The organism is Plectonema cf. radiosum LEGE 06105 (assembly GCF_015207665.1).
GTDB lineage: Bacteria > Cyanobacteriota > Cyanobacteriia > Cyanobacteriales > Nostocaceae > Rivularia > Rivularia radiosa_A.
The window spans coordinates 1-115343 of sequence record NZ_JADEWL010000004.1; the positions used below are offsets into that span (position 1 = coordinate 1).

At 37.3% G+C, this 115343-nt stretch carries 98 protein-coding genes and 1 pseudogene (1 of these 99 running past the window's edge); 58 read left to right on the forward strand and 41 right to left on the reverse strand.

Annotation, left to right across the window (positions count from 1 at the left end; all coding sequences use genetic code 11):
* Positions 1 to 127: 127 nt before the first annotated feature.
* The 3 genes from IQ247_RS01775 (at position 128) to IQ247_RS01785 (ending at position 2506) form a co-directional block, all read left to right on the forward strand.
* Positions 128 to 655 (forward strand): thermonuclease family protein, encoded by a 528-nt coding sequence (locus IQ247_RS01775; protein WP_193916435.1) that lies wholly within the window; start codon positions 128 to 130, stop codon positions 653 to 655.
* Between the two features lie 192 nt (positions 656 to 847).
* A complete protein-coding gene (locus tag IQ247_RS01780) occupies positions 848 to 1666 on the forward strand; it encodes an inositol monophosphatase family protein (RefSeq protein WP_193916437.1) in 819 nt (272 codons plus the stop codon).
* Positions 1667 to 1888: 222 nt separating this feature from the next.
* Positions 1889 to 2506 (forward strand): hypothetical protein, encoded by a 618-nt coding sequence (locus IQ247_RS01785; protein ID WP_193916439.1) that lies wholly within the window; start codon positions 1889 to 1891, stop codon positions 2504 to 2506.
* A 277-nt stretch (positions 2507 to 2783) separates the two neighbouring features.
* Here the strand turns inward: IQ247_RS01785 and IQ247_RS01790 are convergent, their stop codons facing one another.
* Positions 2784 to 2948 carry a hypothetical protein gene (locus IQ247_RS01790; RefSeq protein WP_193916441.1) on the reverse strand — a complete coding sequence of 55 codons (165 nt, stop codon included), beginning with the start codon at positions 2946 to 2948 and terminating at the stop codon, positions 2784 to 2786.
* A gap of 326 nt (positions 2949 to 3274) precedes the next feature.
* Positions 3275 to 4534, reverse strand: coding sequence for a DNA/RNA non-specific endonuclease (locus IQ247_RS01795; protein WP_193916443.1), 1260 nt, complete (start codon positions 4532 to 4534; stop codon positions 3275 to 3277).
* 416 nt (positions 4535 to 4950) lie between these two features.
* Between IQ247_RS01795 and IQ247_RS01800 the strand changes: the two genes are divergently transcribed.
* The 3 genes from IQ247_RS01800 to IQ247_RS01810 all read left to right on the forward strand — a co-directional run bounded on the left by IQ247_RS01800 (position 4951) and on the right by IQ247_RS01810 (position 7539).
* Positions 4951 to 5907: a J domain-containing protein gene (locus IQ247_RS01800; protein ID WP_193916446.1), complete on the forward strand. Its 957-nt coding sequence runs from the start codon at positions 4951 to 4953 to the stop codon at positions 5905 to 5907.
* A complete protein-coding gene (locus IQ247_RS01805) occupies positions 5907 to 7121 on the forward strand; it encodes an ATP phosphoribosyltransferase regulatory subunit (RefSeq protein WP_193916615.1) in 1215 nt (404 codons plus the stop codon). Before IQ247_RS01800 ends, IQ247_RS01805 begins: the two co-directional genes overlap by 1 nt.
* A 181-nt stretch (positions 7122 to 7302) precedes the next feature.
* Entirely contained in the window at positions 7303 to 7539 is a 237-nt protein-coding gene (locus tag IQ247_RS01810; protein WP_193916448.1) for a ferredoxin family protein, read from the forward strand.
* 174 nt (positions 7540 to 7713) lie between these two features.
* Here IQ247_RS01810 and IQ247_RS01815 read toward each other — a convergent pair whose 3' ends face one another.
* The gene (locus IQ247_RS01815) at positions 7714 to 8436 is read right to left on the reverse strand and encodes a Ycf66 family protein (protein WP_193916450.1); all 723 of its coding nucleotides are present in this window, start codon (positions 8434 to 8436) and stop codon (positions 7714 to 7716) included.
* A gap of 326 nt (positions 8437 to 8762) precedes the next feature.
* Between IQ247_RS01815 and gnd the strand changes: the two genes are divergently transcribed.
* Complete coding sequence (gnd, locus tag IQ247_RS01820) at positions 8763 to 10220, forward strand: NADP-dependent phosphogluconate dehydrogenase (protein ID WP_193916451.1); 1458 nt, start codon at positions 8763 to 8765, stop codon at positions 10218 to 10220.
* 738 nt (positions 10221 to 10958) lie between these two features.
* On the forward strand, positions 10959 to 12080 hold the full coding sequence (locus IQ247_RS01825; protein WP_193916453.1) for a Gfo/Idh/MocA family protein: 1122 nt from the start codon (positions 10959 to 10961) through the stop codon (positions 12078 to 12080).
* A 110-nt stretch (positions 12081 to 12190) separates the two neighbouring features.
* Here the strand turns inward: IQ247_RS01825 and IQ247_RS01830 are convergent, their stop codons facing one another.
* Positions 12191 to 12739 (reverse strand): retropepsin-like aspartic protease family protein, encoded by a 549-nt coding sequence (locus IQ247_RS01830; RefSeq protein WP_193916455.1) that lies wholly within the window; start codon positions 12737 to 12739, stop codon positions 12191 to 12193.
* Between the two features lie 234 nt (positions 12740 to 12973).
* Here IQ247_RS01830 and IQ247_RS01835 point away from each other — a divergent pair, with 234 nt between their 5' ends.
* Positions 12974 to 13813, forward strand: coding sequence for a lysophospholipid acyltransferase family protein (locus IQ247_RS01835; RefSeq protein ID WP_193916458.1), 840 nt, complete (start codon positions 12974 to 12976; stop codon positions 13811 to 13813).
* A 100-nt stretch (positions 13814 to 13913) separates the two neighbouring features.
* Here the strand turns inward: IQ247_RS01835 and IQ247_RS01840 are convergent, their stop codons facing one another.
* Both IQ247_RS01840 and IQ247_RS01845 read right to left on the reverse strand, forming a co-directional pair.
* Positions 13914 to 14324 carry a TerB family tellurite resistance protein gene (locus IQ247_RS01840; protein ID WP_193916459.1) on the reverse strand — a complete coding sequence of 137 codons (411 nt, stop codon included), beginning with the start codon at positions 14322 to 14324 and terminating at the stop codon, positions 13914 to 13916.
* A gap of 126 nt (positions 14325 to 14450) precedes the next feature.
* Positions 14451 to 15089, reverse strand: a complete 639-nt coding sequence (locus IQ247_RS01845) for a hypothetical protein (RefSeq protein ID WP_193916461.1) — start codon at positions 15087 to 15089, stop codon at positions 14451 to 14453.
* Positions 15090 to 15281: 192 nt separating this feature from the next.
* Here IQ247_RS01845 and IQ247_RS01850 point away from each other — a divergent pair, with 192 nt between their 5' ends.
* The 4 genes from IQ247_RS01850 (at position 15282) to IQ247_RS01865 (ending at position 23848) form a co-directional block, all read left to right on the forward strand.
* Positions 15282 to 17615, forward strand: a complete 2334-nt coding sequence (locus tag IQ247_RS01850; RefSeq protein ID WP_193916463.1) for a CHASE2 domain-containing protein — start codon at positions 15282 to 15284, stop codon at positions 17613 to 17615.
* 96 nt (positions 17616 to 17711) lie between these two features.
* Positions 17712 to 18482, forward strand: a complete 771-nt coding sequence (locus IQ247_RS01855) for a DUF928 domain-containing protein (RefSeq protein ID WP_193916465.1) — start codon at positions 17712 to 17714, stop codon at positions 18480 to 18482.
* Between the two features lie 146 nt (positions 18483 to 18628).
* A complete protein-coding gene (locus tag IQ247_RS01860) occupies positions 18629 to 21193 on the forward strand; it encodes a two-partner secretion domain-containing protein (protein WP_193916467.1) in 2565 nt (854 codons plus the stop codon).
* Positions 21194 to 21337: 144 nt separating this feature from the next.
* Entirely contained in the window at positions 21338 to 23848 is a 2511-nt protein-coding gene (locus tag IQ247_RS01865; protein ID WP_193916469.1) for a CHAT domain-containing tetratricopeptide repeat protein, read from the forward strand.
* Between the two features lie 116 nt (positions 23849 to 23964).
* Here the strand turns inward: IQ247_RS01865 and IQ247_RS01870 are convergent, their stop codons facing one another.
* Complete coding sequence (locus IQ247_RS01870) at positions 23965 to 25665, reverse strand: ShlB/FhaC/HecB family hemolysin secretion/activation protein (RefSeq protein WP_193916471.1); 1701 nt, start codon at positions 25663 to 25665, stop codon at positions 23965 to 23967.
* 320 nt (positions 25666 to 25985) lie between these two features.
* Here IQ247_RS01870 and IQ247_RS01875 point away from each other — a divergent pair, with 320 nt between their 5' ends.
* Positions 25986 to 26699 carry a Uma2 family endonuclease gene (locus tag IQ247_RS01875; protein WP_193916473.1) on the forward strand — a complete coding sequence of 238 codons (714 nt, stop codon included), beginning with the start codon at positions 25986 to 25988 and terminating at the stop codon, positions 26697 to 26699.
* 8 nt (positions 26700 to 26707) lie between these two features.
* Here the strand turns inward: IQ247_RS01875 and IQ247_RS01880 are convergent, their stop codons facing one another.
* Complete coding sequence (locus tag IQ247_RS01880) at positions 26708 to 26869, reverse strand: hypothetical protein (protein ID WP_193916631.1); 162 nt, start codon at positions 26867 to 26869, stop codon at positions 26708 to 26710.
* Positions 26870 to 27052: 183 nt separating this feature from the next.
* Here IQ247_RS01880 and IQ247_RS01885 point away from each other — a divergent pair, with 183 nt between their 5' ends.
* From IQ247_RS01885 to IQ247_RS01910, 6 genes are all read left to right on the forward strand, one after another.
* Positions 27053 to 28420: an NAD-dependent succinate-semialdehyde dehydrogenase gene (locus IQ247_RS01885; RefSeq protein ID WP_193916475.1), complete on the forward strand. Its 1368-nt coding sequence runs from the start codon at positions 27053 to 27055 to the stop codon at positions 28418 to 28420.
* Between the two features lie 134 nt (positions 28421 to 28554).
* Positions 28555 to 30198 (forward strand): acetolactate synthase large subunit, encoded by a 1644-nt coding sequence (locus tag IQ247_RS01890; protein ID WP_193916477.1) that lies wholly within the window; start codon positions 28555 to 28557, stop codon positions 30196 to 30198.
* 181 nt (positions 30199 to 30379) lie between these two features.
* Positions 30380 to 31306, forward strand: a complete 927-nt coding sequence (locus IQ247_RS01895; protein WP_193916479.1) for a tetratricopeptide repeat protein — start codon at positions 30380 to 30382, stop codon at positions 31304 to 31306.
* A gap of 151 nt (positions 31307 to 31457) precedes the next feature.
* The gene (locus IQ247_RS01900; protein ID WP_193916481.1) at positions 31458 to 31895 is read left to right on the forward strand and encodes an arsenate-mycothiol transferase ArsC; all 438 of its coding nucleotides are present in this window, start codon (positions 31458 to 31460) and stop codon (positions 31893 to 31895) included.
* A gap of 13 nt (positions 31896 to 31908) precedes the next feature.
* Entirely contained in the window at positions 31909 to 32280 is a 372-nt protein-coding gene (locus IQ247_RS01905) for a DUF7980 family protein (RefSeq protein WP_193916483.1), read from the forward strand.
* 705 nt (positions 32281 to 32985) lie between these two features.
* Complete coding sequence (locus IQ247_RS01910) at positions 32986 to 33348, forward strand: hypothetical protein (protein WP_193916485.1); 363 nt, start codon at positions 32986 to 32988, stop codon at positions 33346 to 33348.
* Positions 33349 to 33502: 154 nt separating this feature from the next.
* Here the strand turns inward: IQ247_RS01910 and IQ247_RS01915 are convergent, their stop codons facing one another.
* The 6 genes from IQ247_RS01915 to IQ247_RS01940 form a co-directional block, all read right to left on the reverse strand.
* Entirely contained in the window at positions 33503 to 34300 is a 798-nt protein-coding gene (locus IQ247_RS01915) for a hypothetical protein (RefSeq protein ID WP_193916487.1), read from the reverse strand.
* Between the two features lie 412 nt (positions 34301 to 34712).
* Positions 34713 to 37358, reverse strand: a complete 2646-nt coding sequence (locus IQ247_RS01920) for a DNA translocase FtsK (RefSeq protein ID WP_193916489.1) — start codon at positions 37356 to 37358, stop codon at positions 34713 to 34715.
* A 209-nt stretch (positions 37359 to 37567) separates the two neighbouring features.
* On the reverse strand, positions 37568 to 39667 hold the full coding sequence (locus tag IQ247_RS01925; RefSeq protein ID WP_193916491.1) for an ATP-binding protein: 2100 nt from the start codon (positions 39665 to 39667) through the stop codon (positions 37568 to 37570).
* Between the two features lie 42 nt (positions 39668 to 39709).
* Positions 39710 to 40549: a transcription factor RcaD gene (locus IQ247_RS01930; protein ID WP_193916493.1), complete on the reverse strand. Its 840-nt coding sequence runs from the start codon at positions 40547 to 40549 to the stop codon at positions 39710 to 39712.
* A 227-nt stretch (positions 40550 to 40776) separates the two neighbouring features.
* Entirely contained in the window at positions 40777 to 41724 is a 948-nt protein-coding gene (locus IQ247_RS01935; protein WP_193916495.1) for a glycosyltransferase family 2 protein, read from the reverse strand.
* 136 nt (positions 41725 to 41860) lie between these two features.
* Complete coding sequence (locus tag IQ247_RS01940; protein ID WP_193916497.1) at positions 41861 to 42916, reverse strand: polysaccharide pyruvyl transferase family protein; 1056 nt, start codon at positions 42914 to 42916, stop codon at positions 41861 to 41863.
* Positions 42917 to 43181: 265 nt separating this feature from the next.
* Between IQ247_RS01940 and IQ247_RS01945 the strand changes: the two genes are divergently transcribed.
* Positions 43182 to 44399, forward strand: coding sequence for a glycosyltransferase family 4 protein (locus IQ247_RS01945; protein WP_193916499.1), 1218 nt, complete (start codon positions 43182 to 43184; stop codon positions 44397 to 44399).
* 174 nt (positions 44400 to 44573) lie between these two features.
* On the opposite strand, the gene IQ247_RS01950 is transcribed toward IQ247_RS01945, so the two are convergent.
* A complete protein-coding gene (locus tag IQ247_RS01950) occupies positions 44574 to 44879 on the reverse strand; it encodes a hypothetical protein (protein ID WP_193916501.1) in 306 nt (101 codons plus the stop codon).
* Positions 44880 to 45436: 557 nt separating this feature from the next.
* On the opposite strand from IQ247_RS01950, the gene IQ247_RS01955 reads away from it, so the two are divergent.
* On the forward strand, positions 45437 to 45853 hold the full coding sequence (locus IQ247_RS01955) for a VOC family protein (RefSeq protein ID WP_193916503.1): 417 nt from the start codon (positions 45437 to 45439) through the stop codon (positions 45851 to 45853).
* A gap of 133 nt (positions 45854 to 45986) precedes the next feature.
* Here IQ247_RS01955 and IQ247_RS01960 read toward each other — a convergent pair whose 3' ends face one another.
* The gene (locus IQ247_RS01960) at positions 45987 to 47603 is read right to left on the reverse strand and encodes an iron uptake porin (protein WP_193916617.1); all 1617 of its coding nucleotides are present in this window, start codon (positions 47601 to 47603) and stop codon (positions 45987 to 45989) included.
* A 544-nt stretch (positions 47604 to 48147) separates the two neighbouring features.
* On the opposite strand from IQ247_RS01960, the gene IQ247_RS01965 reads away from it, so the two are divergent.
* Positions 48148 to 49650 carry a hypothetical protein gene (locus IQ247_RS01965; RefSeq protein WP_193916505.1) on the forward strand — a complete coding sequence of 501 codons (1503 nt, stop codon included), beginning with the start codon at positions 48148 to 48150 and terminating at the stop codon, positions 49648 to 49650.
* Between the two features lie 75 nt (positions 49651 to 49725).
* Here IQ247_RS01965 and IQ247_RS01970 read toward each other — a convergent pair whose 3' ends face one another.
* The gene (locus IQ247_RS01970) at positions 49726 to 50514 is read right to left on the reverse strand and encodes a hypothetical protein (protein WP_193916507.1); all 789 of its coding nucleotides are present in this window, start codon (positions 50512 to 50514) and stop codon (positions 49726 to 49728) included.
* A gap of 798 nt (positions 50515 to 51312) precedes the next feature.
* On the opposite strand from IQ247_RS01970, the gene IQ247_RS01975 reads away from it, so the two are divergent.
* The 4 genes from IQ247_RS01975 to IQ247_RS01990 all read left to right on the forward strand — a co-directional run bounded on the left by IQ247_RS01975 (position 51313) and on the right by IQ247_RS01990 (position 52881).
* The gene (locus IQ247_RS01975; RefSeq protein WP_193916509.1) at positions 51313 to 51576 is read left to right on the forward strand and encodes a hypothetical protein; all 264 of its coding nucleotides are present in this window, start codon (positions 51313 to 51315) and stop codon (positions 51574 to 51576) included.
* A 52-nt stretch (positions 51577 to 51628) separates the two neighbouring features.
* Complete coding sequence (locus IQ247_RS01980; RefSeq protein ID WP_193916511.1) at positions 51629 to 51892, forward strand: hypothetical protein; 264 nt, start codon at positions 51629 to 51631, stop codon at positions 51890 to 51892.
* Between the two features lie 52 nt (positions 51893 to 51944).
* The gene (locus IQ247_RS01985; protein WP_193916513.1) at positions 51945 to 52214 is read left to right on the forward strand and encodes a hypothetical protein; all 270 of its coding nucleotides are present in this window, start codon (positions 51945 to 51947) and stop codon (positions 52212 to 52214) included.
* Between the two features lie 127 nt (positions 52215 to 52341).
* Positions 52342 to 52881 (forward strand): hypothetical protein, encoded by a 540-nt coding sequence (locus tag IQ247_RS01990; RefSeq protein ID WP_193916515.1) that lies wholly within the window; start codon positions 52342 to 52344, stop codon positions 52879 to 52881.
* Positions 52882 to 53204: 323 nt separating this feature from the next.
* Here the strand turns inward: IQ247_RS01990 and IQ247_RS01995 are convergent, their stop codons facing one another.
* The gene (locus IQ247_RS01995; protein ID WP_193916517.1) at positions 53205 to 53657 is read right to left on the reverse strand and encodes a PIN domain-containing protein; all 453 of its coding nucleotides are present in this window, start codon (positions 53655 to 53657) and stop codon (positions 53205 to 53207) included.
* An 11-nt stretch (positions 53658 to 53668) separates the two neighbouring features.
* Entirely contained in the window at positions 53669 to 53998 is a 330-nt protein-coding gene (locus IQ247_RS02000; RefSeq protein ID WP_228059404.1) for a hypothetical protein, read from the reverse strand.
* A gap of 194 nt (positions 53999 to 54192) precedes the next feature.
* On the opposite strand from IQ247_RS02000, the gene IQ247_RS02005 reads away from it, so the two are divergent.
* Both IQ247_RS02005 and IQ247_RS02010 read left to right on the forward strand, forming a co-directional pair.
* Positions 54193 to 54507, forward strand: coding sequence for a hypothetical protein (locus tag IQ247_RS02005; RefSeq protein WP_193916519.1), 315 nt, complete (start codon positions 54193 to 54195; stop codon positions 54505 to 54507).
* A 493-nt stretch (positions 54508 to 55000) separates the two neighbouring features.
* On the forward strand, positions 55001 to 56542 hold the full coding sequence (locus tag IQ247_RS02010) for a GDSL-type esterase/lipase family protein (protein WP_193916521.1): 1542 nt from the start codon (positions 55001 to 55003) through the stop codon (positions 56540 to 56542).
* An 82-nt stretch (positions 56543 to 56624) separates the two neighbouring features.
* Here IQ247_RS02010 and sfsA read toward each other — a convergent pair whose 3' ends face one another.
* Positions 56625 to 57572, reverse strand: a complete 948-nt coding sequence (gene sfsA, locus IQ247_RS02015) for a DNA/RNA nuclease SfsA (RefSeq protein ID WP_193916523.1) — start codon at positions 57570 to 57572, stop codon at positions 56625 to 56627.
* 285 nt (positions 57573 to 57857) lie between these two features.
* Between sfsA and IQ247_RS02020 the strand changes: the two genes are divergently transcribed.
* Positions 57858 to 59141, forward strand: coding sequence for a tetratricopeptide repeat protein (locus tag IQ247_RS02020; RefSeq protein WP_322745387.1), 1284 nt, complete (start codon positions 57858 to 57860; stop codon positions 59139 to 59141).
* Positions 59142 to 59181: 40 nt separating this feature from the next.
* On the opposite strand, the gene IQ247_RS02025 is transcribed toward IQ247_RS02020, so the two are convergent.
* Positions 59182 to 60336 (reverse strand): radical SAM protein, encoded by a 1155-nt coding sequence (locus tag IQ247_RS02025; protein ID WP_193916527.1) that lies wholly within the window; start codon positions 60334 to 60336, stop codon positions 59182 to 59184.
* Between the two features lie 195 nt (positions 60337 to 60531).
* Positions 60532 to 61305, reverse strand: a complete 774-nt coding sequence (locus IQ247_RS02030; RefSeq protein ID WP_193916529.1) for a hypothetical protein — start codon at positions 61303 to 61305, stop codon at positions 60532 to 60534.
* Between the two features lie 384 nt (positions 61306 to 61689).
* Here IQ247_RS02030 and IQ247_RS02035 point away from each other — a divergent pair, with 384 nt between their 5' ends.
* On the forward strand, positions 61690 to 64533 hold the full coding sequence (locus tag IQ247_RS02035; RefSeq protein ID WP_193916531.1) for a TIGR02921 family PEP-CTERM protein: 2844 nt from the start codon (positions 61690 to 61692) through the stop codon (positions 64531 to 64533).
* Between the two features lie 29 nt (positions 64534 to 64562).
* Here IQ247_RS02035 and IQ247_RS02040 read toward each other — a convergent pair whose 3' ends face one another.
* Positions 64563 to 64748 (reverse strand): Alr2735 family protein, encoded by a 186-nt coding sequence (locus tag IQ247_RS02040; protein ID WP_511023004.1) that lies wholly within the window; start codon positions 64746 to 64748, stop codon positions 64563 to 64565.
* 178 nt (positions 64749 to 64926) lie between these two features.
* On the opposite strand from IQ247_RS02040, the gene IQ247_RS02045 reads away from it, so the two are divergent.
* The 5 genes from IQ247_RS02045 to IQ247_RS02065 all read left to right on the forward strand — a co-directional run bounded on the left by IQ247_RS02045 (position 64927) and on the right by IQ247_RS02065 (position 68736).
* Positions 64927 to 65304, forward strand: a complete 378-nt coding sequence (locus IQ247_RS02045) for a dihydrofolate reductase family protein (protein WP_193916533.1) — start codon at positions 64927 to 64929, stop codon at positions 65302 to 65304.
* 766 nt (positions 65305 to 66070) lie between these two features.
* A complete protein-coding gene (locus IQ247_RS02050) occupies positions 66071 to 66514 on the forward strand; it encodes a VOC family protein (protein WP_193916535.1) in 444 nt (147 codons plus the stop codon).
* A 46-nt stretch (positions 66515 to 66560) separates the two neighbouring features.
* A complete protein-coding gene (locus tag IQ247_RS02055) occupies positions 66561 to 67031 on the forward strand; it encodes a YybH family protein (RefSeq protein ID WP_228059406.1) in 471 nt (156 codons plus the stop codon).
* A gap of 364 nt (positions 67032 to 67395) precedes the next feature.
* Complete coding sequence (locus IQ247_RS02060) at positions 67396 to 68004, forward strand: TetR/AcrR family transcriptional regulator (RefSeq protein ID WP_193916537.1); 609 nt, start codon at positions 67396 to 67398, stop codon at positions 68002 to 68004.
* Positions 68005 to 68043: 39 nt separating this feature from the next.
* A complete protein-coding gene (locus IQ247_RS02065; RefSeq protein WP_193916539.1) occupies positions 68044 to 68736 on the forward strand; it encodes a hypothetical protein in 693 nt (230 codons plus the stop codon).
* A gap of 188 nt (positions 68737 to 68924) precedes the next feature.
* Here the strand turns inward: IQ247_RS02065 and IQ247_RS02070 are convergent, their stop codons facing one another.
* The gene (locus tag IQ247_RS02070) at positions 68925 to 69128 is read right to left on the reverse strand and encodes a hypothetical protein (protein WP_193916541.1); all 204 of its coding nucleotides are present in this window, start codon (positions 69126 to 69128) and stop codon (positions 68925 to 68927) included.
* Positions 69129 to 69322: 194 nt separating this feature from the next.
* On the opposite strand from IQ247_RS02070, the gene IQ247_RS02075 reads away from it, so the two are divergent.
* From IQ247_RS02075 to IQ247_RS02085, 3 genes are all read left to right on the forward strand, one after another.
* A complete protein-coding gene (locus IQ247_RS02075) occupies positions 69323 to 69754 on the forward strand; it encodes a MerR family transcriptional regulator (RefSeq protein WP_193916543.1) in 432 nt (143 codons plus the stop codon).
* An 82-nt stretch (positions 69755 to 69836) separates the two neighbouring features.
* Positions 69837 to 70910, forward strand: a complete 1074-nt coding sequence (locus IQ247_RS02080; protein ID WP_193916545.1) for a Vgb family protein — start codon at positions 69837 to 69839, stop codon at positions 70908 to 70910.
* A 26-nt stretch (positions 70911 to 70936) separates the two neighbouring features.
* Positions 70937 to 71578: an SDR family NAD(P)-dependent oxidoreductase gene (locus tag IQ247_RS02085; RefSeq protein ID WP_193916547.1), complete on the forward strand. Its 642-nt coding sequence runs from the start codon at positions 70937 to 70939 to the stop codon at positions 71576 to 71578.
* A gap of 435 nt (positions 71579 to 72013) precedes the next feature.
* On the opposite strand, the gene IQ247_RS02090 is transcribed toward IQ247_RS02085, so the two are convergent.
* Entirely contained in the window at positions 72014 to 72637 is a 624-nt protein-coding gene (locus IQ247_RS02090) for a helix-turn-helix domain-containing protein (RefSeq protein WP_322745388.1), read from the reverse strand.
* A 79-nt stretch (positions 72638 to 72716) separates the two neighbouring features.
* On the opposite strand from IQ247_RS02090, the gene IQ247_RS02095 reads away from it, so the two are divergent.
* On the forward strand, positions 72717 to 72881 hold the full coding sequence (locus tag IQ247_RS02095; RefSeq protein ID WP_193916549.1) for an SRPBCC family protein: 165 nt from the start codon (positions 72717 to 72719) through the stop codon (positions 72879 to 72881).
* 18 nt (positions 72882 to 72899) lie between these two features.
* Positions 72900 to 73160 carry an SRPBCC family protein gene (locus IQ247_RS02100; RefSeq protein WP_193916551.1) on the forward strand — a complete coding sequence of 87 codons (261 nt, stop codon included), beginning with the start codon at positions 72900 to 72902 and terminating at the stop codon, positions 73158 to 73160.
* Positions 73161 to 73583: 423 nt separating this feature from the next.
* Here the strand turns inward: IQ247_RS02100 and IQ247_RS02105 are convergent, their stop codons facing one another.
* Positions 73584 to 74522 carry an aminoglycoside phosphotransferase family protein gene (locus IQ247_RS02105; RefSeq protein WP_228059407.1) on the reverse strand — a complete coding sequence of 313 codons (939 nt, stop codon included), beginning with the start codon at positions 74520 to 74522 and terminating at the stop codon, positions 73584 to 73586.
* Positions 74523 to 74613: 91 nt separating this feature from the next.
* Here IQ247_RS02105 and IQ247_RS02110 point away from each other — a divergent pair, with 91 nt between their 5' ends.
* The gene (locus IQ247_RS02110) at positions 74614 to 75480 is read left to right on the forward strand and encodes a phosphotransferase (RefSeq protein WP_193916554.1); all 867 of its coding nucleotides are present in this window, start codon (positions 74614 to 74616) and stop codon (positions 75478 to 75480) included.
* Positions 75481 to 75573: 93 nt separating this feature from the next.
* On the opposite strand, the gene IQ247_RS02115 is transcribed toward IQ247_RS02110, so the two are convergent.
* Positions 75574 to 76704, reverse strand: coding sequence for a BUD32 family EKC/KEOPS complex subunit (locus IQ247_RS02115; RefSeq protein WP_193916556.1), 1131 nt, complete (start codon positions 76702 to 76704; stop codon positions 75574 to 75576).
* 140 nt (positions 76705 to 76844) lie between these two features.
* On the opposite strand from IQ247_RS02115, the gene IQ247_RS02120 reads away from it, so the two are divergent.
* Both IQ247_RS02120 and IQ247_RS02125 read left to right on the forward strand, forming a co-directional pair.
* Positions 76845 to 77678 carry a helix-turn-helix domain-containing protein gene (locus IQ247_RS02120; RefSeq protein ID WP_193916558.1) on the forward strand — a complete coding sequence of 278 codons (834 nt, stop codon included), beginning with the start codon at positions 76845 to 76847 and terminating at the stop codon, positions 77676 to 77678.
* 171 nt (positions 77679 to 77849) lie between these two features.
* Positions 77850 to 78380 carry a DUF6022 family protein gene (locus tag IQ247_RS02125; protein WP_193916560.1) on the forward strand — a complete coding sequence of 177 codons (531 nt, stop codon included), beginning with the start codon at positions 77850 to 77852 and terminating at the stop codon, positions 78378 to 78380.
* Between the two features lie 260 nt (positions 78381 to 78640).
* Here IQ247_RS02125 and IQ247_RS32280 read toward each other — a convergent pair whose 3' ends face one another.
* Together IQ247_RS32280 and IQ247_RS02135 are read right to left on the reverse strand one after the other, a co-directional pair.
* Positions 78641 to 79009: a S16 family serine protease gene (locus tag IQ247_RS32280; protein ID WP_322745396.1), complete on the reverse strand. Its 369-nt coding sequence runs from the start codon at positions 79007 to 79009 to the stop codon at positions 78641 to 78643.
* A gap of 100 nt (positions 79010 to 79109) precedes the next feature.
* On the reverse strand, positions 79110 to 79496 hold the full coding sequence (locus tag IQ247_RS02135) for a PglZ domain-containing protein (RefSeq protein WP_511023005.1): 387 nt from the start codon (positions 79494 to 79496) through the stop codon (positions 79110 to 79112).
* Between the two features lie 90 nt (positions 79497 to 79586).
* Here IQ247_RS02135 and IQ247_RS32285 point away from each other — a divergent pair, with 90 nt between their 5' ends.
* Together IQ247_RS32285 and IQ247_RS32290 are read left to right on the forward strand one after the other, a co-directional pair.
* On the forward strand, positions 79587 to 79901 hold the full coding sequence (locus tag IQ247_RS32285; protein WP_228059408.1) for a DUF2887 domain-containing protein: 315 nt from the start codon (positions 79587 to 79589) through the stop codon (positions 79899 to 79901).
* Positions 79902 to 79906: 5 nt separating this feature from the next.
* Positions 79907 to 80152 carry a DUF4351 domain-containing protein gene (locus tag IQ247_RS32290; protein WP_228059409.1) on the forward strand — a complete coding sequence of 82 codons (246 nt, stop codon included), beginning with the start codon at positions 79907 to 79909 and terminating at the stop codon, positions 80150 to 80152.
* Here the strand turns inward: IQ247_RS32290 and IQ247_RS02145 are convergent.
* Positions 80142 to 80441, reverse strand: coding sequence for a BREX-1 system adenine-specific DNA-methyltransferase PglX (locus IQ247_RS02145; protein WP_228059410.1), 300 nt, complete (start codon positions 80439 to 80441; stop codon positions 80142 to 80144). The genes IQ247_RS32290 and IQ247_RS02145 overlap by 11 nt on opposite strands.
* A gap of 516 nt (positions 80442 to 80957) precedes the next feature.
* Here IQ247_RS02145 and ftsH point away from each other — a divergent pair.
* Positions 80958 to 82829 (forward strand): ATP-dependent zinc metalloprotease FtsH, encoded by a 1872-nt coding sequence (gene ftsH, locus IQ247_RS02150; RefSeq protein ID WP_193916563.1) that lies wholly within the window; start codon positions 80958 to 80960, stop codon positions 82827 to 82829.
* A gap of 239 nt (positions 82830 to 83068) precedes the next feature.
* Entirely contained in the window at positions 83069 to 84388 is a 1320-nt protein-coding gene (gene dgt / locus IQ247_RS02155) for a dGTP triphosphohydrolase (protein ID WP_228059411.1), read from the forward strand.
* Positions 84389 to 84455: 67 nt separating this feature from the next.
* On the opposite strand, the gene IQ247_RS02160 is transcribed toward dgt, so the two are convergent.
* Both IQ247_RS02160 and IQ247_RS02165 read right to left on the reverse strand, forming a co-directional pair.
* Positions 84456 to 91889: a DUF4347 domain-containing protein gene (locus tag IQ247_RS02160; protein ID WP_193916565.1), complete on the reverse strand. Its 7434-nt coding sequence runs from the start codon at positions 91887 to 91889 to the stop codon at positions 84456 to 84458.
* Positions 91890 to 92216: 327 nt separating this feature from the next.
* On the reverse strand, positions 92217 to 93341 hold the full coding sequence (locus IQ247_RS02165) for a Gfo/Idh/MocA family protein (protein ID WP_193916567.1): 1125 nt from the start codon (positions 93339 to 93341) through the stop codon (positions 92217 to 92219).
* Between the two features lie 555 nt (positions 93342 to 93896).
* Here IQ247_RS02165 and IQ247_RS02170 point away from each other — a divergent pair.
* The 5 genes and pseudogenes from IQ247_RS02170 (at position 93897) to IQ247_RS02190 (ending at position 98529) form a co-directional block, all read left to right on the forward strand.
* A complete protein-coding gene (locus IQ247_RS02170) occupies positions 93897 to 94949 on the forward strand; it encodes an alpha/beta hydrolase (protein ID WP_193916569.1) in 1053 nt (350 codons plus the stop codon).
* Positions 94950 to 95027: 78 nt separating this feature from the next.
* Complete coding sequence (locus tag IQ247_RS02175) at positions 95028 to 95750, forward strand: SDR family NAD(P)-dependent oxidoreductase (RefSeq protein WP_193916571.1); 723 nt, start codon at positions 95028 to 95030, stop codon at positions 95748 to 95750.
* Positions 95751 to 95781: 31 nt separating this feature from the next.
* Positions 95782 to 95913 (forward strand): annotated as a pseudogene (locus tag IQ247_RS33505) (SDR family oxidoreductase); the annotation flags it as partial.
* A 74-nt stretch (positions 95914 to 95987) separates the two neighbouring features.
* Positions 95988 to 97100 carry an aldo/keto reductase gene (locus IQ247_RS02185; protein ID WP_193916573.1) on the forward strand — a complete coding sequence of 371 codons (1113 nt, stop codon included), beginning with the start codon at positions 95988 to 95990 and terminating at the stop codon, positions 97098 to 97100.
* A gap of 580 nt (positions 97101 to 97680) precedes the next feature.
* Positions 97681 to 98529 carry an AraC family transcriptional regulator gene (locus tag IQ247_RS02190; RefSeq protein WP_193916575.1) on the forward strand — a complete coding sequence of 283 codons (849 nt, stop codon included), beginning with the start codon at positions 97681 to 97683 and terminating at the stop codon, positions 98527 to 98529.
* A gap of 249 nt (positions 98530 to 98778) precedes the next feature.
* Here the strand turns inward: IQ247_RS02190 and rpsU are convergent, their stop codons facing one another.
* From rpsU to IQ247_RS02210, 4 genes are all read right to left on the reverse strand, one after another.
* Complete coding sequence (gene rpsU, locus IQ247_RS02195) at positions 98779 to 98967, reverse strand: 30S ribosomal protein S21 (RefSeq protein ID WP_015121075.1); 189 nt, start codon at positions 98965 to 98967, stop codon at positions 98779 to 98781.
* 177 nt (positions 98968 to 99144) lie between these two features.
* Positions 99145 to 99417 carry an RNA-binding regulator gene (rbp, locus tag IQ247_RS02200; protein ID WP_193916577.1) on the reverse strand — a complete coding sequence of 91 codons (273 nt, stop codon included), beginning with the start codon at positions 99415 to 99417 and terminating at the stop codon, positions 99145 to 99147.
* A 272-nt stretch (positions 99418 to 99689) separates the two neighbouring features.
* Positions 99690 to 100946, reverse strand: a complete 1257-nt coding sequence (locus IQ247_RS02205; protein ID WP_193916579.1) for an aspartate aminotransferase family protein — start codon at positions 100944 to 100946, stop codon at positions 99690 to 99692.
* Positions 100947 to 101208: 262 nt separating this feature from the next.
* A complete protein-coding gene (locus IQ247_RS02210) occupies positions 101209 to 102978 on the reverse strand; it encodes a pseudouridine synthase (protein WP_322745392.1) in 1770 nt (589 codons plus the stop codon).
* A gap of 227 nt (positions 102979 to 103205) precedes the next feature.
* Here IQ247_RS02210 and IQ247_RS02215 point away from each other — a divergent pair, with 227 nt between their 5' ends.
* Together IQ247_RS02215 and IQ247_RS02220 are read left to right on the forward strand one after the other, a co-directional pair.
* Positions 103206 to 104906 (forward strand): DEAD/DEAH box helicase, encoded by a 1701-nt coding sequence (locus IQ247_RS02215; protein ID WP_193916581.1) that lies wholly within the window; start codon positions 103206 to 103208, stop codon positions 104904 to 104906.
* Positions 104903 to 105940, forward strand: coding sequence for a hypothetical protein (locus IQ247_RS02220; protein ID WP_193916583.1), 1038 nt, complete (start codon positions 104903 to 104905; stop codon positions 105938 to 105940). The genes IQ247_RS02215 and IQ247_RS02220 overlap by 4 nt, the downstream gene beginning before the upstream one ends.
* A 516-nt stretch (positions 105941 to 106456) precedes the next feature.
* Here IQ247_RS02220 and IQ247_RS02225 read toward each other — a convergent pair.
* The gene (locus IQ247_RS02225; protein ID WP_193916585.1) at positions 106457 to 107341 is read right to left on the reverse strand and encodes a ParA family protein; all 885 of its coding nucleotides are present in this window, start codon (positions 107339 to 107341) and stop codon (positions 106457 to 106459) included.
* 439 nt (positions 107342 to 107780) lie between these two features.
* On the opposite strand from IQ247_RS02225, the gene IQ247_RS02230 reads away from it, so the two are divergent.
* Together IQ247_RS02230 and IQ247_RS02235 are read left to right on the forward strand one after the other, a co-directional pair.
* Positions 107781 to 108938 (forward strand): sigma-70 family RNA polymerase sigma factor, encoded by a 1158-nt coding sequence (locus IQ247_RS02230; RefSeq protein ID WP_193916587.1) that lies wholly within the window; start codon positions 107781 to 107783, stop codon positions 108936 to 108938.
* 57 nt (positions 108939 to 108995) lie between these two features.
* Entirely contained in the window at positions 108996 to 110165 is a 1170-nt protein-coding gene (locus IQ247_RS02235; RefSeq protein WP_193916589.1) for a DUF1822 family protein, read from the forward strand.
* Positions 110166 to 110216: 51 nt separating this feature from the next.
* On the opposite strand, the gene IQ247_RS02240 is transcribed toward IQ247_RS02235, so the two are convergent.
* The 3 genes from IQ247_RS02240 to tsaA all read right to left on the reverse strand — a co-directional run bounded on the left by IQ247_RS02240 (position 110217) and on the right by tsaA (position 113631).
* Positions 110217 to 111257 carry a cyanophycinase gene (locus tag IQ247_RS02240; protein ID WP_193916591.1) on the reverse strand — a complete coding sequence of 347 codons (1041 nt, stop codon included), beginning with the start codon at positions 111255 to 111257 and terminating at the stop codon, positions 110217 to 110219.
* 355 nt (positions 111258 to 111612) lie between these two features.
* The gene (locus IQ247_RS02245) at positions 111613 to 112773 is read right to left on the reverse strand and encodes a n-acyl-d-glucosamine 2-epimerase (protein ID WP_193916593.1); all 1161 of its coding nucleotides are present in this window, start codon (positions 112771 to 112773) and stop codon (positions 111613 to 111615) included.
* 297 nt (positions 112774 to 113070) lie between these two features.
* Positions 113071 to 113631 carry a tRNA (N6-threonylcarbamoyladenosine(37)-N6)-methyltransferase TrmO gene (tsaA, locus tag IQ247_RS02250; protein ID WP_193916595.1) on the reverse strand — a complete coding sequence of 187 codons (561 nt, stop codon included), beginning with the start codon at positions 113629 to 113631 and terminating at the stop codon, positions 113071 to 113073.
* Between the two features lie 186 nt (positions 113632 to 113817).
* Here tsaA and IQ247_RS02255 point away from each other — a divergent pair, with 186 nt between their 5' ends.
* Positions 113818 to 114774 carry a M48 family metalloprotease gene (locus tag IQ247_RS02255; protein ID WP_193916597.1) on the forward strand — a complete coding sequence of 319 codons (957 nt, stop codon included), beginning with the start codon at positions 113818 to 113820 and terminating at the stop codon, positions 114772 to 114774.
* A gap of 201 nt (positions 114775 to 114975) precedes the next feature.
* On the opposite strand, the gene IQ247_RS02260 is transcribed toward IQ247_RS02255, so the two are convergent.
* On the reverse strand, positions 114976 to 115343 hold the 3' portion of the coding sequence (locus tag IQ247_RS02260; protein ID WP_193916599.1) for a DOMON-like domain-containing protein. The gene runs 166 nt beyond the window's last position; only the last 368 of its 534 coding nucleotides appear in the window; its start codon lies off the right edge, out of view; its stop codon occupies positions 114976 to 114978.

A 115343-nucleotide genomic window follows, 5' to 3' on the forward strand; every position in this document is an offset into this window, starting at 1 on the left:
AAATAATTATTTATTAACTCATAACTCATAACTCCTAACTCATAACTCCGGTGGTGCTAACTCATAACTCCTAACTCATAACTCCGGTGGTGCTAATCTAAAATCTAAAATCTAAAATTCTTAATTAATGGGTAAAACAATTATTTTCCTATGTTGCTTGCTGCTGTTGTTGGGGTGTCAAGCTAAAAAAAGTGAGTTGCAGTCGGGTTCGGTACCAATTGAGGTAGTGCGGGTGGTTAGCGGACAAACTTTACAGGTGACGGGTTTACGCGAGCAACCTTCTTTGATTTCTGAAGTGCGTTTGACAGGTATTAGCGCTCCTTCTACACGTCAGCGTCCTTGGGGAGAAGCTTCAAGAGGGCGTTTGACGGAGTTGATTGAAGATAAATCTTCACCCGTGAGGCTAGAGTTTGACGTGGAAGCCAAAGATAAATATGGAAGAACCTTAGCTTATGTATGGAAAGATAAAACCTTAATAAACGAACTACTTGTAAAAGAAGGTCACGCATTATTTGAAGCGCGATCGCCAAATCACAAATACGATTTACGTTTGGAACAAGCACAGCATTGGTCTAGACTGATGGGAGAAGGAATTTGGAATCCCAAAGACCCGATGCGTCTTTCTCCTTCGGAGTTTCGACGGGTTTTTCGATGAATGGGAATGGGTAATAGGTAATAGGTAATTGGTAATTGGTAATTGGGAATGAGAAGATGGGAAGATAGGGAAAGTTAAATAGCGAGTAAGACGTATGTGCTTGCAGACACACTGTTCTGCACTTCTAACTCCCAACCTTTAACCTTTAACCTTTAACCTTTAACCTTTAACCTTTAACCTTTAACCTACCCTATGGCTGATTTACAAATTTTCCTAAATATTGCTACAGAAGCTGCGCTGGCTGCGGGTGCGGTTTTACAGAGTTATTTGGGTAAGGTAGAGGATAAAACTGCGGAAAAACGTCCTGGTGATTTGGTCACTGCTGCTGATAAAGCTGCGGAAACTGTGGTTTTAGAAACTTTACGCCGTCATTTTCCCGAACACGCTATTCTTGCTGAAGAATCTGGGAAGTTAGGTAATCAAAATCAAGAATATCTTTGGGCGATCGATCCTTTGGATGGTACGACTAATTTTGCTCACGAATATCCCGTTTTTTCCGTTTCTATTGGGCTATTAATTAATGGTGTTCCGCAAGTTGGTGTAATTTACGACCCATCCCGCAATGAGTTATACCGCGCTGCTCAAGGCTTGGGAGCAAGTTGTAATCGCCGTCCGATAAGCGTTTCTCACACTTCTGAATTGAGTAAAAGTTTATTAGTTACGGGTTTTGCTTATGACCGTCGCGAAACTGACGATAATAACTATACAGAATTTTGTCATTTAACTCATTTGACTCAAGGAGTAAGAAGAGGTGGTTCCGCTGCACTTGATTTAGCTCATACTGCTTGTGGACGTTTAGATGGATATTGGGAAAGAGGTCTTTCTCCGTGGGATATTACTGCTGGGATAATTATTTTACGGGAAGCTGGTGGTAAAGTTACGGCTTATGATGGTAGCGATTTCCAGATGGAATCGGGAAGAATTTTAGCTACTAATGGCTATATACATGAAAATTTAAGTCGGGAATTAGGTAGAGCGCGTGAAGTTTGGCAGGTGGAAAAGAAAAATTGAAATTGCTTGCAAATCAAGCGGGTAAAATGCTTGTACTGCTATTTCTCTTCATCTCTTCCTCTGCGTCCTCTGTGTCTAGTAAGGTTTTTTATATCAGTTTTCTGCATCTGTCAAACTGGTAATAGCAACCTTGATGGCTTTTGTCCGTGTCATAGGAAGGTTGAAGCAATAAAATAAAAATATATTTATTAATAATTCGTTCTTACCACAAAGTAAATTGTAATGGCATTTAGTAATTATAAAAGTATTAGTGCGGTACTTAAAAAGTTTCAGATAAAATACGTGCAAACTAACTTTATGGTGGAAGTTGACTTTCCAGTTAAGGACTCATTTAGAGAAGAATTAGATTTATTATTTACAGATGGAGTTATTGATAACTCAGAAGATGCTATTTGTGAAAATCTCATTTATCCAATTTTAAAAGAAGTTTGGAAAACTTATCGAGATAAATTAACACTTTGGAGTCATCAATCATTAATTTATGATGAAGACTTATCTGGCGTGCCTGACTATACAGTAGCTCAAAGAAATCCTCTCTCTACAATTATCTTTGATAAACCTTATTTTTTGACAGTTGAAGCTAAACAAGACAAGTTTGAAGAAGGTTGGAGTCAGTGTTTAGCAGAAATGATAGCAGTACAGCGGATAAATGATGACTTAAATAACGATATATTTGGTATTGTGTCTAATGGTAAAATATGGCAATTTGGCAAGCTTAATTTACAAGTGTTTACGAGAAATAAAAATTTGTATGTAATTCAAGATTTAGATAAATTATTTGCAGCAGTAAATTATGTTTTTCAACAGTGCGAATTAAAGGTTAAAAATAATTTATCTTGATTTATAGCTATAAAATTTAACTATAAGCAGGTGGACAAAATTATTTACCGTCATTGCGAGCGAAGCGTGTGCGTAAGCGCAGATTCGTGTAGCGTCTCGTAGAGAAGCAATCCCAGAATCTTGCGATTGCTTCGCTCCATTTCATTACGCTCGCAATGACAAATTATATTTTTCCATATTTGGGATGTTCCCAGTGAAATGAAGCAATGACACTATCTAATTAATTCTGTCTGAGTATATTTAATTTCCGGAGATGGCTAATAATCAAATCGGATTTCTACATAACCTCATCAACAGAAATAGCCGTTCTATCAACTGCTGCGGGAGAGCTATCCAAAAACATCAAATAATCCTGGTCTTTATAACGTCTACCATGACCCGCGAAAAAGAACCAGAGATTGTCTTCTGGTTTCAGCAAAGGTTTTTCAAACTGTTTCTCCAAAAATCCGTAAAAATTAGCGAAGCTTGGTTGAGTTGGTATTGGTTGAGGAGAAGCCGGAATTGGTTGTGAGTCTTCGGTAAGTAGTCCTTTTCATTAGTTTTGATTGGTTTTGTTTGTCTACCGACGTAATGTAGAGACGTTATATATAACGTCTCTACAAGATTTCTGGTAAAATCCGACTACTAGTAAGGTTATATTAATTAAGCCATCAAAATTAATGTGGTGGAGTACTAGGATAAAACACTACACAATTAATTTTGATGGGTTTGTAGTGAGGATTTTAATCCTCGGTATAAGAGTTAAAACTCTTACTACGAACTTTTAAATCAACCCCGACGCAAAAATCTCACGGTAAAATCTTCCCGCTCAACATCTCTTGCAGTGTAACTAACTCTATCAATTCGTCTTCCTTTACCTTGATTATCATACAAACTAATTACCCCACCACGATTGGATAACATTACTGGATTTAAAGGCTGTATCCTCACTGCTTCCCCAGGTTTTAAAGTTCGCTGTTGCTCTTTCAAAATCGAATTTAGCTGTAATGGTTCATGTTTAGTATCTGATAATGTCCAGCCTTCTAAATTAACTGGCTCTGAAGAAAGATTGATTACCGAAACCCATTCCGACTCTCGTTCATCTCCCGACGGATTCACCATTGCAGCAGCAATAAAAATGGCAGCATTATCTATAGCAACTGCATCTCTTGGTTCACCTTTGGCAATCATTTCGTATGGTGCATCAACTTCAATCCGTTCGGGAAATTGTTGGATATGAAGTTGCTCTTGCTTTTCGGGATTTTCATTGAATAATAAGGGATTTTTCTCGTAAATCTCATCATCAAATTCCAAACCCGTCAGTCTTTCAATTTCAGTAATTGTTACCTGATATCTTTGAAAATTAAATATTTTATTACCTTCTTTGTCCGCTAAAGCTTGCTCATCTTGAAACATCAAAAAAGCACGGACATCAAGTTCATTACTGTCTTTATTTACAAAGCAAACAACTTTAAAGAAAGCTGAAGGAATCAGTGCAGATTCTCGTCCCGGTGGGGTAATGGTGCGAGGAAAATCCCCATAAACTGGTCCAGTGAAAACAGTAATTTTTCCATTACTATCTAAATCCAGATCAAACACCCAATTTTCTAAAGCTAGCCATTCGTCTTGATTAAAGTTTTCATGCTGTAGCGATGCATTTGAATAATAAAAGGTCTCATCTGAAGCCCGCTTAGCTTCCCGTTCGGTTTGTCCCCAACCTATACTACGTCGTCTGGCTAAATGTCCTCTATCCCAAGGATTATTTCGATAATAGTCGTTATCAAGTTGAAAATCCGCACCGATACGGGTATCAATGTTCCAATCCCGTTTCCTTGGTACATCTTTGATCAGATTTTGGTCGATATTGAAGCAAGCAATAATGGCTGAACGTCGAACGCGATGGGTGATGATGGAGTAGTTGATATAACTAGCAAAAATATCATCTTGTAATAGAGAACTGCGGAGGACATCACCTACTAAAGATGGAGCAAAAGCGGGTACAGGAAGGTTAATTCCATTCCCTAGAAAGTCGGGATTATAGCCTGCCATAATTGTTGAGTAAATTTGAGTAATATTTCACTCCATAGTATGAGGTATACTGATTAGCTTTTCAACTAAATAGGTTAAGAATGTCGGTTATTTCTAAATCTAAAGTCCATAAAAATTAACCAAATTCACTATTGTTATTTAGTATAAATAGTCGCAGATCAATTTCAATAAATCAGTAATTCTTCATAAACTCAACATCTTTTATTTGCGGAACATCGTTATATTCCCTGAAATTTGGGAAATTTTATGCTGAATAATAGTTCAAAAACTGAAAATCAAGTCATTTTCTGACTCTTATCCGATAAATGATACTGAGAATTAATTGATAAATTAAGGGCTATCCACTACTGACAAATACCCAGGGAGGGGAAGTAAACTAGTAAGATTAATTCTCGTTTCTTGTATAAAATAAGGCTATGTCTTTTCAAATAGAACGCGGTTTATTTAAATACGACTTGGTAGATCATCACGCAGTTTTGTGCGTTCGATTGGATGCGGATGTGGCTGAAATCCGCAAACGCTATCTGCAAATTGCCCGTAGCTTACATCCCGATAGCTGTAGTGCGGCTAACGACAAGGAAAAGCAGTTAGCCAGTCAATTGCTATCGAAACTGGTAAATCCAGCTTACGAACATTTGTATCACGACAAAAGTCGTGCAGAATATAATGCTGTTTTAACGCAAATGGCGAAGCATCTGGTAAAAGAATTTAGTTGTGCTGACTTAACTACTGATAACGCCAAACAGCTAGCAAATACGTCTAATGTTGAAAGCGCTTATCGCAGTGTGATATCCCAAATAGCTAAAGTTCAATATAATTCTTTAACACAGGTTTTAGACGCGATCGCGCAAATTAGTGAATTGAATTTGGTTTATTTGATGCGGAGTGCGGATAAACCATCTAGTACTATATCGTCAACAAATACGGCTTCTCAAGCTAAGTCAAATACTGCTAATGGAAACAATGGAACACCACCACAGCCACCACAACCCAAGGAAGATCCAGTTTTTACTGGGTATATGCGTCGCGCTCAAGAATTGATTGTCAAGAATCAATTGTCAAAAGCTAGGGTAGAGTTGCAAGATGCTTTGAAGTTGCAGCCAAATAATAGTCAGTGTCACAGCTTGATTGGAACCATCTATTTGAAGCAAAATCAAACTAAGATGGCAAAAATCCATTTTGACCGTGCTTTACAATTAGATCCTAAAGATCAAACTGCATTGGAAGGAAAAATTAAAATTGATCAGGTTTTAGGAAAGACACCTGTAACCAGCACTACTAAAAAAAGTACGGTAAGTGCTGCTGCGGGTAAATCTTCAAAACCTGATAGTGGCGGTTTATTTGGTGGTTTATTTGGTGGAAAGAAAAAATGATGGTGTATCAACCTCCTGCTGGAGCTAGGGATTTATTACCGATAGATGTAGTTCAAAAGCGCTGGATTGAAGACAGGTTAGAACAAGTGTTTCATGGTTGGGGTTATCACAGGATTATTACCTCTACTTTAGAACGTATGGACACCTTGATGGCGGGAGGTGCAATTGAACGCTCAACGGTAATTCAATTGCAGAATATTCAAGAAGATGAATTAGGATTGCGCCCGGAATTAACCGCTTCTATCGCTCGTACTGCTGTGACGCGGATGGCTGATGTTCATTATCCCCAGCGTTTATATTATAATGCCAATGTTTTTGGACGAACCCCGGAATTTAAACACAACCGTCAGCAGGAGTTTTATCAAGCAGGAGTTGAATTATTAGGTGGTGGTGGTTTAGTTGCAGATGCAGAAGTTTTGCTGTTAGTAGCCGCTTGTTTACAAGCACTTAACTTACAAAATTGGCATTTAATTGTCGGAGAAGCGGGTATTACCCAGTCTTTACTCAAAGCCTTCCCTGCTAATTTAAAGAATCAAATCCGCACCGCGATCGCAAACCTAGATCGAGTCGCTATAGATACTTTATCCTTAAGTGATGAACTTCGCGATCGCGCCAAAATCATCTTGGATTTACGAGGTAAAAGCGCGGATGTTTTACAAAAAATTCATACTTTGAATCTTGACGAACACCAGCAACAAGCAGTTAATAATCTTTCGGCTTTGGTGGAGTTAATTGAAGCCGGGGGAAACTGTTCCTTAATTCTCGATCTGAGTTTAATTAAAACTTTTGATTACTACACAGGTATTATATTTGAAGTAGTTAGCAATATAGATAACCAAACGCGGGTTATAGGCAGCGGGGGACGTTACGATCAACTTTTAGGGTTATATCATCCCCAAGCTAAAAACATTCCTGGTACAGGCTTCGCTTTATTTATTGAAGATTTATACCACGTGTTATTAAATTCTGGGCAATTACCGCAAACAACACCAGCCAGCAACTGGCTAGTAGTAGCAGAAAATAACAGCGCGATCGCCACCGCTTTCGCTTATGCAGAGAAATTACGTTCCTCCACTCATTTAGTCAGAGTTGAAATGGAATTAGGGAGTTCTAACGCTTCCTCTATTCAAGAATACGCACGTAATAAAGGAATCCCTCAAATTGCTTGGATTAAAGCCGACGGTTCAAAAACCATTGAATCAGTAAATGGGTAATGGGTAATGGGTAATGGGTAATTGGTAATTGGTAATTGGTAATTGGTAATTGGTAATCCGTGTAACCCGTGTAATCCTTTGAAATCCGTGATTAGAATTGGGGATGGAGTTGAAGATTTACAATTTACAAAAGGGTGATTACTTTTAACTGTTCACTGTTCACTGAAAAGAGAGGGGAAAAATGGCACACACAATTATTACCGATGTTTGTGAAGGTGTTGCGGATTGCGTAGATGCTTGTCCAGTTGCTTGCATTCATCCGGGGCCGGGAAAAAATGTTAAAGGAACTGATTGGTTTTGGATTGACTTTGCTACCTGTATTGACTGTGGTATTTGCATCCAAGTTTGTCCCGTGGAAGGGGCGATCGTTCCAGAAGAACAGCCGGAATTACAGAAAACACCGCAATCATTAATGTAACTTGAGCAAAAGAAGTTGGGTTTTTATAAAGGTTGTCTGAGATTACAGATATTTATCCTAAAAACCCGACTTCTGCAATCAAAAATAATTATCCCCTCCGCAGAAGTCCTGCGGAGGGGATTTAGATTTACTTATATATTGATTCGACAACAACAAGTAATTTTGCTGGTTTAGTCATCCTTGGGGTATATCTTGCGGTGGAATTTTGTCCGATGGAGCTTCCGCAGGAGGAGCAAGTTCGGCATCGGGGGCGATTTCTTCTACCGGAGGTATATTTTTTGCTTCTGCATCGCTAGCTTGAGCAGCTGCTTCTACAAGTTCTTGGGCTGGAGGCTCTGGTGGGATAAGCTCTGGAATAGTTTCGCTTGTAGCGGTTTTATCAGTATTGTCTACAATAACAACAGATGCATCCGATACTGAAATTTTTGTTTCAGTATCTCGATCAATCGCGTCAACTAAAGATTTGCCTATTGTTGCAGCATTCGTGTCCTCGGTTGTGGAAGTTGTAGTTTGAGTTTGAGAAACTTGTTGTTTTTTTCCAGGTAAAATATTGCTTAGAGTCCGAACCAATCCTCCAACACGTTCTTGCAGTGAAATATTACTTTTCACCGCTTCAATACTGGGTGCCGGGGTTTGCTGCATTGCGGGAGTGACTTGACGACGCAACGAAAAAGTTTGCAGCCCAAACCAAATTAATAAAGCAACCGCAGCCAATTGACCTAAGAAAAACCATCCGCCGATACGCGGCGTAAACACCCATAAAATAAGGGCGTAAAATAAGCCTACACCACTCCAGATAAAATCATTTTTGCGGTGAACTTCAGGAAAAAAGAAAGCCGTCAGGTAGATTGCTAAACTGCCAAAACCGACTATTAGCGCCAGGATATGTGTCAGCATTTATGCTTGCTCCTATAAGTCTTACGACAACAGGTTAAAGGTCAAAGGTCAAAGGTAAAAGGGAACACGACTATTACCAATCACTCAATTAACTGTTAACTGTCAACTGTCAACTGTCTTCATTACCTATGGTAAATATTTCAATTTAGCGAATTTTGCAAGTAAAATGTTGATTGATATACAAATTAAAAATAATTATGTGTATCGATAATGCATTTTTACTCTTTAAATAAACTCTTAATGTCTTCTTTAGGAGTAAACCGAAATTCTCGGACTACCCTAAGAGATAAAAGAAAGGATTTGCAAGAGTTAGCCAGAAAAAATTTATGACACTACAAAGCTTTGGTGTGATTGGATTAGCTGTTATGGGAGAAAACATCGCTCTGAACGTAGAGCGTAACGGCTTCCCAATCGCAGTTTATAACCGCTCGCGTGAAAAAACTGATGCGTTTATGAAGGAACGCGCCCAAGGTAGAAATGTAAAAGCTGGGTATACCTTAGAAGAGTTTGTGGGTTTATTGGAACGTCCCCGCAAAATCTTGGTGATGGTGAAAGCTGGGAAGCCAGTTGATGCGGTAATTGAGCAACTCAAGCCCTTGTTGGATGAAGGTGACATCATTATCGATGGTGGTAACTCCCTGTACGAAGATACCGAACGACGCACCCGCGAACTAGAACCCCAAGGTTTTCGCTTCATTGGTATGGGTGTTAGTGGTGGTGAAGAAGGAGCGCTCAACGGTCCTTCCTTGATGCCTGGAGGTACCGAAAGCTCTTATCAGTATCTATCCCCCATTTTTACCAAAATCGCGGCTCAGGTTGACGATGGTCCTTGTGTTGCCTATTGCGGTCCTGGTGGTGCCGGACATTATGTCAAAATGGTTCACAATGGTATTGAGTACGGTGATATGCAGTTAATTGCAGAAGCCTACGATTTATTAAAAAATGCCGCAGGTTTAGACCACAATCAATTACATGAAGTTTTCGCCCAGTGGAATACCACTGATGAATTAAATTCATTTTTGATTGAAATTACTGCTGATATTTTTCCTTATATTGACGAAGAAACTGGTTTACCCCTGGTAGATTTAATCGTTGATGCTGCTGGACAAAAGGGAACCGGACGCTGGACGGCAGTAGATGCACTGAATTTAGGTGTACCAATTCCCACAATTGGAGCGGCAGTAAACGCCCGGATTATGTCATCCTACAAGCAGGAACGGGTTGCAGCATCCAAAGAAATTGCAGGTCCTAGCGGCAAGTATGAAGGCGACACCAAGAAGTTTATCAACATGGTGCGCGATGCTCTCTACTGTTCCAAAATCTGCTCCTACGCTCAAGGTATGGCGCTGTTATCCAAAGCTTCCCAAGAATTTAACTACAATTTAAATCTTGGTGAAATGGCACGGATTTGGAAAGGTGGTTGTATTATTCGGGCTGGATTTTTGAACAAAATCAAGAAAGCGTTTGACCAAAATCCTTCACTCCCTAACTTATTGTTAGCTCCTGAATTTAAGCAGACTATTCTTGATAGACAAGATGCTTGGCGCGAAGTTATCATTACCGCAGCTAAATTAGGAATCGCTGTTCCCGCATTCAGCGCTTCTTTGGATTACTTTGATAGCTACCGACGGGAAAAATTACCTCAAAACCTCACTCAAGCACAGCGCGACTATTTCGGCGCACATACATATGAGCGTACTGACAAGGAAGGAACCTTCCACACTGCCTGGGTTCCCATTGATGAAGCTACCGTTAGCAATAAATCCGAAGCTAAAATGGATTAATTGTCAATAGTACTATAGTACTTTATTTATGGCTCTGAGTTTCAGAGCCTTTTTTTGTATTAGAAATTCGGTATTCGGTAATACGGTTCAGTTAACGCTTTTTTCGTTGATAAGCCGAAGGTCAATATGTCAAAATATCTCGAAAAAACCACGAATTGGGGGATTCTCCCCCAAACCCCCCTACAGAAGGTTGATTGGTTTAAATTTCAATTCTCAAATATTTTCTTAACTGAACCATATTGGGGTAAAGAGCAAAATTAATAACTACCGTGGTACTAACTACTAACTACGTTGTGAAGTACCTACGCTGATACTTCGTATACAGTGTAGGCTTCCCGTCTCATCTGCCGTTGCCTCGTTAAACCCGTGTTTTATCTGGTCTTACACGCCATCTCTACTGATTTCTCAGCTTTATCTCCTCAAAGGAGAACCCAGGCAGCCGCCCATCTTCCATAGGCAGTTTAATTTTCTACGATACGTTTATCTTGGATTTATAGCGATAGCTGACCAGCAGGATTCACGTTTTCCCCAAGCTAGTAATGTTGCTGCGGCAAGTCTTACTACTTTGAAGTTAGCCTTTCTGTTCCATACATTTGGGTGGGTCATCAACCAAACTAATTGTATCATAAAACCTTGTCCGCAATTCATCTCAACACCGATTTAAGAAATACGGTGTGAGATGAATTGCGGTTAAAGGTAAATTTAAGATTAATAGTTATCCACGTATAATTTACTTTTATGAGTGCTGCATTAAAAAATCAACAGGGTGTTATTGGTGTTGCTGTAATTGGGACGGGATTCGGTCAAAAAGTTCATATACCCGGATTGCAAGCACATTCACGCACTCAAGTGGTTGCGGTTTATAATCAAGATTTGGATAAAGCTTCACATATTGCTCAATCTCATAATATTCCCCACGCTTGCAATAACCTTACAGATATCCTGCAATTACCCGAAGTCCAAGCAGTCACTATCTCAACACCACCATTTCTTCATTACGAAATGGCAAAACAAGTTATAGATGCTGGAAAACATTTATTATTAGAAAAACCAGTTACTTTAAATGCTACGGAAGCTAAGGAACTTTATTATTTAGCTCAAGAAAAAGGTGTAGTTGCCACTGTAGATTTTGAATTTCGCTTTGTACCCGGATGGTTGTTATTTTGCGAACTGCTAGGGCAAGGATATGTCGGTAACAAGCGTTTGATTACAATTAACTGGTTCGGTTCTTCTCGTGCTAACCCCGAACGTCCTTGGAACTGGTATTCTGAAAAAGATAAAGGTGGTGGTGCTTTGGGTTCTTTGGGTTCCCACAGCTTTGATTATATTCACTGGTTATTTGGGGAAGTACGTCGAATTAACGCTCATTTTACAACGGCAATTCCTCAAAGACCGGATGTGACAACCGGAGAGTTAAAATCGGTAAATACAGATGATACCTGTATGCTGATGTTGGAGCTAGCTGATGGAACTCCCTGTCAAATTTCTATCAGTGCGGTAATTTATGCCCCACGTACCCATGTAATCGAAGTTTACGGGGATGAAGGAACTTTAATATTAGCCAGTGAAAATCAAAAAGATTACGTACATGGATTTCGTGTTTGGGGTGCTAAAGCAGGTAAACCAATTGCAGAAATCGAAATTCCTAATAGATTGACATTTCCTAAAAATTATGCAGATGGACGTATTTCCGGATTTTTGCGAGTAGTAGACCAATGGGTTGAAGCAATCATCAGCGGAGAACCGATCACACCATCTTTGCGTGAAGGAGTTTATTCTCAATTATTAATGGATAAATCTCATGAATCTAATGAAACATTGAATTGGGTAAATATACCAGCTTTAGATGAGTTTCTTTGAGCATACTCTAATCAATGGAGTAGGGAACAGTTAACAGTAAGTTCCCAGAAGTCGGGTTTATAAAAGAAGCCCGACTTTTTAACAATTCATTAGTTATTGTTCACTGCTTGCTAGCGACGGTAAAATTCAATCATATTTAGCCCAATTTTTACATCATAATTACCGAAAAAATCGTGACCTAAAAGTCCGATTTCAGCTTTGGGAGCTATTGCTACTTGAATATTATTAACCGATTGTCCACCGACACCAATTGATTTTACTTGACCTGTATTTAATTTGATAATTGAACCATCGGCAATCCTGGCTTGAAGAGTACCCGAAGGCTTGATTTGTAAAGCAGTTGCCATTGATTGAGTAATTAAAGTACCACTAGCACCTGTATCTACAATCATTTCAAAGGTTTTTTTGCCGTTGAATGTCACATCTATGACAGGAGTTTTACCGCTACGACGTTTAATAGGAACTCGAAAAACTCCTGTATCTACAGGTTTGACGGGTGTAATACCGCAAAGGCTTCCTAAATCGAGGATTATACCATCTGCGGTGGTCATAAAACAGGCTCCAGGGTCTTGAGCTTTTGCGGTATTATTGAAAACTAAAATTATAATAGCGGGAATGATTGTAATTTTGGTAATCCACTGACTGAAAAAAGGTTTCATATATTATTTTCCGAATTATCTTTGACTTACTTATCATTAGGGTACCCACTCAAAAATCAAAATTTAGCCAGTGTTATGTAAAAGTATATTAAAGCCAGAATATTTGGGTATAGTACAAGCAGTCTTGAAGTAAATTTCCATATTTGATGTTTACTATTTCTTGACTTGCTTAAAATTAATCAAGGGTGTTGCTAAATTATCACCTGAATAGAAACTTAAATATATATTAATCAGATGAGCAATCCACATAAGATATATACACCAGGTTGGTCTTTAGAAAAAAGAGACCCTAAATTTATTGAATTATTTATGCCGATTTGGGAGTGGTTTTACCGCTACTATTTTCGGGTTGAAACTGATGGTTGGGAAAATATTCCTTTAGATGACAAAGTATTGATTGTTGGTTCTCATAATGGGGGAATGGCAACTCCCGATATGATTATGATGATGTACGATTGGTTCCGTCGTTTTGGAACCGAACGTTTAGCATATGGTTTGATGCATCCTTATGCTTGGGAAGTCAGTCCCGCTCTGGGTGATTTAGGTCAAAAAGTAGGCGCGATCGTCGCTCATCCAAAAACCGCAAATGCAGCTTTTAATAAGGGTGCCAGCGTTTTGGTCTATCCTGGAGGACAATATGATATGTTTCGTCCTTACAACCAGCGTTACAACATTAATTTTGCTGGTAATAAAGGTTTTATTAAGTTAGCTTTAAGACAAGAAGTTCCGATAATTCCCGCTATTTCAGTAGGCGCACATGAAACTTTAATTGTATTAGGTGATTTTTACGAATTAATGAAACAATTGAATAATTTTGGTTTACCTTGGTTATATCAATTAGACCCTGGAGTATTTCCCATATATTTAGGTTTACCTTGGGGTTTAGCAATCGGACCTTTACCAAATATACCGTTTCCCGTACAAATTCATACTCGTATTTGTCAACCAATTGTGTTTGAAAAATATGGTAAAGATGTCGCTAAAAATCGCGATTATGTAGATGCTTGTTACGCAAAGGTTTGTACAAAAATGCAGCAAGAATTAGATACTTTGGCAAGGGAGGTTAAGAAATAAAGGGAGTTTATCCCCCAGCATTAATGAGACGTTGCATTGCAACGCCTCTACATAATTTATTTGTAAGGATTAAAACAATGTCCGATTTGACTCGATTAATTCACGCATTAATTTGAAAAACTTGAGAAATATGTTCTAATAATTCTTTTTCTTCAGAAGAAAAATCCGCGTCTGCTATTGCTAAATCATTACACAATTGCAAAACTTGACTTTTGACGGCTTCACTTTCAAGACGATTGTTGATATCTGTTAAAAAATCACTCATTTTTTCTTTATCTTGCAAAGCTGTTCTAATTTTGGGTGTAACTTTACCAAAATAAAAATCTAAAGATAAAGGTGATTCCCATTTGATATTGCTGACATATTTTTGAATTATTTCATCTTCTGCAAGTTTGAGATTTTTATCGCTATACATCGTCATCATCATTAATTCGATGATTGCTTCTCGTTCATTTTGAGTTAAATCTTGTTTAGCGATTTCACTTAAAGTTGAGCTTAATTGTTCTCGCATAATTTCTCTATCTAATATAAATATATCTTCACCATCATAAGTAAAATTACAGGAAAATTAAAGTGATTGAGAAGACATTAGGGTTGAAGTTTAACGATATAAATAGTCAAGCCTCCGTTATTTCTATTAACGAGCAGATAAATCAACACTCGCTTCTAAAGATAAAACATAAACACTATTTTCGTTAATCTTCACCTGTCGTGATTTTGTTGGGGAATTTAAACCTGTAACTAATCCTAAAGTTTTTCCCAACATCGAACCTCGTTCGGAATGTTCTGGTTTACCTCCACCAGCAAAGCCAAATGCACTTTCGCCAATTTTACCCCAGACAGAGCCATCCTCTTCGGCTTTTTCATGACCTGCTTTATGGGTAATGGTAGCACCGGGAATTGTTGGACTTGATGCTTGGATGGATACAACTCGACCGTTGACGACTAATGACTGAGCAACAATTTTTGCTCCTTTATCCGTAGGTTTAAGGATAATAGATACGGGACTGTTTTCTGGTACTAGGACGTTACCTTGACTATCGGTAATTGCTTTGGTGAGAAAAACTGTCAGGGGAAAGTCTTGTTTTTCGCTGACATCAACTGTCATGGATGATGGGAAGGAAACAATAATTGCGGTATTTTTGGCGAGGGTAATATTATTCGTATTATTAGTAGGTTGTACCGGATTCGGAATAGTTTCGGCTACGACTGGTAGCGAGACGGAAGTTAACAAGGTAATGCAAGTCGCAATGCTAAATAATATTTGTGATTTCATGGTAATTTTTCTGGCTTGTTTTAATCTATTAATCTATAGGTTTGTTGCTGGGGTTTTATGCATTATTAAGTTACACCAATTTTTTGTAGACTCCAGAAGTCGGGTTTTGTGGAAGTTACCCGACTTCTCTCCGGGTTAGTATTAACTTTTTCTCAGGGTTAAACTGCGTATAGATAGTAGAGGTGAATAGATGTGGGTAAGCTGGTAGTTTTCAAGTTCGGAAAAGGTAGCTTTGTAGAAGGTTTTCCGGTGATTTTTCAAATTGGGGAGGAAAATGCTCCACCTACAACTGAAGTTATCGGGGAACTTCCTGCTAATCAAGATTTACTCCAAACTTATCAGCGATGGCAAGATATTTACCGTAATATGAATTGGTTGGGGAGACCTATTGGTATTCCCAAGGGACGCAAAAAAAGCTCTACTGATGAAGAATGTTATCAAGCTGCAAGAGAACTTGATAAACAACTTAATAATTGGTTAAAATCAATTTCTTTTATTCCTATCCGCGAGAAATGGTTGGAAAAGTTGCTACCATCGGATGATTTACAAGTATTGATTCAAACTCAGGATAATCAACTGCAAAAATTACCTTGGCATTTATGGGATATATTAGAGCGTTATCCTCAGGTGGAAATCGCTTTGAGTCCTCCGAATTATGACCGGATAATTCGGGATGTCCAACCGACAAATACGGTGAAAATTCTGGCTATTTTGGGTAATAGTACGGGGATTGATATTGAAGCAGATAAACAATTATTAACTCGATTACCAAATGCAGATATTCAGTTCATGGTGGAACCATCTCGTAGTGAGTTGACAGAGCAATTGTGGGAGCAAAATTGGCAGATATTGTTTTTTGCTGGTCATAGTTCCAGTCAAGAAAATGGTGAAACTGGACGGATATATATTAATCAACATGATAGTTTAACGATTAGTCAGTTGAAATATGCTTTAAAAAAAGCTGTAGATAACGGTTTAAAGTTAGCTATTTTTAATTCCTGTGATGGTTTGGGATTAGCGACAGAATTTGCTGATTTACAAATTCCCTATTTGATTGTCATGCGGGAAATTGTTCCCGATAAGGTTGCTCAGGAGTTTTTAAAGTCATTTTTGAAAGCGTTTGTCAATGGCGATCGCCTTTACAAAGCGTTACGAGAAGCGAGGGAACGTTTACAGGGTTTGGAAGATAAGTTTCCCTGTGCTAGTTGGCTACCAACAATATATCAGCATCAAGCGGAGGTACCTTTTACTTGGCAAAGTACAATTCCGATTAAGACTAAGAGAAATAATCTCAAGAAAAGGGGATTAATCACGATTGTATCCAGTTTGATGGTAACTAGTTTGGTTGCGGGAATACGATTTTTGGGGTTATTACAAGCACCAGAATTACAAGCATTTGACCAGATGATGAAATTGCGACCAAGTGAAGGAATCGATGAGAGATTGTTATTAATCACGATAGATGATAACGATGTTGAAGTACAAAGACAAAGAGGGGAAGAGCTCAAAGGTGTTTCTCTTTCTGATAAATCTTTGGAACGGTTATTAGGAATTTTACAAAGATATCAACCGAGTGTTGTTGGTTTGGATATTTATCGGGATTTTAATACTAATCCTCAACTTCAAGGGTTAATTAATAAATTAAAAAATACAGATAATTTAATAGGTATTTGTAAAGTTAGTAGTACAATTTTAGACCCTTTTGGTGTACGTCCTCCTGAAGAAATTCCCGTAGAAAGATTGGGATTTAGTGATTTTGTAGATGATGAGGATAATGTTTTACGACGACAATTGTTATCCATGAATCCGGAACCAAATGCTTATTGCCAATCTTCATATTCTTTGAGTTTACAATTAGCTGCTCGTTATTTATTACAAGTTCATAATGTTAAAACTGATTTAACTGCTGATGGTGAAAATTGGCAAATTGGTAATATAGTATTTCATAAATTAAATTCTCGTGGTGGTGGTTATCAAGGTATTGATGCGAGTAGCGAGCAAATTTTACTTAACTATCGTGGTGGTAATGATATTGCTCAAAAAATCACGTTAAAACAACTATTTGATGCTGCGGAAAATAATCCTACTGCTTTAGAAAAATTTATTAAAAATAAAATTATATTAATTGGTATTACCAGAAGTGGTGCTGAAGATAAATGGCAAACTCCTTATGGAAGACTTTTAAAAGACCAAATGGTAGGGGTTGAAGTACAAGCTCATATGGTTAGTCAAATATTAAGTTCAGTGTTGGATAAACGTCCGTTATTAAGGGTATTATCTGCTGGGAATGATATTCTGTGGATTTGGTTTTGGTCTGGGATTGGAGGGGGTTTGACGTGGGTGTTATGCTGTCGTGGGCTGTCATTTAAAAGTTTGCTTCCTCAAGTAGGATTAATGGTTATTGTTAGTTGTGGCATTCTTTATAGTGTTTCTTTTTATATTTTGATTCAAGGTGTTTGGGTTGCTTTTGTTCCGTCGGTGATGGGTTTGTTAGGAACAGTTTGTGTTGGTGTTTTCGTCAATTAATTTTGGATTAAAAAAAACCGCAGAGACGCAGAGGACGCAGAGGGAAGAGGGAAGCAGAGAGTTAGTAATAATAATTTATTTGTGAGGAATTAATTTATGAGGTTGATTTGTTTATCGGTAAAGTTGAGTTTGGTGTTGGGATTTTGTTCGACAATTTTGATTGGTAATCAAAGTTTTGCTCAAGCTAATAAACAAGTTAAATTTAAGTTACCTTCTCCTCCACCAGGAAAACCTGTCGGTGGACGTACTCGTGGAGGTGGAAGAAGAGGTCCTTGTCCGGAAGTTCCAACTAATTTGACTGCTTTGATTCCTTTTACTCAAAAGACTTTAAATTTGGGACAAACAACATATGTGAAGGAAAATGTTTGGGGATTAACTAATAGTTTGCGTCCGACATTTCATTTTTATGTTCCTTTTAGCAATCAGTATTCTTTTCCTACAGAATTTCTGCTTCAAGATGAGGAATCAAAGCAGTTAGTTTATCAATCAGTTGTTAAATTACCGAGTCAAGCGGGGATTATTAGTGTTAGTTTACCGGAAACTGTCAAACCACTCAAGGAAGATCGAAATTATCGGTTATTCTTTAATATTTACTGTGAAACTCAAAAACCGATTCCTTCATTGAGGGTAGAAGGTGTTGTCAGACGGGTGAATTTGAGCGATGAGGTGACAAAGAAAATTAATCAGGCAACACCCATTAAACAAGTAGAATTGTATGCAGCAGCAGGTATGTGGTTCGATGCTCTTAATACTTTGGCTAAATTGCGACAGCAGCAACCACAAAATAAAGAACTGGTAGAAAATTGGCAAATTTTACTTGAAAGTATAGGTCTAAAGGATATTGCCGAGCAACCCTTGGTCAAATAGTTAAGTTTTTTAAAAAGTTAACATAATCTCAACCTTCTGTACGTATATTACTACGGAGGGTTTTATACTAATTAGTATTAATAACTACCTTTCTTTCTATTTCTTCCTCTGCGCTCTCCGCGCCTCTGCGGTTTTTTTTAAATACAATGAAACTAAAATACCTACTAACCCTTTTCCTGATCTCCAGTGTACCTCAAGCACAAGCGCAGATTACACCTACAGCGAATGATGCTAATACAATCGTCAATCAAACTGGTAATACTTTTACAATTACCGGGGGAACTCAAATTGACGCAAACCTATTTCACAGCTTGCAAAAATTTGGATTAAACGAAAATCAAATTGCTGATTTTGTCACCAATCCTGGGACTCAAAATGTGTTAGGAAGAATTACTGGGGGAGATGCTTCGGTAATCAATGGATTAATCAAAATAACGGGTAGCGATGCGAATTTATTTTTAATGAATCCAGCCGGAATTATATTTGGTTCCGGTGCAAGATTGGATGTTCCGGGTTCTTTTACTGCTACAACTGCAAACGGAATTGGATTCGGCAATAAATGGTTTAATGCATCAGGTGCAAATAACTATGTGGAATTAATTGGGGAACCGAACTCCTTTGCATTTACTATGAGTGAACCGGGGGCGATCGCAAATGATGGATTTGGTAATTTAGCTGTAAAAACAGGGAAGAATTTAACTTTTCTTGGTGGTACTGTTGTTAATACGAGGGAACTTCGCGCACCAGGAGGAAACGTCGTTAATGCGACTGTAACAGGACAAAGTATAGTTAAAATTACTCAGCCAGGGAATATTTTAAGTTTGGAAATCCAACCAATTGCAGCATCATCTAGTTTACCTAATAATTGGTCATTACCGATTCTATCTCTTCCCCAATTATTAACAGGTGGAGGTGTGACGAATGCAACGGGTTTAACAATCAGCGGAGATGAAGTTAAATTAACGGGTTCCGGTTTAAAAATAGAAAATGGAGATTTATTAATTGATGCGCTTTCTGCTGGAAATGCGACGCTCTCATCAAGCCGTAATTTGATTTCTGTAGGTCAATCGGGACAGGGGTTAACTACATCTGGAGATTTAAATTTATTGGCTCAAAATACTATAAATTTATTTGATGGTGCGGGTGTTGACGAATTTTTGATTTTGCAAGCGGGTGGAGATTTAAAAGTTCAAGGTAATCAAAATATTGATATTCAGTTGGGTAATGATAAATCTATTTTTCAGACGGGTGGTAATCTCAATTTAGTCAGCGATGGTTTAATAAATGGTAATGCTCGCTTTGTTACAGGTGGAAATTTTTCGGTACAAAATCTATCCGGTGGAACGGGTAATTTCACTTCCAGTTTTCTCAGTCCAATTGGGACTAATTCAACAGGGATAATTAGCTCTAACGGTGATGTCAATTTTGGTAACTATACAGGTTATTCTTTGAAAGTAGAAGCAAAAGGTAGTATTTCTGGTGGTGATATTAAAATTACTCAGCCAAATGCTTCCTTAGTAGGAACAGACCCAGATATTGCAGTTTTAAAAAATAGTTCATCGTTGATTTTACGAGCAGGTTTGACTGAATTACGTAATCCAGCTAGTAGCTCTCCAACTACTGTTGAAGGAAGCACTTTTACAAATACAAATACTTCTACATCACCAGGAAATATCACACTAGAAAATATTACCATCGAGCCATCAGCTAACGATGAAATTTTAGGTTCGGTGATTCTCTCTGCAAAAAATAATATCAATGTAAATGGCAATATTTCTGTAGGAAATTTTGGATTATACGGGACTTTTAACGGTATAAATAGTCCGCTAACTTTGAATTCCTCGGAAGGTAACATTTCAGTTACAGGTGATATTGATGCTGGTAATACTATACTTTCTGCGGCAAAAGATATTAATATAGAAAATTTAAACTCTATATCATCAGAGAATGGATTAGGTAGCGGAGATGATTTTGCATTTCTTTCATCAAAAACTGGCAAAATTACAGTTAATACAATTAGTGTTCCTTTTGGTAGTATAGATATTAATGCTGCTGATGTTTTTCGAGCCAAAGGTACTTTTTTAAATTCCTTTACCTTCTCCGGTCCTAGTGACGTTCCAGTGAGCATTCAAGCTCAACAAAATATTAACATTCAACATGGCGGAGTAAAATTAACTGATGGTGTGGCTGTTGAAAAAGATACAGCAGGAAACACTATATATCGAGTTAAAGCTGATGGAAGAAGAGTATTCTTTCGAGGAAGAGGTGATGACAGTCAAATTATTTTTGTTGATGAAAATGGGAATCCCGTCCCAGATAGACCTATAACCGTCAATAGCGTCGCTTTTGATGTTAATAGTATTTCAACTGATGAAAGCTTTACCGCTGGATTAATTGTTAAAAAGGGAGGAGTTGATGCAGGACTTTACGGTGCTTTTGGAGATACATTTTTATCTGGAAGTTCCGATATTAATGTAGTAGGAATTCCTAAACCAAATCAACCGACTCCTAATGAAGAAGTTGTCCAACGTCAATTAAATCAAGAAGAGAAAAATAGCATCTGTCCCCCCCAAACCACTGTTGCTTTTAACCAGGGAAAAAACACCCGTGGAGGACAAACTACAACCATTTCTCAACCTCCAAATAAAGACACTTGTACAACAGCAAATAAAGAAAACATCCTCAAAGTTGTACCAGATAACCGTATTTAATTTTGGATTGTAGATTTTTCTCTTATTTACTCAGCGTTCCTCCGCGTATACCTTTGCGTTCCTCTGCGTTCAAAAATAGATTAAATGATAAATGATTTTATCAAAGTAATTTTCCATATACTACTAACTCTGTCAATCACAAATATGGAACCTCACCCCCAACCCCTCTCCTTGGTAAGGAGAGGGGAGAATGAAGCTGAGAGTTTATCCCAACAAGCTTTAGAAGAATACCAAGCGAATCAATTACCACAAGCTATAAAATTATGGCAACAAGCTTTAAAAATATATCTTGAATTAGATGATAAATCGGCAATTATCACAACTTTAAAAAATCTCATAGCTGTAAATCAACAACTCAAAAATTATCCCCAAGCTATTATTTACTTAGAACAATATCTGACTCTAACACGAGAAATTGAAGATAAATCAGGAGAAATTTCTGCTTTAACAACTCTTGCAAAAATTCATGCTCAACAAGGTAAATTTACTAAAACAGTCGATTATTATCAACAAGCTTTAATTTTAGTCCGTGAAACCAGTAATAAATCAGAAGAAGCAGTGATTCTTGGTAACTTAGCTATTGCTTATAAAACTTTAGGTAATTATCCCAAAGCAATTGAAACTAATCAACAATCTTTAGAAATTCTACAACAAATGGGAAACCGTCAAGATCGAGCAATAGTTTTAAAAAACTTAGGGAATGTTTACGAAGCTTTAGGAGATTATGACAATGCGATTACATCCTACGAAAAAAGCTTACAAATAGCCAGAGAAAATAACAATCAAACAGTTGAAGCAACCACCTTGAGTAACTTAGGACAAATTTACGCAAATCAAGGTGAATACCAAAAGGCGATCGCCATTTTCCAAGATAGTCTGAAAATCAGTTCTGCTATCAATGATATATCAGGTCAAGCAAGTACGTTGATTAATTTGGGTTCCACTTATCATTTTTTGGGACAACGGGATAAAGCAATTGAAAATTATCAACAAAGTCTCAAACTTGCTCAAGATATCGGAGATAAACAGCGAGAATTGGAAGCTTTGGGTAGTTTGGGATTAGCTTATGAAGATTTAAAAGACTATCCCCAAGCGATTATATATCTCAAAGATAGCTTGGCGATCGCGAAAGAAATTGGCGACCCGGAAGCACAAGCAATGGGGTTAAATAATTTAGGACACGTTTTATTTACAGCGGGAAAACTTGAGGAAGCAGAAAAGACTCTCCGGGATGCACTCAAACTTTTGGATGGAATGAGACCAGGACTCAGCGATAGTTATCAGGTATCAATTTTCGATACTCAAGTTCATTATTATAATTTATTACAACAGATTTTAATAGCTGCAAATAAGCCAGAAGCTGCTCTAGAAGCGACAGAACGAGGACGCGCTCGTGCTTTTGTCGAATTACTGGCTGGTAGATTTTCGGAAGACAAACAATCAATCAATACTAAATTTCCTTCAGTAAAAAAAATCCGAGAAATTGCTCGTGAGCAAAATGCAACCTTAGTTGAATATTCTATAGTCCCCGATGATGATTTTAAATTCTTGGGTAAACAAAGAGGTAGAGGTGCAGAATTATTTATTTGGGTAGTAAAACCAACGGGTGAAATTGGATTTCGCAAAGTTGATTTAAAACCCCTGTGGAAACATAATTTAACTCTGGATGATTTAGTTAATTCCAGTCGTTGTTTAGTTAAAGGAATTATTTGTCAGCAACAAGCAGAAAATATTTTGAAGTTGGGAGCAGAAAAAAATTCGGAATATATCGCACTCCGTAAACTACATAAATTTCTCATAGAACCCATAGCAGATTTATTGCCAAAAGATGCAACAGAAAGAGTAATTTTTATTCCCCAAGAATCATTATTTTTAACTCCCTTTGCAGCACTACAAGATAGTGACGGTAAATATTTAATTGAAAAACATACTATTCTCACCGCTCCGGCAATTCAAGTATTAGACTTAACTCGGCAGCAAAAAAAACGTTTAGAAAAACAAAATTTAGCTAATTTAAAACCTTTGATAGTCGGTAATCCAATTATGCCGAAAGTATCTATAAATGGGGAAGAAGCGCAACAACTTGCAGTATTACCAGAATCGGAAATAGAAGCAATTGAAATCGCCAAGATGTTCCAACAAGAACCAATGATTGGAGCAAAAGCGACTAAAGCTAATGTGAAAAATCAATTATCGAAAGCTACATTAATCCATTTAGCAACTCACGGATTATTACAATATCGGAGTTCCGATAGTAGTTCTTCATTACAAGGTTTAGGAATACCAGGAGCGATAGCTTTAGCTCCTTCTGGAAAAGATGACGGTTTGCTCACAGCTACAGAAATTTTCGATTTACGTTTAGTCGCTTCTTTAGTAGTATTAAGCGCTTGTGATACCGGAATCGGAAGAATCACCGGAGATGGAGTAATTGGACTTTCACGAGCTTTTATTTCTGCCGGAACACCGAGTGTATTAGTATCTTTGTGGACAGTTCCTGATGAAAAAACAAGATTATTAATGATTGCTTTTTATCAGGAATTGCAGCAAAATCCCGATAAAGCCATAGCATTAAGAACAGCGATGTTACAACTGATGGAATTTGGTTTTGAACCGTTAGATTGGGCTGGTTTTACATTAGTTGGTGAAGCAAAATAAGAGAGTGCAATAATTAATATTTTCAAAAACCTCAGCGAAACTTTGCGTTTACCTCTGTATTCCTCTGCGTTTTGAAGTCAACTTCTCAACCGTTTTTAGGATATAAAATTTATCAATCAAGGATTATAACCAACGCTAAAAAAGAAGCCTTCATCTTGAGCGTTATTACCTTTATCATCAAGATTAATAAAGGGGACAGCATAATCAAGTCGGATAAAACTATTTGCTGTTGGTTGTACAATCAAACCCAAACCAGCAGCACTCAGAAATGTTTGATTACTGAGTTGATTGGGATTATCAGGATGGTTCCAAACTGCACCCATTTCAATAAAAGGTGCTAATTGTAATGATGATGTTTCTGCTGTACCATCAACAATCGTAATTCTGTCTTCCAAAGAAACACGAAAACCATTATCCCCGGAACGAGCATTTTGTCGATAACCCCGTAAAGATTGTCCTCCACCTAAGAAAAATTGTTGATTACTCAATAAACTATCTGGTGTGAGCTGTAATTCCGCTTGAGCAATTAATAAATTCTTTTTACTTAACCTTTGTACCCTTTGAATTTGTCCCAACCAACTAAAAAAACGTCCATCCGGTTGAGAGTCAGAATTCACCGTAGCATCAAAAATATCTAAACCAAGATTGAATTGCGATCGCAATCCCCAAGCACCCTGTAAATCTCGTTTAATATAATCTTGTCCAAATTTTACTATTCTAGTACGACTGTTACCTTGGCTATCTGGTCCTTCTCCAAAGGGCGTGGGTGTGCCTCCGAGGAAAGTTTGACCGTTTTGTAAGGTAAATGCTAAAGATAAAGCAAATTCTTCACTGGGAGTCCGAGTCAATGGTTGACGATAACTAACTTCATATAATTGACTATCAGAAGTAATATCAAAATCAGCGAATTCAGGAGCAGTAATTTTACTATCGCTGGGAGCATATCTTAATCTAATTGTTCCATTTTTGGGGTTAACTGGAACTTGGTAATTCACATCAAAAACATTGGAACCCCCGGTGGTAGAACGATAATATGAAGCTGTGAATTCATCACCAATTCCGGTTAAATTCCGATAATTAAAACCACCACCAAACCTTTCCGAACCAACACTAGGAGATGAATAATTATCAACACCAAAAAAGGGATTAAATTGGGGTGCTTCTTCTATTTTTACGACAAGAATACTTTCACCCAGATTATTACCCGGTTGTAAAGTTGCTTCAATATTACTTAACATCGGGTCAACTCTTAATAACCTGAGTTGATTTTCAATATCAATTTGATTTAATGGTGTTTTCGCACCTAACTTAATGCGACTTCTGATATAAGCTGAATTTAAACGTCGATTACCTTCAACCTGAATTTTCTCTAAAGAACCTTCAATCACCCGAATTTGTACTACACCATTTTTAATTTCTTGGTCTGCTAAAACAGCCCTTGATGTAATGTAACCTTTTTGTAAATATAATTTAGTAATCGCATCGGCAATAGTTCTAAGTTCGGTTAAAGTTAGGTTGCGATTTTGATTTAATTTAAGGATATTCTCAATATCTGAATTAAATAAAGTGTTACCAGTTACCTCAATTTTAGTTACAGGAATAGTAATATTACTATCTTGTTCTGGTATTGTTTCTACCTCCGGAGGAGAAATAGTTGGTTCCTCCGTGGGCAGAGGTTGAGGATTGGGAATAGGTTGCGGAAAACGGTCTAGATTAGGATTTGGTTTATCTTGAGGTGTTTGAGCAATTGCGGGAGAAGAAAGTAAGAGTAAAGAACTAACAAGTATTGACTTAGTTATTAGTGTTTTAAAATACATTTTGTCATGACCTTGGGAATTTACAGATATTACAATATCCGAGCTTATTTATACCATTAAGCTGAGGGTCGCTAGCGGAACGTAAGCATCTATGCGGATTCTACGTAGAAATGTATTTTTTTAAACGCAGAGTCACGCAGAGGTAAACGCAAAGTCACGCGGAGTTTAATACCCATTACCTTTAACGTTTAAATTGTTATATTTATGCTGTGGGTTTGTGATTGAAGGTTGATTAGTCGTGAAATTTCAAGTAATTTTTAACTTCGATGGGGAATAAGTTGAAGTAACCTAGTAGTTAGTTGGCAGAGGTAAAATAAATCATGTTCCAAACAGATCCTCCTGTTTCCCCCCAAGAAATACTACCCACGATGTATGATCTTAAAAGCGAAGATCCGGAGGAACCAGGCTTGCCAGATGAATTCCATGATTTTCAACCTCAATTCTTGCGGGATACTTTTCAACCCCCTAGTATCCCCAAGGATGAGGTATTTATCGCCGCAGATTTGAATGTTTACTATGATACTCAACATCCTCTGTGGTACAAGCGCCCCGATTGGTTTGCTGTTTTAGGGGTTTCTCGTCTGTATCAAGGTAAAGATTTACGCTTAAGTTATGTGATTTGGCAAGAGGGTGTAGCCCCGAGTGTGATGGTAGAATTAATTTCTCCTGGCACCGAAAAAGAAGATTTAGGACAAGGTTTACGGGAAGCGAATCAACCTCCAACCAAATGGGAAGTTTACGAACGAATTCTCAGGGTTCCCTATTATATTATTTTTGACCGCTACACAGATCAACTCAAAGTGTTTCAAAATGTTGCTGGACGTTATCAACCAATGATTGTGGAAGATAATCGGGTTTGGTTGCCAGAATTAGGTTTGGGGATTGGATTGTGGCAAGGTTGTTATCAGGATGTTGAGCGGTTGTGGTTGCGCTGGTATGACGATGCTGGGAACTGGATATCTACACCAACTGAAAAAGCAGAGCGTTTAGCTGCTAAGTTGAGGGAATTAGGGATTAATCCTGAAGATTTTTAATTTGTTCATTAAACATTTGTTCGGCGATCGCCATTGTTCCCCCCACAATCCCGACAATAGTTGCAACCGTGGCTTATAGTATAGCTTCCCGAAATCCCCGAAATAGATAAAAGTTCCTCAGTTGCGGAAACTGCATCCTCACCCTCGATTGCTACTTGAATATCCGACATTATCAGTTAACAGTGAACAGTTAACAGTTATCAGTTAAAATTCTACACCCATTCCCCATCCCCAATTACCAATCACCAATTACCTATTCCCAATTCCCATCTCTTCCCAAAAGTGGTAGCTTTTGAAAAATTAATGTAAGACTATGAAGTTACCTCAACATATTTTTTCGGGAGGTGGGAAAAATGGCGATCGCCACGATAAATCCGGCAACAGGGGAAACTCTCAAGACTTTTGAGTCTTTAACTGATACACAAGTAAAGAATGCTATCGACAAAGCTCATGAAGCTTTTCAAGATTACCGCAAGACGAGTTTTGCACAACGCTCGGAGTGGATGCACAAGGCTGCTGATATCCTAGAAGCAGAACAGGCAGATTTCGCTAAAATAATGACCTTAGAAATGGGTAAACCTTATCAAAGCGCTGTTGGTGAAGTTAAAAAGTGCGCTATGGTATGCCGCTATTATGCGGATAAAGCTGCTGAGTTTCTCGCTGATGTTTCAGTAGAAACCGATGCTAGCCACAGTTTTGTTAAATACCAACCTCTAGGGATAATTTTAGCAGTGATGCCGTGGAATTTTCCGTTTTGGCAGGTGTTCCGCTTTGTGGCACCGGCGCTGATGGCTGGTAATGTGGGTCTGCTCAAACACGCTTCTAATGTACCTCAGTGTGCCTTAGCTATTGAAAAAATTATTCAACGAGCCGGTTTTCCCCAAGGTGTTTTTCAAAGTTTATTAATCGGTTCGGACAAAGTAGCAAATATAATTGCTGATGACCGAGTAAAAGCTGCTACCTTAACAGGAAGCGAAGCAGCTGGAGCATCTTTAGCAGCAGCAGCTGGTAAACATATCAAAAAAACAGTTCTAGAATTAGGAGGTAGTGACCCGTTTATCGTGTTACCGAGTGCTGACTTAGAAACTGCTGCCGTCACCGGAACTAAAGCCAGAATGTTGAATAACGGTCAATCTTGTATAGCAGCCAAACGCTTTATTGTAGCCGAAGCAGTTGCTGACAAATTTGAAAAATTGCTGTTAGAAAACTTCCAAGCCTTGAAAATCGGCGACCCCATGGAGGAAAATACGGATATTGGACCTTTAGCTACCCCCGATATTCTCACAGAATTAGACCAGCAAGTACAAAATTCTCTTGATAACGGTGCCAAAATATTGCTAGGAGGAAAGCCTTTATCAAACATGAAAGGTAATTATTATCCACCAACAATTCTCACCAATATTTCTCCGGATTCTGCGACAGCCAAAGAAGAATTTTTTGGTCCGGTAGCGATGTTATTTCGGGTTCAGGATATTGATCAAGCGATAACACTTGCTAATGATACACCCTTTGGCTTGGGTGCAAGTGCTTGGACAACCGACACCACAGAGCAACAGCGATTAATCTCAGAAATCGAAGCAGGAGCCGTATTTATCAACGGTTTAGTCAAATCCGACCCCCGATTACCCTTCGGTGGTACCAAACTTTCCGGATATGGAAGAGAATTAAGCATTCAAGGTATACACGAGTTTGTCAATGTTAAAACTGTGTGGGTGAAGTAATTTTGGATTTTGAATTTTGGATTTTGGATTGAAAAATAAGCCCTAATATATCATTCAGGGGATAATTTTAAATCCAAAAATGTCCAATCCAAAATCCAAAATCTAAAATCTAAAATCTAAAATGGGGAATCACAATGGATACAGCAGAATTACTAGTTAAATGCTTGGAAAATGAAGGGGTGCAATATGTATTTGGACTCCCCGGTGAAGAGAATTTACACGTTTTGGAGGCTTTGAAAAAATCTTCGATTCAATTTATTACTACCCGTCACGAACAAGGTGCGGCTTTTATGGCTGATGTCTACGGACGTTTGACTGGTAAGGCTGGGGTGTGTCTTTCTACACTTGGACCTGGTGCCACTAATCTCATGACAGGGGTAGCAGATGCTAATTTGGATGGTGCGCCGTTAGTAGCAATTACCGGACAAGTGGGAACCGATAGAATGCATATCGAATCCCATCAATACTTAGACTTGGTAGCAATCTTTGCTCCAGTAACTAAGTGGAATAAACAGATAGTTCGTCCAAGTATTACACCGGAAATTGTCCGCAAAGCCTTTAAACGAGCGCAAAGAGAAAAACCGGGTGCAGTACATATTGACTTACCCGAAAATATCGCCGCAATGTTAGTAGAAGGTAAGCCTTTACGTAAGGATAATGAAGAAAAAACTTATGCTTCTTTTGCGAGTATTAGAGCGGCGGCGGCGGCAATTTCTCAAGCTACCAATCCAATAATTTTAGTTGGTAATGGAGCAATTCGTGCTAAAGCTAGTGATGCGGTAACTCAATTTGCTACCGACTTAAATATTCCGGCCGCGAATACTTTTATGGGTAAAGGAATAATTCCTTATACTCATCCTTTAGCTTTATGGACTGTAGGATTGCAGCAACGAGATTTTAGTATTTGCGGTTTTGATAATACCGACCTAGTAATTGCAATTGGCTACGATTTGATTGAATTTTCGCCGAAGAAATGGAACCCCGATGGTAATATTCCGATTATTCATATTGCTAGCAAATTAGCAGAAATCGACAGTAGTTATATTCCTCAAGTAGAAGTAGTAGGTGATATAACTGATTCCTTAAATGAAATTTTAAAAGTAGCAAATCGAGACGATAAAGCTCAACCTTACGCAATTAAACTCAGAGAAAATATTCGTGCGGATTACGAATATTACGCTAAAGACGAAGAATTTCCGATTAAACCACAAAAGTTAATTTACGACTTACGACAGGTGATGGGACCAGAAGATATTGTAATCTCTGATGTGGGCGCACATAAAATGTGGATTGCCCGTCACTACCACTGTCATAGTCCCAATACCTGTATTATTTCTAATGGTTTTGCAGCCATGGGAATTGCAATCCCCGGTGCTTTAGCCGCAAAATTAGTTCATCCCAACCGTAAAGTTGTCGCTGTCAGCGGTGACGGTGGTTTTATGATGAACTGTCAAGAATTAGAAACAGCTTTACGAGTTGGTACCCCATTTGTAACGCTGATTTTTAATGATGGTGGTTATGGATTAATTGAGTGGAAACAGGAAAATCAATTTGGTGAAGGTAAAGCATCTTTTATCAAATTTGGCAACCCCGACTTTGTTAAATTTGCCGAAAGTATGGGATTAAAAGGTTATCGAGTTGAATCGACTACCGATTTTGTGCCTATTCTTAAAGAAGCTTTAGCACAAGATGTCCCAACAGTAATTGATTGTCCCGTGGATTATCGAGAAAATATGCGCTTTACCAAAAAAGCCGGGGATTTAAATTGTGCGGTGTAGGTACCGGAGAATAAATATTTATCAGATTTGAACGCGAAAAATGTAGAGACGTAGCATTGCTACGTCTTTACTAAAATTGAAATATTCTGAGATTTACGAGCAAATGTATTTATTCACTCTTGAAAAATCCTTCCATCGATAGTTTTCTAATAAAAAAGTCAAAAAAGGGTTTTTATCTCTGATGGATGAAAAGCGTCTCCAAGTTTATTTTGAAATCATAAATCAGCTACTTACAAACGCCAGTAGCGAAGAAGAAGCAACAACTTTGAATGCTGAACCCCAATATGTTGATGCTGGTTTAGTACAAACAATGATAGAAGTCGCAAAAGGCTTTTCTCAAGAAGGTAATGAAGATATTGCTGAATTTTTGCTCAGTGCTGCAACTCAGTTAGCTGATGTTTTGGAATTATCTTTAACAGATTTTGGTGCAGAAAATCAAAATGACTTATTAGTACAAGCATTATTAGTTACCGAAGAAACCGAAGGTAGTCCCGAAGTTGTCTACCCTTTACTACACAAAAATATCGAACTACTTGATGATAAATTTGCTGAAGTCTTGCGAAATTGGGTAATAGATGCAATTTCTCAGTCAAGTACCGAACAAGGAGAAGACATCGCTGCAACTATTGGTATTTTCAGCAGCTTGATTCAGGAATTCCCTTTGGGTAAACGGGTTCATAATCTAGAAATTGCGATCGCAGGTTATGAAAGCATACATTCCCTATTTACTCATGACAAATACCCCGAACAATGGGCTGCAACTCAGTATAATTTGGGAAATGCTTACGGGGATAGAATTAATGGAGAAAAAGCCGAAAATATCGAAAAAGCAATTCATTGCTACCAATCTGCACTAAAAGTCCACACCCGCGAAACCTATCCCTATGAATGGGCAATGATTCACAATAATTTGGGTACTGCTTATAGTAACAGAGTTAAGGAAAATAAAATGCAAAACCTCAACAAAGCCAGTCATCATTACGAAACTGCATTGCTAGTTCATACCCAACAAGCTTATCCTGATGAATGGAAAATGGCTCAAAACAACCTCGCAGCAGTTAATCAACAAAAAGCACAGAGAATAAACATTCATCAGAGTAGGGATTAGCAAGTAGAGATAAGGCTTTGTGTCTACAATCAATTCTATCCTTTTTCAATACAAATATTTAACCGGACATGACATAAGACTCAATATTGAACATTGAAAATTTGCAGTATACTTCCCTATTCCCTATCCCCTAAAAATTTATCATGAAATTATGAAACAAGTATTATTTCTGTGTACAGGTAATTATTACCGCAGTCGTTTTGCTGAGAATTTATTCAATCATTTAGCTGCCCAAAAAGGTTTAGATTGGCAAGCTGATTCCCGTGGTTTAGCACTCGAACGTGGTACTAATAATATTGGTGCAATGTCTCACTATGCTGTTGCAGCTCTCAAGGAACGTGGAATTATTATATTACCAGAAGAACGCTTTCCTAAATCCGCAATGGAAGAAGATTTCCAAAAGTTTGATTTAATCATCGCTGTTGATGAATCGGAACATCGTCCTTTAATGCAAGAACGTTTTCTTCCGTGGATGGATAATATTGAATATTGGTTAATTGATGATATTGGTGAAACTTCTCCACAACAAGCTCTTGGAGAATTAGAACAAAAGGTACTAAAATTAATTGAAAAATTAATTAATAATTGACGGCTTTCAATTTATGTTCAAAAAAATTAAAGGTTTTTTATTCCTAGGTGTTGGCTATATGCTTTCACCTTTGTCTTGGTGGAATGACTTATTTTTTAATTTACCGATTGCTTATTTTTTCGGCTATCTTGCTAGTTGGATTTCTCCAAATTTATTCTTACCTTTTACAATTATCGGATATTGGATATCAAATATTTTAGGTATCCTGATGATGCAAATCGGCGCTTTAGATATGTTTTTCGAGCAAAAATCAAAGAATCTTAAAAAAGATTTACTCATTGGATTACTCTCTTCAACTATCTACACTTTACTGATTGTAGGATTGGTATATTTTAATATCCTCGAACTTCCTTCTTTTTTAAATGCAACAACACCTAATTTATGATATAATACAAAAATACTCATTTTTTGTTCTATAATTATCTCTTGTTTCTGCGTCTGGGGCAGTTTTTTTGATCAATAATCTTCTGTTCAAAAGGAACTAATACATTTATTATCCTTTAAACACTTAAATAAATAACTAATTAACTATAAATCGAATCAATATAAGTTTCGTTAAAAAATGATGACAAAGAATATTTCCATACAATATAATTAGTATAATTGCTGACATATAATATGTATTTGGTTCCCATTGATGGCGGCTTTTGATTTTTTAAAGTAAGGTTAATAACCTTGCTTAAATTATTGATCGCACATAGAGTTATACATTGCTTAATTTAACGTGAATTCGATGATAACTATTAGTTGTCGGGTTTTTTAGTGTGAGTATCTGTAACACCCTTACAACTCTGATCAAAACCCGACTTCTAGATCCAATTGTCGTAGCACTTTGCATATCCTAGCAGGGTACTCACATTAATGTATAACCTCTAACCCTAGATTTCTCACAAGTAAGTGGTAAGCGTTGAGTGGCGGATTGATTTTCCCACTACTCACTAATCACTACTACTTCCAACTTCCTTCTTGGTTGTGAGAAATGCGGGTAACGCAGCCTATCAATGGGAATTCAAATAATAGCTAAAATACTGCGATCGCAATATTTTGCTGAGTATATAGTTACACAAAAGTCTAAGTCGTAATAATGTATATGAAAAGGCAAATTCTTAGTACAACAATTGTGATATCTACAGTTTTATCAAGTAACTTTTCAGGTTTAGCCAGTGCGTTGAAGCGGGTTATAGGGATTGAATATCAAGCTATCAAACCACAAAATTCTATTGATGCAATGTTAAATCCCGAACAGGGTGGTATTAGACCAATGCCACCACCACCACCTTGGATTCCTCCAGTGGAAGAAGGGATGATAAATAAAATGCCACCAGCTAGACCTAAAGCTGGTTATAGGGATTATACACCAATAAGACATTTACCACCATCGGCACCTTGGATTACTCCCACCATTGAAAATGACAGTCAATTACCGAGAGAACAATCTTTTCCTATTCGGTAATATTAGGGTTATTTGTAAGATATTTAATACGTTTAAAGTTGAAATTTTATGCGGAATTTGGAAAAGTTTTTTATAAAATCACAAGTCGGGTTTTTTTTAGAAACCCGACTTCTCTGTGTCATTTGAGATGTAGCCTATTGCTACGTCTCTTCAATTAATTACGCCATTTTTCGCTCCAAGCACCCGTAACATTAAACCCTCCTGTTACAGGAGTTAATTTCACTGAACCGTAAGCAAATGTATTACAAATTGGTCCAAAAGCTGAATTGCAGATATCGCTAGCACCGTGACCTGTATTACCACGAGTACCGAGATGAGAGTAAGTATTTCCTTCCCAATTACCGTTACCAAACCAAGTCATATTTCTGCTTCCTACACGCAGTACACAACGTAAACCAGAACCATTACGGTTTCCTGCGAGGTCAGAAACTTGATATTCGTCAAAGTAATTTCCACAAGTTTTCGGTCTAGATAAAGGCTTATAGGAAGTGGATTGTACTGGTATCCATTCTTCATTCCATGCACCCGTTACACGAATTCTCGAACCAGGTAACAACTGTATTTCGAGATTACGGTCAAAGCTACCGTTGAAATACTCTCCATTACCATGCATATCAGAAGCAGAGCCAATTAGGCTATTACCTTGATAAAATGCGTGTCCTACGTGTCGATAGGTACTACCACTCCAATTTCCTTCACCATACCAAGCGATTTTAGGAAGACGGTTTGTTCTAGTACCCTGAGCAAATTTTACGCAACGAATACCTTGACCTTGTGCATTACTCAAAGACTTAACAACATAAGTTTTTGTATGAGGAGCGCAGGTAAATTTTGATGCGGGATTAATTTTAAAATTAGGTGTGGGAATAGAAAATTGAGCGAGAGCCGCTGATGCTGTAGAAAGGATTACTATACTACCGAAAACTGTTGTTTTAATTACTTTACCGAACATTTGGAGACCTCACGAATAAGTTTAATTCTTTCTGTTATCTAGATACGTCTGGTTCCAAATATTTATGCAGCAATTTATCAAATTATTTTTACTTTTATACGAAATCCTTCGGTTGTTATAAAAGACTAATTATGTATATAAAGATAATTATGACTACTTTCACACTCGGTATGATGGTTAAAAAATTTGTAGTGCGCCAACGCACTATCCCGGACTTGATCACGAATGTGAAGGTAACTTAACTCATATCTTGCACCATAGAAACCTATCGTTAAAATAATTACTAATTGTTTGACTTCGTTTCTACCCGCCTGGGACTGCAAGTCCCAGTCTGATAGTAGAAGTCCATTAAAATGGACTAAAAATACTACAGCTTTAGATTAGTTATATTTTTATTTATATTTTTGATTAATTAAGTAATTATGCGGCTCTGTGTAAGATATAAGTTAATATTTTTCGCAAATAAACTTTGTAACCGATGCAATTTAGAGCCTACTTGGTATAGCAAATCACCCTTTCCTAAGAGATAAGCAGCAGCGTTTTCTTTACCACCCAAAATAATTCTAGAATCGGCTTCGCTAGCGGTACGTAAAGCAACTCTTCCAGGTAAATTCGAGCGGATTATCGGTGTAACTACTGAAGCATCGGGACGTTGAGTAGCAATAATTAAGTGAATTCCGGCAGCGCGTGCTTTTGCACCCAAACGTTTGATACTTTTTTCTAAGGCTGTACGAGATTCCTTTTCAGCCATAAAATCGGCATATTCATCAAAAATACAGACAATGCGGGGTAAAGGCTTCTGGTTCGCTTGATTGTAAGCAGTTAAATCGTTACATCCAGCAGTTTCAAAACGCTGATAACGCGATTCCATCTCATTTACCAAATCTTCCATCAACGCGATCGCAGTATCGCTATCTTTAACGATAGGCGAATATAGCCACGGCATTTTCTCGAATTCGGGAAAAGTAACTCGTTTGGGATCTACCAAAGCGATTTGCAGATGTTGCGGTGAATAACGAACTAGTAAACTGAGAAGTTGCGATCGCAAAAATTCGCTTTTACCGCTTCCAGTTGTACCACCGACTAAAAAGTGGCAGGTATTAGGATCTGATAAATCCGCTTCTACTAATTCTCCTTCTAAATTCACCCCGATAGCAATTTTTACTGATACAGAATTAGGTAATTTATCTGACTTTATATAATGATCAAAAATAGCAGCTTGTCGATTGGGATTGGGTAAATCAACGCTGATATATCCAGCCTGTGGTTCAATTAGCGGCGGATTTTCCAATCCCATTTGTACCTGTAAATCTGCGTATAGCTTCTGAATAGCATTAACTTTTACACCTAATTGCGGCTTTAGTTTCACTCGAATAAAACTAGGAGCAACAACAGTCCCAATCAAATCTACATTAATTGCAAAGGATTGTAAAGTTGTCACCAACTCTTCACCAATTCCATCAGCATCAACCAATACCTCTTGATTTCCTTCCTCCGCGCCCTCTGCGTCTCTGCGGTTTTTTAATCCGTAATCTTCTGCTGTTACAGAGGAGTTGTCATCTTTCTTTACAGAAACTTGATCAGAATCTACCCCATCACCAAAATAACTTTGACATTTCTGCTGTTGCGGACAAATTTCGCATAAATAAGGCTGAGTTGTCGGTGGTGGTACCTCCAGAGGTGGTTCCGAAGTTAACCATTCCTGCATTTGTTGTAATTTGTGGGGAATCAACTGATGTATCGTATCTTTCAACTGTTCCCAGTCATAATAATATTCTTTGAACTCCGGTAAAACGCAGTAAACCGCCGAATCTACAGGAACTTGCTGCTTTTGTTGCAACATATAACTATATAAAGAAACTTGGGCTAATTGCGCTGATGGATCTACAGGTTGATAGGTTTTAAACTCAATTACACACAAACGTTTGCGTTCCCAATTGTATACCAAACAGTCCAATTCTCCCCGAACTTGTTGTTGGCTTCCATTGGGTAAATCAAAATAATGTTCTAATTGACGTTCTTGTGAAATAAAAGTATTACGAATCAGGCTTTCTGCACTGCAATAGCGTCTATTTACGAGCAGAATTTCAGCAAAGCGTTGAATTATACCTCGCAAACCTTGCCAAACTTGCAACATTGGTTGAGCTTTACTACCATCTTTTACAACAATTTTTTCCAGGTAAGGTGAAAACTTAACTTGAAAAAAAATCTGCTGCATTTCTTGAGCAACTGCTTCTATTTGTAACTGCGATGATTCTGGTTTAAATAATTGCTGAAATTTTGGTTCAACAAGTGCTAAATTAATAAATTCATCTGCTAAATAATGGAAAATTTTACCGATTCCAGTTACAGTATCGCGGGGAATAAATAGCGTTTTACCGCCGAATTTATCGCCGAGATAAAACAGACGCGGACATTCAAATGCAACTCGAACTTTAGTGACGGTTAAAGATGAACTATCGGTTTTTTTAGTAAATTTATTTGTATTAGCTGTCATATTAAAAATATTATTTTCACCTTCTGAATTAAATTCTAATAAACTGCGATGCACGGCAGCTAGATAAACCGTATCCATAGCCGCATAATGTAACTGTTTTTGTGTCAGAGGACGTTTTCCCCAGTCGCTAGCTCCTCCATCAGCATCTACATTAGTAAAGTTGCACAATTCTGTTGCAAGAGTTTTGAGTTTTAAATTAGATGTTTCTAAAACTTTTTGAGTAATCTTACGAGCGATTTTCAACGTACAGGTAATATTAGAGGCTAACTTTTCTCCTAAATATCTTAAATCAAAACTGGCATTGTGAAATACTTTTTCAATCTGGGGATTAACCATAATTTGGTCAATAAAATATGTGGCTAAATCTGGTTTATCCAACACATCGAGAATATAAGCCGATTCACCCGTTGAATCTTTAGGGTTAGCTAATACCTGAATTAAAGAGAGTTTAGGATTTGCAGTTCGACAGTTAGCAATTTCTGTATCTAGCCATAATATTTTAGACGAACGAAATTGATTAATTTGGGTTTTTATTTGTGTTTCATCTGTTAGGTAGTGCATTGAGATAATATATTTATTAAATATGATTTTTAAGAGTAAATGGCAAATTGAAATAAACGGCGGTTGAAACCGCTTCTACATAGGCAAAGTCCACCTGCGTGGACTATTTATTTATAACCCGCGCAGGCGGGTTTCGTTTGTGTAGCAGCGGTTTCAACCGCCAGATATTAAACCCGCCAAATTATCAAATTCCATTCCCTACATACCCCCTAAACATTCAACAAAATCAATTGGTCTTGTAATTTTTTTTCGGTGTTAATAATTTTAACTTTTTTCTCTTCACATAAAGATTGAATTAGTAATTTTACATCACTTTCACTCACATCAGAAAACTCAGTTGTACAATTTGAAATTAAAGTATAAACTGCCATACATTTTTCAGTTTTGACAAGATTAAATAAGAAATTATTGACAGGTCTCCAATCTCTTATAGTTTGATTTCTACCTTCTTCTTTTTCTTCTGTAGGATTTACTTTTGCAATAATTTCTAAACTCTGTAGTAAAGTACATTTATCTAAAAATTGAGATTCACGAACCAATGATTGTAGTTCTGGCAAATTAATTGTTTTACCACCAATGACTAACTCATGAGCTAAAGCAGCATTGACCAAACTATGATACGTAGCTAATACATGAACAGAAGATAACTTGGGCTTAATATGGATATTTTGAGTACCTGTGAATATCTGCTGATACAGTTGATAACCTTTGAGCTTTCCATTTCCAACATTACTAATTCTAATCAGATATAGTTTGTCACAAAGCTGATTTTGAATTGCTTTAAGAGAAGCATTCATAATATTAAAGAAACTGGTCATATTAGAATCTTCCGTCCAAACTATTCCTACCCTTTCGCGTTTACCAGGCTGTAAATAGCTCAACGAATAACCGGCATATTTACCACTAATAAGCTTTTGTTTAATTCCTTGTACTTGTAATGCTTCTAAGGCTTCTTTGAGATTACCAATTAAATCAGGTGCTGATAATAGAGTAATTTTAGAGATTTTCTCCTGAATTTTATTATATTCTTTTTGCCATATTAATTCAAATTCCGCTGCAATTGTTGGCTTGTCTTTCGCTGCTTGTGTCGTCGTGATAACTAACGGAGGTTTATCTTGCCCTGGAATTTTAATGCCAATTTTAACGTTTTTAGCGCTTTCTTCTTGTCGCGGTATTGCAGTACTATCTATCAGCGATAGTTTATATCTGTAATACTCGTTTTTTGCTATAGTTAGTGCATTTCTTGGTAGTGTTTTACCACCGAGAAAACTTTCGGTTAAAAATTGCCGAGTTAATGGGAAAATAGCTGATTTCGGCTGTGAATCTGCTTGTTGATGTAACGGTTTTAGCTGGTAAGCCCAAAGTGCTTCTACTTGCTCTAAATTAATATTTTTTAATTTTAAAGCTTTATCAATTCGAGCTTTGTCTGCTGAATTATTAATCTGGTCGGAATTTCTTTTCCATGTATTAGTAATAATGCTAATAATAACTAAAAAGTTTTTCAGATAGCTATTATGAATAGTTGTGTTGACATTGAATAAAGATTGAAAATCCTGAGAACCATCGGGGTTACGAGGAATATTATCTAAATTGTCAAAACATAAAACAATCGGTTGAGTTTGAGTTGAAATTCTACTAAGATTTGCCAAAATATTTTTAGCCGCGTCTTCTGAATCAATGCATCTGCTAACTTTTAAAGCCTGCATTGACTCTTCGCTTAAGTCATCTCCCCGCAACCACTCGCAAGCGATGGGATATAATTCTGGGATTGTTAAATCGTACAGTACACCAAAAAAAAAGTCGGGATTGTAGAGTCCAGCTATGTTATAAGTCCTTTTGAGATGTTGAATAAATTTACGGCGATCGCTCTGCAAAAACAACCAACTATTATTACTTTTCGTAAAGGCTGATAAGTTTTTCAGCCACAACATCAACTGCGACTCTTGCTGTCCTTCCGGAGTTTGAATTAAGCTATCAACGGTAGAACGTAAAACGTGTCTCCAGATATAATCGCTATTAGCCCAAGGACCGATATAAGCAAAAAAGGCTTTAGAATTAAGAGTACGCTTGAGCCGACCTAATAAATAACTTTTACCAGAACCGGAGTCACCAAAAAGTAACAATGTACGGCTACGATTATCTTTAATAACTAAATCGAGAAATCCTTCAACTTCAGTTATTACCTCTTGATGAATTGAATCAACGCTGTTACTTGAATCTTGTTTTTCTTCCCAAAAGTTACCTGGTTTGGGATTTATGAGACCAAAAGGATTGACCTCACGCTGAATAATCTTATCGATAGATGTCATGATTAAACTATGGTGTGAGTAGCGAATCGAAATAAAAGATAGCTATTCAAATGAGATAAAGAACAACGGACCACCGATATTTTGTACGATACCAGCATCAATTTGTTCGGGAGTAAAAGCGTTAGCTTCTTGCAAAGTACTTAATTCAATTTTGTCGTCAGCTTGCAAGCGATAAAGTGCTTTATCTAACTCATCCCGCGACAATGGGGGTTGTAATTTTTCCCGCAAGTAGAAAATAGGTAAATAATTTCTAGTACCTATTTCCTTATCTAATTTCTGAATGATTTGTAAAATATCTTCGTCAGTAATATTAGTAATCTCTACAGTAGACTCCGTAGTAATACCTGGTTGTTCCGACTTCATCTGTAGAGTTTTCCGTAAAAAACGCAGGTAATTATTTAATAAATCCAAACTGAGGGTAGGATTAGCCCCTTTCTTAGGGTTGTAATCATCTCGTAAAAATTCAATTCCTCGCTCAGTTAGCCATACCTCAGCTTTCGTCTTTTTAATTTTGATTTCAGTTTCAATCAATCCGCGACTGCTCAGACTTTTTAAAATCTCTTCTTTTTCAGCAGCTTTCAACGAAGATTTTATTTTACTCGGTGCTACTTTACCTGAAGCTTTACCGACATTCTCTAATATCTTAAGTTCTTTATCCTCAATCGGAATTTCTGCTGCATCAAGTTTCAATAAAGCTTGACCGGGAGGTAAAATTTTGACAGATGCAATCTCGCGAGAGTAATCGATGATATCGCGATCGCCCAAATTTTGGCAAATTGTGTTTTTACCTTTAAATGACGTGAAAACCTTGCCGCTCAAGGTCGTGCGGTAGTTTTCGCACCCTAATAACTTAAGTAAAAACTTTAATTCGTTCGTATCCATACGGGTAATCTTGCCTGTATATCAGTCAGCACTACCTGACAGCAAAGGGTATAAATTTGTTTCCTTTTTTTATTTTAATGAGATGTACTCGCTTACGGCAAAATTAGTTATTAAAAATAGTAAAGATGGACGACTCGAATCCACCTTTTATATCTAAATATTTCTGATATTGCTAAATACGGGTATGAATTTAGATTTTGAGACGTTGCACTGCAACGTCTCTACACTCACCCTTTCACTTTCCGCAAAACATCAAATGCTTTACCCCTAACACTTACAGGTAACAAAGATAATCCCAACCCAGTCCATGCTTTAGCAGTAGAAAAAGACTTTCCTTTCTTAACCAATTCTCTTCCTTTTGCGGTTTCACCAGTTTCAATTAACCGCAAACCTAACAATAATTGTGTTTCTTGTAAACGCTGTAATCTAACTTTTTCTAACTTTTCCGAATCAAATTGATAGCTTTGTAAATACTGCTGTTTATCTCTTAAATAAGGAATTGCGCGATTAATTCCTTGCTGTTGTGCATGAACTCGATATTCCATTAACAATTTTGGTAGATAATAACCTTTTTTCCCAGCCAAAGCTAACCGTACAAATAAATCATTATCCTCACAATTTTGCCAATTTGGCTGCATAAACCCGACTTCAACTACACTTTGACGACGAAATAAAGTTGCACCAATTTGAAAACTTTGATTCACAAATACAACTTCTAATAAATTCTCTACCACACCTTCAATTAAATCTTTCCTTCCCCAACGACGAGAATTTTCCTCAGTTTTAGCTTCATCTCGTACATTATTAATATCAATTATCCAATGGTCAGTACCAACAAAATCTATTGTAGAATCTTGCTCAAGTATGCTAGAAGTTTCCGCGATAAAATCCGGGGTTAATCTATCATCATCGTCAAACTTAATAAAATAATCCCCCGTCGCTGCATCAAAACCAGAACGCATATTATTACTTTTCCCAATATTCTGGTGATGTCGGATATATTTAATCCGATTATCTTGATACTTTGACATTAAATCCGCAGTTCCATCACTAGAACCATCGTCACAAACAATCAGTTCAAAATTTTGATAAGTTTGTTGAAGTACACTTTCAATCGCGAAAGGTAGTAAATCAATACGGTTAAATGTCGGAATACAAATACTAACTTTAGACATAATAAAAGGAGTTAGGAGTTAGGAGTTATGAATTGTAGAGACGTAGCAATGCTACGTCTCTACGGGAGTTATGAGTTAGTACCACCGGAGTTAGGAGTTATTATACCTTTCACCTTTGACCTTTGACCTTTAACCTTTATCCTTTCTGAAAAACTAACTCCACCCCTATTTTCGCTGTCTTAGACTCATTTAAAATAAATTCAGTAGGCTTTTCATATTCTCTAAATATTTTTTCAATAGTACCTACTTCTATCGGTTCCATAAAATCTAACAATCTTAATTCTGGAAGCACTTCTGATTTATCAATATAATGTTGAATTTTTGTATTAGCACCGCTAATCCCAACACTAGGTACACCAAGAATATCCGCTAATATTATCGAGTGTAAACGGTTGCCGAAATGAAAATCCATTTGACTTAAAATCTCGACAAATTCTGCTGGTTTCTCCCAATTATGCAGTTTATAGTTATCTGAAGGTAAGTATTTTTTAAGTAAATGATGAAATTTATTATCGTTCCTTTCTTCTCCCACATGGGCTGGTAATAAATGGATTACTGAATTATACTTTTTCACAAACTGCATCAACTGTTGTCCGTAAAATTCACCTCTTCCTTCACCCCACCAAAATTTTCCAGAGAAGGAAATATTTTTGATTTCGCTGGATTTATTTTCTTTTATATAAGGTTGATAATAATTTAAATCCAAAAATGCCAAATCACCACCCAAACAACAAGCTTTAACCGGCTTAAGTTTCTGCAAAGCTACTTCGTAAGATTGTTTATCTCTTAAATAGAGTAAATCGGCATTTTTAAAAATCTTGCTTTTCCTATCTTTTTCATCCGAATTCATGGTTTCTAAACCAACACCAAGAAAGCAAAACTTTTTTCCAGTCCATTTGACTAATGACTGTAACCTTAATAAATTAGTTGGTTTATCTTTTATATTTAAAGTTCCACCACCCCACATTAAACAATCACTTTGTAAAATTACAGAAAGTCTTTTCAGTTTAGATAGTTTATTAGCTGCAAAAAAACTAACTTTATCTGTAGTGCGTTCGTAATAATCTTCTTGGCAAAATACAAATATCTGATTAACTTCTTGCTTTTTGGCAAAATAATCAATTAATTGGCGTAAAAATAAATCATCGCCAACATTATGAAATCCGTAATAACCCATCAATAAAATATTCATTTATTTATCCTAAACTAATTGATTAACATTTGATGTACAACAAACATATAGTCGTTTTTTTTATGGTTATAAATATTCCTTAATTATAGTTATAATTCTAAATATTTGGCATTAATCATTTTGAAGGTATATGATAGTATTTGAATTAGCAATAATTAATTATTGTTCGCTGTATTTATTCATAATTAACTGATTTTTCCGGATATTTTTAAATCCAAAATTAAACTTCCTCCAATTATTTCAACTTTAATTATTGGTAATCGCCATGAATATCTTAATGTTATCTTCTACATTTCCTTATCCACCTACTCGCGGTGGTACTCAAGTTAGAACTTTTAATTTACTTAAGTATTTACAACGGAATCACTGTGTAATTTTGGCGACTCAATCCGAACCTGATGTTACTGAAACAGAAATAGCCGGATTGCGGGATTGTGTGGATGAACTAGTCCTTTTTAATCGTCCCCATGACTCTGGTACCACCGGAGGAATACTGAAAAAAATTCAGCGTCTAACTAAATTCGTCAGTGAAGGTATTCCCCCTTCCGTCTTAAATCGCTACTCTGTGGATATGCAAAATTGGATTGATGCTTATGTGGAATCGGGTAAGTGTGATGTTGTGACTAGCGAACACAGTGTTAATGAAATCTACGTGCGTCCCCATTTTCATCACAAGGTACGTACTATAGTCAACGTTCACAGTTCAGTATACGGGACTTGTCTCAATCAATTGCAAAATCGTATATCTGAAAATTCTTTGCGAGATAAAATTAATTTACCATTGCTGCGTCGTTACGAAAAAAACTACTGCGGTAAATTTTCGGCAATTGTAGCGACAACTGAAGAAGATAAAATTCAACTGCGGGAATTTAATTCTAACAGTGAAATTACGGTAATTCCTAACGGTGTAGATTTGGTGATGTTTCCTTATCGGAAAGCAGATCCAGGAGGACACCGTTTAATTTTTATCGGTGCAATGGACAATTTAGCAAATATTGATGCCGTATGCTTTTTCTGTAACGAAGTATTACCGGAAATCCAGAAACTTTACCCCGATACAACTTTTGATATTGTAGGTTCTCGTCCCGTTGCAGAGGTGTTAGCCCTCAAAGATAACCCCGGAGTCAACGTCACGGGAAAAGTCCCTTCAATGGCAGAATACCTGCACAAATCCACCGTCTGTGTAGTGTCGATGCGGACTGGATTCGGAATCAAAAACAAAACCTTAGAAGCAATGGCTGCTGGTATACCCGTCGTCGGTAGCGATCGCGGTTTGGAAGGATTGGCTGTAGACGTTGGCAATGTTGAGTTACGGGCTTTGCGTGCCAATAAACCGCAAGAATATGTCAACGCTATTAGTAAGCTGTTTGAAAATCCGCAATTACGAGCAGAATTATCTAATAATGCGAGAAAATTAGTTGAAACAGAGTTTACCTGGGAAAGCGCAGGGAAACGTTATGAACAAGTTTGTGTTGGAAAGTAATTAATAATGTAGAGACGTAGCAATGCTACGTCTCCAGATATTTAAATTTGTATAGAGAAGTCGGTGAAATAGTATCTTTAAAACATATAAACATCTTTTAAAATACAAAAACACAAAGAGACGTAGCAATAAGCTCGTCTCTACATAAATTGTTTGTTAATAAACAAGATTTGATTACTGACTCAATCCAAACCCAATTCTACTATAAACAGGAATCCTTGTACGTTCAGGTTTCTGAATATTGGTAGTAGAAGAGTCTTCAGGTTGCGATTGGGAAATATTAGTAGCCTTATCTTGATTTAAACTACTAGAATCGCTTAAATTTGATGTTTTAACTGCATCATTTGCAATGGCAGATTGAGAAGATTTTGTAATGTCCTTGTTTGAATTAGCTGCTGTTTGCGCTTGAGATGGAATTGCAACCAAAGCAGAACCAACTGCTAAAAGTAACCCAAGCAGACAAGAAAGATTTTGAGGCATTTTAATCTCTAATTGTTTCTAAAATGTAAGTAAAAATCTTGTTTTAATATCAAAAAAATATTCCAAATCAAGCCATCATTAAATACTATTTTTTGATAAAAAAAACTAGATACAAGACAAGATGAATTTTGATTTTAAAAATGTTTACTGCGCTGTTTTGCAAAAATTAATTAAATGAGAATTCCTCTTCAGTCGATATACGCTATTCATAGATACACTTGAAAAAAAATGATGTTTATAAAATATGCCTTTAACGCAACTACCCAAAATTTACTATTAAACAAGTTATTATTTCAATAGAGAAAATACGGGAATAAACTATTAATTTAATTGTTGTGAGATTATCAATGCTATGGAGTATATTTGACTAACTTAATCATCAACTATATGAATTTTTTGTAATGTATTGGTTTAGGTAGTCTAGTTTAGGTAACAATTTTAGTCGCAAACTGCCCGTTTCAGAAACCTTCAAATACAATAGAGTTATCTGCAACTCAAAACTTTGAATAATAACATTTGACCGCAAAATCTTCATATTATCGGAGATACAAGCTGTAATGATTGATATTGGATTTACTCATATAGCACTACCCGTCACGAATATTGACAAAAGTATCAATTTCTACTCAACTTATGCTGAAATGCAGGTTATTCATCGTCGCATTGATGCAGAAACGGGTGTAATTGTTGCCTGGCTTTCTGACGGTACTCGTCCTTTTGCGATCGTTCTTATTCAAACAGATTCAGTGCATAGTATTCTATCTCCGATAGCACATCTTGGAGTTGGTTGTAAAAGTCGCGAACACATGAATACTCTTTGTGAAAAGGCACAAGAGGAAGGTGTTCTGCTTGAGGAACCAAAAGATTCTGGATATCCAATCGGGTATTGGGCTTTTTTGCAAGATCCAGATGGTCACACACTTGAACTATCCTATGGACAGGAAATAGGATTAACAGTAGAAAATATTCTATGATATCGCTGCCCTTTCTAATTAAGGATAGTTAACAAAGCTAAACTGGGAGAGTATGCTAGCCAGCTATATCACGTCCCAGTGATTAATTATTGTTGACTACTCCCTGTTCCCTTCGTTCCCTGTTCCCTACTCCCTAAAAAGTAAAACTAGTCCGTAAAATACCAATAGTAACTGAGTCGCTATCTTGTGTATGACCGGGTTCTATAATGTGAATAATTCCTGGAGTTAGACTCATATTATCGTTCAATCGCCAACGATAAAAAGCTTCAATATGAGTGGTTGTACCCGGTTGTCCACCTTCGCTTCCATTTCCTCCATTTAAAAGGTTTGGTACATTATTACCTCCAGATAAGTTACTACTAACAATTTTTGGTGGTTGTCCGACATAAATTCCACCTAAATTACCCTTACCAAATAAGTCGGGAAAGTTGAGATAAACCATGTAGTTTGTAGTCTCGACATCTCCCGATTCTCCAGGTATCTGAGAATTAGTATAACCAGCCCAACCACCTAATGTAATTCCTCGCGTAACTTCCCAATTGACGGTAGCACCAACGGCATTTGTTTGCAAAGGACTGGAAGTTCCCGCAAAGCAATTTAAAGCAGTTAAACAGCTATCACCAGCAAAAGTTGATAAAAAACCATTCGGCGAATAATTATTAACATAATATAAACTTACATCTAACGTCTTCGCAGGTGTTAATAATAATTGTGCCGCAGCAGTGGTGTTTCCATCAAATAAACCTCCACGTTGTCCGGGATTTGCGATATCTTTAGCACTATAAATTGCTTGTACACTGGCACTTTTAGCAACTTGCCAATCAAAAGCAATTCCACCATTTTCAAAATCCAAATTCAAAATTGGGTTTCTTTGAGCAAACCATGATAAAGGTCCGTTGGCTGCATCTTCGGCACGGTTGGGACCTCGAAATGCACGTATCATATCAACACCTTTGGTTCCTACCATCATTGCCAATTTTTTACTCAAAAGTTGGTGATAATGTAGGTCGCTTAAAGTCCAATCGTTTCCTGGAGGAGCTTCATAACCAAGTATAAAATCATTACTTAATTTAGGGCTTGTGGAACCATTCGCAGCCAAAAGTCCTGTTACTAAAAAACTACGTGGTGTAAATTGACTGGTCAAATATAGCTGATTAAAGTTAATTATATTAGTATTAGTACTTGGGTCATTAGTATCCTTTACGCCATCTCTAGGAGCAATATCACCGCGATTTGCACCACGTCCTTGAATACCGATAATTGCAATTCCACTGAGTTTGGTGGTTGTGGAAAATTGATTGGCTTCAATCTCAGCAGTACGAGATTCTAATGCATCAACTCGTCCTCTTAATGTCGCTAATTCTGCACCAAATTCTTGTTGTAATCTTTGTAAAGTTGCTAAATCTTCACTCGTAACGATGTTACTTGTTGCTGTCGCAATTAATTCATTGACTCTTTCCAAACAAGCATTTAAACCCGCAGCAAATTCATAACGAGTTAAAGCCCGGTTTCCTCGATAAGTTCCATTTGGATAACCTGCTATACATCCATAACGTTCCACTAATGATTGTAAAGATTGGAACGCCCAATCTGTAGGCTGTACATCGGAAAATTGCGACACCGAATTAACTTGTCCCATGGGATTTTCATCCCCAGATGGCACAAATGGTTGAGAAATCTTGAACTGTTGTGTTTCCATTACTCCTTCTGTAGGTATAGATAAATCTACAGAAACCTGTTCTTCAGACATTGCTTTATCTGGAAATCCGGTAATTCCCGCAGCTAAAAAACAGATAATCAGCGAAATTTTACTGTTGTTCAACTTTCAAAACTCTGTTTATATACAACGGTTGAGCTTATTCAATTTTTTATATTAATGGCATGAGTGATTATACGGAATTTTTATAAAAATAGATTTGAAAACTTTTGGGCAATATTTCTGAAGCAAGTGTATAAAAGAAAAAGCTACTACTGTTACGGTAAATCAAAAGCTTTGCAAAATATTTAATTAATTTGAAAACCTTTTGATTACCCCTATCCCATTCTCTATGAAACCTCTTTCCTCTGCGTTCTCTGTCTTGAAAAGTTGTTCATGGGGGAAACCCCCAAGACCACACTTTTCGCTGCGTCTCTGCGGTTTTTTTTCAGTAATCTTGAGTGCGGAAAACGAGTAATCTCCTAACGCACTAAGAAAAATAACTATCAAACTTACCCACCTAACAATTTTAAATTGAACAAAATGTGGAGTCAATTCAAAATTCCCAATCCCCATCCAAAAGCGAGTCAAGATTAGTATGACAAAAACCTCACCATCATCAAATTATGATAAAAAAACTGGTAAACAGCCTAATACTAAAGTTCGCAAACTCCGTAAAAAAATTAAAAAATCTCAAAAAAATATTCAGGATAAAACTGTCGCTTCTACAGGAATTCGTTCCTATTCAAGTCGTCGTCAGAAAATCGAAAAACACAAAAAAATGGCGACATCAATGTTAGCGATCGCAATTTTATTGGCAAGTGGGGGTTTAGTTATAGCTTTGGGTTGGATTAGTATTTTATTTATATTTAATCCGCAACAAGTAAGTTGGTTAAATGATTTTGTTCCTGGATGGGTAAAAGTTGGTTCCACTCCAGAACAACGTCCGCATACAATAAAGCAAATTCAAAGCGAAATTCAAAAACAAAAACGTATAACTGGAGAAATTATTGCTTTAGAAAGCGATACTGATGAATCTTTTTTATTACCCGTTTTTCGCAAACGCAATAACTGTCATTCTGATTGTCAAAATATAATTGAACTGCGGACTTATCATTTAGCAACAGATTTTGAATGGCGTTCCCCCACTAAAAAATACTATCATTTAACTAGCCAATTTTCCGTTACCGGACCAGAAGAAGATGAAGTCATCGCACCTTTGATAGATGCAAATGTCGAAAAAAATCCAGGTTCGAGCATTCCTCTACCCATAAGTGAAATTGGACGCTTTGACAAAGATGCACCACTACAGGGAATTTGGTATTATTTACGTGGCGATCGCTCTTGGGGTACCAACCAGACAGCTTACGGTTACATCCTTCATTACAATCGCGATCGCCGCAGTCTCCAACAAATGATATCCTGGACAAGTCCCACCGGAGATTTACCTGAATGGGAGCAGGTAACTGGTGATGAAGAGAAGGAATTAGTAGTACGTCAAACAGTGGGTTTAGAACCACGTCTGCGAGTTTATCAAGTTCAACCAAGCGAATACGTCATTAACCCGATTAAACTATCTGAAATCACTCTCAAACCCCCAGGTTTGAACGATGGAGCATACAAAGATGCATTATTAATCGCTCAGAGTGGACTGTGGACACCAGCTGAGCAATGGTTGCAATTTATCCAAAAACAGCAAAAAGGCAAGATATCATCAGCAGCACAAGCACAAATCGATTTAATTCGCTTGCATTCTCAGCTTACCAAAAAATTAGCCGATACCAGTTGGGCAAGTCCTTCCCAACAAGTATTAGCTTACTTAATTGATGGCAGATGGGGAGAAGCTTTAAAAGTATTTGAAGCATCACCGCAAAACACCGTAGAAATCAAAAATTTACTCAAAGTCGATACAGGAAGATTAGAAAATCGTATTGATGCAGCATTACAAGTAAATCCTAATCGTTCGGAAGTACAAGCTTGGAAAGCTTTAATTATCGCATCTCAAAAAAGTACAAACCAAGCTGATAACTGGCTCAATACACAATCTAAAATTTCTCAAGATTCATTAACTTATATTAAAAAGCTTTTAACGAAAATTTAATTCAAGTAAGTTTATGCATCCTCAAATGCTCCAATCGCTAAGGTTTTCCTAAACGCAGTTGTCAAACCATAATATCTAAATTATTGCAGCTCTTGACACATCCAATGATAATTGACCTTCTGTAAATACATTGAAAAAGTCGTCGAAGCTAGACGTATCAATTTCGACGGTTTTTTCAACAGTTCCAAACCAGATACCATCACCGTATTCAACATCGACTAATTCATATCCTTCACCCCATCTTTGATTAATACCTTGTGTAAGTTCATCAAAACTGCTTGTGGTGTTATAACCACTGGTAATAGTAGAATCCTTTTGAAAAACTCCAAACCAGATACCATCACCATATTCGACATCAACTAAGTCATATCCTTGATTCCATTGTTGTTGAATTTTTTCTTGAAATTCACTAATAGTGGTTGCGGTAACATAATCACCAGTACCAGGAACATCTCGGAAAACTCCAAACCAAATACCATCACCGTATTCAACATCAACTAAGTCATATCCTTTATTCCATAGTTCTGAAATATCTTCTGTAAGTTCGGTAAGACTAGTTGATTTGCTATAAGTATTAGCACCAAAATCTTCTTGAAAAGTTCCAAACCAAATACCATCACCGTATTCAACATCAACTAAGCGATATCCTCCTTGTGTCCATTGTTCTTGAACTGTTTGTGTTAGTTGATCAATACTAGCTGCGGCAATATAACCACTATTATTAGGTATATCTTGATAAACTCCAACCCAAGTACCATCACCGTATGCAACATCAATCAAGTCATATCCTTGAGTCAAATGTGCTGTAATATTTTCTTGCAATTCTAAAAGATTTTCACCAGTAGTGTAAGCGTTATTAGACATAATTCTTTTCCTGGGATAAATATTTTTGCTTTTCGACGTTATAAGTAGGTTTACAGATTATAGTAAAGCCTTTTACAACTAAAAAGTATTATATAAAGTCTTCCATAATCGGGATATGTTTTTTTCGGAAATGATTTATGCCTTAATAGGAAAAAATATGTATATTCACTTAGAAATACTGATTTTTATGTAAGTTAATGTACTGACATATATATATAGTTTTGCCTATAAATAATTGTTTTATTAGAAATAAGTACCTACGCAAAATTAATTGTGTATTGTCCGAAGCGTTAGCTTCGCTATACTGCGTAAACGCGCAGCTTCTCCCGGAGGGTGCGGTTCATCGCAAGGTTCTCAATTCTTCGGAATGTCTAATTAATTTTGCATGACTACTTAACTTATGGAATAAAAAGTCATATTTTTAATCAAAAATAATTTCATGAAGTATTGTATATTTTAATTTGAAATTGAAAGTTTTTCTGAATTCACATCTTGCACCAGTTGCAATAATTGCTAAGAGTAGCCTCCAAACACTAGTTCCACCAGAATATAGAGCCTCCGACTCTTGTATTTATAATAGACATCTGGTGGAAATTAATTATGCGTCATCCAGAAACCTTGTAGAGACGCGAAATTTCGCGTCTCTACATTCTTTTTCGGAGATGTCTAATGAAAATCTAGAATTTATAACTGCATAAGTTGATTCTTTCAAATTCTATAACTAATCAGAAAGGGTGGAACAGACCACAACTTCTAATTACAGCAACTAATTAATTACCATTTTGGAGTACAAAAACTATGACTTACACACAAAATCATGCCAATCAAAACTACTGTGAATGCGAGTTCACCATTCCGGTTAAATTGAATGTTCCCATTACGATCAATACGACGGTTTACATCAATCCAGTACCTATTACTAAGCAGATATTGCCTGTTGTAATTGAACCCGACTTGCTGTTAGAACCGGGAGTCAGAGCCAAAGCACCTGCGTGCTATCCCCAATTTGAGCATCAGCCACAACTACCATATCAAAGCCAAGAAGCCTTGCCATGCAACTAATAGATAATAACATCCCACAACTAATTAATTACCATTTTGGAGTACAAAAACCATGACTTACACACAAAATCATGCCAACAAAAACTACTGTGAATGCGAGTTCACCATTCCGGTTAAATTGAATGTTCCCATTACGATCAATACGACGGTTTACATCAATCCAGTACCTATTACTAAGCAGATATTGCCTGTTGTAATTGAACCCGACTTGCTGTTAGAACCGGGAGTCAGAGCCAAAGCACCTGCGTGCTATCCCCAATTTGAGCATCAGCCACAACTACCATATCAAAGCCAAGAAGCCTTGCCATGCAACTAATAGATAATAACATCCCACAACTAATTAATTACCATTTTGGAGTACAAAAACCATGACTTACACACAAAATCATGCCAACAAAAACTACTGTGAATGCGAGTTCACCATTCCGGTTAAATTGAATGTTCCCATTACGATCAATACGACGGTTTACATCAATCCAGTACCTATTAATAAGCAGATATTGCCTGTTGTAATTGAACCCGACTTGCTGTTAGAACCGGGAGTCAGAGCCAAAGCACCTGTGTGCTATCCCCAAAATGGCTGTGAGAATAATAGTTCAGACAACGAAAATGTCATGCAATCAGTAGAAATTAAATAGTAAATAGTTTGTCGTTTCTTCCTAGATTGTTCTTGGCTCAACATTCACACTATCAAAAACGAGGATGGTGTGAATTATTTCCATCAAATCTATAGAATTTATCGTTCAAAATCAAGGAATAATTATTATGTCTACCATCCCCGAATCAAATTATCAATTAGAAGGCAAGAAGATGTTTGTATCTTTGATTTTAAAAGTCCCTTTACAATTTGAAATAGAATTACGAGGAATGGAAGATGCAAAACTTAGTCAGTTCAACCAGGAAGAAGATTTAAATTCAGCTATAAATAAAAATTCAAATTTAATTAATAACGAAATAAATCAAGCTGAAATTAATCAAAAATCCCAGGTTTTATCAAATTTGCTAGTTACTCAGATATTAGATAGCCATAATCATATTTTATCCCACATAAACGAATCTGAATTACCATCAGATAATCCAGACAATAGCGAAATTAAATTAGAAATATTGCCGAAAAAAAATAGTTTAAATACACCATTCAATAGTGAAGATAAATCAGAAAGCAATGAACAAGCTATATCTACTACTAATAAAAAAAGAAAACTACGTTTAGGTGACTCATTAAATGATAGTTTAAGCTTAGTAGTAAATATTGTCGGAGCGATGTTATTTTTGGGTAAATTATCTAACTATAGTTGGGAGTAAAAGGGTGCTTACTCGCGCAGCTTCATATGTAGACCCTTTATTATTAGCAGAATCACTGTTAATTGTTGTTAGCAGTCCCCCTCTAACTTTATTTCATAATTAGGAGTCTAAGCCTGGGACTGTAAGTCCCAGTCTAAAAGCAAAAGTCCATTAAAATGGACTGAGAATCTTATGCGTTTTCGGGTTTTTAACACAATACGGTTCAGTTAAGGAGAATTGTAGGTTGGGTTGAACGATAGTATTCACTGCTAGGTGTGCCTTTGGCACAATAGAGTCGTTTGCAAAAAAGAACTTCTCATGAAATCTTAAAAGGATGTTTCACCTCAAATTTCCCGCCATTCTCGCGCATCAACAAACAACGACAAATGACCAACATTTGTAGTCACTATCTGAACTTCATTTCCCTTAATCTCTTCTAATTTAGCTTGTGCAGCAAGAATTACATCTCCGTCAAGTGCTTTAGAATCTGCTGTTGGTTTACCCGCACGTCTTGCTTCTGCCCATAATTGAGCGGCTAAAAGCATCACTTCTGTATTAATAGAAAGATAACTAACAGCAGCTTTCAACTGGTTGAGACGTTTAATTCCCTTTGATTTACCAGCCCTTAACAACTCACGTCGCACTTCATAATCGGTAATTTCTGGTAAGACAATTTCATAACCTCTGACTGGTAAATTATCTAACCAGAGCTTACATTCTTGACACTCCACAGAACTTGCTTTAGGATTCGTCACCATTCCCAACGGACCGCTATCTAATATAATTAACTTACTCATATAGCGGTCAATTATCGATTTTCATCAAGTTTCTGCTTTAAATATTCCCAAGTTTCAGTTTGTTCTATTTCATCACCTTCTTGTATCCACTCCTGTGTTAATTCACTTAATGCAATATGCTGTTGTATGAGTCGATGATTTTCTTCTTTGGAAATATCAGGTAATTGACTATTTTTGGTGACACTTTCGCGAAATAGTCGCATAATTTGCAGTAAATTAGACCAATATTCTCTAGGTGTTGTTTGAATTTCTTCTAGTAATTCTACTATCGATGTTTCTGTAACATTATGATTATGTTTATGTTCTGACTCGCTTTCCATTAAACTTTTCTCTGTAGTCATAATTACTGATTAGATAAATTGCGTACAGTATTAATAATATTCTAAATCAATTATTTAATTTGTTTTTTGTAGGCTGCTGTTAGGGACAGCGTAACGCACCATCTTATCAAGGTATAATTTACTTACCAACTAACTCAAAAATTCAATGAAAAGTCTACCCAAACAATGGGCGGATATTCAAGCCGACGAAATCTATGAGACAACAGACAACTAATGGATTAATTAAAGAACACTTGGAATTGTGCGATTATAAAGTACGTGGTTACTGGGATGAAAGAGATAATTACTATGAGCAAATAGTTTTACCACGTAACTTAGAAACAGAGCTAGTTACTAGTTCAATCGGAGTGAACCGTCAAAAACGATTTATTCAACTAAAATTTGTTCTTCAAGCTGAAAATAATAATCAAGTTAGGATAGGTGAACTAACTCTAATTTATAATCAAAACATGGAATTTATAGATGAAAGTTGGTCTTTAGATACCGATTTTTTAGAAACTTTTAAATAATTTTAGGAATGGCCGCAACTGGCACATTTTAAACATAGAATTAGTTAGTCACAATATGCGGGTGGTGCGTGACGCTACAAGTCTTATAGAACCGTTCAAATTTAATCGTAGCCTCACACACCCTACAGCTACTCCCTTCCCGGCTTTATGATTACCGATTAAAAAAAACCGCAGAGACAAGGCAGTGCGTTGCGGAGGCTCCCTCCGTTGTAGCAACTGCCGCGCAGAGAGCGCAGAGGAAAGAAATAAAAAGAGATAGGTAATTATAGAGCGGGAAGGGAGTAGTTGCGGCCATTCCTTACCATAAGAATTAACCGTTCCGCCATCACATATCCTACAATCTGTATTAATTGCTAACAATTAATTCTTTTTTGCTAAAATTTACTACAAAATTATAATTAACCGCATTTTGATGTTTTTTTCGGATTAAATGACTCTATTTTCCCTAATTTTGCTTTTATTGACGAAAAAGAGACAAAATTTCGAGGAAAATATGAATTCAATTCGTATTGAAGCAGAAAATTATAAATATGGTATCGATAACACATTGGGTAATAGCGGTGGAGAATACCGCTTTGATGATGTTGATATTGCATACAGTAACGATGTTGATGGTGGTTATTCCCTTGGTTGGATTGAGCCAGGGGAATGGTTAACTTATGATGTTACTGTTCCGATATCGGGAGTTTATAAATTAGTGTCCCGTGTCGCTTCTGCTGTGGATGAAAATCATAATTTTCAAGCAACTATTGCAGGAAAACAAGAGAATTTTAATTTTGGTAATACTGGTGGTTGGTGGAATTGGCAAGATGTCGCTTCTAACACTTTCTCTCTGGATGCAGGTAGTTATGAAATGCGTTTGGATATGTTCTCCAGTTCTTTTAATCTTAATTACTTGGAGCTAGTTCCCATTTCTACAGTTAATAATAATAATTTGATTGATGGTGGTACGGGTAATAGTTCTTTTTCCGGCAGTAACGGCATAGATACTATTACTTATGATGCAGCAAATTCTGGTATTTTTGCAGACTTAAATACTGGTAAAGTAACTCACAAATTTACCACTAATTCTGCACAACCGCTCAAAATTATGCCTTTGGGTGATTCTAATACAGAAGGTTGGGGAAGTTGGGATTTAGGTGCTTACCGCGATGATTTATGGCAATCATTTATTAATAATAATTTAAATGTAGATTTTGTGGGACCTCATGCAACAGGTACCGAAGGTTTTGATCGCGATAATGCTGGATTTAGTGGGTGGAGAATAGGTGACATTACGAACGCTGTGGATGGTTGGTTAAATGATGCTCAACCTGATGTAGTACTGTTGATGATTGGTACTAATGACATACTCCGAGAGGACGATATGAGTACTGCACCCAGTCGTCTTAATAATTTGATTGACAAAATTACTTATCAATTACCAAATACTCAACTTTTAGTAAGTTCGATTCCACCAATTAGTAGAACAGAAGAACAACAGCAGCAGGTAATAACATTTAATTCTCACATACCGGGTATTGCTGATAGTAAACCAGCATTTGGTAAAGATGTAACTTTTGTCGATATTTTTAGCGGGTTAACATCTAATGATTTACAGGATGGAGTTCATCTGACTGTAGAAGGTTACAACAAAGTTGCTGATATTTGGTACGACGCAATTATTAATAAAAATACTCCTGAAGATAGTCTGAGCAACATAGAAAATATCATCGGTTCTCGTTACGATGATGTAATTATAGGTAACGATGGTGCTAATACTATTAAAGGTGGTTTTGGTAACGATACATTAACCGGCGGTGGTGGTAGTGATAACTTTGTTTTAGCATCGAGGGAAGGAATTGATACTATTACGGATTTTGTAATAGGTGAAGATTATTTAGTATTATCTAGTGGTTTAAATTTGCAGGATATTACTGCTAATCAAGGTATAGGTAATAATCTCAACGACACTTGGATTAGTCATAAAGGTGAAACTTTAGCTTTATTAACTGGAATCGAAGCGGGTAGTGTTTCTTTTTTGGATTTTGCGTAGAGGGAAGAGAGTTAGGAGTTGTTGTAGAGACGTAGCACTGCTACGTCTGTACGGGAGTTAGTACCACCGGAGTTAGGAGTTATTAAATTTGCAATTCTGCTAATCCCAAATACTTAACACCTACGGGTGTGGTTTCAAAGCGACAGGGTAATACTTCTAAACCCATAGATAAAGCTTGTCGTAATAATTTACCATATATGGGGTCGGCATTATCTCCGGGTGCAAAATGAGTGCAATCGCTACGGTTAATAAAGTAAAGCATGACTCCACGATTTTGAGGTAAAATTGCCATTAATTCTCGTAGGTGCTTTTGTCCTCTTGTTGTTTCTGTATCGGGAAATAAGGCTAATCTTTTATCCGTCCAAGTTGTATTTTTGACTTCTAAATATATTGGACGATTATCTTTCATTAATAATGACTTGTTTTTTATTTCTACATAATTACTTTTATTCCCGTCTAAAATGACTAATCTCTCTTTAGCTCTTTCCTCTGCGTTCTCAGCGCGGCAGTTGCTATAACGGAGGGAACCTCCGCAACGCACTGCCTTGTCTCTGCGGTTTTTATTCCAGCAATCTTCTAGCGGGAAGGGAGTAGTATCGAGTTGATTTGATAAATTAATGGCTTTTTCTTCAGAAAGTAAACAGAAATCTACCCGACTTTTTCTATCTTGTCCGTAAACAACTTCGCTTTTCACTTCGTCGTATCTTCCTAATTCTGGAAAGATATATTTTTGTAGCGCTAATTTAATAATTTTATTTGGTAAACCTGTATTAACTCCTACCCAAGTTGGTTCGTTATCATGTAACTGAATCATTTCCCAAGTGTAGGCTAATTTACGTTTGGGATTATCAGTTTTTGATAATTGTACAGGATTTCCAGGAATATATACTCCTTTCATAGGTCCCGTATTTGGACAGTGTGCTGTAACAATTTCCCCAGAAGTAAGTTGTACATCTGCAAAAAATCGTTTGTAGCGTTTTAGTAATATTCCTGGATATAAAGTTGGGTAGTGGTAGATGAAATCGGACATAGCAATTTTGGATTTTAGATTTTAGATTTTAGATTGAAATATTTAACTAACTAACTAACTAACTAACTAACTAACTAACTAATTAATAGTTGTTGGGAGTTATAATTATAAAAATAAATTATCCATTCCCCACCACGGATTAAAAAGGATTTCACGGATTTCACGGATTTAATTACCCATTCCCAATTACCAATTACCAATTACCCATTCCCAATTACCAATTACCAATTACCCATTCATAATTCTTCAGTTAGGATAAGTATCTATAATTATTCAGTAAGTTAAGTGTTAACTGTAATGGGACAAGAATTTTTCGAGCAAGGATTGATTAAGGTACGCTCTAAGGATTATGCTGGCGCTATTGAGGATTTTACTCGTGCGCTAGAAGTCAATCCGGAGTTTGTTGAGGCTTACTATCAACGAGGTTTAGCATACTACGATTTGGGACATATTCCCCAAGCTGTTTTCGATTACGATCAAGTTTTGCAACGAAATCCTTATAGTGTAGAAGCATATTATTGTCGCGCTTTAGCAAGGTTAGCGTTGAAAAATTTACCCGGTGCATTGAAGGATGTCGATCGCGCTATTGAACTTAATTCATGCAAAGCTGCTGCTTATAATCTTAAGGGAGTGATAGAGCGGAAATTGGGAAATATTCAAAGCGCGATCGCAAGTTTTAAAAAAGCGGCTGAGTTATATTTGGAGCAGAAGGATACTGAAAATGCAAAGCTGGTTTTGGAGAAGTTAAAGCAGCTAAAACCCCCTCAACAAACGTTTGTGGTAGAAAAGCCACAATTACCAACTAGAGAAATAATATCTGAGCAAGATTATTTTAACGCTTTGTTGGAGAAAGCAGAACGAGGTAATACCCAAGAAGCGATGGAAGATTTAAATTGGGTTTTACGAGCAGATTCTCAGGATGGAAAAGCTTATTGCTGTCGTGGAGTTGTATATTGTAAGCAAGGAAAATATCGAGAAGCAATTGCAGATTTTAATACCGCGTTACAGTTGAATTTTGACGCTGCTGTGGTTTATCGTAACCGGGGTAAAGCACGTTTACAATTGGGGGATAATCAAGGGGCAATAGCTGATTTTAATCAAGCTTTAAAAATGCAGCCTGATGATGATTTAATTTATGTTGCTAGAGGCAATGCTTATCAAGCTATTGGTCATTATTTGGGTGCAATTGAAGATTATAACAAAGCTTTGGAAATCAATTCTCATAGTGCGACAGCTTTCTATAATCGGGGTTTATGTTATGTTCGCATGGAAGAAATTCCCCAAGCCATTACTGATTTTCAAAGAGCAGCAAGTATATATTGTGAAAAGCAAGATTGGGATAATTATCAACAAGTTTTAGATAACTTGAGAAAGATACATTCTCCTGCTCCTGTTAATCAAAAAAACGACTATGAAAAGTTACGTTATCGGTTGTTACGATTAGTCGGTGGGCAATGGGAAATTGCTCAAAGATTAATCGAACAAGCAAAGTTTTATTATCCAGGAATGTCTGAGGAATGGTATATCGAAACAGTTATTCACGATTTAGAAAGAGACTTTGGTAAATAAGATAAATCAATTTTCCCTATTTCCTTTTTCCTGTTCCCTATTAAACTAATGTAACTTTAGCAGTTACGGGATTTGATAAGTAACTGTAAGATTTTAACAGCAATTGAGCAGCATCGATTGCTTCAATTTCCCTAATCATAAATTCAATCATCGGTTTTGCGATCGCGCAAATTAATTCCCCAGTTTTACTATAAGTTCTTTCGCTGGGACAAGCTTCTGCAATTGGTAATTGATTACAAGTTAAATCAAAGGGACATTGACGACAAGTTAAAGTGCGTTGTGTTCTAATATGACAAACTTGTTGGTATTGTGAAGAAGTAAATATTTCTGTTAGGGACTGTTGAAAAACATTTCCCATCAAACCTTCGGGAAGATAAGCTTCACCATCATTATAAATATCTCCATTAATGTTAATAATCAAAGCCCATTCTCTTTTAGCTGGATTATATTCGGCAATTTTTTGGTTTGATAAATACCTCGATGCAGCGGTAAAGTAATCGTAAAGAGGATAAATTTTGATTCTTCCTGAAGCAAACTGTTTTTTAGCAACTTGTTGATATACTTGGATAATTTCTTGAGGTGAAAGAGCAAGATTTTTCACTCTTTCATCTGTTTCTGAATCAAGACTAAAAATTGGTAAAATACGATAATCTACACCCAATTGATTGTAAAAATCAAAAGTTTGTAATGCATTCTGATAATTTTGACGATGTAAAACGGTAATTGCACCAAAGGGAATTTCATTATCAATTAGTTTCTGAATATTTGGTAATACTCTATCTTGACTATCTTTTCCTTTTATGTCTACTCTTTGATGACCAAAAACATCAAAAGAAATACCTAAATGAAGATTAAGTTCTTTGAGTAAATCAATAGTACGTTGAGGTAAATGAACTAAATTAGTTTGTACCGAATTGGAATATTCAATTCCTCTAGAAGCCAGATATTTTTCCTGAATTTGTACAAAACTACGTAGATAATCTGGAGGTAATAATAGTGGTTCGCCTCCATGTAAAATAAAATGAGGTTTAAACTCGTCTGGGTTGGGTTGAGAATGAATATATTCTGCTAAACCTCGGAAAAAAAATTCTAAGTTATCCAAGGACATTCTTTCTTTATTCGCAAGCTCTGCATATTCATAACAGTAATTACAGCGTAAATTACAAAGCTTGCTTAATTTAATAATAAAGTGCATAGTTCCGATTTTTTTAGTATTAATAGATGTAAGTTTGACGATAATCCTAGAAGTCGGGTTTTTACGATAGAAATATCTGTAATATCAGAAAATCCTCATAAAAACCCGACTTGTTTCTCCAAGTTCTCTGCTCCCTATTCCCTAAAAAATAGGTTGAATGTAGAAAATATTTCAACCTACTTATAAAAGAAAATTCTATTGTTGAATGCTAGCAAAAATTGCTTTTACATCAACCTTATTAGGAGTAGTTGGTAAATATCCTTTTTTATTAAAAATAAACTCTCCTTGAGGAACATCGCAAACTTTAGGTTCACAAACTATTTCCTGATTTTTAATTTGTAAGTTTTGATTTTCTAAAATATACAAACCATCGGGCAGCTTGATTTTATTGCCCTTTACATCAAATGTAAAAACTCTACGTTCTTCAATAATTAGTTTAGCTATTCCTAATTTTTGAGCAACCTTTTCTATTGGTAAACGACTCTCTTCTGGTTGTAAAATTAATTCCCAACCTTGGTCCCAATTAGGACAAACTCCACCTGGTTTTGTAACACATTCTATCCAAATTTCCTTATCTTTTCCATCTTTTGAAGTACCAAAATAACCGTTTATTTCTCGCCAAGTTCCTTCTTCAACAACTAGTTTACCTCTTTGAGGAAATTCATAAATTCCATCTGGAGCAGTGATTTTTTTGCCATTAAACAGAATCAAAAAGACCTGTCTATCTTTCATGACAACTTTATCAGCTTTAAACTCTTTGATAATAATTTCTGGAGTTAAAGGATAACCTTTCGCTAACAAAGTACCTTCAGACAATTTTAATTCCTGTGCTACAGCTTTTGGAGAAATATTAGCGTTAAGAAATTGAGCAACTTGTCCAATTAATCCTTGATTATACAAACTAGCGAATCCTCCAGCTATTAGGATAGCTGTAACAATCTTTTTACCGTTATTTTGATTTGCTTGCATATTTACCTGAAAAAATTTTGTTTACTTGGACGTAACTTAACATACAAGATTGCAATTTGAAAAGTATACTTCAATACTTGTATTAGAGACTTTTTATTGAAGTGAAGCAACCATTAGCTTCTGTATGCCTTTCACTTACACATATGTTTGAAGCTGTGTTTTTATGCATTTTTTCACAAATCAAAATTAATTAAGTGGTTTTTTGCGTATTTGTACTTACAAAACAAAACTGTATAAAATAGTTTTATTGAAAACTTTGTAATAACTTCAAAGTAACTTTATAAAAAATCAATTTGTTTACACATAAAAATCTAAAATTTCATGACTATATGATGTAGATATATAATTAACACCTACATAAACTTCTGAAATGGAGAGTTTTGAGTGAAAACTTTTTGGAATGCAACTTTCTACGCTATCTTTTGGTTGTGGAATATAACTTTTTTAGCAGTAGTATATTTCGGGATATTACCTTTTCTCGCACCATGGTTATTTTCAGCAACTCTCAGAGGCGAAATTCCGATTGAATTCTCTTTAACTCTAATTAGTTTAATTGCAGTTCCTACGGTTTCTAGTATTCTCGGAGCTTGGAAATTCATCAAGCAACCTTTACAACTGATTCGTTTATTTTACGGTGTGGAAGCACCTTTATTTATATTGTGTTGTTTGCGGTTATTTTTAATCCGAGAAATGACACCAGCAAGCATCTATATTATCGCGACTGCGGGTTTATCGATTACAGCATTTTTCGTAGATTTATTGTGGGGTTATAACAACCGTCGTCAAACAGGTTTACAGTGGATGCAAATGTTCGCAAACAGTTTAATGCTGTTGTTTGGTGTTTATGCAGGAGTTTTGTTGCTATTTTATGCATTACCTTTAACGGCAGTTATTTTACAAGAATTTATCAAGTTCCACTGGTTAAGTGCAATACGGGATTCTTTTACTCGTGACTTTTTTACTTACGGATTATGGTACGTACCTTTCCTTTTGTTGTTGTTTACTTTCAGCGCGTTTTTACTTGTGATTATGCCTTCGGTAATGTCGGCAATGTACATTTATTCCGGGCAGAAAACTATCAAAGAATTTGCTGCACGGTATGGTAATAAACGCACTTTCACAGGTAGTAGTGCAGTTTTAGCTGCTGCGATAGTTTTATTTATCTCCTTACAACAACAGCCGCAAGTCAAGGCATTTAGCTTATTAAATAATCCTGCCAATACAGATAGTAATCGTCAAACTTTATTATCAAAATCAAATCAAATTCAAGAAGGTTTAGTAAACGCTTATTTATCTTCCTATCGCTATCTCAGTACTAGAAAAGATAGTAATAGTCTCAGCGCTATGTACCGTCAAACTTTAGGTTTAAATAAATCTGCTGCGGATGCTGTACAGGAAGTTCATAACTTTTTGATTTCACCTTTCTTATATAATGGTTCCGAACAAGATATTAAAAAAGCCGAAAAACTTTACGAAGAATTCTTTGATAAACCCATCCAAAAAGCAGAAGCACCAGCGATTACTCATGCAGTACAATCTACTTTTAATCAACAAGAAGTTAAAGCTGGTTTACTGAATATCAACGAGAAAAAAGTTTGGTTAGAATCGCAGCAAATTACCGTCAAAGAAAATGGCGATCGCGCTGAAGTAGAACTCTACGAAGTTTATAAAAACCAAACACCAGAAGTTCAAGAAATATTCTACTATTTTTCATTACCGGAAAGCGCAGTAATTACAGGTTTATGGTTAGGAGACACCAGCGATTTAAATAAACGCTTTGAATTTGTAGTTTCTCCTAGAGGTGCAGCACAAAAGGTTTATAATTCTCAAGTAAGAAGAGAACGTCCTGTTGATCCAGCATTATTAGAACAAGTTGGACCAAGAAATTATCGTTTAAGAGCATTTCCTATTCCTCGTAATAATGTAGAACAAATCCCAAATCAACCACCTGTTCCTACAGAGATGAATTTATGGTTGACTTATCAAGTTATGGTGCAAGATAAAGGTGTGGCTTTACCAATTTTAGGAGAAAAGCGTAATATCTTTTGGACGGATAAAACTAAACGTATCCGCAATGGTAAACAGGTAAAAATTGACAAAGATATTTGGTTAGAAGATTTTATTACTCTTTTCCCGGTAGAAGATTACCGAAATAAAAACCGCAGAGACACAGAGAACACAGAGGAAAGAGATAAAAAGAGATTGGTAATGTTAGATTCAAATAGGAGTAATAGCAAAAAATTCAAACCAAAATCCCACGCAATTAATTTACCCGAAGGTTACAAAATCTCAGCTAAACCGTTATCTAATAAAGATTACTCTTTACCTAAAAATAAACGTTTTGCTTTAGTTATTGATTCATCTCGCAGCATGGGTTCTCATGTCAAGGAATTGTCGCAAAACTTAACATGGCTGCAAAAACACTTGAAAAATAACGATGTAGATTTATATATTACCGCTTCGGGAAAAGCAACACCGCAACGTTTAGATGACATCCGTAAATTTAAAGCCGATAAATTTACCTTTTACGGAAGCCTACAAACTACACAAATGTTAAAGCAATTCAACCAACTACAGGGAGAAACATCTTACGATGCAATATTGCTGTTAACAGATGCAGGAAATTATGAATTAGCGAAAAATAACAAAGATATTCCCAATATTCTTGCACCATTATGGATAGTTCACAATGGCGAACTACCACCAGCTTACACTGATGGAATAATTAAAGCAATCCAAGATAGCGGTGGTGGAGTTTCTACCTCAGTTTCCGAAGTATTGCAAAGAATCGCCACAAAAACAACTTTGGGAGAATCAGTAATTGATGTAGTTGATGGTTACGCTTGGTATTTAGAACAATCCGATAATAATTCTACCCAGCAAAGTGATTTTCAACAATTAGCAGCTAGACAATTAATTCGGGGATTGAGTAAACAAGTTAAACTAGATAACCTAGAAAGTTTAGATGCAATTCACGGCATAGCTAAGAAGTATAAACTAGTTTCGCCTTATTCTTCCATGTTAGTGTTAGTAAATGATGAACAAAGACGTTTACTCAAAGAAGCAGAAGCAGCGAAAGATAGATTTGATAGAAACTTAGAAAGTGGTAAAGAAGATTTGACCAAACCGAATAATCCTTTGAAAACTAGTATCCCAGAATCTTCCAATGCATGGGTATTAGTAGGAAGTAGTTTATTATTGCTTTGGTTTGTGAAACGGAAACATTAATTAGTCGAATAATTTAATTCAAATTTAATTTAATCAGATACCACTACTAAAAGTCCTTCAATAAGTGCTTGTCGTAGCGCTATAGCTTCGGCAACTATTTGTTGAGCGCTTTTACCTTCGGAGTCCATCATGCGCTGTAAAGCCACACCAGTATGTTCATCATCTATTGGTGGCACCTGACAATATCTTTTACCATTCTGATTGCGCCGCCATATCGAAGGTGTACATTTAAGTACTTAAAACGCTGTATGAAATAAAACTGGTGATATATTAGACCTCTGTGAATAAAAGTTTTCACTTGACAGATTTAATCGAAAATTTTCCTGAAACTTTTCTTGCTCCCTATCAGGATGCAATGGGTATTCAAGCACAAAACAAGCATTTTGATGTTTAATGGGGCGTAAAACCTACGAAGTCGGTTCAAAGGTAGGTCTCACAAATCCTTACCCATCTTTGAAACAGTATGTTTTTTCCCGCTGCATGAAAGAAAGTCCTGATGTAAATGTCGAACTTGTCTCGAATAAGGCGATCGCACTCGTGAAAAGTTTGAAGAATGCTACAGGTAAAGATATCTGGCTGTGTGGTGGTGCAAATTTAGCTACAACACTGTTTGCGGAAAATTTAATTGATGAGCTAATTCTCAAAGTAAATCCATTTTTAATGGGTTCGGGGATTCCACTGTTTGCAGAAGTAATCAAGCAAACATCCCTAGAACTTACTAAAAACAAAATCTATGGAAATGGTGTTTTGGTGCTTCATTACCGTTGCTAGGGCGTAACTCTACGAAATTTATGTCGAAACAAAGTCGGGAGCAACGCTCGTTGTTAAAATTGAATAAAACTTACCCAGACGCGATCGCTTTTGTTGAGTCACTTCCATATACAGGGTAGCTTTTACAACTAGCTATGGTTAAAAATAAGTATTTATTTGCAAAAAATACGGCTTTTTATTTTTATATATAGCATCTAATAATACTTTTACCACGGTATTAAGGACGATTCGGATTGAAGTAATTGGGGCTTTAATAATCAGATGCAAAAGCAACGACAAACAAATAGCCAATAGATAGAAACCCATTGACTGATGCTCATAAGAGGACACGCCGTAAGCGGGAAACTCAGAGTCTTTAGACTAGTACGGGAAGCCACACGAGCGAATTTATTCGCTGTGTTCTCTTACTTAAGTTTGTTGTGATTGCAGTGCAAACGGAAACTTAATCCTTTAGAAACCACTACGCGATCGCAAATACCTATAAGTTTTTTTTGCTTTTAAAATTCTATTTGGGGTTGACTTAGAGCGCACTCGAAGTTGTAGGGTATGCTACACCCTATAAAGTGAGTTCGATGACAGTCATAGAAGTCGGGTTTTTAGGATAAATATCTGTAATCTCAGACAACCTTTATAAAAAACCCGACTTCGCACAGAACTGAGGATAATGTCTAACAAAACACCTATTGATAAAAATTGTAACTATTCTCAATTGTATAGTTCATGTGAACTATAATACGTTTGTCCTGATTTGTCCGAGGCGAAAATTATGACAGTTAAACCGATTCCCGAAGGCTATCACACCGCAACACCCTACTTGATTGTAGAAGGAGCAGAAAGGCTAATCGAGTTTCTCTCTTCAGGGTTTGGATCTACGGAAATTAGTCGTGTCATGCACCCAGATGGCTCGATTATGCACGCTGAGGTGAAAATTGGCGACTCATTGATCATGATGAGTGAAGCAAGAGAGGATTTTCAGGCAATGCCGAGCATGATTCACCTGTATGTTGAGAATGCCGACGCAACTTATGAGCTTGCAATCCAAGCAGGTGCAACTTCAGTGATGGAGCCAAAAGATGAATTCTATGGCGATCGCGCTGCGGGGGTGAAAGATCCAACTGGAGGTTTTTGGTGGATTGCAACTCATCAAGAAGATGTTTCACCCGAAGAACTTGAAAAGCGACGAGATGAGGTATGTTTTACTGGCAAATAATAAGTATGGGTGAGTCGTTCGGAATTGATATCGATGGGTAAACATCTTGACTCAAACTTCGGAGGAAATTATGGTAGCGATAAACAACACAACGACTGATGAAGCTGAAATTCGCCAGATAATAGATAATTGGGTTGAGTCCGTTCGTGCTAAGGATATCGATGGGCTAATGTCGCACTACGTAGACGACAGTGTGTTGTTCGACATCATGCCGCCATTAAAACATCAAGGTGCTTCAGCTTATAGACAACTTTGGGAACAGTGTTTTCCCTATTTTCAAGGTGATATTGGCTATGAAATTCGCGACTTGAATATCACAGTTGGTTCCGATGTAGCCTTCAGTCACAGTCTAAATAGGATGAGTGGAACGACAACAAACGGCGAGGAAATTGATAATTGGATGCGGGTGACGGTTTGCTATCAAAAGATTGATGGGAAGTGGATGGTTATACACGACCATGTGTCAGTACCGATTAATATGGAGAATAGCAAAGCCTTATTTGACCTCAAACCGTAGATTTTGACTATTCATTTGTGGAGCGTTAGCCATTGGCTAACGCTCCCCGTCATTCGCAACTGAGATTTTGGCAGAATCATTTCTAGATGATCCCAACTTCAAATATATCTTCGTTTTCTTATGCGATCGCCAATTAAGCATACTTGAACTCTCCTGGCTATTTACTGTGGATTGTGAGCAAGTAAGGTAAAATTATCAACGTCAGCGGTCTAAAAATACCCGGAAAGAACCCATAAAAACAGCTTTTTTGTTTAGATTTTTATATTGACTTATCAGTCAGTCAAAAATATAATTACAGTATAGCTGCCATAATTCTAGGTAAAATCAGCCTGAAACATAGCAGCAAAAAGAGTTACAAGTAAAAATGCCCCGTACACCCAAAGAGAACGAACGCATTCGCAGTGCGACTAGAGAGCAAATTTTGACAACAGCGATCGCCTTATTTTGTCAGAAAGGCTATTATTCAACATCAATCGAGGATGTGGCAAAAAATGCGGGAATCTCAAAGGGATTGGTTTATCACTATTTCAAATCAAAGGAGGAAATACTTGCGGCACTAGTAGATATTCGGATTAATGATATTGTTGAGGTGATGAATGCAGCAGCGGCGAAGGAAACCCCTACCGAGCAGATTCGCCATATTATCGAAGGAGCGCTCGATGATGTGCGTCGCAAACCTGAAATTTTTCGGTTTTATCTGAATTTATTTACCCAACCACGTCTCGATCCTGCCATTGCTAAATACAGCCAGAAATTAATGGACGAGCAAGCTAGACAATTTCAGGTGCAAACCGAGATGTTTCGGAAGTTGGGAGTAGGAAACTTGGTAACGCGATCGCGCAGCGACTCCTGCGGAGTATCGCTTTATTTTTCTGCAACACTGCAAGGAATTATGTTGATGTTTTCTACCTATCCAGAGACTTTTCCCCTCGATATGGTGAAAGCCCAGGTCATTGCAGAGTTTTGTCAGTAACTAACTGTTATGTCTGATACGCTACGAAGGAGAAAAATTATGACTTGGCAAGAAATAATTGCAGACACGAATGTGTGGGTACACGAGTATAGCGTTCCTGGTTACAGTCAAGTAAATGCTTTTGCTGTTGTGATGGATGAGTATAACCTGGCAATCGTCAGTCCTCCAACTCAAATGTCTGAAGCTGATTTTGCTGCAATTGACGAAAAAGGTCGTGTCACTGCACTGATTGCACCCCACTCTGGACATTATCTCGGTCAAGCAGAATGGCAAGCTCAGTATCCTAACGCTCAATCCTATGCTCCAACTGTTGCATTGAAACAACTGAATTCCTTGGGATTACAACCCTTTGCTCCTTTGTCAAAATTACCCTCTACACCAAACATTGAGTTTCGAGAGGTTCCGGGAACAAAAAAAGGAGGAACTCTAGTAATTGTCAGTCGCGATAGACGACCGATTATTTATCTCGATGAATTAGTGTGTAATTTTACCTCACTACCAACTGCCTTTCTCGCTAGAGTTCTATTTCGTCTGCATGATAGCGCACCAGGACTAAAAATCAATCGCGTGTATTTGAAATATCTGTGTAGCGATGTGCAATTATTAGTGCAAACAGTAGTGGATGCTCTTAAAGATGACCCTGTGATTGTGCTTGCTCACGGAAAACCCCTGGTTAATTTAGTGGATTTAACCCGTGTGCGGGAATTAGTCGAATCACTAAAATCGGATTAGAGGAGTTCAATCTGCATTTATCCAAAATATTTTTCATATTCATCATGAGTGTGGCAGATTTCATAACTTATCGTAATCCATCGGACGTTATAACGGTGTTTATGATTTGGAATTTGGGTTGGATTTAATTCTCGATGGTCTTGATCGGTTAAGGGAAAATATTCGATAATAGGTAGAGATGGTGGTAATCATAGCTTTTTAAAATATCTAGCGACAGGAAATAGCCCAAAACCAGCCTTTTGCTGACTCGCAGGCCAACCATCGGGATAAAAATGCTCGTATATCTCGGAGTCCAAAGCTTTCTGAATCGAGTCAAACACCGGAGACCAAGCTCGTAGGGAAAGCCGAACAATCGCGTCAAGTCGCTCGGAACTGTAGGGTTCAATCTGCATTGCAAGAGATACTCCAAGGGATAAAGCTAGCAATTATTGTAATATACGTAATATAAAACCATCCAAAAATTTCGATAAATGTATTAGTTCTCGTTATGCTCTAACTATAAGTTAAGTGAAGAACCAGTTTTTTTTGCTTGAGAAATTCTATTTAGAGTTGACTTAGAGCGCACTCTAAGTTGTAGGGTAGGTGTATGGCAACTGAGTTAACTATCCAGCAAGTAGCTAAAGCCACTGGTTTAAGCGTTCATGCTGTGCGCTATTACGAAAAAGTAGGACTTTTGGCTCCCATTCAACGAGCGAGTAACGGTCATCGTCGTTATTCGTCCGAGGATGTGGTTTGGCTGGAATTTTTGACACGCTTGCGGTCTACGGGAATGTCAATCCAGCAAATCCATCTTTTTGCTGAATTAGTGCGACAACAACCAACTAATGTGCAAGAGCGACGTTTGCTCTTAGAAGCACATCGCAATCGCGTCCAAAAAAATATCCAAGATTTAACGGAGAATCTCCAATTAATTAAATTAAAAATTGAACATTATAAACACTTAGAAAGAACAGGTGAAAGCGACAAAAACTGCATTTTTTGGAAAGCTTATTTAGAACAAAACAACAAAGAACATTGATATCACAGAAAAAAATATCTTGATTAATGGTGGTTGGGGAATTACAGGTATGAAAAGTTAGGAAAAAATATTATTGATTACCATGTTACAAAAATTGCTTTTGATATCTACATTGTCAGTATTGATGCTGGGAATCACTCAAGCTTGTGGTATTAATGTAAATCTAGCAAATACCAACTCATCTGTTAATTCTCCAAATCCGCAGACAAATTCGCAAACCAAAAAAAATACTTCAGCGACAACATTAGAAAAAATTGAATTACCAGCCAATTTTCAATATCCTAATGGAATTACCCAAGCTAAGGATGGAACTCTATATATTGGTTCAATTACAAGTGGAAAAATATTACGAATCAAACCAGGACAACAAACAGAAATATTTTTCCCTGGAAATAATCAAGTATTTGCAGCCAATACTCTACGACTTGATCAAGAGCGAGGTATTATTTGGGGAACATCCTCAGATTTTTTAGGAGTGCGTGGAAGTGATGGTCAAGTGACTCGTCGCAGTCATCGGATATTTGCCATTGATATCAATTCTGGTGAAGTTATACGTGTAATTGTAATGCCAGATGGTGGTTTTGGGAACGACATTGCCCTTGATGAAAAGGGAGGGGTGTATATTACGGATAGTTGGCGTAGTCGAATACACTATCTTGCTGATGTCAAAAATCAATTGCAAATATGGGTGCAAGACCAACGTTTTGCAGCAGCAGATGGACAGGTTGGTTTAGCGGGGATTGCTCGTCATAAAAATGGTGTAATTATTGTTGGGCATTTTTCCCAAGGAAAACTATTTCAAGTTACACCTCAAGCATCAGGAAAACCGAAAGTAGAGGAAATCAATTTATCACGCACTATTGAAAATCCTGATGGAATGCAATTTACTGCTGACGGTCAATTAATAATTATTGAAGGTGCGATAAAAAGTGGTAATGGTCGTCTTTTACAGATTGAAATGAATTCATCTATAAGTAATATCAAAGAAGTCAAAGAAATAGCATCGCAAATTATATCACCTGTGAATTTAACTTTATCAGAAAATCAAGTTTGGGTGACAGAATCGCGTATACGTCATCGTTTGTTCAAGGAAGAAGAAGCAAATATTCCCAAACAATTTTTTATTCATCGCTTTCAGTTATTGCATCAAAAATAGAAGTTAAAATGAGGATATAATCAGCTATGAATCGAAGAGATTTTGTCAGTAAAACTGTTTCTGCATCAGTTGTAACTAGCATTGATAGTCAAGATAAATCTAGTAACTCACACACAAACCGTCAAAGATTTCAAGATAAAGTTGTCATCATCACCGGAGCAACATCAGGTATTGGTAAAGCCGCAGCATTTGCATTTGCCAAACAAGGGGCAAAAGTTGGTTTTTGTGGTGGTCGAGAAAATCTTGGTCAACAAGTTCAAGAAGATATCAAACGTCAAGGAGGTGAGGCGACTTATATTAAAGCTGATGTCACGAAACCAGATGAATTACAAGTATTTATTAACGATATAGTAAATAAATATAAACGTTTAGATATTGCTTTTAATAATGCGGGTACAGTCATGTTTCATAATCTCCATGAAATCGAAATCGAAGAATGGGATAATATGTTTAATACGAATACTCGTGGAGTTTTCTTAGCAATGAAATATCAAATTCCCCATCTGCTAAAAACTGCTGGAGGTAGCATTATCATCACTTGTAACCCAGAGAATATTCCTTCCGTGAAGACGATAGAATCAATCAGTGCGAATTTGGTAGTTACTGAGGAGGTGGAGATAGAACCACATATTTGGAGAGCGACTAGTATTTATCATTTGTACATTTAAATGCGATCGCTATTTCAAAATCAAGAAACAACCACGTCTTCACCTAGCCATTACTAAATATAGTCAGAAATTAATGGACGAGCAATAATAACAGGTTGCTAAAGTATGTGCAACTTCGGTTGTGGATGGCTTCGTTTCAATCAGGATAAACAAGGTGATAAAGATTGCTTTTCCTACACATCATGCATCGACTATCATCTCGAAACCTCCATAAATCTAATTCCACAGGTTTTCTGCAAAATACCAGACATTAAAACCACTTTTCTTTGTCTCCCCACATCCTAATAATTAGATTTTGGTAGCCTAGCACAGATTCACCGGGAAACGCTAATCGCCTTTTTGCCCGCCGTACAAGGACGGAGTACCAGCAACTGTTAACAATATTATTTTGAACAAAAAAGGAACTAGCAAAGAAGGATATTGAAGACTTTTTTACTATCCTACTATGAAGCTATTTTCCTGACTTGATTTACTACACTCAACTTGCACCGAAGAATGAGTTTCTACCCAAACTACAGCACCACAACTTAACGGTTTTTCTGGTCGATAAACGATTTCACAAGGACCATTAATCTTCACTGAAAAACCGTAAATATTCTGACCGCGATTTTTGACTGTGATTACGGGTAATGATTTTTGTTGTTTGAGATTTTGTTGAATTCTCTGCTTATTTACATGAATTTTCGTTTTTGCTGGATTTCTCACACACCATTTGCCTTTTGGACCGCGACTACCCCGACTAATAATCGGATTTCCTTCAAATAAAGGTATTATCCAATTTTTTCCGGCTTTGTAAGCCCCTTTTACTCTACCTTGAGCAATTAAGTAGCGCATTCTAGAGGTTGAAATATTCAAAATTTCTGCCGCTTGACTAGTACTTACATACATGATGAAAAAACTATTGCGATTAAAACTTAGTTTATCAGTTTTAGTAGTACATTTTCCTTTGAAGAAGAAAAATAATTGTGAAAATTGCAATCTTGAAAGTCGAATTGCGATCGGCACGCGCCCTTCAAGGGCGATCGCAATTAATATTTGTTCAAGATTGAGTATTCCCACATTGTCAACGGGGCTGACAATTGGGAGTGTTAAACTTGGTAAATAGTGGAAAACAAGACCGCTCTAGGAGCAAACGATTATGATGACTCCTTTAATAGTTACATCTCAAATTGAAATTAATGCCACGCCAGAAAATATCTGGAAAGTGCTGATAAATCTACATGGTTATAGTGATTGGAATTCCAAAATACGGGTAGTTGAAGCACCTGAGAGTATTGCAGTAGGAAGTAGAGCTAAATTGTGAGCTGCACCTGAAACAGAGTTGGAGCGGATTTTTGATATTGAAATAATCGCGATCGAGTTTCCATCTCTCTTAGAGTGGCAGGGTGGAGAACCGGATACATTTGTGGGAAGGCATCGCTTTGAGCTTCATCAAGCAACTTCAGATCAAACCGTTTTCCATAATTCAGAGACTTTTAGTGGAACAATGGCATCTACGATTTTAGACATGAGTCGAACTGCCCTAGAGGAGGAGTTTCACACTTTTAATCAAGCTCTAAAAAAACGGGTTGAGTTTAGATAAAAAGATATTGAGAGATTGATCACCAAGCCCATCACAAACCAGAGATGATACAAACCCCTTGACCAAATATTAGGAAAATTTTAATGTAGAGACGCAAGGGTTCGCGTCTCTACAAGGTTTCTGGATGATGCATATTTAATTTCCACCAGATGTCTATTTATTATTGCGCGTTTTGGCTAAATATTGCTATTTGCGATCGCCATATAATTGCACGGAAGTACAAAAATCCGATTCTTGCGAAGCCTTGCCCTTCGGGAGCGCATTTGAGTACATTGTTTTCGGTCGATATCAGATGAGTGTAATCTACTATTTCTTTACTCTACTCACAATTGAATTTAAAGAAAATTAAGCAAAGCCCACATCACAACTAATCTTTGAGTTTTCAATAACCATAAGCGCTTCCATCAATTTTTTTTGTTACTATTATCGAGTCTCGCGTCGAAAATCTTTGATAATTTCTGCAATCGCACTTCGAGCATTACTTACTCCCACAGGGTTGGTATTTATGTAGTAGGGAATAAAAATTAGCGCTTGGGATAATCCATGACCCTGACCTCTTATCCATGTCGCATCATCAACCCCCAGTGTTGTGCGGAAAACTTCCCGATTCTCACTCCTCAACAAACCCCAGGCAATCATTAAATCACAAGCCGGGTCTCCCGCACCCAAACCACCGAAGTCGATTACAGCACTTAAGCGACCCTGATTAAATAACAGGTTTCCTGGTAACAGGTCTCCATGAAACCAGACTGGCTCACGGTTCCAATCGGGTGCTTGTAAGGCTGTTTCCCAAACCTTCGTTACAGTATCGGTATCAATTGTGTCCTGTAGAGCATGAATTGCTTTGCGAACTGCGGTGTCTCGTGTCACCAGGGGAACACCACGCAAGTTATGCTTGACTGCAAGGGGAGCGCCCGTGGTATCTATTTTTTGCAAGGCTATGATCAATTCAGCCAATGCGATAGCGAAGCTGCACCCCCTTGGGGCGATCGCAGAATCACATGGGTTATCGATGCTGTCGATGCTAGCATTCTCACCTTCAATCCATTCAAAAACCGACCAGTGAAAAGGATAATTTCTATCTGGTATACCCTTAGCAAGTGGTACGGGAATCGATAATGGTAGAAGTGGAGCAAGTTTGGGCAACCACAGATGTTCCTTATCGATTGACCTCGTTGCACCAGGGTAGCGGGGGAGTCGCACCATCATCTTTGCACCAAGACGATAAATTACATTTTCGGTTCCAGAGGAGCGAACTGGTTGGATGGGTTGGTTTGCCCACTGGGGAAATTGAGTATTAAGTAAGTGTTTTACGAGAGATATATCAATATGTATCTCATCCGCGTGCATTTTTGTCGTCATAATTGCAAGTTGGAGGTATGGCGATCGCCACAATTGTAATCTACTGTATTATACTTTGTATTACAAGAGAAAAATGTTTTTGTGTGCTTTTATGTTCGCAAGTTTTGACCGTAAAGCCCTAACAAATCGCGCAGTTGCCGCATCGGTGGCTGTTGCTGCCAAACACGATATAACCGTTGATGAACCGAAGATACTGGCGGATGCCTATTCTGTGCGCGTCCATCTCCAACCCGCTCCCATTGTCGTCCGTGTCAGTACGCTTACCCCGATATTGCGTTACCCGATAGCATCTTGGTTGTTGCGCGAGATAGCAGTTGCCGAGTTTTTGGCAGCAAAAGATACTCCCGTTGTGCCACCTAGCGACCTTTTACCGTCTGGTGTACACAGCCATGATGGATTATTTATGACTTTTTGGCAGTACGTTCCACGGGTATCGGATATCATACCCGACTCGGGAACGGTGGGAAAAATGCTTGCCGAATTGCACGCGGTTTTAAAAGATTATCCGGGTGAGTTGCCGCTTTTAGCACCACCATTCAACGATATTCCACGGGGAATTGAACGTTTGCAACAGGTTGGGAATATTTTGAGTGCGGAGGATTTGCAGTTATTGAGAGAAACTTACGACACATCGATAGGTAAATTCAACAATTCAAGGGTGCCGTTACAACCATTACACGGTGATGCCCATGCTTATAATTTGATTCCTACGGCGAAAGGCTTGGTATGGAATGATTTTGAAGATACCTGCATGGGTTCGGTTAGTTGGGATTTAATTAATCTTGATGATGCGGGTAGGAAAGCTTACAGTGATATTCCTGATTTGGAAATGTTGGAAATATACCAAACACTACGAAAAATTCATGGGATTGTCTGGGTATTTTCGTTATCACCAGAGTTCCCCGATTGGGTTGAATATGCTCAAACTATGCTGAATGAGTTGCGTGGCGATCGATAAAAAATATTACTTGATTTTACTTTCAAAACAATATCGCCAAACCCAAATAAATTCCGCCATTTGGTAGTCACGCAGCTTTGCATAGATTTGTAACTATTCACTGTGGGATTCAACACCAGAAAGAAAGCCTGTTTCTTCGAGCAGCAACTGTAGCTTTCCATGAGGAAATTTCGTGTCCTTCTGATTATTTTCCCATATTTCAATAAAGAAGTTTCGCATCAGCATAATGATGCTGCGGTATTTAACTATGCTAGTAACATAAAATTCATCTAAGTTGATGTCCCTATCAGTATATATCTGCTCAATGTTGTCAAGCAATATATTTCCCAATTGATAATTTTTTAAGCCTGCTTTTATACCATATTTTTCGACCATTTTGCGTTTATGATTCTCCGAAGATGAATCATAAGACGCTCGAATCAAATGTCCGAGATTCCGCAAAATTTCTCCGTAGTCGTAAAATGTGTTCTCTTTAAAAAAACATTCTTCATGTTTTGTTAAAGTAAAACCCTTGTCAAGTGCCAAACCAAAATCGGTCAAATATATCTGCTCCCCGTCGGTGAGGATGTTGCGAAAATGTGCATCGAAGTGGATGATTCCCTTAGTCCTCAAGAAATTAATCGTTGCATACAATTCATGCAAAGATTTCTGGAGTTTGCTAGGATTCTGCCATAGCCATGTTTCTATAACGTCGGGTATGTACTCTAGAAATAAAACCAACTCATGATTAGCATTAGCTCTATCTAACATATAATTTCCAACGTTCACACTATTACCCCAGTATTCGACAAAGCCTTTGAGACGCGATTTATCCACATTTATGCGCTGTCCAGAAAAGGGAATAATTCGATAATGGTACATCAGTGGGAAGGTGGTTATTGCTCCCTCCAATACCCAATTAGTAGTCTTGATATGAGCCACAAGTTCACGGAAAACTCCCAAACCAGCAACCCCTAAACCAGCAGAACCGAGACCGTAGTTAAAATAACTCGGTAGGTTATAGAGGTTTTTAGTAGAGAACTGGTTGTCATATTCGATATTCGTAACCGGAATCCGTTTGACAAACACCTGAGATTTTCCAATTGTCACTATGTGAGTTCGTCCCCAACCCAAACTTAACTCGCTATCAAACAGAAAACGCAATTGGGCATTATCCAACTGAGCAATTTGTGAACTAAGGTTGAAATATGTCTTTTTTCTAATTTCTATCTGATTCTTAAGCATTCTTGTTAGCTATAGATTTTCTGGCATTTGCTTTATTAATCACTTATTGATATGTTAGCTAGGATTTGCTCTGAGTTTATGATATCGGCTGCAATTGTTTCGATTAAATTAGTACTTAAGTATAAAAAAATTCAAATAAGATGGTAAAAACTACGATTTATCATACTTACATTCCACAATCGCCATTATCCCAATTCGTCAAATTTTTCTGGTCGAGCGAAGGTGACAGTTTAGCTTCATCACAAGTAAAATTACTACCGATTGGGTCAATAGAATTAGTCATAAATCTCGATTATGACACCATACCATTGTTCGATCCAAGCAGTCGAGAACAGTGTGGAAGTACGAGCAGCATCAGATTATGTGGAATTCAATCCCAAAGCTTTATCATCGACAACCACAGCCAGATATCGGTGATGGGTGTGCGTTTTCAACCAGGTGGTAGTGTTCCATTTTTTCAAATTCCCGCCAAAGAATTATACAACCAAATCATATCTTTGGAGGAATTATGGAATTTTCATGCCGAACAATTACGAGAAAATTTGCTCAAAGTGCCAAGAATAAAAGCTCGCTTTCTGGTTTTGGAACGTTTTCTTTTCAGAATGATGCAATCACAGAAATCGCATCCAATTATTGATTTTGCATTATGTGAATTTCAAAAATCACCCATACCTACGGTTAATGAGGTGACAAATAAAATTGGGATTAGTAACCGTTATTTTGGACAATTATTTTCTGATGTTGTGGGATTGACTCCTAAATTATTTTGTCGCATTCAACGCTTGCGACGATTGCTGATCCTTTTGGCTGAAAAAACAACCGTTGATTGGAGTGAAATTGCTTTAAATTGTGGTTATTTCGATCAAGCGCATTTTATTCATGATTTCCGTAGTTTTGCCGGTTGCTGTCCCACAACCTATCTCAAACAACGAGGATTGCATCCCTGTCATATCTTGCTACCCAATTCAGGTTAGGCAATTTTAGATTATGTCCCCAGGAAAGCTACGCTAATAGATTTTGGATTGCCTTCGGAGTTCAGCCCGCTTTACTTATAACATCAAAGAAGCATTGGTCATTTTTTTACAATATTTTCTATTGATGATGCGTCACAATTAAGAACTGAGTTAATTGGAAGGTTGTCAACGATGCAATCATTATTAGAATTTTTCGCAGAAAACAAGAATGATGATATTTTTGTCATTGGTAAATACATTGAAAGCCACATAGAGGCAAACTGGCAAATATTACTAGAAAAACATCACGATAAATTATTGCGTACATTCAATAAAGCTGGAGATATGGCTTATGGAGCTTATTTAAACTTGCTGTTTCGACCAATTCACATCCAGCTAAAACAACTTAATTTAGCTCCAAAACCCAGATTTCCTGGTGATTTTAGTATATCCAGAGAGTGGGGAAATCAAGAAGAAACAAATCAACAACGCTGGATGTGGAGTACCATCAAGTTAACAAAAGGAAATTCGTTAGGTACGATTGTCACGATTACTTTTCACGACCATAACGAGTTTCGTATTCCTCAAAAACCGGGAATTATTGCTTTAGTTCAAACAGATAAAGATGCTGTTGTCGCTGCACTTTCACAACTTTCTGTTGATTTTCAAAATGCACGAGAATTTCAAATTGAATATGAGGAATATTTGCAGAAACAAGCTTAAATGAAGCTAAAATTTCATCAATATAGCTATTAGCTTTTCTCTAACTCCTGATTTAATTGCGCTGATGAAGGCATACCCACTTACCAATAGACATCTGGTGGAAATTAATTATGCGTCATCCAGAAACCTTGTAGAGACGCGAAATTTCGCGTCTCTACATTCTTTTCGGAGATGTCTAATACCATCGGTGTTACCTCAACAACTCATTCACGATGGTTTTACAAATTATTTGGCTTTAATGCTTGATTTTTAATTGATATTTAATCTACTGCTAATGCTTTATAAACTGCATCTATGGGGTCGGTATAAAATGAAGTTTGAAATTTAGCAAATAATTCTGGTGGAACACTGACTAAATCAACAGCATTAGACATTGGTAAGAGAATACGTTTTGCACCTCCGTCAAATGCAACTTGTAAGCTTCCAGCCAAATTACTCACGGGGGTAATTGTACCTCCTAAAGTCATTTCACCAAAGATTGTCAGTTGGTTTTGGACGCTGCGTTTGAGTGTTACCGAACATAAGGAGATAAATAAAGCTAGTCCACTTTCTGCGGGTATTCCGACTCCTTGTAAGTCAAGTAACTGTAATAAAAAGTCGTAATTATTTGGGTAAATATTACTACTAATACTTTAAGGCGATCGCCTTAAAGTAATTGAGGACAATGTTGGCACTGTCTTTAATTTTGGCTATGTTTGCGACACCTGTGCGTGTCTTATAGACCTGGCACTACTTGGGATTCCAGTTTAAAAGCACCAATAATACCGCTATCCCCGATGCTAATAAAGTGTAATAGAAACCTACCGTTATTTGACGTGATCGCCATCTTCCTTCAACTGCATTTTGTTGTACTAATGTCAAGCTAAAACGATTATTCGTTACTCTTCTTTCTCTAGCACTAACTTGGACGTTAACTTTTCGGGCTAATCCTTGATCATCTTTTGTGGCTCGTTTGTGGTGATAGGTAATTAGTGGTACACAGATTTCTTGCAGAGATGCTCCACCATGGACAAATTGCGAACCTGCTCCCTGGATGGCAAAGCGTAATGTACCCTTCGGAATCACAGCAAAGGTTTTTTCTGCATAGGGTAGAGAAAAGTTTAATAAACTATCGATCGCCTATTTCCGAGTCTTTTTTTCACTTCCTCACAGCAATGCACTTAAAGCTTAAAATCAAGAAGGTGCAATCTTCTTGTAAAATTCTCCATGCGTCGAGATTCAATTTTCTATAAACTTTTTCAACAATCGCCAACTTTACTGTTCGAGTTATTGACAAATCCACCAGTCAATCCATCTGAATATCGGTTTGATTCGGTAGCTGTCAAGGAACCAAAATTTGAAATCGATGGTGTATTTTTACCTCCAGATAGTGAAAATCCTGGTGTTGTTTATTTCTGCGAGGTGCAATTTCAAAAGGATGAAAAGCTTTATGAAAGGATTTTTGCCGAATCTTCACTATATTTTTACCGCAATAGTATCAGGTATTGTACAAATTTGAAAATAAAAGCCAACGGGAGGTAGAAGAAATGTTAGGAATTACACTTAAAGAGACACGAGTTTATCGGGAAATTAAGGAAGAAGGAAGAGAAGAAGGACGCTCAGAAGGGGAAAAATCCCTGATTCTGCGTCAATTGGCTAGACGGGTGGGAGAATTACCGCAAGATTCGCGATCGCAAGTTGACTGCCTCTGTTTGGAACAGTTGGAAAATTTAGGGGAAGCGTTGCTTGATTTTACCAGTATGGCTGATTTAGATGCTTGGTTTAATCAATGATGAGAGAAAGGATATCGCGGTTGATGTCTGCGCGACGGATGGTGATTTGTTCGTCGGGTACTTCGGGGGTAAGTTCGTCTTGGAGTCCGTATGCTTCGATCCAGTAGCGGTTATTTTCTTCTTCGAGTTGTTGGAGTTGGCGGAATGCGGTTTCTGATTCGTTTTCCCACGTTGTGAAGGCTTGTTTGAGGTGGAGGGTGTTGTTGCGGAGGAGGGGGTGGGTTTGGAAGTCCCAGGAGGTTTCAAAGTTGTTCCAGTCTTGGCGGGAGATATTGATAGCAGAACACACAATCTCATAAGAGCCTCTTCTAGATAGCGAGACATACTTCCATGTTATTTTAGCTACTAAATAACCATTTTTGCAAAAACCAACCGTTCGTAATTATCTCGATAGCTGCTAGTAGTGTATGTCATTAGTTTTAATGGTTTGCTGCTTAGCAGCTTTTATCGTTCAAATCAAGAACGCGCATCCCAACTACAAACATTTAAATTTAATGACATAGAATACTAAGTGTGTGGTTCAGATCAACTGCGGCTCAGGTACAACCCAACATAATCTGGACAATTAAACCAAATAATTCAACTAAAAATAATATTAAATAGTTAATTTATACTTATCCAATTAATATTAAACAAAAGAAATCATCTAAATAGCCAGAGAAAATATAACAGTCATTAGGCTAACACTTGTAATAACAATTTCCAATTACACTAGTAAATAGCAGTGTCATTTATTTATTCAGGGTAAATATAAGTAAGATTCGCTGTACAACCTTTTTACTTAACTTTACTGTAAAACCTAGACATGGAAATTGAAAAGGATGGATACCCAAATCCACCAACGCAAGGAAACTTTGGTGGCTGTTTGGTGACGATTGTATTGTTGTTTATACTCATAGGTTTTTTCCCTTTATTTAATAGTCCGAGTAAAACTGAGGTTCCTTATAGTCAATTCCGTAATCAGGTAAGAGAAGGTAAAGTTGGCAAAGTTAAAGTAGGTGATAATAGAGTAGAATACTTTTTGAAAACGGATTTAGATGAGACTAAATCTTCTCGTCCCGAACAAGCTTATGTTACTATTCCCATAACAGATGACCAAACTTTACCAAAGTTGTTGGAAGATAACAATGTAGAATTTAGTGTTAAACCTAATAATGAAGGAAATTGGGTATCTACAGCTTTTGGTTGGTTTATAACACCGTTTTTACTTTTCTTATTGATAGCTTGGATAGCTAATCGCGCTCAAGTTGGAGGAGGTATAAACAATCCTCTGAACGCTGGTAAAAGTAAAGCGAGAGTCTATATTGCAGGTGCGAATGGAATTGATGTTACCTTTGCTGATGTAGCGGGAATTGATGAAGCAAAAGCAGAGTTACAAGAAATAGTAGATTTTCTCAAAAATCCCGATCGCTATACTCGTTTGGGAGCGAAAATTCCTAAAGGAGTTTTGCTAATAGGACCACCTGGAACTGGTAAAACTCTGTTAGCAAAAGCTGTTGCTGGAGAAGCGGGAGTTCCTTTTATCAGTATTTCCGGTTCTGAATTCATTGAAATGTTTGTCGGGGTAGGTGCTGCAAGAGTCCGAGATTTGTTTGAACAAGCCAAGCAGTTGTCTCCCTGTATTGTATTTATCGATGAATTAGATGCTTTTGGTAAATCCAGAAGTGGTTCTGGAATGTTTGCAGGAAGCAATGACGAACGGGAACAAACCCTCGATCAGATGTTAACCCAGATGGATGGTTTTGAACCGAATACGGGGATAATTATCATCGCTGCTACAAACCGACCGGAAATATTAGACCAAGCTTTATTGCGTCCCGGACGTTTTGACAGACAAGTTGTGATTGACCGTCCGGATAAATTAGGACGTTTAGCAATCTTACAAGTACATACGCAAAAAGTTGAGTTACAAGAAAACATTGATTTAAGTACAATTGCTGCTCGTACTATTGGTTTTGCTGGTGCGGATTTAGCCAATTTGGTCAATGAAGCAGCGTTGTTAGCTGCTAGAAATAATCGGGAAAGGGTAACCATAGGGGATTTCAATGAAGCCTTTGAAAGGTTAATCGGCGGTTTAGAGAAGAAATCCCGCGTACTCAACGAAACTGAACGAAAAATCGTTGCTTACCACGAATCCGGTCATGCAATAGTTGGTGCATTAGTATCGGGTGAAGTAGAAAAAATTTCTATTGTTCCTAGAGGCTCAGGTGCTTTAGGATACACATTGCAGCTACCACAAGAAGACCGTTTTTTAATGTTAGAAGACGAAATACGCGCTAGAATTACAACATTATTAGCAGGACGTAGTGCTGAAGAAGTCGTTTTTGGTAGAGTTTCCACAGGTGCAAGCGACGATATTCAAAAAGCCACCGATTTAGCCGAACAAGCAATTACCCTTTACGGAATGAGTCAGAATTTAGGACCGATCGCAATGGAAAAACCGCAATCATCGTTTTTAGATGGTTCCTCTAATTCCCGTCGTCCAGTAAGTGCAATAGTAGCAGGAGCGATCGATCAAGAAATCAAAGAAATGATTGAAAATGCTCATCATCAAGCGCTGTTAATTCTCAAAACCAATCGCGACTTACTCGAAGAAATAGCTCAGCATCTTCTAGAACATGAAGTATTAGAAGGGGATGAATTACATTCTTATTTGAGTAGAGTAAAAGCACCGTAGGAAGGGACAAGGGGATGGGGGGATGGGGAGATGGTAAGCCACTCTCGTGCGCGGGTTCCCCGCGTTGAGAGAAGTGGCGCAACCCGAAGGGGGAGATGGGGAGTTAGGAGTGATGAATTTTGACCTCTAACCTTTGACCTCTAACCTCTAACCTTTGACCTGATTTGTATTCTATATGTTACACCTAACTCACATAATTAGATATAACATTACGTAGCAATACTCGTACATTATATTTTATGATGCAATGGCAGCAACTTTTAACGAGACAAAGATTAGGTAAAAGTAGTCCTATTGACTCAGAGTCTGCACGTAGTTGTTTTCAAAGAGATTATGACCGCTTGGTGTTTTCTTCTCCTTTTCGTCGGTTAAAAGATAAAACTCAAGTTTATTCTCTACCGAAAAACGATTATTTACGTACTCGGTTAATTCATAGTATTGAAGTTTCCTGTGTTGGTCGTTCGCTGGGTACAATTGTCGGTAGTGAAGTTATTCAAAGACACAATCTCAAAGATTATAGTCCTTCTGATTTCGGGGATATTGTCTCTGCTGCAAGTCTCGCTCACGATATTGGCAATCCTCCTTTTGGTCATTCAGGAGAGGATGCTATTCAAAGTGGTTTTAAAAGATGGTATGCAAGTACACAAAATTCTGTCAGTAATATTGAGGAAGTTGATTTTAATTTATTTGAAGGGAATGCTCAAGGTTTTCGGATTATTAGTAATCTGGAAATGCAGCCGAGAACAGGAGGAATGCAACTTAGTTGTCCAACTTTAGCAGCTTTGGCAAAGTATCCCAAAGAATCTTATATTCCCGAATATATACTTAATGGTTATCGAGGTAAAAGTATTGCTAAATATAATTTCTTTCAATCAGAAAAAGAGTTATTCGCAGAAGTTGCTCAAACGGTAGGGTTGATTCGCCGTAGTAATCAAGTTGCTTGGTGGGCAAGACATCCCTTAGCTTTTTTAATGGAAGCTGCCGATGATATCTGTTATTTAATAGTAGATATAGAAGATGGATTTCGCATGAGATATATTCCTTTTACAGATGCGAAAAATTTACTCAACGCTATTGCTCAACGTTCGGAATCTGACATTAAAGGACAAGCGAATACTGAAGAAGAAGAAATCAAATATTTACGCGCTCGTGCTATTAATCAACTTGTAAAAGAGACTGCAAATATATTTTTGTTGAAAGAATCAGAAATACTGACTGGTGAATTTGATCGCGATTTGCTATGTGTGAGTAAATACGCTGCTATACTTGATAAAATCCGCTCAGAAACGCAAAATAAAGTAATTCAACATCCAGATGTTATTAGTACTCGTATTGCTGGACATGAAATTTTAGGTCATTTATTTACCGAATTTGCTGATGCAGTTTTATCAAAAGGCGATAAAGCTAAATTTCTCAAACAAATGATACCAAAGCAATATCTATTTAGTGAACATCAAGATTGCTATCATAAAATTCTCCAAGTCACCGATTTTATTTCTGGTATGACTGATTCTTACGCTACAACTATGTTTAAGAAACTTAAAGGAATTTCTTTGTAATTAGATATTAATTATTTAGAGACGTTACAATGCAACGTCTCCGCATATTTTGGTTTTAAACTCTGGTTTAAAGAATAAAATCGCTTTGGCTAATCAAATTACTGTTGACATTTAGTAAAGTTACTAAAACTTGATTTCCTTGCAGAATATTGGTACTATCTCCACTTGCTCTAATTTCTAAATCATTAAAAGACAAACCGTTAAATAAACCCAATCTATCCAAACCGTCTTCAAAGTCGTAGATAGTATCTCTACCCATACCGGAACGAATTACAAAAATATCTCTCCCAGCTTCACCGTAAAGTCGGTCGTTACCATCTCTACCATCTAAAATATCATCACCTTGCCCACCTTTGAGAATATCATTTCCTCTTCCTCCCCAAAGCGTATCATTTCCACCTTGTCCGTAAAGGAAAACTTGACCAGTAAACTGTCCAGCATCAAGCACATTTCGACTTTCTCCACCAGTCAATACAGCACGTTCAATACTAAAAAGTGTATCTCTACCCCAAGACCTCCGGGGGTTAGCTTGATTAATTTCCAGATAATTATCGGCAAGTCTAAAGTCACCATCTATAGTTTCTCGAATCGTATCGGTACCAGCTCCACCATTGAGAGTATCACTTCCTTCACCACCATAAAGATTATCATCACCTTCACCACCCATCAAACTATCATTACCTTCATTGCCGTAAAGGAAAACATTACCAGTAAACTGTCTAGCATCGATGATATTGTTACTAGCACCACCGCTTAAAATTGCTCGTTCAATACTTGTAAGTCGATCTATCTCGGAGTTAATCGGAATTCTGATATCTCGAATTTCCAATTGATTATTTGTCAAGATAAAGTTAACGTCACCAGTTTCTCGAATCGTATCGGTACCAGCTCCACCATTGAGAGAATCGTTTCCTTGACCACCATCAAGGTTATCATCACCTTCACCACCCATCAAAGTATCATTACCTTCATTTCCGTAAAGGAAAGTATTACCACTAAATCCAGAAGCATCAATTCTGTTCGAGTTACTACCACCGCTTAAAATTGCACGTTGGATATTTCTAATTTCGTCCCTACTTAATTGTCGTCCAAATTGTGGATCAACAAAATCCAAATAACTATCACTCAGATATAAATTAACATTTGCTGTTTCCCGTAACGTATTGATACCCGCTCCACCATCAAGAGTATCGTTACCTTCACCACCGCTGAGCGTATCGTCTCTCATCCCACCAGTTAAGCTATCATTCCCAGCTTCACCAGAAAGATTCACATTACCATTAAAGCTGCTTGCATTAATTGTATTATTACTATCTCCACCAGTGAGAATTAATCGTTCAATATTTCTAAGTTCGTCTCTACCTAAAAGACTTTTAGTTTTTGAATCTCGACTTTCAACAGCATCATTTATCAAGATAAAATCAACATCTTGAGTTTCTCGAAGCGTATCAATACCCGCTCCACCATCAAGAGTATCATTACCTGCACCACCGCTGAGGGTATCGTCTCCTATACCTGCAATTAAGCTATCATTTCCAGCTTCACCCGCAAGATTCACATCACCATTAAAGCTGCTTGCATTAATTGTATTATTACCATCTCCACCCGTGAGAATTAATCGTTCAATATTTCTAAGTTCGTCTCTACCTAAAAGACTTTTAGTTTTTGAATCTCGACTTTCAAGACTATTATTTATCAAGATAAAATCAACATCTTGAGTTTCTCGAACTGTATCAAAACCTTCTCTACCATCAAGAGTATCATCACCTGCACCACCGCTGATTGTATCATTTCCCCAACCACCAACTAAACTATCATTTCCAGCTTCACCTGAAAGATTTCCATCACCATTAAAGCCGAATAACTCAATGATATTATTGCTTTCTCCACCAGTGAGAATTAATCTTTCAATGCTTCTAAGTTCGTCTCTACCTAAAAATATTTTGGTCTTGGAATCGATGCTTTCTAGACGACTACTTATAACCCGAAAATCAGCATCCGCAGTTTCTCGAACTGTATCAAAACCGTCTCCACCATCAAGAGTATCATCACCTGCACCACCGCTGAGTGTATCATTTCTGCGACCACCAATTAAAATATCTCTACCAGCTTCACCCGCAAGATTCACATCACCGTCAAAGTTTCTGACATCAATGATATTATCGCTTTCGCCACCAGTGAGAATTAATCTTTCAATGTTTTTAAGTTGGTCTCTACCTAAAAATATATTAGTATTTGAATCTTTACTTTCAAGGCGATCGCCGTTGAAGATAAAATCGACATCAGCAGATTCTCTGACCGTATCAAAGCCTTCTCTACCATCAAGAGTATCATCACCTGCACCACCGCTGAGTATATCATTGCCCCAGCCACCAACCAAGCTATCTCTACCAGCTTCACCCGAAAGATTCACATCACCGTCAAAGTTTCTGACATCAATGATATTGTTGCTTTCTCCACCAATGAGAATTAATCTTTCAATGCTCAAAAATTGGTCTCTACCCAAAAATATATTGTTATTTAAATCTCGACTTTCAAGACCATTGTTTGTCAAGATAAAATCAGCATCAGCAGATTCTCTTACAGTATCAAAACCTTCACCACCATCAAGAGTATCAAAACCTTCACCACCGCTGAGTATATCATTGCCGCGACCACCAATTAAGGTATCGTTTCCAACTTCACCGGAAAGATTTACATCACCATTAAAGCTTGATAAATCAATAAAATTATTACTTTCTCCACCAGTGATAATTATTCTTTCAATATTTATCAGTAGGTCTTTACCTAAAAATTGAGAAGTATTTTGATTGTAACTTTCCAGATTATTGTTTATAATTCTAAAATTCGCATCGTTTTTTTCTCGAACCGTATCAAAACCGTCACCACCGTCAAGAGTATCATTACCTATACCACCGCTGAGTATATCATTTCCGCGTCCGCCAACTAAGCTATCATTTCCAGCTTCACCGGAAAGATTCACATCACCGTCAAAGCTTCTTGCATCAATTGTATTATTACCATCTCCACCAGTGAGAATTAATCGTTCAATACTTTTAAGTTGGTCTCTACCCAAAAGAATTTTAGTTTTTGAATCCCGACTTTCAAGATTATTGTTTGTCAAGATAAAATCAGCATCTTGAGTTTCTCGAACCGTATCAATACCTTCTCTACCATCAAGAGTATCATTACCCATACCACCGCTGAGTATATCATTTCCCCGACCACCAAATAAGCTATCATTTCCAGCTTCACCTGAAAGATTTCCATCACCATTAAAGCCGAATAACTCAATTTGATTATTGCTTTCTCCACCAGTGATGACTAATCGTTCAATGCTTAAAAGTTGGTCTCTACCTAAATTTGTTCCAGTTTTTGAATCTCGACTTTCAAGGCGATCGCTAATAAATACAAAGTTAGCGTCGGCAGTTTCTCGAACTGTATCAAAACCGTCTCCACCATCAAGAGTATCATCACCTTCACCACCGCTGAGTATATCGTCACCGCTTCCACCGATTAAGCTATCATTTCCAGCTTCTCCGGAAAGATTCACATCACCCTTAAAGTCTTTCGCATCAATGATATTATTACTTGTACCACCAGTTAATACTGCTTTTTCAATATTTGAAAGCTTGTCAATAGCTATAGTTCCAGTTTTGACATCATTACTAGTAAGTTGATTTTCTGTCAGTTTAATATTTACATCTGCGGTTTCTCGTAAAGTATCGATACCTGCTCCACCGTCAATAGTATCGCTACCTTCACCACCACTTAGAATATCATCTCCGCGTCCGCCGAGTAAGCTATCGTTTCCAGCTTCTCCAGAAAGATTCACACTACCACTAAAGCGAGAAGCATCAAGTTTATTATTGCTTTCACCACCAGTTAATTGGACTCGCTCAATATTTATGAGTCGATCAATGCTCAACTGTCCACCAGTATTAGAATCGGTAATTTTTAACTGAGAATCTTGTTGGAAATCTTCTAGCTGAAAATCAGCATCCGCAGTTTCTCGAACTGTATCAATCCCCGCTCCACCGTCAAGAGTATCATTACCTTCACCACCGCTGAGTATATCATTCCCCAGACCACCAATTAAAGTATCGTTTCCAGCTTCACCCGCAAGATTCACATCACCATAAAAGTTTCTAGCTTCAATCCTATTATTGCTTTCTCCACCAGTTAAAGATAATTTTTCAATGTTGAAAAGTCGATCCGAACTTAAATATATTCGAGTTTTTGAATCTTGACTATTAAGGCGATCGCCGTTCAAGATAAAATCAGCATCGGCACTTTCTCGAACTGTATCAATACCCGCTCCACCATCAAAAGTATCGTCACCTTCACCACCGCTAAGGATATCATTACCCCAACCACCAAATAAGCTATCTCTACCACCTTCACCCGCAAGATTCACATCACCGTAAAAGTTTTTTACGTCAATGATGTTGTTGCTTTCACCACCAGTAATAATTAATCTTTCAATATTGACAAGTTGATCCGAGCCTAAATTGATTCGAGTTTTTGAATCTTTACTTTCAAGGCGATTATTTATCAAGGTAAAATCAGCGTCAGCAGATTCTCGAACCGTATCAATACCTTCAAAACCGTCAAGAATATCGTTACCTTCACCACCGCTAAGGATATCATTACCCCAACCACCAATTAAGGTATCGTTTCCAGCTTCACCCGAAAGGTAAACATTACCACTAAACCTTCTAGCTTCAATGATGTTATTCCTTGTTCCACCTGTTAAAGATGCACGTTCAATACTTTTAATGCTGCTAATACTAAGCTCTATAGGACTATTAATTCTCAGTTGATTATCATCGAGTTGAAAATCACCATTTACGGTTGCGCGAATCGTATCGGTACCTTCACCACCATCAATCGTATCATTTCCACCGCCACCAGAGATATTATCGTTTCCAGCATTACCCAGAATCATTTCAGCTTCCGGGGTGCCATACAAATTATCGTTATCAGGAGTACCTATTTGATCGACACCTTTAACATTATTAATTAAAATTGGAATTGGTGTAGGCAGACTACCAAGTGTACCATCGCTAACGCTTACCTGTAATGAATAAGAAGTTCTTTTTTCGTAATTAAGGTCATCACTATCATTAACAGTAATTCTGCCAGTGTTCGGGTCAATTGCAAAGGCAGCTTCACCATCACCGTCTAAATCATCTTGCGAATTCCTCCACAGTCTCCAATCGGAAAAATTAGTAGTTCCATCTGGATCATTAGCTGTTAGAGTACCGACAACAGTTCCTTTACGAGCATTTTCATCCACCCGCAACATGACATTATCAATCTTGGGAGCATCATTGACAGCAGTGATATTAATACTTTTGCTTACCGCTTCGCTCACACCACCACTTCCATCAGAGACGATAAATTCTACAGTCCGTAAAGTAGCGCTTGGATTGTCAGACAAATTCCTATAAGTAATATTACGCAGTAGTTCTTGGACCATAGCAGGAGTTGCATTGGCATTAAAGTTAATAACTAGCTGTGTTGTCCCTATACCACCGCTAAAAGTACCAATTTCTAGATCACCGTATTTAACAGTGGTATTTTCCAGATTAATTTGATTGGATTGCGTACCTTGATTACGGATTGATAAACGGTCATCTTGACTACTACCTGATGCGAGTTTAACCGTTAAACTACCGTTATTAAAATTGGGTGAGTCGATATCTGTGAGGGTTGCATTAGCGTCGATGATTTGAATAGCGTTTTCAGTATAGTTGAGATTACTGTTAGATAAAGTGAGATTAAGATTGTAATAACCTTCGTAACGCATCAGAGTAAAATCATTATTGCCACTACCTGCGACTATGATTTTGCCATCAGATTGAAGAGCCATGCTTGTATCTCTGTAACTATAACGAGATTGGTTAGCAATCGTTATAACCTTGCCAGAATCACCAAAACTTTGGTCTAAACTGCCATCTGAATTATAAGCAACTACAGTAAAATCATGCTTATCATTAGTTCTCACAACTCCCGATACAATTATTTTCCCACTTGGGGTAATTACTAAACTTTCAGCCCAAGCATAACTATTACCAATAGCTGTAACGACCTTACCATTATTACCAAAACTACTATCTAAAGAACCATCAGCATTGTAACGAGCTAAAGCAAAACTAGCTTCAACGTCAATATCTCCTGTAAAACCAGCAACCACAATCTTTCCATCTGGTTGAATCGCGGCAAAATTTCCGAAGTCCCATTTATTCCCAAAATCAGTAAGAACCTTACCACCGTTACCAAAGCTAGTATTTAAGCTACCATCAACGTTATAACTAACTAAAGCAAAATCGGATAAACCAGCAGAACCCACCGCTAAAATCTTACCATCTGGCTGAATAATGATAGTATCAATCAAATCTTGACCACTAGTCACGGCAGTAATAACTCTACCACCTACACCAAATCCTGTATCTAAGGTGCCATCAGTGTTATAGCGGATAAGAGCAAAATCTGGATCGTGGTGAGTATTATTACTTTGGATTCTTCCACCAACAATAATTTTGCCATCCGATTGAATAGCTACAGTCTTGACGTAATCATTTTTATTTTCAAAGTCTGTGACAACTTTACCACTATTACCAAATTGATTATCTAAACTACCATCAGCGTTGTAGCGTGCTATGGCAATATCTACTTGGGTTCCATTCTGTGTATTTCCAACTAATACAATTTTACCATCTGACTGGATTGCTAGATCGTAACCTGTATCAGTATCACTACTTATCTGAGTAATTACCTTTCCATTATTACCGAAGCTTAAATCAAGTGTTCCATCTAGATTGTAACGTGCGATCGCAAAGTCACCAGTACCTCTACTAGTTTCTCCGACAACCAGAATCTTACCATCGGGTTGAATGGCGATGTCATAAGCGGTATCAATATTACCGTTATTAAAATCTGTAAAAACCTTACCACCGTTACCAAATGTGGTATCCAAATCACCAGGAGCAAATACTCCACTATATTCTGCAAGGGTATGTTGCTCAAATATTAAAGCAATGTCATTCTCTACAAAATCACTTCCGACTCTAATTTCTAAATCCCAATTTCCCCCTAGTTCAACACTACCCGTTTTAGTTGCAGATGCTGCAATGTTCGCACCAGTCAAACGATACAACTTTTCAACAAATTCTTTCCCTGCATCTCCAGCACCAACATTACAACCGTAGATAAAAAGGTTTTGACACCAGTTGCCTAGCTGTTCCTTGTAATACTCAAAAGTACTCAGACTTAACTGTGTGTTACCCAGATAAACACAACCGGGTGAACCATGAGAAACAATGTGAGCGGTTTCAATTCCATTTCGCCGTGCGAGTACATCGGTGATTTGTTTTATGCCATCGCGCTTGGCATCAAGGACAATTTTTTCCACATTTTCAACAACCCCTCCAAGTAGAAAATCGTAGTTATCAACTGAGGAGTCAATGAAAAGAATGCTTGTATTTTTATTATTCATGTTCTTATTTAAATGAGTGATTAAAAATTTGTACTTCCGTTAAAACTATTTTCAAAATTACTTGTAAAATGCAGCTAGTCGCAGCTATTCAAAAAATCGGGTTTATTATCTAATAACTATTTTCCGGATTTATTGTATAAATTACATCGATAAATTTTCTGAAATACGATCAAAAAAACTTTGAAGAGCAGCCATTTTACTTTAAAATTGACGGTTTTTACTGAGATTATTCTTATCGAATAAGTATTTATACGCATAAAAAATAGAGACATTATATTTGATTACAACATCTCTACATCAAAACTTTTATTTTATCTTTTTAATCAACTAAGAATTACCTTGCATATCAGCAGCGTTAACAAAATGTTTTGGTGTTTCAATCGCAGGAAGTTGAATTACTTGTTCAATAGTTGGTCTAGTTTGTATTTTAAATTCATCGAGTTTTACTGGCTTTCCTGTCTGCGCTGACTGTATAATCGCACGAATGGTGCGAACATCGGCTAAACCTTCGGTTCCTGATGGTTCTGGTTCTTGATTATTTAACACACAATCGGAAAAATATTGAATTTCTGCACCAAATTGGTCGCCAGCAGAATATGATTTTTCTTGAGTATCACCTTCTACAGTAATTTGTTGTTTAAGGTCTCCTGCATAAGTGTAAGCGCTATCCATCCGCAAATCACCTTTTGTTCCTATCACTCGAAAGGTTGCGGTAGAGGAAGCACCAAAGCTACTTGTAAAGCTGGCTAATCTTTCTTTGGGAAAACGCATGATAACGCTTGTCATTTCATCAACTTGCTCGAAGCGTTTTTCACCGTTATTAGCAATGAAAGCAAATACTTCTATAGGTTCATCTTGAAATAAATAACGCGCTGCATTAATGCAGTAAACACCCATATCATAAACGGAACCGCCACCTTCAGAAAGTGGTGCTGTTAATCTGATATTACCTTCCTCAACTTGTTGAGAAAATACAGAATCAAAGATACGGGGTTCGCCAATTTGTCCCGATTGAACTATTCTTACTGCTTCCATATTTGCTTTATCAAAATGGAGACGATAAGCAATCATTAATTTGACATTATTTTCTTTGGCAGCGCGAATCATCTCCTCACATTCATCCTCCTTTACTGCCATCGGTTTCTCACAGAGGATATGTACCCCTGAAGAAGCTGCTCTTACTGTATGTTCGAGATGTAAATGATTTGGTGTACCGATATAAACTGCATCTATATTTTCATTTTTCAGACATTCTTCGTATTGCTCGTAAGAATAAGTCGGAACTTGATACTTTGCACCCAGTTCTTTGCGTTTAGTTGCATCACCAGAAACTAGTGCTGCTAATTGAGAATTTTCGGTGTTGGAAAATGCTGGTAAAACATCTTCTTGAACTATCCAACCTAACCCAACAGCTGCATAACGTAATTTATTTTTACCATTTTGTACTGTCATAATGTTTACCTATTATTGGATTTAGAAACTTGTGGAGAAGCAGTTTGAATAAGATTTTCGCTCATACTTGTATCGATCTATTTTTCTACTTCTGCGTTTCAATCTAAACATTTGATCATCTTGCCTTCATCTTCCTACCGATTGAAATGATACGAGCATACTTTCTGTCTGGAGAGGAAGCGCAAAGGTGCAGTTGATGATATAAGTAGCAGCAGGGCAAGGGAGTAGGCAGTAGCAGCAAGACTTCGATGCCAATTTAACTAACTGTTACATAGTTGGTTTTATTTGTACCGACTTACTTATGTGTAGGGCCTCTTTGCTGAATCAACTAATCGGCTACAAAAATTAAAAATTAGATATTCTCAACTATTTCATTTTGCGATCGCAATCAAAAGTCTCAGTGCCAAAAATCGCCACAATACTATAGCTGAATCGGAGCGACTTTTTTTAAATCAAAGCAAGATTTTGATAGAATGGCGCAAAAATCGGGCTTTAGTATCATTGCTAAATTCTTTAAATTAGATTTAACGAACAAAACAACCGGGAGAAACAACCATGAAATTCGCCTCTAGAACCATTCATACCTTTGCTCTCTCTTTAATTTTATTAGCCGGTAGCGCTTACGCTCAAACTCAAAATTTAGAATCAAGTCAGAATTTAGTACAAATAAGGCAAGTGTCCGATATTGCAATTGCAGCTAACAACTACAAACCTGGTATTAATCGTGTCACATTCCAAAGCGAAGGAGAAAAGTTAGTTGGTAATTTATATCTACCTGCAAGTTACAAACCGGGAGATAAATTACCTACAGTAGTAGTTACTGGTGCTTGGATGACTATTAAAGAACAAATGCCTGCAACTTATGCTCAAAAACTTGCAGACGAAGGATTCGCCGCATTCGCATTTGATTTCCGCACTTTTGGGGAAAGTGGTGGTAAACTACGGGGACTTGAATCTCCTACAGAAAAAATCAAAGATATTCAAAATGCTGTTGGCTTCTTGCAAACTGTTGATGCTGTAGATAATAATAAAATCGCCGGATTAGGAATTTGTGCTAGTGCTGGTTATATGGTAGAAGCAGCAGCAAACGATTCCCGCATCAAATCATTAATTACAGTTGCTCCTTGGATTCATAGCCCAGAAATTGTTAATACCGTTTACGGTGGAGAAAAAGCAGTCCAAGAAAAAATCAAAATTGGTGAAACTGCAAGAAAGCAATTTGAACAAACAGGAAAAGCCGAAGTTGTTCCCGCAGCTAGTAAAACCAACAAGAAAGCACCAATGTTTGGCGAAGTCCCTTACTACACAGATTCTCAACGCGGTGCAATCCCCCAATGGGATAATGAATTTGCAGTCATGTCATGGAAAGAATGGTTGACTTTTAATCCCATGCCACAAGCGAAAAATATTAACGTACCCACATTATTTGTCCATAGTGAAAAAGCTGCCATTCCCGATGGTGCGCGTCAATTCTTCCAATATATTCCTGTTGAGAATAAAAAGTTTGTTTGGTTAGAAAATCGTACTCAGTTTGATTTCTACGACCAAGAAAGTACCGTAAATCAATCAGTTTTACAGATTGTAAATCATCTACAATCGACATTATAAACTTTCCTAATTCTCACACCTTTCCTTAATCTGTAATAAGACAGTAGCAATAATATAAACATTTGAGTAAATCAAATTATGAGTAAAAGTCGCCGTCAAATTCTAGCTGGGTTGGGAGCCGCAGGGGTAGCAGGTGCAATTTATACGAAAAATGCAGCCAAAGCAGATGATAAAACACCAGTTATATCTCAAACAAATAACATTCAACCACAAGACCGCTTTGCAAATAAAGTAGTTTTAATTACCGGGGCAACTTCCGGAATCGGCAAAGAAACAGCCAAAGCCTTTACTCAACAAGGTGCAAAAGTATTCTTCTGCGGTCGTCGCGAAAATTTAGGAAAACAGGTAGAAAAGGAAATCCGTGCTTCTGGTGGAGAAGCAACCTATATGCGAGCAGACGTTCGTAAAGCTGAAGAAGTAAAAGCCTTTGTCGATGCTTGCGTTGCTAAATACGGTCGTTTAGATATTGCCTTTAACAATGCAGGTATTGATTATCCACCGCAACCTATTGTCGATACTAAGGTTGAAGAATTCGATGATTTGATGAATACTAATGCTCGTGGCGTTTTCTTGGGAATGAAATATGAAATTCCCCATATGTTAAAAGCCGGAAACGGTGCAATTATCAATATGGCAAGTATCGGTGGTAAACGTGCTTTTCCTAATATCGTCGGCTATGGAGCTAGTAAAGCCGCAGTTATTCATATGACAAAAATGGCTGCTCAAGAATATGGTAAAGATATTCGCATAAATGCTGTATCTCCCGGAGCTATTGATACTGCCATGCAAGATATGAGTTAAGCGTGACTGGGAAGTTACTGAGGAAGAGCTTGTTGCACCATATCCTGCTAAACGTGTTGGAAATGTAGAAGAAGTTGCTAATTTGGTAATGTGGTTAGCTTCAAATGATGCTTCTTATGTTTCCGGGGGTGAATTTAGCATTGATGGTGGTGGGCTTGGTTAATAGTTCGTGGTAGTACCAGGGCGAATCTCAAAGTTATCAAAAAAGTAGAACTAACATATACAGGGAATTAATTTATGTCACTTAATACTTACTATACCCTTGGACGTTCCGGACTTCGCGTCAGCCGTCTTGCTCTTGGTACAATGACCTTTGGTACTGAATGGGGTTGGGGTGCGGATGAAGATGCCGCACGACAAATGTTTAATACCTACGTCGATGCTGGTGGTAATTTGATTGACACCGCAGATTTATACACTAACGGTACTAGCGAAACTTGGTTGGGTAATTTTATTAACGAGCGCAATCTCCGGGACAAAATTGCGATCGCGACAAAATTTAGTTACAATGCCGAACCAGGAAATCCCAATGCTGGTGGTAACGGACGTAAAAATATTATCCGCGCTGTGGAAAGCTCTTTAAAACGTTTGGGAACTGATTACATCGATTTATATATTCTCCACACTTGGGATAAAATTACTCCTGCTGAAGAAGTAATGCGTACTCTTAACGATTTGGTATCTGCGGGTAAGGTGCGATATATCGGACTTAGCGATACACCTGCTTGGTATGCAGCCAGAGCGCAAACTATTGCCGAATATCGTAATTACGAACCTATTTCAACTTTGCAACTCGAATATTCCTTAGTAGAACGGAATATTGAGCGAGAATTTATACCTTTGGGAACTGAATTAGGAATGGGAATAATGGTGTGGAGTCCTTTAGCTAGGGGACTTTTGAGCGGTAAATATAAGCCTAGTGAAAGTGGATTTACTGGGGAAGGAAGACTATATGTTACTAGTGAGGTAGATAATCCAGCATTTCAGAAAATTAGTGACAGAAATTGGAAAATTGTTGCGGAGTTGGAAACTGTTGCCAAAGAGTTAGGGCATAGTATGGCACAAGTCGCAGTAAACTGGGCGGTAAATCGTCCCGGTATCGCATCGGTAATTGTAGGTGCTTCTAAGTTATCGCAGCTCGAAGACAATATAAAAGCATTAGATTTTGAGATTCCCGCAGAACTTGCAAATCGTCTCGAAGCTGTTAGCAAACCAGAATCACAGTTTCCCTACAGTTTCTTTGGTAGTGAAATTCAAGGAATGATTAACGGTGGTGCTATGGTTGGAGATAAACCTGATGGCTATAAACTCAATGTGTTGAGTAAATCTGCTGGTGCTGGTGTTTCTTAGAGCGTGTTTATAACTAAAAAATAAAATTCTTGTAGGGTGTGTTAGATGCACGACTATGTTCTGCTAAAACATATAATTTTAATACATCTAACGCACCAACAGTTGTTGGTGCGTTAGGGAGCATCCCCGCAGGTGTAAATTTATTTTTTTGTAGTGCGAGCTTCTAGCTCGCTAGCTAGTACTAGGGAGCGAGACGCTCCCACTACAAATTTTATTTTTGCTTTCATTGGGATGCTCCCGTGCGTTACGGCAAATTTTCACCTACTCTTTTTCCTATCGAATCCCAGAAAGCCGTAACACACCCGGCTCTTCAAATTTATTTTATAAACACCCTCTTAGATTTCTTAGAAAGTAGTGAAAATTCAGATTCCCAAAAACCGGGAATCTAGAAATAATCACAAAAGTTTTGTATCCATCCCAATTTTTTTATTCTCGAAGCTTCTTGGGATGGGTTAGCTTTTGAATACAATCAGGTGAGCAAAAATCCTATCATAATCATTACCATAAATTATCAGTAAGTTGATCTAGATTGCTATAGTTAATTTAATATAAGTTAACTTCTATAAGCATTCTCAATCCGATGCCACAACCCAAGCAGCAAACAAATGCTACCATTATCAAAGCCGAATGGAGCGATTTGATTGTAGAATACGGTCGGATGGAAAAAGTTGGGGAGTTTGATTTTACCATGCCTAAAAACGCAATCAGCGTGGTATTTGCTCCCCACGAGCGCGTTACTTGGTCGGTTGATGGAGGAAAACTCCAGACTACTTCTTTACCAGCAGGAAGTATATTTTTATATTCCCAACGCGAATTTGTTTGGCATCGAAGAGAAAAAGAAAGCGAATATGTAAATTTATTGCTTGAGCCACAATTAATCAACCAATTGGCAGATGACAACGGAATTACGACGACCATTGAATTAGAACATCGAGTAATTTTTCCCGATCCAACTATTTTGCACGTAGCTCAGCTATTAAAATCTGAGGTAGTCAATGGTGGTTTATCTGGTAATTTATATGTGGAATCGTTACGAAATTTACTAGCAATACATTTACTGCGAAATTACACCGGAACCGAAGAAAAATCTTCCCCAGAGGTAGGTGTTCTAGATTCTCTTAAGCTCAAGGAAATCAAAGATTATATCGAAGAAAATTTAGCAGAAGAATTAGCGATTGCCAATCTTGCTGCATTAGTTCCGATGAGTGAATTTCATTTTGCTCGTACTTTTAAAAGTCTAGCAAAAGAACCACCACATCGTTATATCCTTAAGCGTAGAATAGAAAGAGCAAAAATCTTATTGGAAGTGACACGATTTTCGGCAGCAGAAATCGCGTATCAAGTTGGATTTTCTAATCCCAGTCATTTTACAGCACAATTTCGTAAACTTGTAGGAGTAACACCAAAGGTTTATCGCAATAGCTTCTAAAGTCTACTGAAAAGATGCATTGATGACTCAAAAAAAACCGTGCCGCTTTACGCAAGCGTGGCATAAGAGCTCAAATAGGTTCTTGCAACTTAAATCAATAAAGAGAGGGGAAGACAATTATCAATAAACAATTATTAGTAAGATAACAATAATTGATAACTGATAATTGACTAACCATAATACTCAACTCGACTTGCTAAGCTCATCTTCCTGCGGAAATCAAGAAAATTTTAGACAACTTTACTGTCTTTAGTATTTAAAACGTCTCTTACGCTGCTTGGATCTAGCAATTGCTTTACGCTTGTGTTTTTGTAGAGGTGTTTCAAAGTGACGATGCTTCTTGATGTCCGGCATAATACCAGCTTTAGAAACTTCACGTTTGAATCTACGTAATGCTGATTCAATTCCTTCGTTTTCGCCTACAACTATTTGGGTCATTCTTTCTCCTATCTAAACTAACATTCTTCAATATCGCAATCAATGCTCAAATCTAAACATTAACATTAACTGCGAGCAAAAAAAGGGCAAACTTCTTGTATGCCCTTCATACTCAAAAGTTAAATAATTTTCTAATCGGGTAGAGCCGCCTCTATTATATACTTCACTACTAGTTCCTTACCATCTACCACCGGCGGCACCTTTTTCTGGTTTTGGCTTGGCTTTGTTAACTTTTAGACTGCGACCCATCCATTCAGCACCATCAAGAGATTCTATTGCCTTATCCTCTTCTGTATCAGTTCCCATTTCAACAAATGCAAAGCCTCTGATACGACTTGTTTCTCGGTCAAGTGGTAAATAAATGCTTTTTACATCTCCATATTCTAAAAAGACCTGCTTTAGGTCACCTTCTGCAACCTCATAAGAAAGATTGCCTACGTAAATCGACATACAACGTCTCCAGAATTAACAATGCGAGGAGATTTACATCCGGAGAAGTCTGCAATACATAATCTAAACAAACTGACCAACCGAACTTAATCTTCTGCCCTATACCATAGCATAAATCAGATGCCTGTGCTGCGCTGTCTCTGCTTCCTCCGCTCCCCCATACTTATCCTCACCCAGCAATTTTAAGGTTGTAGAGACGCGAAATAATGCCCTTCGCATCTCTACATGGTTTCGGGAATCAATAAACCGATCAAAATTAATGTGGCGGAATACTAGATTGTTGCGATAACTTGCTCGATAATCTCTAAAGCCCGATTTATTTGCGCTTCGGTAACAATTAACGGTGGTACAAAACGGACAACTTTGGTACCTGCTGGTACTAAAAGTAAACCTTCGTTCATTGCCGCTTTTACTAAATCAATCGCCGTCAATTCAATATCTGGTTGCAGTTCCATTCCATTAATTAAACCCCAACCGCGTACTTCGGCAATGCGATCGCCATACTTTGCAGCAATTGCTTGTAAACCTGAACGCAGTTGTTGGCCCCTATAATGTACATTTTGGATAATATTATCTTTCTCCAAAGTATGACAGACGGCGAGGGCGACAGCACAAGCAAATGGATTACCACCGAAAGTACTAGCGTGTTCTCCTGGCTCAAATATATCGCAAAATTTCTTCGCCATCATCGCACCAATGGGAATACCGCCCCCTAAACCTTTAGCACTGGTGAAAATGTCTGGTTCGACTCCGAGGTATTCATAACCCCATAATTTACCACTGCGTCCCATTCCCACTTGTACTTCATCGAAAATTAATAAAATACCTGTTTCGTCACAAATCGAGCGCAGCTTCTGAAAATATTTTATATCTCCAGGACGAACTCCGCCTTCTCCCTGTAACGGTTCTAACAAAATAGCCGCGACACCATAATCACCTTCGTCTAACTCCCCAATTGCTGCTTCTACTGCATCAATATCGTTGTAGGGTACGTAATCAAATCCCGGTACTAGGGGGTAGAAGTTTGTTTGATATTTTGGTTGTCCGGTAGCGGTAATTGTTGCTAAAGTCCGTCCGTGGAAGCTCGCATTTGCCGTTAGAATAATCGGTTTATCGATATCTAAAACGGTATGAGCATATTTTCGTGCCAATTTGATCGCGGCTTCATTTGCTTCCGCACCAGAATTACAGAAAAATACTCGATCGGCACAGGAATTATCAACTAGCCAACGCGCTAATTCTCCTTGTTCGGGAATGTAATATAAATTTGAAATGTGGTGTATTTTTTGAATTTGCTGCGTTACGGCTTCTATCAATGCCGGATGTGCGTGTCCCAAGGTACAAGTAGCAATCCCTGCTACAAAGTCGAGATATTGCTTTCCTTCGGTATCCCACAACAAGCATCCATCACCTTTTTCTAAGGCTATAGGAAAACGTCCGTAAGTGGACATCACAACTTGATCAAAACTTGCTTTATTAAAAGGGGTAGATGCTTGGTTTGCTTGTTGAACAAGAGTCTCAATGCTCACGGCTTAACTCCTGAATATCTGTATTTTTAGACAAATTGTATAAATCGGAGAAAGAAAAATTAAACATTTCTGGACAAATTCCTTTCTCTTTTACTTTTTACCAATAGTGAAGGTAAAACATCTATTGTAATGTAAATTACTATTTTTGGAAAATAATTTTAAAAGCAATCAGGAATGCTCAATTAACAACTAGAGCAGAGACTAGTTGATTCGGCAGTTAAAATATGCACACCTTTAACCTCTAACCTTTGACCTTTCACCTTTAAAACGGAGTTTCTGCTTTCAAGTATATCATTTCCCTTAAATGGGGATGCTCAAATGTCAATTCCCTTGCGTGGAGATGTAACCGAGTCGCTTTTCTAAATTCGCATCCGTAAAATTTATCCCCTAAAATGGGTATACCCAAACCCTTCGCATCGGCAGCATGAACTCTTAATTGATGGGTTCTTCCCGTCAAAGGCATAAATTCAATGCGGGTGTAATTATCTTCAGGAGCATCCCAAATGTTTAAATTTGTAGTGCGAGCATCTTGCTCGCTATCTTGATTAATGTTGGGAGCATCTTGCTCGTTATCTACATCAAGGGAGCAAGATGCTCCCACTACGAGATGTTTTTGGCAAATTGATATGCTCCGGTTTTCTTCTTTGTTTAAAACTTGAAATTTAGTTATACAAGATTTCCCGTATTTGTAATTAACTTCTTGATAAGGACGATGTTCGGGATTTCCCCACAGTGGTAGTTCAATCGTACCTTTGTTTTTCAATAAATTACCAGAAAGTACGGCTTCATAAACTTTCTTAACTAATCTTTGCTCAAACTGCTTGCTTAATAACCCATGGGTTTCTTGATCTTTTGCTAAGAGTAAAATTCCAGAGGTATCCATATCCAATCGATGCACTGCTGTAATATTTTCACCATTTGGACATAAATTAATTAAGCGGCTCAAAACGCTATCTTGATTGTAATGATACCTTCCGGGAACTGATAGTAAACCTGCGGGTTTATTTACAGCAATTAACCATTCATCTTCGTAGATAATGGGAACTTCTCTCCTCCTAACTTGGGAATTAGATTGTAATCCCGATAACAAAAACCCCATCAACGGTTGACAGCGTTCAATACAAGCACCATAGAATTCTCCTTGAATTTTATCTTGATTGGATTCTCCCCACCAAAATTCCGCGATCGCCAACGGTTGCAAATTATTCGTTGCAGCATAATGAAGTAATTTCACAGCACAACAATCACCCGTACCAGTTGGTAAGCCTTGGGGCATCAATTGCTGTAAAGTTGATGAATTACCTAAAAAATTCATGATTGAATAAGCTGCGTGCATTTGTGCTTGCAGTTTGCGGGATATTTGCTTACGTTGCTGCTTCAATTCTCGAATCTGTATATCTGCACGATTAATTACCATCTGAAGCGGTTGTAAAACTTGATCTTGCTGTTGTTTGAGTATTTTTCGCTCGATTCCATCCCGACGACTTGATTCGTTAAGTTTTTCTAATTCTATATTTAATTGATTTAATTCTTGTCCCATCAGGGTTTTATAGAGTAACTGACGTTTTTCCTGACGTTGTTGTTTATTAACTTGATGACGTTTACTCATGTCTTGCAAAGCTTGTTCAAACTGTAGCGCTATAGTTTTATATTCTTTTCTTTGAGCCAGTTGTTTAAGTTGAATAATTTCTTGTTTAATAACTTCCAATTCTGCTAAGGTGCGAGTTTCTTCTAATACTACTTGCTCTCTACCGGGAATTGACGGAACCCAACCTTCAACTAGACTACAACCATTCAATAATCCAGAAAAAGCTTTGAGTATCCTTTTTTCGCCGTTTGGTAATTTTACTAATAATATCCCGTACATTTTACCTTCACGGGAATATATTGGATTAGTACCAAGTTGCTGCATTAAACGAATGGCGATCGCTTCTGCTTCTAAAGTACGGGGAAGCTTTAATAATTTACCGTCAGAATATCCTTGATAGTAATAAGTAGCAGGTGAGTTATTGATTTGATCATTGCTTTCCATGAAATCTGAAAGCGGGTGGAGAAGTAACATAAATATGAAGCCAAAACCGGGTTTATGCAGTGTAAGTTCTAACATCTTCTAATCAAATAATATCTAACTCCAGATGGATGCACTTTTATTGATTTTTAATGGTAGTGAATTTTTCTGAAGCTAAAGAGTTGTATCAAAAGTAATCATAATCCAATTTTTTTTGGCAAAATCAATATCAGTACCATTTTAAATTTAAAATGATCGAGATTAAATTTGAAGATTCACAAGCTGCCTATGCTCTCACAAATCACCAATTTAGTTCATATGAAAGCTATGAAGCGAGATTATCTCTGTTCAATTTATCGATATTGGCTGACTACGACCAATTAGTATGTCTACCGGAACTTTACAATATTGACAAACACTGGTACCAAATTGAAACAGCGAAGAAAGTCATCAAACAGTTTGGTGGTAGAGCGATGTTGTCCGATGAAGTTGGATTGGGAAAAACCATTGAAGCTGGGATGATTTGTAAAGAATATCTTTCTAGGAATCAAATCAAATCCCTTTTAATTCTCACTCCTGCGACCTTAGTTTCTCAATGGCAACAAGAACTTCAAGAAAAGTTTAACATTAGTACAGTTACCACTGAGGACAGAGAACTCCCAGCATCGGAGTTTTGGACGAGTCATAATCGGATTGTCGCTTCTATAAATACAGCAAAGCATTCCACTCATTTTGATTATGTGACTTCCCGAAGTTGGGATATGGTAGTAGTTGACGAAGCTCACCACTTGAAAAATCGCCGCACTCTCAATTGGAAGCTGGTTGATGCGATTAAAAAGCGATTTATTTTAATGTTGACGGCGACTCCCGTGCAAAATCATTTGGTAGAACTGTTTAATCTTCTGACTTTACTCAAGCCTGGCTTATTAAAAACTGAAGTTCAGTTCAAACGGGAATATGTTGGTTCAAAAGATGGTAGAATTCCCAAAAACCCGGAAAAATTAAGGGAATTAATGCGGGAAGTAATGATTAGAAATACCCGTTCGGTTGTAGATGTTAAACTTCCCAAACGCTTCGCTTCTACGATTACGGTACAACCGACTGCTGATGAGAAAGAATTATATCAAGCTATCAACGAATATTTACGCTCATCACAAAAAGAAAAAACTATTGATAAATTAACCAGAAATAACTTATTAATGCGTGCTGGTTCGAGCCCTGCGGCTTTAGTTAGTTCTCTGGAGGGATTGCAATCCCGTTTTAATAATTCTCAAATTTTGTTTTTAAAAAAGCGTGCTAGTAATATCAAACAGTTTGAAAAAACTCGGATGTTAGTAGAATTGCTGAAGAATTCTCATCAAAAAACTTTAGTATTTGTTAATAACCTTGCTACTCAAACTTATTTATCTGAAAGTTTAACAATTGCTGGGATAAAACACAGTTCCTTCAGGGGTGATATGTCGCTTAAAGCCAAAGATAGCGCTATTGAAGTATTCCGAGAAGAAGTACCCGTAATGCTAGCAACAGAAACAGGAGGAGAAGGACGCAATTTGCAATTTGCCAATGCAATTGTTAATTATGACCTACCTTGGAATCCGATGAAAATTGAACAACGTATAGGTCGTCTTCACCGCATAGGGCAAACTCAAGATGTGTTTATTTTTAATTTTTGTATCGCTAATAGTATTGAAGAATATATTTTAAAAGTGCTTCATGACAAAATAAATATGTTTGAGTTAGTGGTAGGAGAAATTGAAACCATCTTGGGGAATATGGGAGATGAATTTGATTTTGAAGACATGGTAATTGACCTATGGTTGGCAAATTCTCACAAAGAGGAATTAGACAATGCTTTTGATTCTTTTGGAGGACAGTTATTAGATGCCAAACATAGTTATCAAAAAGTGCAGGAATTTGACGAAAACTTATTTGGAGATGATTTAGAAGCATGAAAAATCAACTTCTTGATGCTATCAACCAAGTAATTAGTTTAAATTCGGGAGTCGCGGAATATACGAATGATGATACTTTAGAAGCCTTGTTGCCGGTAGATATTGCTCGCTCTCTAAATGTATCTGATTCTGTTAGTTTTAGCACCAGAGCAGATGTCAACGATAGCTATTTTGTTACCTATAATTCAGAAATATTTGATAAGTTTTCTGGGTTACTTGATATTCAAGGTTGTGCATCTGCATTAGCTATTAAGTATGATGGTTATCTGAAAACTACGGGTTTTGAGAAAAGAATCAACGATACTTTATGTCCGCAAAATGGGTTAATTCGTGTTGGCAAATCCTTTGGAGCCTTGACTCCTTACATATTATTTAATATGTCTTATACTGCAAGCGCAGATGAAAAGCGATTGGGAATGGTGTCGTTTTTTATTAATGCTCTTACGGGTATTCCTGGTGTAGAAATTGGTGATGCACTGTCTTGGAAATCCGACCAAATTTGTTTAAAAGATGCGTCAAATCTAGCGCATATAAACTTTGAACCATTGTTAAATACAGCTAATTCCCATGCCTCGAAATTGATTGATACAGAAATTACACCTTGGCGTAAAAGTTTATCGCGTAAATTAGGTAGAGATGAAGAAAGAATTAAAACCTATTACAACACAATTGTTTCTGAAATTCGAGCCAAAATCAACAAGAAGAATTTGGAAGGAGAAGCACAAGAAAAAGAATTAGCTCGGATTGAAGCGACACAGATGGAATTAAAACGAAAATTAACTGATTTAAACGAGCGATATTCCTTGAGTGTGACAGCAAAATTACATAGTACTTTGGTAATTTTATTACAAACAGTTCATATAGAATGCGAACTTATTAGAAAAAAGGCAAAACGGGGAATAATTGCAATTTGGAATCCTTACTTGAAAATTATAGAACCGTTGCAATGTGAAGAGTCAGGGATGCCAGTGACAAAATTTTATCTTAGTGATGAGTCAGCTAAAATTATTGCTCCGGAGGTTTGGAATAAGTAAATTACTTCATATCTTGCACCATAATAGGACTTACGCAATTGTCACAATACTCAGTCGGTGCGTGAAACTACAAAGCTTATTATTAGATTCCGGCATTTCTCAAAGTGTCAGACAACGGCAATAACGCCCTTGGGAAAATCCACACCGCCTAAAAGCCTCCCTTACAATCAAAAATGTGCCTTTTTGCTAAGTCCTACATAAAACAATACGGTTCAGTTAAGGAAAATTGTAGGTTGGGTTGAGGCTCTGCGAAACCCAACAAACCCGCCTTTCGGTTGGGTTGAGGAACGAAACCCAACCTACATATATCAAGGTTTTTGACTTTAACTGAACCGTATTGCTACATAAAAAGCTATCGTCACAATAATTACGAATTGTTTGACTTAATTCTTACCCGCCTGGGATTGCAAATCCCAGTCTGATAGCAAAAGTCCATAAAAATGGACTAAAGATATTACAGTTGAGGAGTACCATTGCTAACAAGTTAAGCTTGTATCACAGTACTCCTAACTATTCTTAAAGTTTTTGCAACAATTCCTGAGTTAATTGAGTAAAAGCTTTTGAACCACCTGATTGAGGACTATTTAACACGACAGGCATAAAACTATCAACTGCTTTAGCAACATTTACATCAACAGGTATTTGGGTTTCACAGATTTTTTCCGCGCCATAATCTTGATAAACACGGTTAATTACTTGTTTGTAATATCTCCCAGTTAACATATTACTGTTGGACATTGTAAACACAATTCCCAACATTTTGATATCTATCTTTGCCTCATTTTCGTGACTTTCTTTTAACTGAGCAATGCGTCTTTCTAATAACTGAATACCCACCACAGATAAAGGTTCTGGCTTTGCAGGAAGAACATAAAAATTACTCGTAGCTAAAGCACTGCGAGTTAATAGATTGTAACCGGGAGCGCAATCTAGTACAATAAAATCATAATCGGCACGTACTGGTTCTAATATCTTACCCAGTAACATCCTTTCAAAACGATTCCAAATCGCTTCAAAGTTATTTTCACCTAGATTAACTGCTTGTTGATGCAGCATTTCCGATACTACAAATTCGTCGTAAAGGTCGATATCTCCCGGTAGTAAATCAAGTCCAGGAAGATTATGAAGTGAAGGTTGAATAATTTCTTGAATCGTCAATTTTACCCTATCTGATGATTTGACAATATCATCAATTAAAAATCTTAAAGTCCGCCTTTTTTTCCGCAGTTTAGCAAACTCTATCGGTGACATCAAACTGAGAGTCGCGCTGATTTGAGTATCTAAATCCAGCACCAACACCCGCTTACCGTGATTTTTCGCTAAACAAGTTGCTAAATTGACGGTAAGAGTGGTTTTTCCCACACCACCCTTCATATTAGCCGTCGAAATTACATATCCCATATTTTAAGTCCTCAGAAGAACGCTTTTCCAGATAGTTAACGTGAATAGCTCTATAAAAGTAAAAATTATAGCGACATTTAAGATTTTTGAATGTTTTCTTATTTAAAGCAGTCAGATTATACCAGTGAGTTGATTATTGATAAACCCACTTGGTTAAAGAAAATCTATTTAACCAAATCTTCCATTAGCGCGATCGCACTATAACCACTGGTGAATACAATCACGGCATTTCCTCAAAAGGAAGGAAAATTCACTCGTTTGAGTCTACCAAAGCAATTTGTAGATGTTGCGGAGAATCCCTAACTAGTAAACTTAGAGGTTGCGATAATTAACTTCTAAAATCCGAGCAATTACTTGCAGTCAAGTTTTGGCTAAACTTGTAATGCTTTATTCTTTAGATTAAATTCCCTATTATTCCCCTTATTGGCTGGTATTTTTTATGCAACCCAGAAATAATCTTGTGGAGATATTTTCCACTTTTTTACAATTTGATGCAGATCGCTTTCGTGGATGGGCGACTGATGCTAAACTGCGTCGGAGTATGATTAATTGTGCAAAGCAAATTCCCCAGGAAACCTCAGATAATTTTTGGGCGCTTTACTGGTACAAAGTATGGCATTCCCAGTCACAGCAAATTGCCAAAGAACATCTTTTAGCTTATTTACAGGAGTGTTGTTACTGGAGTTCAGCAAAAGCAGCTAATACATTTGCGAGTATTCAGTATAATCTTTCCGACTGCTTCCAAATCGCGATCGCAAAGTTTGATAAAGTTCTCCAGGGGTACAATCCTGATTCTGGTTTTCGGCTGAAAAACTACGCTAGTGCGACTTTCGGGAGTGTTATCCGCGATACTTTACGTCAGCGTCACGAGGTTGATATTTGTTCAGTTTGGGGTTTGTTACGTAAAACCAGTCACAAGCGTTTGGTTGAATCTTTGCAGCAGTCTGGTTTAGCTGAAGATACAATTGCAGCCTATGTAGTTACATGGAACAGTTTTAAAACTTTTTACGTACCAACGCAGGCTAGTAGCACTCGTCAACTTACCCGTCCAGATGAGAAAATTTGGTCAGCTATAACTCAAGCTTACAATAAACAAACCAATTCATCGGTAGATTCTCAAACCTTGGAAACTTGGTTATTGAATTGTGCTGCTTCGATTCGTAAATATCTTTATCCTAGCGTCACTTCTATCAATGCTCCTGCGGGTGGTGAAGAATCTTTTGAATGGATAGATAATCTTGCTAGTGGTGAAGAATCTTTATTAAATAAAATTATCGCAACGGAAGAAGAACAAGTAAAGGCTTCTACTGTATCTGAGATGAATGCCGTATTAGTAAATGAAATTACGCAATTAGACAAACAATTGCAGCAAATTTTACAACTTTATTATGGACAAGGTTTGACACAACAACAAATTGCGAAACAATTAGAAATTAAACAATACACGGTTTCGCGACGATTGAGTAAAGCCAAAGAAACATTACTGCGTTCCGTATTCCAATGGAGTCAAGAAAAACTGCATATTTCCTTAACATCCGACCTATTAAAAACTACCAGTAGCGTCATGGAGGAATGGCTGTACAGTTATTACACTTGACAGTTGTTTATTACCAATCTACAACCTATAACCTTTGACCTTATTAGGAGTATTAGGATGAATCATGTTTCGTTATTTACTTTCGCTTCCCCATCTGACTTGATTTTAGAAATACCATTAAACGCTCAAAATCAAGCTTGGGTTGAAAGTCAAAATTTTTCTAATTCGGCAAATTGCTATCAAGCATATATGAATAAACTTTGCCTTCTGGCTATCTTACCCTGGTTGGAGTCAGAATTCACTCAGCAGGCAAAGCTTGCGCCCAGTACCACTGCATTACCCAGCTTGTGGGAGCTGGTTAATGGATGTTCAATTACAATTACAGACGGGACTAAATTTGTATTGGTTCCCACTGAAGATATTGATTTAAGTGAGTTAAGGGTTGCTCAAGAATGGATAGATATACCCAGTTGGGTGGGTGATTATTATTTGGGGGTACAAGTCCAACCGGATGAAGGTTTTGTCAGAGTTTGGGGTTATTGTACTCATGCTCAACTCAAAAATCATCTTAATTATGATGCTACTTGGCGGACTTATTCTTTAGATTCCACCGACGTTATTACAGATTTAAGTCTATTAACTATAGCGCTACAGTTTTGTCCCCAAGAAACAACCCGCAGGGAGATTCCACCTTTAGCAAATTTAACTCCAGCCCAAGCGAAAAATTTAATTTCTCGTTTGGGAAATCCCCAAGTAATAACACCTCGTTTGGAAATCCCATTTTCTATGTGGGGAGCTTTAATCGAACATGGGGGTTGGCGAAGAAGTTTATATGAAAGAAGATTAGGATTACCGGAACAATGGTCTGTTATAGAATGGTTGCAAAATGGAGTTTCTCAAACAGCACAACAATTTGGTTGGGCAAGCTTTGATTTACAAACTGCTACGTCAGGTACTCGTAGTGTAGAGCAATCGGGGACAATCCTGGCTCGTGAATTAACTATTGCGGAACAACAATATATTCTTTCAATTGTTCCTCAAAATGAAGCGGAAGCAATAATTTGGCGTTTTGAATTGCGTAACGCTGTGACAGGTAATTTTATTCCCGAAGGATTTAAATTGAGATTGCTTACTGAGGATTTAGAATCCTTCCCTAATCATGAAGATGTAGCAGTAACTGCTGTAGAACAACTTTTTGTAGAGTTGATGTTAGAGTCAGGGGAAGGGATAATTTGGGAAATCGAACCTATACCGGAAAATTGCAATCGCGAAGTTTTGCGGTTTTGAGTATTTAGGAGGTATTCGGAGGCTTGATTTTCGGTTTTAAACGCAAAGTTTTTAATTGCGAATTCGTTCTTGTCGAAAACCAGAATCACCACCCGTAGTAAACCAATATTCCCAAGTTCCTCCAGAAGCCGCTAACCAGTTATTAAGGTCAAATGAACCACTTCCTTCGGGTGTTCCTTGAATTTTATAGGCTTTAACAGCTCGTCCATTATTATCCCAAATTAACGGCAATCCGGGTTTGATTTGTTCTGGTGCTGTACCATTACTTTGTAGAAAATAAGCATCATGTCCCCGATCCGAACCATTACCAAAAACTTGAGCAATTCCGTCTTCATCAATTGCGACAAAAGCACCTTCTTCCAAACCAATAGCATAAATGGGATGATTTTCAGCTACCATAATTCGAGCCATTAATCCGAAAATTCTCCCGTATCTTGTCTCAGGATGATTGTCATTACATCTGTCTAAGTGAGTGTCAGTAATCGTATATTTCAGATGAGGAACCTGGAGAAAATTACTGTGATAAATATCCTGAGTATTATCATGAAAAGGGTCATTTAAAATTTCTGAACTCAACAACCCTTGTTTAGAAGGAGCATAATAATACTCTCCTAAAATTGCCATGCCGGCACTAGTTCCACCTACGGGAACTTTTTTATGATTAATTAAATAATTAATTGCATCTTCTGTAGCAGTTCCTTCCCAGCAATCTTCGTATTTATTTTGATCTCCACCAGCAAAATATAAAGCATCTGCATTTTTGATGTATTGCACCACCTCTGGATTATTAGCTGCTTCGCGACTATCAATAGAAAGTTCCGCAGCCGAATTAATTAAATCACTATAATTATCTGTAATCCACTGTGCTTGTCTGCCCACACCACCGCAGCGCAATACTAAATAATCTCCGTAATTAGCTTGTTTTAGAAACCATTTAGTCGCTGCATCTTCTCCTACAGTTCCTCCTTCTGCACCACCAATCAAAAGAATCGCAGGTTTTGGAGCAGAACCCTTAACCTTTCCATACTCTAAATAATATTCAAAGTTGTTGCTATCATCAGCTTGTCTGTAATCGGGGAGTTTGATTGCCATAAATCAATTACTTTTAACTTATTATTTTGCAAATCATCATTATAGTTGGTGGTGATTAAAATAGATATATTTATATAAGTCAAGTTATAAAAAATTCTTAAGTAATTAGGACTTAGCAAATATGTTTTAAACGCAAAGGTACGCGGAGGTATACGCAAAGGTACGCAAAGTTTTTATATTTTGAGTAATTTGGAGATGAGGCTTATTGTGATGTTATATTCGTACCCATATCTCTCATAACCTCTGATCTCAGCGTCCTCAGCGCGACAGTTGCTACAACGGGGGGAACCCCCGCAACGCACTGTCTTGTCTCTGCGGTTATTTAATCCATAATCTTCCCCCACAAAACCAGCATTTAACCCAACTGTAACCAACACATATACATTGCTCTAGGAACATGAAAACAACCCTTCCATTTGCCACCTTTTAAATTCAATAACACTTCACCACGACGATTTAAATAACCAAACCACTCCCCATACTGGGTATCCGCGAAATGTGTCCAAGTATAATTGTGCATTTTTTGATACCACTGCCAGCATTCCTTCCTTCCCGTTAAACGATAACCCATCGCTAAGGCAACCAAAGATTCTAAATGCACCCACCACAACTTTTGATCCCATTCAAGTTGCTGTGGTGGATGTCCAGAAGCATCCATAAAGTAATACAAACCACCGTATTTTTTATCCCAAGCAAAATCAAGAATATTCAAGGTGACATCAACCGCTTGATTAATTAATTGCTTATCCCCACGACGCTGAGCGATATCCATCATAAACCACATGGCTTCTATACCGTGACCGGGATTAATTAACCTGCCTTCAAAACAATCAATGTGGTTCGCATCGGGAGCCACATTTTCAAACATTAATCCTCGTTCCTTGTCGAGGAAATCACCCATAACTTCTGTAACAGTTTGATCTAAAACTTGTTCTAAAGTATCGTTTTCTAACAACCAAGCCATTTCTAAAGACAAATTAGCTAAAATCATCGGTACTGCTAAAGATTTCATCGGACGAGTACCGGGATAAGTTTTATTATATTTACCTTTGGGATTGGACTGACGACGTAGAACGTTATTATAAGCTTGTAATGCGATATCTTTCGCCGATTCTTCCCCAGAAGCAAGAGCATATTGACTAAAAGCCATCGCCGCGAAACAATCGGAAAATATATTGTAAGGTTGGATTAATGGTTGACCTTCGCGGGTTAAAGAAAAATACCAATTACCGTCATCATCTCTCCCGTTTGCAGCGAGGAAATTGGCACCGTTTGCAGCGATTCTCAACCAATCTTCCCGTTTCTCCAAGTGATTATACAGCATAGAAAACAGCCACACCTGACGATTTTGCAGCCAAATAAACTTGTCGGTATCGTAGACTTTACCAGTTCTATCTAAACAAGTGAAATAACCACCTTTTTCCCAATCTACCGAATGGTTTTCCCAAAATGGTAGAACATCCTTGAGCAGAGTATCTTTGTACAGTTGAGCTAGTTGTTGAGAATTGTACTCCATTAATTCCACCTGTGATTCAAAATCGATGGAGTTAATTATCGCTTTGCTGGGAATGAGAAACAAGTATAACCATTTTGGATTTGAAATTTTAGATTTTGGATTGAAAAAAGGGTCTTGTATAATTGTGGCATACTCTTTTCTCAGTGTATAATGACGAATCTCTCTTTAATCTCTTTCCTCTGCGTTCTCTGCGTCTCTGCGGTTTTTTTTTCATCATCATAAACTGGGAAGCGAATAATCAATTCATTTAAACGCAGAGGAAAGCAAAGGTAAGCGCAAAGGCTCGCAGAGTTTTAATTATCTGAGATTGGTTTTACCAAATATATCAATTTCATGTTCGGAAGCGTTTTCAATGTCGTTTACATAACCGCATTTTGCATCGGGAAAAGCATCGCAATAAGTGACATAGGGTTTTATATCTAATACAGGAGTTTGGTCTAGTAAGTCAATTCCTTCTACATATAAAATCAATCCTTCTATTTTAATTAGTTTTGGTGCGCTAATTCCGATGGGATTCGGACGATGGGGAGCGCGAGTTGCCAGAGTCCCTCGACGAATGCGCGGACCGCGTGGAATAATTACGGTGGGATTCCAGTGTTTATTTAGATGCAACCATGAAATTACCCAAATCCGCTCGAAACCTTCCATGTCTTTGAGTGCTTCTTCGGGTATGGTGTTGAACAGTTCAATTTTTGCGATCGCGGGTTGGTAGGTTGATGGTGCGGATTGAAGTTGCGATTGTCGCGGGGTTCCGTGTCTTTCTTTGTAAGGAGAATGCACCACACCAATGGGTTGTAATGTAATGTCGGCAGGAAAGGCAACAGTTTGAATGTAGTCTTTTGGGGGAAATTTAGGCATACTCACACCTGTTAACTTTACTCCGAATTTTTATATTACATAATTTTGTATAACTACAATAGAGTTATTGTAATTTTAATTTATAAAATAAGAAATTTTACGTATTTTTACGTATATAAACACTGCTGAACATTAAGTAAAATTAAGTTATAAGAATAACTTGTATTTAAAATTTACACAGTATAAATGAGTATATTAAAGCCAGCAATTATAACTTGTTTGTGTTTGCTGTTATCCACTACAACCAAAACAGAAGCAGCTTCTGAAAATAATTCTATTTACCAAAACGCTAAAATACAATTACCTCCAGACTTTTACGCACTTTACCGCATTGTCGATCGAATAGCGCGTGCAAATGAATACGATACTCATCCTTGGCAAATTGTGAAAGTCGCCAAATATGATAGTCAAGCATTCAGCCAAAATGTCAATTTGATACCTATTTCTCATGGTGTATTAGAAAAATTAGGCGGCGACGCTTCAGCCTTGGCTTGTATAATTAGTCACGAAATGGCTCATCATCAGCAAGGTCATCAAGTTGTTAGGAATGTCGAAAAAATAGAATTAATTGCTCAGATTCGAGAAGATGCGGAAAAACAAGTTTTAGGTGGAGAGCGAAAAATGTCTCCAGTTTCAGCAGTAGGTGATTTTGTTGTCAGACGTGTGGTTGGAGGTGCGATTGGTACTGTTGTTGGTGGTGTTTTAAATAATCGAAGCAACAGAAGATTTAGACAAGCGCAACAACGAATTAATACAATTGTAGAGAAAAAGACGGCAGAATTAGAAAAAAATATCCAAAAACAAAGTAGAGAAGATGAATTTGTTGCCGATAAATTTGCTTATCTGGCTTCTGTAAAAGCAGGTTTTGAGCGGGAAGGATGTTTACGTGCAATGTTAGTACTTAATCGCATTCCGGGAATTGAATTTGAGCAAAATTATCCCACTATCGAAGAACGAATTGCAGCAATAAAAGCGATAATGACAGAGTTGGAAACTGAAAGTTTAGTCGAGTCAGGACAAGAAAAGTTATTTAAAACTCAACCTTTAACTTACAATTTGTCTCCTAACCAAACATCCTTACGTGTAAATTCTCGTCATGGTGCTTCAATGGGAGATGATATTGATAGAATGTTTGGTAATTGATAAAAATATAGAAGTTGCCAAGCCAAATGAAACCGGGTTTCTAGACATCAAGATATAAGTTAAGAGAATAGTTTTTTCTCCTAAACAGAGTACCTGTAGCGTTTTTTTATCGGGAATCTTCTAACAGGATAACAATAGTCAAAAATAGGGAATTTCAATCAGGAACTCTTGCGGTGATGTATCACTATTTATAGAAATAGATTATACATAAAACAAAAAACTATCTCGCAGATGAAAATCTGCTTCTTTTCCACAATGGGTTAATGCCCAATAACTCATATCTCTGTTTTTCTCTTTAATAACAGCGGTAATAGAAACGTCAAAATTTCTGTCTATAGAAGTCAAACAATGCATATTGAATTCTAAACTAATAAATAAAGCATTAGAATCGCGCAGAACATTAAAGGGAAGTGAATCAACTCTATGTTCTAATTCCATTACTTCTCGATATCTTTCAAAGCGATAAACATTCCAATCTCCACTGGGAGAAAAATTAAATTCCCAATAGTGAGTAGAATTATATTTTCCCAGAAAAAACTCGAAACAAGTTGTTTCCCAAAGTCCATCTT

What these genes read in the sequence shown, in the direction of transcription:
- IQ247_RS01970 (WP_193916507.1), bottom strand. Translation starts at nt 50,514, where the DNA reads ATGTCTAATAACGCTTACACTACTGGTGAAAATCTTTTAGAATTGCAA.
- IQ247_RS01825 (WP_193916453.1), top strand. Translation starts at nt 10,959, where the DNA reads ATGAGTGCTGCATTAAAAAATCAACAGGGTGTTATTGGTGTTGCTGTA.
- IQ247_RS01840 (WP_193916459.1), bottom strand. Translation starts at nt 14,324, where the DNA reads ATGCGAGAACAATTAAGCTCAACTTTAAGTGAAATCGCTAAACAAGAT.
- IQ247_RS02235 (WP_193916589.1), top strand. Translation starts at nt 108,996, where the DNA reads ATGAATCATGTTTCGTTATTTACTTTCGCTTCCCCATCTGACTTGATT.
- IQ247_RS02225 (WP_193916585.1), bottom strand. Translation starts at nt 107,341, where the DNA reads ATGGGATATGTAATTTCGACGGCTAATATGAAGGGTGGTGTGGGAAAA.
- IQ247_RS01870 (WP_193916471.1), bottom strand. Translation starts at nt 25,665, where the DNA reads ATGTATTTTAAAACACTAATAACTAAGTCAATACTTGTTAGTTCTTTA.
- gnd (WP_193916451.1), top strand. Translation starts at nt 8,763, where the DNA reads ATGACACTACAAAGCTTTGGTGTGATTGGATTAGCTGTTATGGGAGAA.
- IQ247_RS01805 (WP_193916615.1), top strand. Translation starts at nt 5,907, where the DNA reads ATGGTGTATCAACCTCCTGCTGGAGCTAGGGATTTATTACCGATAGAT.
- IQ247_RS02175 (WP_193916571.1), top strand. Translation starts at nt 95,028, where the DNA reads ATGAGTAAAAGTCGCCGTCAAATTCTAGCTGGGTTGGGAGCCGCAGGG.
- IQ247_RS01905 (WP_193916483.1), top strand. Translation starts at nt 31,909, where the DNA reads ATGTTCAAAAAAATTAAAGGTTTTTTATTCCTAGGTGTTGGCTATATG.
- IQ247_RS01910 (WP_193916485.1), top strand. Translation starts at nt 32,986, where the DNA reads ATGAAAAGGCAAATTCTTAGTACAACAATTGTGATATCTACAGTTTTA.
- IQ247_RS01815 (WP_193916450.1), bottom strand. Translation starts at nt 8,436, where the DNA reads ATGCTGACACATATCCTGGCGCTAATAGTCGGTTTTGGCAGTTTAGCA.
- IQ247_RS01860 (WP_193916467.1), top strand. Translation starts at nt 18,629, where the DNA reads ATGAAACTAAAATACCTACTAACCCTTTTCCTGATCTCCAGTGTACCT.
- ftsH (WP_193916563.1), top strand. Translation starts at nt 80,958, where the DNA reads ATGGAAATTGAAAAGGATGGATACCCAAATCCACCAACGCAAGGAAAC.
- IQ247_RS02085 (WP_193916547.1), top strand. Translation starts at nt 70,937, where the DNA reads ATGAATCGAAGAGATTTTGTCAGTAAAACTGTTTCTGCATCAGTTGTA.
- dgt (WP_228059411.1), top strand. Translation starts at nt 83,069, where the DNA reads ATGATGCAATGGCAGCAACTTTTAACGAGACAAAGATTAGGTAAAAGT.
- IQ247_RS02095 (WP_193916549.1), top strand. Translation starts at nt 72,717, where the DNA reads ATGATGACTCCTTTAATAGTTACATCTCAAATTGAAATTAATGCCACG.
- IQ247_RS02075 (WP_193916543.1), top strand. Translation starts at nt 69,323, where the DNA reads ATGGCAACTGAGTTAACTATCCAGCAAGTAGCTAAAGCCACTGGTTTA.
- sfsA (WP_193916523.1), bottom strand. Translation starts at nt 57,572, where the DNA reads ATGTCCGATTTCATCTACCACTACCCAACTTTATATCCAGGAATATTA.
- IQ247_RS32290 (WP_228059409.1), top strand. Translation starts at nt 79,907, where the DNA reads ATGTTAGGAATTACACTTAAAGAGACACGAGTTTATCGGGAAATTAAG.
- IQ247_RS01980 (WP_193916511.1), top strand. Translation starts at nt 51,629, where the DNA reads ATGACTTACACACAAAATCATGCCAACAAAAACTACTGTGAATGCGAG.
- IQ247_RS01880 (WP_193916631.1), bottom strand. Translation starts at nt 26,869, where the DNA reads ATGTCGGATATTCAAGTAGCAATCGAGGGTGAGGATGCAGTTTCCGCA.
- IQ247_RS01985 (WP_193916513.1), top strand. Translation starts at nt 51,945, where the DNA reads ATGACTTACACACAAAATCATGCCAACAAAAACTACTGTGAATGCGAG.
- IQ247_RS01950 (WP_193916501.1), bottom strand. Translation starts at nt 44,879, where the DNA reads ATGCCTCAAAATCTTTCTTGTCTGCTTGGGTTACTTTTAGCAGTTGGT.
- IQ247_RS02120 (WP_193916558.1), top strand. Translation starts at nt 76,845, where the DNA reads ATGGTAAAAACTACGATTTATCATACTTACATTCCACAATCGCCATTA.
- IQ247_RS01875 (WP_193916473.1), top strand. Translation starts at nt 25,986, where the DNA reads ATGTTCCAAACAGATCCTCCTGTTTCCCCCCAAGAAATACTACCCACG.
- IQ247_RS01830 (WP_193916455.1), bottom strand. Translation starts at nt 12,739, where the DNA reads ATGAAACCTTTTTTCAGTCAGTGGATTACCAAAATTACAATCATTCCC.
- IQ247_RS01925 (WP_193916491.1), bottom strand. Translation starts at nt 39,667, where the DNA reads ATGACATCTATCGATAAGATTATTCAGCGTGAGGTCAATCCTTTTGGT.
- IQ247_RS02000 (WP_228059404.1), bottom strand. Translation starts at nt 53,998, where the DNA reads ATGACTACAGAGAAAAGTTTAATGGAAAGCGAGTCAGAACATAAACAT.
- IQ247_RS02115 (WP_193916556.1), bottom strand. Translation starts at nt 76,704, where the DNA reads ATGCTTAAGAATCAGATAGAAATTAGAAAAAAGACATATTTCAACCTT.
- IQ247_RS01940 (WP_193916497.1), bottom strand. Translation starts at nt 42,916, where the DNA reads ATGAATATTTTATTGATGGGTTATTACGGATTTCATAATGTTGGCGAT.
- IQ247_RS01920 (WP_193916489.1), bottom strand. Translation starts at nt 37,358, where the DNA reads ATGCACTACCTAACAGATGAAACACAAATAAAAACCCAAATTAATCAA.
- IQ247_RS02030 (WP_193916529.1), bottom strand. Translation starts at nt 61,305, where the DNA reads ATGCAAGCAAATCAAAATAACGGTAAAAAGATTGTTACAGCTATCCTA.
- IQ247_RS02220 (WP_193916583.1), top strand. Translation starts at nt 104,903, where the DNA reads ATGAAAAATCAACTTCTTGATGCTATCAACCAAGTAATTAGTTTAAAT.
- IQ247_RS01845 (WP_193916461.1), bottom strand. Translation starts at nt 15,089, where the DNA reads ATGAAATCACAAATATTATTTAGCATTGCGACTTGCATTACCTTGTTA.
- IQ247_RS01865 (WP_193916469.1), top strand. Translation starts at nt 21,338, where the DNA reads ATGGAACCTCACCCCCAACCCCTCTCCTTGGTAAGGAGAGGGGAGAAT.
- IQ247_RS02050 (WP_193916535.1), top strand. Translation starts at nt 66,071, where the DNA reads ATGACAGTTAAACCGATTCCCGAAGGCTATCACACCGCAACACCCTAC.
- IQ247_RS02005 (WP_193916519.1), top strand. Translation starts at nt 54,193, where the DNA reads ATGAGACAACAGACAACTAATGGATTAATTAAAGAACACTTGGAATTG.
- IQ247_RS01780 (WP_193916437.1), top strand. Translation starts at nt 848, where the DNA reads ATGGCTGATTTACAAATTTTCCTAAATATTGCTACAGAAGCTGCGCTG.
- IQ247_RS02160 (WP_193916565.1), bottom strand. Translation starts at nt 91,889, where the DNA reads ATGAATAATAAAAATACAAGCATTCTTTTCATTGACTCCTCAGTTGAT.
- IQ247_RS02170 (WP_193916569.1), top strand. Translation starts at nt 93,897, where the DNA reads ATGAAATTCGCCTCTAGAACCATTCATACCTTTGCTCTCTCTTTAATT.
- IQ247_RS02070 (WP_193916541.1), bottom strand. Translation starts at nt 69,128, where the DNA reads ATGCAGATTGAACCCTACAGTTCCGAGCGACTTGACGCGATTGTTCGG.
- IQ247_RS02210 (WP_322745392.1), bottom strand. Translation starts at nt 102,978, where the DNA reads ATGGAAAGCAATGATCAAATCAATAACTCACCTGCTACTTATTACTAT.
- IQ247_RS01930 (WP_193916493.1), bottom strand. Translation starts at nt 40,549, where the DNA reads ATGGATACGAACGAATTAAAGTTTTTACTTAAGTTATTAGGGTGCGAA.
- IQ247_RS02045 (WP_193916533.1), top strand. Translation starts at nt 64,927, where the DNA reads ATGGGGCGTAAAACCTACGAAGTCGGTTCAAAGGTAGGTCTCACAAAT.
- IQ247_RS01990 (WP_193916515.1), top strand. Translation starts at nt 52,342, where the DNA reads ATGTCTACCATCCCCGAATCAAATTATCAATTAGAAGGCAAGAAGATG.
- IQ247_RS01785 (WP_193916439.1), top strand. Translation starts at nt 1,889, where the DNA reads ATGGCATTTAGTAATTATAAAAGTATTAGTGCGGTACTTAAAAAGTTT.
- IQ247_RS01945 (WP_193916499.1), top strand. Translation starts at nt 43,182, where the DNA reads ATGAATATCTTAATGTTATCTTCTACATTTCCTTATCCACCTACTCGC.
- tsaA (WP_193916595.1), bottom strand. Translation starts at nt 113,631, where the DNA reads ATGCCTAAATTTCCCCCAAAAGACTACATTCAAACTGTTGCCTTTCCT.
- IQ247_RS02125 (WP_193916560.1), top strand. Translation starts at nt 77,850, where the DNA reads ATGCAATCATTATTAGAATTTTTCGCAGAAAACAAGAATGATGATATT.
- IQ247_RS02080 (WP_193916545.1), top strand. Translation starts at nt 69,837, where the DNA reads ATGTTACAAAAATTGCTTTTGATATCTACATTGTCAGTATTGATGCTG.
- IQ247_RS01915 (WP_193916487.1), bottom strand. Translation starts at nt 34,300, where the DNA reads ATGTTCGGTAAAGTAATTAAAACAACAGTTTTCGGTAGTATAGTAATC.
- IQ247_RS01995 (WP_193916517.1), bottom strand. Translation starts at nt 53,657, where the DNA reads ATGAGTAAGTTAATTATATTAGATAGCGGTCCGTTGGGAATGGTGACG.
- IQ247_RS02010 (WP_193916521.1), top strand. Translation starts at nt 55,001, where the DNA reads ATGAATTCAATTCGTATTGAAGCAGAAAATTATAAATATGGTATCGAT.
- IQ247_RS01935 (WP_193916495.1), bottom strand. Translation starts at nt 41,724, where the DNA reads ATGTCTAAAGTTAGTATTTGTATTCCGACATTTAACCGTATTGATTTA.
- IQ247_RS02060 (WP_193916537.1), top strand. Translation starts at nt 67,396, where the DNA reads ATGCCCCGTACACCCAAAGAGAACGAACGCATTCGCAGTGCGACTAGA.
- IQ247_RS02185 (WP_193916573.1), top strand. Translation starts at nt 95,988, where the DNA reads ATGTCACTTAATACTTACTATACCCTTGGACGTTCCGGACTTCGCGTC.
- IQ247_RS01975 (WP_193916509.1), top strand. Translation starts at nt 51,313, where the DNA reads ATGACTTACACACAAAATCATGCCAATCAAAACTACTGTGAATGCGAG.
- IQ247_RS02245 (WP_193916593.1), bottom strand. Translation starts at nt 112,773, where the DNA reads ATGGAGTACAATTCTCAACAACTAGCTCAACTGTACAAAGATACTCTG.
- IQ247_RS01855 (WP_193916465.1), top strand. Translation starts at nt 17,712, where the DNA reads ATGAGGTTGATTTGTTTATCGGTAAAGTTGAGTTTGGTGTTGGGATTT.
- IQ247_RS01965 (WP_193916505.1), top strand. Translation starts at nt 48,148, where the DNA reads ATGACAAAAACCTCACCATCATCAAATTATGATAAAAAAACTGGTAAA.
- IQ247_RS02110 (WP_193916554.1), top strand. Translation starts at nt 74,614, where the DNA reads ATGTTCGCAAGTTTTGACCGTAAAGCCCTAACAAATCGCGCAGTTGCC.
- IQ247_RS01955 (WP_193916503.1), top strand. Translation starts at nt 45,437, where the DNA reads ATGATTGATATTGGATTTACTCATATAGCACTACCCGTCACGAATATT.
- IQ247_RS02215 (WP_193916581.1), top strand. Translation starts at nt 103,206, where the DNA reads ATGATCGAGATTAAATTTGAAGATTCACAAGCTGCCTATGCTCTCACA.
- rpsU (WP_015121075.1), bottom strand. Translation starts at nt 98,967, where the DNA reads ATGACCCAAATAGTTGTAGGCGAAAACGAAGGAATTGAATCAGCATTA.
- IQ247_RS01775 (WP_193916435.1), top strand. Translation starts at nt 128, where the DNA reads ATGGGTAAAACAATTATTTTCCTATGTTGCTTGCTGCTGTTGTTGGGG.
- IQ247_RS02025 (WP_193916527.1), bottom strand. Translation starts at nt 60,336, where the DNA reads ATGCACTTTATTATTAAATTAAGCAAGCTTTGTAATTTACGCTGTAAT.
- IQ247_RS02240 (WP_193916591.1), bottom strand. Translation starts at nt 111,257, where the DNA reads ATGGCAATCAAACTCCCCGATTACAGACAAGCTGATGATAGCAACAAC.
- IQ247_RS01810 (WP_193916448.1), top strand. Translation starts at nt 7,303, where the DNA reads ATGGCACACACAATTATTACCGATGTTTGTGAAGGTGTTGCGGATTGC.
- IQ247_RS02190 (WP_193916575.1), top strand. Translation starts at nt 97,681, where the DNA reads ATGCCACAACCCAAGCAGCAAACAAATGCTACCATTATCAAAGCCGAA.
- IQ247_RS02230 (WP_193916587.1), top strand. Translation starts at nt 107,781, where the DNA reads ATGCAACCCAGAAATAATCTTGTGGAGATATTTTCCACTTTTTTACAA.
- IQ247_RS02105 (WP_228059407.1), bottom strand. Translation starts at nt 74,522, where the DNA reads ATGACGACAAAAATGCACGCGGATGAGATACATATTGATATATCTCTC.
- rbp (WP_193916577.1), bottom strand. Translation starts at nt 99,417, where the DNA reads ATGTCGATTTACGTAGGCAATCTTTCTTATGAGGTTGCAGAAGGTGAC.
- IQ247_RS01835 (WP_193916458.1), top strand. Translation starts at nt 12,974, where the DNA reads ATGAGCAATCCACATAAGATATATACACCAGGTTGGTCTTTAGAAAAA.
- IQ247_RS01800 (WP_193916446.1), top strand. Translation starts at nt 4,951, where the DNA reads ATGTCTTTTCAAATAGAACGCGGTTTATTTAAATACGACTTGGTAGAT.
- IQ247_RS01960 (WP_193916617.1), bottom strand. Translation starts at nt 47,603, where the DNA reads ATGTCTGAAGAACAGGTTTCTGTAGATTTATCTATACCTACAGAAGGA.
- IQ247_RS01895 (WP_193916479.1), top strand. Translation starts at nt 30,380, where the DNA reads ATGGATGAAAAGCGTCTCCAAGTTTATTTTGAAATCATAAATCAGCTA.
- IQ247_RS32285 (WP_228059408.1), top strand. Translation starts at nt 79,587, where the DNA reads ATGCGTCGAGATTCAATTTTCTATAAACTTTTTCAACAATCGCCAACT.
- IQ247_RS01885 (WP_193916475.1), top strand. Translation starts at nt 27,053, where the DNA reads ATGGCGATCGCCACGATAAATCCGGCAACAGGGGAAACTCTCAAGACT.
- IQ247_RS02065 (WP_193916539.1), top strand. Translation starts at nt 68,044, where the DNA reads ATGACTTGGCAAGAAATAATTGCAGACACGAATGTGTGGGTACACGAG.
- IQ247_RS02255 (WP_193916597.1), top strand. Translation starts at nt 113,818, where the DNA reads ATGAGTATATTAAAGCCAGCAATTATAACTTGTTTGTGTTTGCTGTTA.
- IQ247_RS02165 (WP_193916567.1), bottom strand. Translation starts at nt 93,341, where the DNA reads ATGACAGTACAAAATGGTAAAAATAAATTACGTTATGCAGCTGTTGGG.
- IQ247_RS01890 (WP_193916477.1), top strand. Translation starts at nt 28,555, where the DNA reads ATGGATACAGCAGAATTACTAGTTAAATGCTTGGAAAATGAAGGGGTG.
- IQ247_RS01900 (WP_193916481.1), top strand. Translation starts at nt 31,458, where the DNA reads ATGAAACAAGTATTATTTCTGTGTACAGGTAATTATTACCGCAGTCGT.
- IQ247_RS01795 (WP_193916443.1), bottom strand. Translation starts at nt 4,534, where the DNA reads ATGGCAGGCTATAATCCCGACTTTCTAGGGAATGGAATTAACCTTCCT.